The organism is Photorhabdus australis DSM 17609 (genome assembly GCF_000711895.1).
GTDB classification, from domain to species: domain Bacteria; phylum Pseudomonadota; class Gammaproteobacteria; order Enterobacterales; family Enterobacteriaceae; genus Photorhabdus; species Photorhabdus australis.
This window is the reverse complement of sequence record NZ_JONO01000003.1, coordinates 57672-173014: the sequence shown is the minus strand read 5'-3', so window position 1 is coordinate 173014 and position 115343 is coordinate 57672. Positions and strand designations below refer to the sequence as shown.

The following is a 115343-nucleotide window of genomic DNA, read 5'->3' as shown; positions in this document are numbered from 1 at the left end:
GCCTCTTATTCAGTATGTTGTGAATGAATGTATTGCCGCTGGCATTAATGAAATTATCTTGGTTACTCATTCATCGAAAAATTCAATTGAGAACCATTTTGATACCAGTTTTGAGCTGGAAGCAATCCTTGAAAAAAGGGTGAAACGTCAGTTATTGGATGAGGTTCAGTCTATTTGTCCAAGTCATGTCACTATTATGCAAACCCGACAGGGAATTGCTAAAGGATTAGGGCATGCGGTGTTATGTGCAAAGCCCTTAATTGGTGATGAGCCTTTTGCTGTGATACTTCCTGACGTTATTCTTGACGAGTACAGTACAGACCTCACTAAATATAATCTGAGTGAGATGTTGGCTCGTTATAATGAAACTGGGATCAGCCAGATATTAGTAGAGCCTGTGCCTCATGAAGAAGTTTCCAGTTATGGTATTGTCGATTGCCTGGGAGAGAGTTTGCAACCTGGTGATAGTAAACCAATTAAGCGTGTAGTTGAAAAACCTAAACCGCAAGAAGCACCATCAAACCTTTCTATTGTTGGCCGTTATGTGTTGTCTGAAAAAATTTGGTCGTTATTGGCAAAAACAACACCAGGGGCCGGTGATGAAATTCAACTTACCGATGCAATTGCTATGTTAATGGAAGAGGAATCCGTGGAAGCATACCACTTGCAGGGTTTAAGTCATGATTGTGGCAATAAGCTTGGCTATATGCAGGCGTTTGTCCGCTATGGTATGAAACATGGTGAGTTAGGCAAAGAGTTTACTGATTGGTTAGGGCGAGTGGCTTTACAGGATCAGACTAAAGAATAATTTTACGGAAATTTAGGTGTCATATGAAAGTTACGGTATTTGGTATTGGTTATGTTGGCCTGGTACAGGCCACTGTTTTAGCTGAAGTGGGGCATGATGTACTTTGTATTGATGTAGATGCAAATAAAGTTGAAAACTTGAAGAATGGTCAAATCCCTATTTTTGAACCCGGTTTGGCACCGCTGGTTAAGAAGAATTATGAAGAAGGCCGTCTGAATTTTAGTACAGATGCAAAGGCCGGGGTTGCACACGGTAAATTACAGTTTATTGCTGTGGGAACGCCTCCCGATGAAGATGGTTCAGCAGATTTAAAATATGTAACCGCTGTTGCCCGTACTATTGCGGAATATATGGAGAGTTATAAAGTTATTATCGATAAATCCACGGTTCCTGTTGGTACTGCCGATAAAGTTAAGGCTGTTGTCAATGAGAGTCTGCGTCAGCGCAATCTTGATATTCCATTTGATGTGGTTTCTAATCCGGAATTTCTTAAAGAAGGGGCTGCTGTTGCAGACTGTATGCGTCCTGAACGAATTATTATCGGGCGTGATTGTGATAATGAAAGAGTCATTGACCTTGACCTGATCCGTGAATTGTATGAGCCATTTAACCGTAATCATGATCGTATGATTGTGATGGATATCCGTAGTGCGGAACTGACGAAATATGCCGCTAACTGTATGTTGGCAACAAAAATTAGCTTTATGAATGAGATCTCTAACTTAGCTGAAAAGCTGGGGGCTGATATTGAACATGTTCGTCAAGGAATTGGTTCTGATTCTCGTATTGGCTACCATTTTATTTATCCGGGTTGTGGTTATGGTGGTTCCTGTTTTCCAAAAGATGTGCAGGCGTTAATTCGTACCGCGGAGCAAATTGGTTATCAGCCTAAGATTCTTCATGCGGTAGAGCAAGTGAATGAATTGCAAAAGAGTAAGTTACCTTCTTTTGTAAAACGTCACTTTGGTAAAGACTTATCCGGTAAGACATTTGCTGTTTGGGGATTGGCGTTCAAACCGAATACCGATGATATGCGTGAAGCATCAAGTCGTGTTTTGATGGAAACATTGTGGCAGGCCGGCGCTAAAATACAGGCTTATGATCCCGAAGCTATGCAAGAAGCTCAGCGTATTTATGGTCAACGTGATGATTTGTCATTAATGGGGACTAAAGAGGCGGCTCTTAAAGGAGCAGATGCCTTGGTTATCTGTACCGAATGGCAAAGTTTCCGTGCACCAGATTTTGATGTAATCAAAGAGTCTCTTAAAACTCCAGTTATCTTTGATGGACGAAATCTCTATGATCCTGAGCGCCTGCAATCCCGTGGTTTTATTTATTATGGGATTGGTCGTGGGGCATCCATTAACCCGGTTATCTGAGTAATACGATGAAATTCTTAGTGACAGGTGCCGCTGGTTTCATTGGTTTTCATGTGAGCCAGCGATTATTGCAAATGGGGCATGAGGTTGTAGGTATCGACAACCTTAATGATTATTATGATGTGAATCTTAAGCAAGCTCGGTTAGATCTATTATTTGATAGTCCTGGTTTTAAATTTGAGAAGCTGGATTTAGCTGACAGAATAGCCATTCCTGATCTTTTTGAGCGGCATAAATTTCAGCGGGTTATCCATCTGGGGGCTCAGGCTGGTGTTCGCTATTCATTGCAGAATCCGATGGCTTACATTGATTCGAATATAATAGGGCATATCAATATACTTGAAGCTTGTCGTCATAATAATGTTGAACATTTATTATATTCCTCTTCCAGCTCAGTTTATGGGTTAAATAGAAAGCAACCGTTTTCTACAAACGATTCTGTTGATCATCCAATTTCGTTATATGCGGCGACTAAAAAATCAGATGAATTAATGTCTCACAGCTATTCTCATCTTTATCAGTTGCCAACGACAGGGTTGCGTTTTTTCACAGTATATGGCCCATGGGGGCGTCCTGATATGGCTTTATTTAAGTTCACTAAGGCGATGTTATCAGGACAGCCTATTGATGTTTATAATCACGGTAATATGGTTAGAGATTTTACTTATATAGATGATATCGTTGAATCAATAGTCAGATTACAAGACGTTATTCCCGCACCAAATGAGAGCTGGGTAGTTGAGGATGGGCAAATATCTGCCAGTTCTGCACCTTACTGTATTTATAATATTGGTAATGGTCAACCGACTAGATTAGGTGATTTTATTGAAGCGATAGAAGAGTCATTAGGCATTCAAGCTAAGAAAAATTTTATGCCCATACAAGATGGTGATGTTCTGTCGACCTGTGCTGATTCAAGTGACATTTTTCAAAAAATAGGATTTTCACCCAATACATCGGTAAGGCATGGCGTAAAGCAGTTTGTAGAGTGGTATTTGAGTTTTTATCATAGCTCTAAATAAGAAAAAAGGAGCCGATTGGCTCCTTTTCTATTGAATCAACGACAGTTAGCGAAGGAAGTAAATAGTTGTGCTTGTTTGATTATTAATTTGTCTTGGCATTAGCTGAGTTACAACTAGCTTTGCTTTATCACAAAGGAATGATACAAAAACACACAATCCGATTAACTTCTTGTCAATGGGACTCAAACAAGTTCATATGATAAGCGTTAATTCTTTTGTTATTTAAATTGCTCAATAATAAAAACACCCCTGTATTCTAAAAGGGGCGTTTTTAATTAAATCAACTAAAAAACAGTAAGTTAGAGCAGGAAACTTTCCAGGGTTTTACCTTCCTCTTCAATTGCTTTCTTGATGACAGCAGGTGTACGTCCCTGGCCAGTCCAGGTTTTAGTTTCACCGTTTGTATCAACATATTGATATTTAGCTGGACGTGCAGCACGTTTTGTTTTACCAGCTGATTTGCCAGCACTCATTGTTTGAAGCAATTCGCTTGGATCAATTCCTTGTTCAAGAATCATTTTACGAACTTCTTCCAATTTACGTGTGCGTTCTTCTAATTCAGCTTGTACCAGACTTTCTTCTTCACGACGTTCATCAACAACGACGGTCAGTTTTTCCAGTATTTCTTCTAAGAACTCAAGGTCACATTCTCTTGCTTGAGCTCGTAGGGTACGGATGTTATTTAGGGTTTTTAAATCGCTCATTGTCCTGGTCTCAAATTATAATGATGATGGCTGATGTGGATATAATAATAGAATGCTATTTTATTTTCTGCAATAGTCAATTTCTCATATTCCGATAAAATAGCTCTTTTTTTTAAACGTAATTTCTTTACAAAAGTTATATAGCGCTTTTTATACAGCTATTTCGATCGTCATTCGCCAATAACATGTTCAGGGTACCTTTAACAAAGAGGGGACATGATTATCTCTCTAATTTATAAACCAGTTATATACTAAATCGGTAAGTAATTTTAACTGTTTCTTATCATACCTGCTAAGGAAGAATAAATAGTAAGTTTAAAAAAACTTATGACTAATCCATGAGTTATCCTTGATTTTCTGTTGTCATTTTCTGACAGTAAATCACGCAGCTTATTAATTTGCATACAATATGCAACAAATCAATCAAGCTTTCATTTGCTTAATTTAAACATGAGTATTTGTCACGCAAGTGAGCCTTAATTGTCCATTTGATGTAATGATGATCACGAATGATTTTAGACACTACTAAGCTAAATATTTTACGATATCACCGGTGTAGCTTACTGAGATGGATAATCACTCTTGGAGTTTATGGTAAACTCATCTGACTATATGGCTTTATAAATTTTGTTAAGGGGCAGAGCCTATGGCTCAACTTTATTTTTATTACTCCGCAATGAATGCCGGAAAATCGACATCTCTGTTGCAATCTTCTTATAACTATAATGAGAGAGGGATGAGAACGCTGATTTTTACCGCAGAAATTGACACTCGGTTTGGAAAAGGAAAAATCAGTTCTCGTATTGGATTATCTGCCGATGCATTTCTGTTTAGCCAGCAGACAGATATAGGTGAATTAATCAGAAATGAAAATAAACAGGAAACCGTGCATTGTGTGCTGGTTGATGAATGTCAGTTTCTTACAAAAGAGCAGGTAAAACAGTTATGTAAGGTGACTGACTACGATGATATCCCTGTCCTTTGTTATGGGCTGAGAACTGATTTTAGAGGCGAACTTTTCAGTGGTAGTCAGTATCTTCTGGCATGGGCTGATAAGTTAGTTGAACTGAAAACTATTTGCCATTGTGGACGCAAGGCTAGCCGGGCATTACGTTTTGATAATAAAGGTGTGGTCATGTGTGATGGCGATCAGGTTGATATCGGAGGCAATGAAAAATATGTGTCTGTTTGCCGTAAACACTATACGGATGCTATTAATGAAGCTAAGGGAAAGCGAAAAGATAGCATGTAGTTAATAATCTTTTTTTAAGTTCTCATGGGCAGTTTAAGGCGCTTTTATTAGGATTGAGTTGGCATTCTTAGGGAATAAGTTAAAGGGTACTGATATCAGCACCCTCTAAATGGTATTTAAATGAGTTAATGGTTAGTTTTTATCAGGATTTATTGTTGGTTCAGTCGCTTCCGGTGTTGCCATTGTTTCTGTGAATTCTCGGCCATAGTATGAATCCAGCAATAATTGTTTTAGCTCAGAAATTAGAGGATAACGAGGGTTAGCACCAGTGCATTGGTCGTCAAAAGCATCTTCAGACAACTTATCGATTTTCACCAAAAAGTCCGCTTCCTGAATACCGGCAGCGCGGATAGAGGTCGGGATACCTAGTTCGGATTTCATTTCTTCTAGCCATGCTAGCAGTTTTTCAATTTTTGTTGCAGTACGGTCCCCGGTAGCAGATAAGCCAAGATGGTCGGCAATTTCGGCATAACGACGACGGGCTTGTGGCCGGTCATATTGGCTAAATGCAGTCTGTTTAGTTGGATTATCGTTAGCGTTATAACGGATAACGTTACAAATCAGCAGTGCGTTAGCAAGGCCGTGCGGGATATGAAATTCAGAACCCAGCTTATGTGCCATAGAGTGACATACCCCTAGAAAAGCGTTAGCAAATGCAATACCAGCAATGGTTGCAGCATTATGAACCCGTTCACGAGCAATGGGGTTAGTTGCACCTTCGTGATAGCTGGCTGGGAGGAATTCTTTTAGTAGTTTCAGTGCTTGAAGAGCTTGTCCGTCAGAATATTCGTTTGCCAATACAGATACATAAGCTTCCAAAGAATGCGTGATTGCATCCAGGCCACCAAAAGCACACAGTGATTTCGGTAAATCCATTACCAGATTAGCATCAACAATAGCCATATCCGGAGTCAGAGCATAGTCAGCCAATGGATATTTCTGGCCGGTTGTGTCATCAGTGACAACGGCAAATGGTGTCACTTCAGAGCCTGTGCCAGAAGTTGTGGTAATCGCTATCATTTTAGCTTTGATGCCCATTTTCGGAAATTTGTAGATGCGTTTACGGATATCCATAAACCGTAGGGCTAATTCTTCGAAGTGTGTTTCAGGGTGTTCATACATTACCCACATAATTTTGGCGGCATCCATTGGAGAACCACCTCCTAGTGCAATAATGATATCCGGTTTGAATGAGTGCATTTGTTCTGCACCTTTACGAACGATGCTCAATGTTGGGTCGGCTTCAACTTCAAAGAAAACTTCTGTTTCCAGTCCGTGGGATTTCAGCACGTCGGTGACTTGATCAGCATAGCCATTATTGAATAAGAAACGATCTGTTACGATAAAGGCCCGTTTTGCGCCATCGGTAGCCACTTCCCCTAGTGCAACAGGCAGGGAACCACGACGGAAGTAAATTGATTTTGGAAGTTTATGCCATAACATATTTTCTGCTCTCTTCGCCACGGTTTTGGTGTTGATGAGATGTTTTGGTCCCACGTTTTCGGAGATGGAGTTTCCACCCCAGGAACCGCAACCTAGTGTCAGAGATGGAGCAAGTTTGAAGTTGTAAAGATCACCGATACCACCTTGAGATGCGGGTGTATTCACCAGGATACGGGCTGTTTTCATTTTGTCGCCAAAGTACTTGATTCTTGCTGCCTGATTATCCTGATCGGTATACAGGCAGGAAGTGTGACCAATGCCACCCATTTCGACTAATTTTTCTGCTTTTTCTACAGCATCTTCAAAGCTGTTACCTCGATACATAGCGAGCAGTGGAGAAAGTTTTTCGTGAGCAAAAGGTTCAGTTTCATCAATCTGGCTGACTTCTCCAATCAGAATCTTGGTGTTTTCAGGAACATTGATGCCCGCCATTTGGGCGATTTTAGCTGCAGGCTGACCAACAATTGCGGCATTCAGGCTACCGTTTTTCAGGATAATGTCCTGAACCGCTTTCAATTCTTTGCCTTGTAACAAATAACTGCCATGAGTAAAGAATCGTTCACGTACCTGTTCATAAACAGAATCCACGACGATAACGGACTGTTCTGAAGCGCAGATAACGCCGTTGTCGAAAGTTTTGGACATCAGAATAGATGCAACAGCGCGTTTAATATCAGCTGATTCATCAATGACAACGGGTGTGTTACCCGCACCAACGCCGATTGCAGGCTTACCAGAGCTGTATGCCGCTTTTACCATACCAGGACCACCGGTAGCCAGAATGAGGTTAATATCCTGGTGGTGCATCAGTGCATTGGAAAGTTCAACAGAGGGTTCATCAATCCAGCCAATAATATCTTCTGGGGCGCCGGCCTCAATTGCAGCACGTAGAACTAATTCAGCGGCTTTGTTGGTTGCTTTTTTAGCACGTGGATGCGGTGAGAAAATAATACCGTTGCGAGTTTTCAAACTGATTAGAGCTTTAAAAATAGCCGTAGATGTTGGGTTAGTGGTTGGCACGATGCCGCAGATTAAGCCGATAGGTTCAGCAATAGTGATAGTACCGAATGTTTTATCTTCAGCCAAAATGCCACAAGTTTTATCATCTTTATATGCGTTGTAGATATATTCGGAAGCAAAGTGATTTTTAATCACTTTGTCCTCGACAATCCCCATACCGGATTCTGCCACGGCTAATTTTGCTAAAGGAATACGTGCATCGGCTGCTGCAAGAGCGGCAGCTCGGAAGATTTTGTCAACTTGTTCCTGAGAGAAATGAGCAAATTCACGTTGTGCTTTCTTAACTCGGGCAACCATTTCATTCAGTTCAGTAGCATTAGTTACAGTCATAAAAAACGACTCCTGATAAATATTAAAAATTTTTAATATTAAGTGAGTAAATATTTTCCAGATTATTTAGTCTGGTGATTTTATGATAGCTACAGATTACCATTCGGTATTAAATATATATTGATCTTAATCACATAAATGCAAAGCTGACACCTTTCAGCTCTGATGGGTGATAATATGAGTTAAATGGTAAGAGAATGAATAAAGTTGAGTTTTTGACTTAATGAAAATATCGAGAGGACAATTTTTTATATAAGAAATTATTAATAAAAAAAGTGTTACAACTGATAGCAACGGAAACTTTGTCGGTATAATGTAAAGAAAAAATAAAGTGTTACATGATTTTCTAGTAAATGCCCGTTATAGAAATATGTTTTTAGCACTGCGTAACTTAAGAGGAGGTATTTGTGAGTGACTTACTGCTGGATTTTTCTGGTTACATTAAGTTTTTTGTTGGATTATTTGCGCTAGTCAATCCTGTTGGTATCTTGCCGGTTTTTATTAGCATGACTCACTACCAGACTCAATCTGCCCGTAATAGGACAAATTTTGTAGCCAATATTTCTGTTACCATTATTTTATGGACTGCTTTGCTGTTAGGAGATTCGATCCTGCATATGTTTGGCATTTCCATTGATTCTTTCCGTATTGCAGGGGGAATTCTTGTTGTAACCATTGCTATGTCGATGATTAACGGCAGACTTGGGGAAGATAAGCAAAATAAGCAGGAAAAATCAGAAACAGCGATTAGAGAGAGTGTGGGGGTTGTGCCATTGGCATTGCCACTGATGGCAGGCCCTGGGGCAATAAGCTCTTGTATTGTTTGGAGTTCTCGCTACCAGGGATGGCAGAATTTTATTGGATTTATGCTAACCAGCGCGTTGTTTGCTTTTTGCTGTTGGTTATTATTTCGGGCTGCTCCTTTAGTGGTCAAATACCTTGGGCAAACGGGAATTAACGTTATCACCCGCATTATGGGGCTACTGCTGATGTCTTTGGGAATCGAGCTGATTGTGACAGGGATTAGGGCATTATTCCCTGGGTTAATCTGATACGATTTACGAGAAAAGATGTGAAATTTTTTCTAGTCAAATTATAAATTATAATATTCTTATCATTTTTATTATAAAGCTTGTTTTATCGTCTTTTCTCGCTTTTTTTATCGGTACTTACTGAATTTTATACAAATAATCCGATATTTTTTAAATTATTCTTGCCTGTTTATGCAATGTGTAACTAGTTGCTTCCACCATTGTTTTGTGATGAATGTAGGTTTTTAATTTGCATTGATTGCAATTTGTTAAAATTATGTTTATTTTCATTTTGGGGTGACCTTTATATCCTGTTTTAGTGAATCATATTGTATAAAAATCTTGATATATCAAAGTATTATTGTGTGACTTGGGATCTTTTGCTAATTAGTGTAATAGGTTGTAATAAGTTGTTTGTAAGGCTGATTTTTGCAATATGAAAGGAATATTTTAACAATGGATATGATAAGCAGTCTTTAATATTTAATCCGTAAGTATTTTTACTTTGGGGTGAATAACGCAAAAACGCTGGCCTTATGGGATATATGCTGAGTGAATGAGAAGATTCACCAGACTGGAGGAAAGAAATGAAGATCAAACAATTAAAATTATATAAGTTTGTTTCCAGTATATTTTTATTATTAGCATTTCCTGTTATGGCTGTGTTCGCAGCCGAAGTACCAGAGGGGGTGGAACTTGCCGATAAACAGCATATTACTGTTGATAATGGGGTGGAAGTTGCCTCACTTGATCCACATAAAGTCGAAGGTGTACCGGAAACCAACATTATTCTTAATCTATTAGAAGGATTGGTGAGTACAGGTCCTGAAGGAGAAATTGTTCCGGCAGTTGCAAGCCATTGGGAAAATCAAGGTTACACGGTATGGACTTTTTATCTGCGTGACAATGCTAAATGGAGTGATGGAACGCCTGTCACTGCACATGATTTTGAGTATAGTTGGCAACGATTGTCTGATCCAAATGTAGGGTCACCTTATGCCAGTTATCTTAAATATGCGTACATTGAAAACATTGATGATGTTCTGAAGGGTAAAAAAGCTCCCGACCAGTTGGGTGTTAAAGCACTAGATGACCATCGTTTACAAGTTATTCTGACGCATCCTGTGCCTTATTTTGTCAATATGCTCAGTCATACAGCAATGAAGCCCGTGAAAAAGGATATCGTCGAGAAGTTTGGCAATAAATGGACATTGCCAGAAAATTATGTGGGAAATGGGGCATACCGGTTGAAAGAATGGGTAGTGAATGAGCGGATAATACTTGAGCGTAACCCTCAATATTGGAATAACAAGAAGGCAATTATTGAACAGGTCACTTTCTTGCCTCTTCAGTCTGAAACTAGCAGTATTAACCGTTATCGTAGTGGGGAAATAAATATAACCAACAGCGCCATTCCGCCTAATCTGTATCAGAAAATGAAGAAAGATATCCCTGATCAGGTTCGCGTTAGTCCTTATCTTTGTACGTTTTATTATGAGATTAATAATAAAAAACCACCGTTTACTGATGTGAGAGTCCGTGAGGCAGTCAAGTTAAGCCTCGACAGAGATATTATTGCGGGAAAAATTATGGGGCAGGGGCAAATACCCGCTTATGGTTTTACTCCAACGTTTATTGGTGGTGGCGATTTTTCTAAACCAGAATGGGCTAACTGGACGCAGGAGCAGCGTAATAAACGTGCCAGAGAATTACTGGAGCAGGCGGGTTTTAATCAAGCCAATCCGCTGAAGTTTACATTGTTATACAACACATCTGATCAAAATAAACAACAGGCGATTGCCGCAGCTTCTATGTGGAAAAAAAATCTGGGAGCTGATGTGATTTTACAAAATCAGGAATGGAAAACGTCTCTCGAAAGTCGCCATCAGGGGAATTATGAGGTGACCAGAGCGACTTGGTGTGCTGATTACAATGAACCTACTGCATTTTTAAATATGCTGCTTTCAGACAGCAGTAATAACACGACTTTTTATCAGAATAAAAATTTCGACAACTATCTGGAGCAAGCGTTAATTGCCAAAGATGTTGTTGAGCGTAAGAAATTATACCAGCAGGCTGAGTTTCAACTTGATAAAGATTCGGTATTGATTCCCGTTTATTACCGGGTGAGTGTACGGCTTGTTAGCCCATCAGTGGGAGGGTTTTCAGGGAAAGACCCATTGGATTATATGGATATTAAGCGACTGTATATGATAAAAAACTAGACCCAATAGATTTCAAGTTGCATTGCGACGGTAAGGGAGCGAATCCCCGGGAGCATAGATAACTATGCGACCGGGGTGAGTGAGTGCAGCCAACAAAGAAGCAACTTGAAAGATGACGGGTATAGACACTAGTTTTACTCAAAAGAGTTACTGGTCCTGCAAACAAAATCGTTCCTTTTGAAGGCAGGTGATAATCCGCCCCTTATGTCTGGGCCGTCGACTTATAAAAGTCTGGCGATGTAAAATTGGAGTAGAAAAAAGATGATAAACACAACTAAAAAGAAATTGCTTACTGCCAGCATTAGCGCTGCACTGAGTATGATAATGGCAAGTCAGGTCTTTGCTGCAAAAGTGCCTGATGGTGTTCAATTAGCAGATAAACAGGTTTTAGTCCGTAATAACGGCTCTGAACCGCAATCGCTGGACCCGCATAAGATTGAAGGAGTACCAGAGTCACATTTGGCCCGTGATCTGTTTGAAGGTGTTGTCATCGTTGGCCCGAATGGCGAGATTTTGCCAGGTTCTGCGACAAGTTGGGAAAATAAAGATTTTACCGTCTGGACATTCCATATGCGTAAAGATGCTAAGTGGTCTAATGGTGACCCTGTCACAGCTCAGGATTTTGTTTACAGTTGGCAACGTCTGGCTGATCCCAATACGGCTTCTCCCTATACAAGTTTTCTCCAGTATGCGCATATCGCGAATATTGATGACATCATCAGTGGTAAAAAGAAACCAGATACTCTGGGTGTAAAGGCGTTAGACGACCATACATTACAGATAACATTGAGTGAAGCGGTTCCTTATCTGCCAAAACTTCTGGCTCATTCACCAATGTCGCCGGTTCATAAAGCTACGGTAGAAAAATATGGCGAAAAATGGACTCAGCCACAGAATTTTGTCGGTAATGGTGCTTATAAGCTGAAAAATTGGATAGTCAACGAACGTATTGTGATGGAGCGTAGCCCGACCTACTGGGATGACAAAAATACCGTTATTGATCAGGTGACTTTCCTGCCCATTTCGTCAGAGGTCACGGATGTAAACCGTTATCGCAGTGGCGAAATTGATATGACTTATACCAATTTGCCGATTGAACTGTTCCAGAAACTGAAAAAAGAGATTCCAAACGAGTTGCGCATTAACCCGCAGTTATGTACTTATTACTACGAAATTAATAACGAAAAACCCCCATTTAATGATCCTCGCGTTCGTACTGCACTGAAATTGGCTATGGATCGTGATATTGTGACCAATAAAGTAAAAGCACAGGGTGATATTCCTGCTTCCGGTTATACACCGCCGGTTACTGATGGTATGAAAGAGATGAAACCAGCGTGGTTTACTGATTGGGATCAGGAAAAACGTAACCAGGAAGCCAAAAAATTACTGGTTGAAGCTGGTTATACTAAAGATAAGCCATTGAAGTTTAATTTGCTTTACAACACTTCCGATCTGCATAAAAAAATTGCAATCGCGGTAGCTTCTATTTGGAAGAAAAATTTAGGTGCTGATGTTCGTTTAGAAAACCAAGAGTGGAAAACGTTTCTTGATACCCGACATCAGGGCAATTATGACGTAGCGCGTGCCGGCTGGTGTGCGGATTACAACGAACCTTCTTCATTCCTAAATTCAATGCTTTCTTATAGTAGTAATAACACTTCTCATTATAAGAGCAGTGAATTTGATAAATTGATGAAAGAATCCCTGCAAGTAAAAACTGATGATGAGCGTGCGGTCATCTACCAGAAAGCAGAAGAGCAATTAGATAAAGATTCGGCTATTGTCCCCCTTTACTACTATGTGAATACCCGGTTGGTGAAGCCCTATGTTGGTGGCTACACCGGGAAAGATCCTCTGGATAATTTACATACCAAAGATCTTTATATTATCAAACACTAATTGTTGTAGGGCAGCCTGGAAATGGCTGCTTTTAGTGGCAGATTATTTTAAGGCCAGGGTTAGGGCCAACACATAGGAACGGGCAATGCTTAAATTTATTTTACGCCGTTGTTTAGAGGCGATCCCGACACTTTTGATTCTTATTACTATTTCGTTTTTCATGATGCGGTTGGCGCCAGGCAGTCCATTTACCGGTGAACGGAAGTTGCCGCCAGAAGTGCTGGCAAATATTGAAGCGAAATATCATCTGAATGATCCAATTTATAAACAATATTTTGATTATTTAATCCAGCTTACTAAGGGGGATTTTGGACCTTCTTTTAAATATAAGGATTATACCGTTAATGATCTGGTCGCCGTGGCCTTTCCGGTGTCTGCCAAGTTGGGTGCTGCGGCATTTATAATGGCGGTTGTGTTGGGGGTCAGTGCTGGAGTGATTTCTGCACTTAATCAGAATACAAAGTGGGATTATACCGTTATGGGTTTTGCCATGACGGGGGTTGTTATCCCAAGTTTTGTTGTGGCGCCGTTACTGGTGCTGGTGTTTGCTATTCATCTTAAATGGCTGCCGGGAGGAGGCTGGAATGGCGGAGCACCGAAGTATGTGATATTGCCAATGGTGGCATTGTCTTTGGCTTATATTGCTAGTATCTCCCGTATTACCCGTAGTTCAATGATAGAAGTGTTGCACTCTAACTTTATCCGTACTGCACGTGCTAAAGGGTTGCCATTGCGCATCATTATTTTCCGCCATGCTTTAAAGCCAGCATTGTTACCGGTTATTTCATATATGGGACCTGCTTTTGTCGGCATCATTACCGGCTCGATGGTCATTGAAACGATCTTCGGTTTGCCGGGAATAGGGCAGTTGTTTGTTAATGGAGCATTGAACCGTGACTATTCATTGGTATTAAGCCTGACTATTTTGGTTGGTAGCTTGACCATTCTGTTCAATGCAATTGTTGATGTGTTGTATGCCGTGATTGATCCGAAGATCCGTTATTAAGACTGGAGCGCGCAAAATGATAGTAAATAAACAAAACAGCGAGGCTCTGGAAAATTTCTCTGAGCAGTTAGAAATTGAAGGTCGCAGTTTGTGGCAGGATGCACGACGTCGTTTTATTCACAACCGGGCTGCGATTGCCAGTTTGTGTCTGTTGTCTTTGATTACTTTGTTTGTGATTTTGGCGCCGATATTGGCACAGTTCACTTATGATGATACTGATTGGGCTATGATGTCTATGCCACCTGATTTTGAATCAGGCCACTATTTCGGTACGGATTCTTCCGGTCGTGATTTGCTAGTACGTGTTGCCATTGGTGGTCGTATTTCTTTGATGGTTGGAATTGCGGCAGCGCTGGTTGCGGTTATTGTTGGGACCTTATATGGATCATTATCCGGCTATATGGGTGGAAAAATAGACTCAATAATGATGCGTCTGTTGGAAATTCTTAACTCATTCCCATTCATGTTCTTTGTGATCTTGTTGGTGACTTTCTTTGGGCAGAATATTTTGCTGATATTTGTTGCTATCGGCATGGTGTCATGGCTGGATATGGCACGTATTGTCCGTGGTCAGACGCTGAGCTTGAAACGTAAGGAGTTTATTGAAGCAGCGTTGGTCTGCGGCGTTTCAACTCGTCACATCGTGCTGCGCCATATCGTCCCTAATGTATTGGGGGTGGTGGTGGTTTATGCATCTTTATTAGTACCAAGCATGATCCTGTTTGAGTCGTTTCTTAGTTTTCTGGGATTGGGAACTCAAGAGCCATTAAGCAGTTGGGGAGCATTGTTAAGTGATGGTGCGAATTCGATGGAAGTTTCCTCATGGTTACTGTTGTTTCCTGCCGGTTTTCTGGTGGTGACACTGTTTTGTTTTAACTTTATCGGCGATGGCTTGCGTGATGCCCTCGATCCGAAAGATCGTTAAGGAGGTAACATGAACAGCGTTAAAAACCAGAATAGCTCTGAGCCGTTGTTGGTTGTTAAAGATTTGAATGTGACTTTTAGCACCCCGGAAGGGGATGTTACTGCAGTGAATAAATTAAATTTTGATTTACGGGCCGGGGAAACACTGGGGATCGTAGGGGAATCGGGTTCTGGGAAATCACAAACTGCTTTTGCTTTGATGGGATTGCTTGCCAGAAACGGGAAAACTGGCGGCTCTGCTATTTTTAATGGCAGGGAAATTCTTAATCTGCAAGAGAAAGAACTAAACCGCATGAGAGCGGAAGAAATATCGATGATATTTCAGGACCCAATGACTTCTCTCAATCCCTATATGCGCGTCAGTGACCAACTGACAGAAGTATTGATGTTGCATAAGCATATGAATAAAAGTGAAGCGTATCTTGAGTCAATTCGGATGTTGGATGCGGTCAAAATGCCGGAAGCGCGTAAGCGTATGAGCATGTATCCTCATGAATTTTCTGGCGGTATGCGTCAACGTGTGATGATCGCAATGGCATTGTTATGTCGGCCAAAATTACTTATTGCTGATGAACCGACAACCGCACTTGATGTAACGGTTCAGGCACAAATTATGACTCTGCTGAATGAGTTAAAACAGGAATTTAATACAGCGATTATTATGATTACCCATGATTTGGGTGTCGTTGCAGGTATTTGTGACAAAGTACTCGTTATGTATGCAGGGCGAACGATGGAATATGGTTCAGCCCGTGATGTGTTTTATCAGCCAACTCATCCTTATTCGATAGGTCTTCTTGGTGCTGTTCCTCGTCTTGATGGTGATGAAGAATCATTGACAACAATCCCGGGGAATCCGCCTAACTTATTGCGGTTGCCGAAAGGGTGTCCGTTTCAGCCACGTTGTCAGTTTTCAGTAAGTCATTGCGTGGATTGTGAACCAAAATTAGAAAACTTTGGTAACGGGCGTTTGCGAGCTTGTTTTAAAGCACCGGGAGAATTGGTATGAATTCGATGGAAGAAAGACGAGTGCTGCTGGAAGTAGCAGATCTAAAAGTTCACTTTGATATCAAAGATGGCAAACAGTGGTTCTGGCAACCCATAAAAACCTTGAAAGCGGTTGATGGTGTCACATTGAGGCTATACGAAGGTGAAACCCTTGGTGTGGTTGGTGAATCTGGTTGCGGTAAATCGACTTTTGCCCGTGCAATTATCGGATTGGTCAAATCTTCTGGTGGTTCGGTAACCTGGTTGGGAAAAAGCCTGTTGGATATGAATGATAAGCAATGGCGAGATATTCGCAGTGATATCCAGATGATATTCCAGGATCCATTAGCATCCTTAAACCCGCGGATGACGATTGGCGATATTATTGCTGAGCCATTGCGTACTTATCATCCTGAGATGAAAGGGTCAGAAATTAAAGAGCGGGTAAAAGCAATGATGATGAAGGTTGGGTTATTACCGAATCTGATCAATCGTTACCCACATGAATTTTCTGGTGGTCAGTGTCAGCGTATCGGGATTGCACGGGCGCTTATCCTGGAACCTAAACTGGTGATTTGTGATGAACCGGTATCCGCACTTGATGTCTCTATTCAAGCTCAGGTAGTTAACCTATTGCAGAAATTACAGCGTGAAATGGGACTGTCGCTGATTTTTATCGCTCATGATCTTGCTGTGGTTAAACACATATCTGATCGTGTGTTAGTAATGTACCTTGGACATGCGGTGGAGCTGGGAACTTATGATGAGGTTTATCATAATCCCCAGCACCCTTATACCAAAGCGTTGATGTCGGCAGTACCGGTGCCTGATCCGGACAAAGAACGAAATAAACACATTGAATTGCTGGAAGGAGAATTACCGTCACCCATTAATCCGCCATCAGGATGTGTTTTTCGTACTCGTTGCCCAATGGCAGATCCTGAATGTGCTAAAACCAGACCATTGATGGAAGGGAGTTTCCGCCATGCAGTGTCTTGTTTGAAAGTTGATCCATTGTGATGGTTGGTGACGTTGTCATATTAGATGGTGTTTATCGTTTGATCATATATTGAAGCATCTTGTAAGTCATAAATATGAGAGTTACTTTTCGGTGTTATTGTCAGGCGTCCAAACCTAATGTTAAAGCCAGTAACTCTCATTTTTTGAGATTATTACGTCAGATCAAAATGTGATTTTGGTTTTTCTACTCTTTCCACAAAATATGGCAAATTTGGTGAGATTTTTCCCGGCAAATAAGGATACGGGCAAAAATATCATTAATCTCTGCATCTTCAGATTCTGCGAGCCCAATAATGACTTCGGCAAAGAAGTCAGGGTTTATATCGAAATCTACATGTTCAAGCCATTCATCAGAAGGATTTAATAGTTCGGCACCTCCACGTACTTCGAATTGTAAGCCAAATAACAGAATATCAGCGGGATTAAGATTAGAAGAGGCTAACTCAAGAAAGATGTCATATGCCTTCTCAAGTGTTTCATCTTCCGTCATACGGTTATTAAGGTCTAAGTCCATCGTTTGCAGGGATCTGTTGTCCATATTGTTTTGTTCGTGAGTCATGGTGAAGAAATTAAAGCATGATGAAGCATTGATTGGTACCCCCGTCTTTACAAGACGAGGGTATTGGTCACAGTAGCGGGCTAAAGAAGTAACAAATACGTTCAATAATCCGGTGCCACAGAGGACGCTGTTCCCATTCATTGATTTCCAACAATGTGGAGCGAGAAATATAATTGTATTGCACCAGAGTTAGGTCATGACCAAAATTTTCGTCATCGATAACCACAGTAATTTCAAAATTTAGCCACAAGCTACGCATATCGAGATTAACTGAACCAACCATACTAAGCTGGCCATCAACCAGAACACTTTTCGCATGTAGTAAACCATCTTCAAACTGATAAATCTTAACTCCTGCATTTAACAGTTCAGAAAAGAATGCCCGACTTGCCCAGCGAACAAGGAAAAAATTATTTCTGCGGGGAACAATGATAATGACTTCTACACCCCGTAAAGCTGCGGTACAGATAGCGTTCATTAGATCATCACTGGGAACAAAATAAGGAGTAGTGAGAATCAGTTGCTTACGAGCAGAGAAAATAGCAGTCATTAAAGATTGCTGAATCAATTCTTCAGGGAATCCTGGGCCGGATGCAATAATCTGAGTGGTGTGCCCACTGGCCTGTTCAAATGGCATAATATTGTTATCTGGTGATGGTGGGAAAATACGCTGACCGGTTTCCATTTCCCAATCACAGGCGTAAATAACACCCATAGTCGTGGTGACAGGTCCTTCCATTCTTACCATGATGTCGATCCATTGCCCAACACCGGCATTTTGTTTAAAGAAGCGTGGATCTACCATATTCATGCTGCCAGTGTAAGAAATATAATCATCAATCAAGATGATTTTGCGGTGTTGACGTAGATCCATTCGGCGTAAAAATAAACGGAAAATATTAACCCGCAAAGCTTCAACAAATTCAATGCCTGCTTGACGCATGATGTCTGGGTATTGACTGCGGCAATATAACCAACTGCCAGCTGAATCTACCATGACGCGGCATCTGACTCCCCGGCGTGCAGCAGCCATAAGGGCGTCAGTGACTTGTTCAACTAAGCCGCCGGATTGCCAGATATAAAACATCATCTCAATGTTATGTTTGGCATTATCAATGTCATTGATTATGGTTTTTAGTGAAGTGTCATAGGTGGTCAGCAGTTGGATCTTGTTACCTTTAACACCTTCAAGTCCTTGCCGCCGCTCACAAAGCTGGAATAAAGGTGTTGCTACTTCGCTGTTTTCTGTAGCAAAGATATGGCGAGATTTGCGCAATTCTTCGAGCCATGTGGCGGTTGATGGCCACATAGCTTTTGCCTGCTCAACTCTACGTTTCCCCAAATGCAGCTCACCGAATGACAGGTAAGCGATAATTCCAACTAAAGGTAGGATGTAAATAATCAACAGCCAAGTCATTGCGGAAGTTACAGGTCGGCGTTTTATCAAAATACGTAAGGTGATACCAGCAATAATCAGCCAATAGAAGAAAATAGCAAGCCAACTTAGGACGGAATAAAAGGTTGTCATGTTCGGCAATCAATCCTGTTTTGTTCAGACATCTTTGGTGGCGTTTAACTCGTTTTCCCTGAGACACGGGATATAAACGATCTATTAATCCGATGAATTTACCAAAAAATCGGCAAGTATACTGCAAGCATCATACTTGATATTAGTCATTTCGCATTATTGATATAAAAAGTACTATCTATATATGCCTTGGATATTATTTTTAAAGGCTTATAATGAGTGTGATTATATTTTTACAGGTATACTTTATGAGACATAGCAGGAATGAAGTAGGTAGATGGCGGATGTTACGCCAAAATTCCCATTGTCATCGCCGTCGCCTGGTGGGGCAATCAAGACGTAATTTGCGGATTCATTCACTGCGTAAATTAAATGGTTATAAACAACGTCATGCTTTATTATTTGTGCAGTATAGTGAATGAATGCATTAAAAAATAATATTTTTGGCCTTATATTACCCTATGGATTTCAAGATGCGTCGCGACGGCAAGGGAGTGAATCCCCGGGAGCATAGCAAACTATGTGACCGGGGTGAGCGAGTGCAGCCAACAAAGAGGCAACTTGAAAGATGACGGGTATATTCACGCTCATCTACAATCTTTATTGAATATGATTGCTATTTGCATTTAAACTAGCAGTTATTCGAGGATTGACTATTATGCCGCTAATCAAAAACTTTCTTATGCGCTGGATACATTGGCCAATATTGTTATCAATTTGTTTACATATTTCTGTTGCTGCCGCACTTTTCTGTACGATGATACCGGAAAAACAGTCTGATGCCGCACTTATGTCTGTAGCTATGATTCAGTTAGCTGCTGAAGAAGCTTCCGTATCTGAACCCGCTGCACCGGAACCCGTATCAGAACCAGAGGAACCACCAGAGCCTGAGCCAGTTCCAGAGCCCGTGATGCCGAAACCAGAAGTAAAAAAGCTAAAGCCGGAAGTCAAGAAGAAAATTGTAAAAAAACAACAATCTGAACCCGTTGAGAGGAAAGCAGAGCAACCGGAAAAACCATTGCCCAATCAAAATGTGCTGGCTAACCGTACTGATAATAATCAGAGTGATACGGCAATTAAGCCGCAGAAAGGGCCAAAAGCATTAAGTAAATCCTTGCCTGTTTACCCATCCAGGGCTGCGGCATTAGGTACTGAAGGTTATGTTAAAGTCAAATATGATATTGATGAAGACGGCAGGGTAAAAAATATAGAAGTGATTGGCGCCAATCCACCAAATGTTTTTGACAGGGAAGTAAGAAAAGCAATGAGAAAATGGCGCTATGAAAAAATACCCGCTGTCGGTTATATCACAACGGTAGAATTTAAAATCACAGGTATAACTCAATCCTGACTATCGGAAAAATATATACCCAATAGATTTCAAGTTGCAGTGCGGCGGCAAGTGAACGCAGCCAACAAAGCAGCAACTTGAAAGATGAAGGGTATAGATAAAAAGGAGCATTATTGAGATGCTCCTTTTTTTATCCACATCAAGATCAAGTTTATTCGTCAGTGCTACTGGTTAGCTGGAATTGGGTTTTACCTTCTGGTAAACGGCGTGGAGTATTATCCTCATTAACAGCAACATAAGTGAATATGGCTTCGGTTGCACGATAGCGTTGACCTACAGGTTCAGATGCTACTTTCTTCACCCAAACTTCGATATTAATGGTAATCGAACTGTTGCCGGTTTTGAGACAATGTGCATAACAGCACACGACATCACCAACAGCAACAGGTTTTAGGAAAGTAATACCATTTACTCTGACAGTGACAACACGGCCCTCTGCAATTTCTTTTGCCAGAATTGCGCCCCCAATATCCATTTGCGACATTAACCATCCGCCAAAAATGTCTCCATTCGCGTTGGTATCGGCAGGCATAGCCAGTGTGCGGAGTACTAACTCTCCGTTGGGTAATTGTTGTTGTGTCATTGAAAACTTTACTTTATTTGATGAAAAAACAATACCTGCCTACAGATTGCAGAAGACAGGTATTCATTTGAATATGGTTACTTCTGTTCGCGTGGCAGGTGGCGGTAAATATATACTACACTGAGCACGGTGAAAACCAGAGTCAGAGCAGTTAGACCAAATACTTTGAAGTTAACCCAGACATCTTGTGGTAACCAGAATGCGACATAAATATTAGCCAGAGCACAAGCAATGAAGAACAGTGCCCATGCCATATTCAGTTTATTCCAGACAAAATCGGGTAAAACTAATTCTTTTCCTAGCATTTTCTGAATAAGTGGTTTTTTCATGAACCATTGGCTGCCAAGCAAGGCTAATGAGAATAAACCGTAGATTGCTGTGACTTTCCATTTGATAAATAGGTCGCTGTGGAAAGCCAACGTTAAGGTGCCGAAAACAGCAACCATAATAAACGTGATCAGAGAAGATTTTTCTACTTTTCGGTAGATGAAATAAGTAATAGCTACAGCTAAGCCCGTCGCTGCAATTAAGGCCCCGGAAGCGTAGAAAATGTCATACATTTTGTATACAACAAAAAACACGACTAAAGGTAAAAAGTCTAAAAGTTGTTTCATGTTTGAACCTATCGTAATTCCGATATCTGACTGTACCCGATGTTGGTGATTAGGTGTACCAAGCGGCAACAGTATGACTTTAGTTATCAATAAAAAAAGAATTTTATCGATCCGTTTCGCACAATTTTACCATAAAGGGCGGCGTAATTAACTTCCTATTGTCAGTGAACATATAACACAGCATTATATACCTGTTATCTTTCAAGTTGCCTCTTTGTTGGCTGCACTCACTCACCCCAGTCACATAGTTATCTATGCTCCCGGGGATTCGCTCCTTTGCCGTCGCGATGCATCTTGAAATCTATTGGGTATAACTAAAACCCATTGAAAAATAAGAGGGCATAAATAGGATGCGGTGGAAAAAACTACAGCGTTGGATGCCAGGGTTGGGCAGTTTTTCTCATTATCGCAGGGAGTGGTTTGGTCATGATCTAAGGGCAGGGTTTTCTGTGGCTGCTGTCGCTCTGCCTGTCGCTATTGCTTATGCTGAATTGATGGAGATAAGTGCAATTATAGGTCTTTACGCATGTATTTTACCTATGTTCGCTTATGCATTATTTGGCACTTCAAGACAGTTGATTGTCGGACCGGATGCGGCAACTTGTGCCGTCATTGCCGCAGCAGTGGTACCATTGGCTTTTGGTAATGAAGATGTGCGTTGGCAGCTGGCGATTGTGATGACTTTAATGACCGGGATATGGTGTGTTATCGCCAGCCATTTCCGATTAGGGACGTTTGTTGATTTTCTTTCAAGGCCGATATTGAAAGGATTAATGAATGGAGTTGCATTGACAATCATTGTTGATCAGTTAGCTAAAGTCTTCGGCTTTTCAGATGTGCCGGTTGGACTGATTGAAAGGGTGTTCGTACTACCGGCTAAATTAATGAATACTCATTTACCGACATTAGCAATGTCTGTTGTAACGGTGTTGATTTTATTGACGGTGCGTTTCTTTCGCCCGGCTTGGCCGGGGCCTTTGTTGGCTATGGTATTAACGACTTATATAAGTTGGCAATTTGGGCTTGAAGAATATGGCATCCAGATTGTTGGTAGCGTTAGTGATGGAGGATTACCGATTGTACCAATGCCGGATTTTCAACCTGGAATTATGCGTGAGTTGGTTATTCCATCTCTGAACCTTGCTGTTATCAGTTTTGTTAGTTTTATGATGACTGCTCGTAGCTTTGCCAGTAAAAACGGCTATCAGGTCGATGCGGATTCTGAACTTAGGGCGTTGGGCATTGCGAACATTGCTTCTGCTTTATCGCAGGGATTTGCGGTCAGTGCTGCTAGCAGCCGTACTGCGGTTAATGATGCTATTGGTGGGAAAACGCAGCTCGTTTCTGTTATTGCGGCTTCTGTGATTTTATTGATTTTGCTGTTTATGGCAGATTTCCTGACTTATATTCCATTGTCATCCCTTGGTGTGGTGCTAATTTATTCAGCATCATCATTGTTGAGTTTGCGGGCAATTTGGTCACTGCGGAAACGAAATCATCAGGCATTTACTTTGTCGCTATTTACCCTGATTGCAGTGCTGGTAGTTGGTTTGATTAATGGAGTAGGTTTTGCCGTTCTGCTTGGTTTATTGCAGTTTTTGCGAATTATATTCCGTCCGACAGATCAGCTTTTGGGTGTTAATGAACAAGGGATGATCCATTCAATTAACCAGGGTAATGAGATTAAACCGATAGATGGTGTAATGTTGTACCGGTTTAACTCACCATTGACTTATTTTAATGTCAGTTATTTTAAAAAGCGGGTGTTACAGCATGTTGACAAAGCGCAAAAACGTCCAGGTTGGCTGGTTGTTGATGCGGCTGTTAGTTTTACCTATGACGATGTCAGTGTGTTTGCGGCTATTGATGAATTGATTGCTGAGTTGAAAGTGAAAGGTATCACACTGGTGCTTGCTGGCCGTCGGACAGAACTTACCCGCTGGATAAAACAGAATAAACTGAGAAGTAGTGATGATGATCTCATTGTGGTGCCCGATCTCTATTTTGCGGTACGAATGATTCAAAGTAAGCCGGAGTGGTACTCTAATTACATTAAAAAATAAAAATTCAATGTCAGCTACGTTAAAAACACTGAATTGACATAGTTTTGTGCCTGTGGAAAAAAATGGCAGAAATGTAAAACCAAAAGCGCTGTTTACTGATTTTGAAATAAAAATTGAGCAAGAAACCGTTGAAAGGGTTATGTCATCTTGTGGAGCCAAAAGTATAGCGGTTTAAAGCAGTAGATCTAATACCGCCGAACCCAATTTATGTTATGACCTGTCAGCTCCATAGTTTTTATAGCTATGGGGTTTGCCAGGGTAATGATTTTATGTTTATTTTTTCTATGAAAAGGCAGTTAGCACATATAACCGGAATAGGTAAATAAGTAGAATAGTGGAGATTAAATTATTCAACACATCAATAATAATTTCTACTATCTTGGTATATAAGTCGTCGAAGGAACCATTATGCGAGTTAGCTCTCTGGTAAATCAATTTTCTATAATAAAGAAATAAGGTTTTTTGCTGAATTTACCATAATCATAGAGTTTTTTCTTTATTAAACGGGAAATTAACAATAAAGAGAATTTAGTTGTTTCCGGTTAATTGTTGGTAAACAATACCGGCTCGCAATTAGTTGTTTTTATATTTTATACAATATTAGGGATTTTCAATGAAAAAAACATTGGTAGCCTCAGTAGTGGCAGTAGGTTTATCTGTATTCGCATTTGCAGCAAATGCCGGTGAAAGTACTATTTCTGGTGGCTATGCTCAGGGACATGTAAAGTATGATGGTAATAAACCTAATAAAGACCCAAAAGGTTTTAACATAAAATATCGTTATGAGTTGGATGATCATTTCGGTGTTATTAGCTCGGCCACATATACGGGTTACGATTTCAAATATGGTGATAAAAAACTCACCAAACTTGATATGGATTATTATTCTTTGATGGCTGGCCCTACATACCGTTTTAATGAATATGTGAGTGTATACGGTCTGGTTGGTGCTGCACGCGGAAAAGTTAAAGGCCCTAATGATTATTCAGAAAGCAAAACATCTGTTGGTTATGGGGCAGGATTACAGTTTAATCCTATGCCAAATCTGGCTATCGATGCATCCTATGAATATTCAAAACTGGGTGACCTTAAAGTAGGCACTTGGGTAGTGGGTGTTGGTTATCGGTTTTAATCAAATTTGCTAATTTATATTTAACCTGGTTAGCACTATTTTGAGAAGATTCCCTGTCGTGAGACAGGGAATTTATTTATTTTTGTTGTGAAGAGGCGACTAGCATATATAAGCGGAACAGGTAGATCAGCAGAATGGCAGAGATCAAGTTATTCAATACGCCAAGCGTGATTCCTGCCATCTCATTATGAATGAATGTCAGACGGTCAATAATAAACGCTATTAAGAGTTTTGCAGTCAGCCATAATAGAATTGCCGGAATCAGTAAACGAATATTGGCAAATGCCAATTTCCAGCTTGCTTTCATAGAGGCAAAAATACCACTACGTTCAACGGTCATGATAATGGGTGATAAAGCCAAAGTAACAGACAAGATAATTCCTGGTATCAGCATTACCATCAAACCAAGTTGAATCAGTAGAGTACATACCAATAGCAGTAAAAACAATTTCGGTAATTGGCTTGCGGATAGACCAATTGCCTGTAATGAAGAAATACGGTTTCCTGCTGAAATTGCTGCGACCAGCGTCAGTACACCACCAACCAGTAGCACACTGCCCACCATATTAGAGAAAATGGTTCCGATACCTGCACGCATGATCATTGACTGTTGCTCTGGGGTCATTTGAGACACGAGATCCTGAATACCGGCCTTGCCTGAGGTTGCAAAAGTGAATTCTGCTTCTGTCAGCAATTTCATCTGTTCGCTGTCAGGAACAAATAGGTGCCCCAATAAGGTGGTTATCAGCGCCGCCAGAACGGCCAGGGTCAGGATACTTAACAGTTGATTCTTGAAAAAGTTAAAACTGTCACGGTACAGGGTATTTGCCGTGATTGGCATGAAGCAGCTCCTATCAGGTTAAACAACAATGCATAGTGGTTGATTGTACCTTGTTATGGGGAAACGTGGATAGTAGAAAGGAGAGGGTACGGATAAATTAGCGGTTGGTCGTGATTGTTGATGGTAGAAAAAAGTTCTTCATATTATATTTTTGATATAAAAATAAACAAAAAATTAACCTTATTAAAACATAATGGAAATATAATGAGATGAGAGATAAAACATCGGAATTGATATATAAATAGAAAGTTGCTAACCGATTAATAACGAAAAAACTTTGATTTGCATCAATTTAAAATAATTCATTATTGAAATAATAATATTGCAAATATAAGATTTTGCTTAAATTATTTAAAAGATGTGATCTGTCTTGGATCATAATTTCAAATATATGGGTATATTTTGGTTTACTTTAAATAACAGGAAATGGGATGAATAATGAGAAAACTTTCGGCAATTGTATTAGCAGCGGCAACTTTAGCACCATCATTTGCTTTTGCGCATCAAGCAGGTGATTTTATTTTCCGTACGGGTACTGCGACGATAAGACCTAATACTGGCTCTGATAATGTATTAGGGGTGGGTTCTTTTAGTGCGGATAATAATACTCAGATGGGTTTAACCTTCAGTTATATGATTACCGATAATATAGGTGTTGAATTACTGGCAGGGACACCTTTCCAACATCAGGTAAGTTTACCGGGTGTTGGTGATATTGCTAAAGTAAAACATCTGCCACCGACATTAATGGCACAATATTATTTCGGTTCTAAAGAAAGTCAATTTCGCCCCTATGTTGGTATCGGTCTGAACTATACCACTTTCTTTAATGAAAAATTCAATGGTAATTCAGCTGTGAGAGATAACAACTTACATAGTCTGGATTTAAAAGATTCTTGGGGTGTTGCGGGACACGTTGGTCTGGATTATGAGTTAGATCAGAACTGGATGTTAAACGCCTCTGTATGGTGGGTAAACGTAGAGACAGACGTAAAATTCAAAGCGGGTGATCAGCAATATAAAATTGATACCCGGCTTGATCCATGGGTATTTATGTTTGGTGTCGGTTATCATTTCTGATCAGAATCAAGTTTATTTGATATGAAAAAAATGGGGCAAAATTTGCCCCGTTTTTTCTCTAAACTTGAGTTGCAGATTTCATTTTTGAGACAAATTCAGTCAGTTCTTTCTGCATTATTTCTGGTTGAGAAAGATTTCCTTCAATAATTTTGACTATGGCAGATCCAGAAATAACTCCAGCCGCTCCGCTTGCTAGCGTTTCTTTGACCTGTTCAGGTTCTGAAATACCAAACCCTTGTAATGGTGGTGCGGCATGATATTCTCGCAACTTATTGACCAGATGATTTAAAGGCTGTTCGGCGCGTCTTTCTGTACCGGTAACCCCAGGTCTGGATAATAGATAGGTATATCCTCGGCTATTGGAAGCGATTTCACGTAATAATTCATCTTCTGCATTGGGTGGACAAATAAAAATAGGTGCAATTCCGTGTTTTATCGCTGCGGTACGGAATGGTCGTGATTCTGATATAGGAACATCTGCAACTAATACAGAGTCGATATTTGCATCTTTGCAACGTTGATAAAATGCGTCTATCCCATCATGAAAAACCAGATTTGCGTACATTAATAAACCAATTGGAATATCAGGGTATTTCGCTCGAATCTTTGAGAGTAATTCAAAACAAAGGGTAGGAGTGACATTTGAGGAAAAAGCACGTAAATTGGCATTCTGAATTGTCGGGCCATCAGCCAGCGGATCAGAAAAAGGAATTCCCAATTCAAGTGCATCAGCTCCACTGGCAATTAGTGTATCAATAATTTTCAGTGATAATTCCGGATTTGGATCTCCCAGTGTGACAAAGGGGATAAAAGCACCTTGTTTAAGATTTTCCAGTTTCTTAAATAGTTGTTTGTAACGTTCCATTAGATTTCCCCCCTTGATTTTAAAATATCATGAACAGTAAATATGTCTTTATCACCACGACCGGATAGATTAACGATCAATAATTGTTCTTTATCTGGAGCCTGATGGATCATTTTCAAAGCATAAGCCAGCGCATGTGAGGATTCGAGAGCGGGAATAATGCCTTCCTCGCGAGAAAGCGTTTTGAATGCTTCTAATGCTTCATCGTCAGTGATAGAAACATAGTCAGCTCGCCCGATATTATTTAGATAAGCATGTTGAGGACCAACGGAAGGGAAATCCAGGCCTGCTGAAATAGAATAAGATTCTTCAATCTGGCCTTCATTTGTCTGCATCATGGGTGATTTCATACCAAAATAGATCCCCGTTTTGCCATGTTTCAGTGGGGCACCATGTTTACCTGTTTCAATACCGTGTCCGGCGGGTTCAACACCAATCAGCCGTACTGAGGTTTCTGGAATAAATTCCGCAAACATACCAATAGCGTTGGAACCACCACCAATACAGGCCAACACGGCATCGGGCAAACGTCCCTCCTTTGCTAATATTTGGGACTTGGCTTCTTCACCAATCATACGTTGGAACTCCCTAACCATCGTTGGGTAAGGATGCGGGCCTGCGGCAGTACCTAATAAATAGTGAGCCTTGTCATAGCTACCAGACCAGTCGCGCAGTGCTTCGTTACAGGCATCTTTCAGCGTTGCAGAGCCGCTGTAAACCGGGATAACTTTGGCTCCCATCAGACGCATGCGGAAGACATTAGGGGATTGGCGCTCAACATCTTTAGCCCCCATATAGATACGGCATTTCATATTTAAAAGTGCGCAGGCAAGGGCGGTTGCTACACCGTGCTGGCCGGCACCGGTTTCTGCAATAATTTCATGTTTGCCCATACGTTTGGCTAGTAACGCTTGACCAAGTACCTGATTGGTTTTATGAGCGCCGCCGTGTAATAAATCTTCGCGTTTCAGATAAAGGCGGGTTTTGGTGCCTCTGGTCAGATTACGACATAAAGTTAATGCAGTGGGTCTGCCTGCATAGTTTTTCAGGAGGTTTTGAAACTCTTGTTGGAATTCGGGATCTTTCTGGGCGTCAATAAATGCTGCTTCTAATTGATCAAGGGCCGGAATAAGGATCTGCGGCACAAATTGTCCACCGAAATCACCAAAATAGGGGTTAAGTTTACTCATTATTCTATTTGTCCATGTAATTAATCAGAAAATTGTTGCTGCTTAGTAGCAGCGCAAACGTTGAAAAACTTTATTCAATTTATGACTGCTTTTGATACCGGGTGAGCTTTCGACGCCGGAGTTAAAATCAAGCCCTGAGCAGCCATATTTTGCTGCTTGCTGGCAATTTTCTTCGTTTAATCCACCGGCTAGCATGACATTGTCGAGTGATTTTTCTTCAAGTAATTGCCAGTCGAAACTTTTGCCCGTTCCGCCTTTGCCGTTATCAAGTAAATAACGATCAATATTTCCTGCTTTGGTATGGAATGCGCCTTTTGACACATCAATGGCTTTCCATATTTGGCAATTTTCGGGCAATATTTTTCTAAGTTCTTGAATATAAATTTCGCCTTCAGCCCCATGCAATTGCACTGCTGCCAGAGAAAGGGTATGGGCGGTATGACTGATGAATGTTGATGATTGATTTTGAAATACTCCTACATATTTGAGATTTGCTGCATTGATGATTTGTTGGGCTTGTTGGATATTAATCTTACGAGGTGAATGTTCAGCAAATATCAAACCACCATAAACAGCACCTGCCTGTAATGCCGCTTTAGCATCTTGTGGACGAGTTAACCCACAGACTTTATTTTCACCCAAAATGAGTTGACGTAATGCTAAATCCAGATTGGGTTGGGCCATCAAAGCACTACCAATCAAAAAACCATTAGCATAATGGCTAAGTTCACGAATTTGTTGATGCTGGTGGATGCCTGACTCGCTGATAACAACGGTTCCTTCCGGTAACTGGGGTGCAAGTTGTTTGGTCCGGTTTAAATCGATAGAAAGATCTCTTAGATCACGATTATTGATACCAATTACTTTGGCTTTTAGTGTAATAGCTCTGCTTCGCTCTTCTTCTGAGCTGACTTCAGTCAGTACGCCCATATTCAGGCTGTGCGCAAGTTCGGACAACGTAATATATTGTTCATCATCAAGGATGGAAAGCATCAGTAAAACCGCATCTGCCTGATAATAACGAGCAAGGTAAATCTGGTAAGGATCGATAATAAAATCTTTGCACAATACTGGTTGAGGAACAGCATCACTCACCAGTCGAAGGTAATCGTAGCTACCCTGGAAATATTTTTCATCAGTCAATACAGAAATGGCGGCAGCATAAGGTTGATAAGTTTTCGCTATCTGGATTGGATCAAAATCCTGGCGAATAAGTCCTTTTGACGGTGAAGCTTTTTTGCATTCCAAAATAAAAACGGTCTGTTCATTGCTCAGCGCTTGATAAAAACGACGGCTGCTGGTGGCAATGGAATCAATAAAACTTTTCAGCGGTTGTTGTTGCTTACGTTCAATAAGATATTTTGCTTTATCATTAACAATTTTCTGTAAAACGGTAGCTTGCATTGTTAACTCCTTGCTGCAAGTGCAGTGACTCGTTCATAAGCTCGGCCACTATGGATAGTTTCAAGAGCTTGTTGTGTGTTATGACGTAAATTTTCCTGTCCATGAATTTTCATCAACAGGGCAACGTTAGCGGCAACGGCATCAGCATGGGCTTTCTTACCTCGACCCTGTAACAATAGACTCAGCATTTCGCGGTTATCTTCCGGTGAACCTCCTCTTAATGCATCTATTGGATGACTTTGTAAACCAAAATCTTCAGCATTTAATTGGTAACAGGTGATTTCATCACCGTTAAGTTCCGCGACTTTTGTTGGTGCATGTAGGGCAACTTCATCCATTCCACCACTGTGAACAACGGCTGCTCGTTGATAGCCCAGAACTTGCAAGGTGTGGGCAATGGGTTCAACCAATTTGGGGTGGTAAACACCAATTAATGCCAATGGCGGGCGTGCTGGATTAATCAAAGGACCTAATACGTTGAATAAAGTGCGGGTTTTTAGCTGTTGACGTACCGGCATCGCGTGGCGGAATCCACTGTGATATTGCGGAGCAAATAGAAAACAGACGCCGATTTCATCCAGAGCGGTGCGTGCACATTCTGCACTGACATCAAGTGCGATACCAAATGCAGCCAGCAGATCAGATGAACCTGAACGACTGGAAACACTGCGGTTGCCATGCTTGGCTACTTTGATATCACAAGCTGCTGCGACAAATGCACTGGCTGTCGATATATTGATACTGTTCGTACCGTCACCACCTGTTCCAACAATATCGCAAAAAACATAGTCTGGTCGTGGAAATGGCAGAGCATTTTCCAATAACGCCTGAGCTGCGCCGGCAATCTCTTGTGGTTGTTCACCGCGTAATTTCATGCTGATCAATACAGCTGCGAGTTGTGATTCGCTTAATTCTCCCTGGATTATGGCTGAAAACAGTTGCTTGCTTTCTTGTTGTGTCAGTATCTGCGCACTGAATAATTTGTCGAAAATAGGCTGCATTTTCATCCTCCCTTTTAATTCAGCGCCCAGGTCAGAGTTTGTTCAAGTAATCTGGCCCCATGTGTTGTGAGAATAGATTCTGGATGGAACTGAAATCCACAAACCTTATGTTTGTCGTGGCGAACAGCCATAATGGTGTTGCCACAACGGGCTGAAATGGTCAGTTCAGATGGAATTTTGCTACCCGTCAGAGAGTGATAACGGGCAACGGGCAAAGGATTTTCCAGATTAGTGAACATAGCCTGATTATCATGTTCTGCCAGAGAGGCTTTGCCGTGCAGGATTTCATCAGCGACGCAAATCTCTCCGCCATATGCTTCAATAATTGCCTGATGTCCAAGGCAGATACCAACCACGGGAATTTTGCCGATTATTTGCTGGAGTAACTGAGGCATGCAGCCCGCATCAGAGGGTTTACCAGGTCCTGGTGACAGTATCAGTAACGGAGATGGCAGTATTCTGAACTGTTCCATAATGATTTCGGTTGCAACGGTATTACGATAGATAACAACCCGATGATTATTGCTGCGTAATTGATCGACCAGGTTATAGGTAAATGAATCCACGTTATCGAGCAGAAGAATATTTGCCATCAGAAAATCTCCTCTGCCTGATGAGCTTCAGTAATTGCACGGATGACGGCTCTTGCTTTATTGCGAGTCTCTTCAGCTTCTGCTAAAGGTACCGAATCCAGCACTACACCCGCGCCAGCTTGCACTGTCGCTATGCCGTCTTCCACGTAGGCAGAACGGATAACGATACAAGTATCCATATCACCTTTGCTGGTGAAATAGCCGACAGCGCCGCCATAGCTGCCCCGACGTTCATTTTCATAATCGGCAATAAGTTGCATGGCTCGTACTTTTGGTGCACCGGTAAGCGTTCCCATATTCATGCAAGCTTGATAAGCATGAAAAATATCCAGGTCATGGCGTAGTGTTCCCACGACGCGGGAAACCATATGCATAACAAAGGAATAGCGATCCACTTTTGTCAGGTCGGCGACATAGCGGCTGCCGGGTTCACAAATACGGGCTAAATCATTGCGGGCCAAATCAACCAGCATCAAATGCTCAGCTAATTCTTTATGATCTGTACGCATTTCAAGTTCTGTCCGGCAGTCCAGATCTGCATCTAATTCTCCGGCAGCGTTGCGTCCACGAGGACGTGTGCCAGCAATAGGATAAATTTCAATCTGGCGGTTGGATGCATCATATTTAAGCGCGCTTTCAGGAGAAGCACCAAACAGGCAAAAGTCTTTGTCCTGCATGAAAAACATGTAAGGGCTTGGATTACGATGTTTAAGTTTTTGATAAGCATTAAGTGGTGCTGGACAGGGCAGAGAAAAGCGTCGTGAAGGAACTACCTGAAAAATATCGCCTTGATGGATAGCTTGTTGTAATCGTGCGACTATTTCTGCATATGTTTTGTCGTCCTGATTACACGAAACTTTCATTGCAGGTACAGCGATTTGTTTGATGGGTTGAGCGGGTTCGGTAAGTAGTTCTGTCAGTGTTTTCAGCCGTTGTTTAAGGCGTTGATTTTCTTCCTGAGAATCACTAAAAAGACTGATTTGCAGGCGGGTATTTTTATTTTGGTGGTTGATCACCAGTAAAGTTTCTGCCAGGTAAAAGCAAAAATCAGGACAGCGTTGAACCGTTTTTACTTTGGGTAACGGTTCGAATCCGGCCACCAGATCGTAAGAAAAAAGACCGCCAACGAATACCGCTTCTGCGTTGTATTGTTGTGGCACTTCCATCAGAGAAAGCAGGGCACGTAATGCATCAAATACTGATAGAGCCTTCAATCGATTATCTTCATCCATCATATCGTGGTTAGTCTCAGGGAAAATCAGTTGAAGAGAATCGTGTTTAATTTCGGTTTTAACGTTTTTAGTCAATTTTTTGGCGAGAAAAGGTAATAAATTTCGACCATTTTCTGTCAGGGCATCAAAAGTGACCGTATTACCGTTTGCACTGACACGCAAGGCACTGTCGATGATGAGTAGGCTTTTCAGGCTTTTTTTGCTATTAATTTCCGCAGATTCCAGCAATAACGTTGCCGGACGCTCACCGCAGAGTTGATTGAATAGTTGCGCAGGATCGGGTTGATAAGCGGTTTCCTGCTCAATGATGATTAGTTTTGGTTGTTTATCCGTCATTTCTTTGTCCTGATAATGAATTACATATACAAAAAACCCGCCTTGTGGCGGGTTTTGGTAGTTTGGCACTATTGATTTATGTGCGTGACCATACCGCCCTTCATGGGAAGTAGTGCCACCAACGGATAGACATCATAAATACAGTCATTTTCAGTGCCTCTTTAGTATTGAGATAATATATAAGACAACCTTGCCTTAACTTGCGTACTAGTAAACTGGAACGATGTTGATATGTCAAGGGGAGATGAAAAAATATTGTTATATACCGAATGAACTTCAAGATGCTTGAGCCGTCAGACATAAAAACATTTAAATTCAACAACATAATCGTTTTCAAACATGCACTTTGAAATGTCTTGAGTATATACCTGATAGATTGCAGGTTGCAGCGCCGAGGCAAGTGAGCAGCAACTGGAAAGATGAAGAGTATATTTTTGCAGGCTCGTTGAGTAAGGGGAATGGGTTATCAGAACACGATCTTTTATTCCGTAGGCTTGGTATTATAAGAGAATGCTTATCATTTTTAATTGTATATTATAAATATATATTTCAGGAAAATTAAAATTTTATTAAGAATTTGATCTTAAAGATACTATCGGGTAATAGAAGGTATTTAATTGTATTAATTTTTATAAAATAATTTTTTTACTGTTATAAATAACTGACATTTTTATTTTAAAATATCATTATGATACATATTTAATATTATTACATATATAAATTCCCTTCCATAGAAAACAGGATTTAACTTTAGTAAATCTGGGTTATGCAGCATGATTAGTTGGATTTTTCTTTGGTCAATAGGCAGAAGATGAGAATAGATAATTAATTTTTATTCCTGCGTATGAAAAAAAGAGGTTTAACAGATGTTACGGTGAGAAGTAATATTCCATGGCTCTAATATATTGTGTTATTTAAAATTTAAATCCTTATAAAGATAAGCTATGTAATCCTTTATATTCAATATGTTATAAGTATGCCAGGGGGAAATTTCTTTAATCTGAATACTTATAAATCTCTACTCAATGCTGGCATAGGTTGCCATAATTTAATTCTTTGATAGTTAAACCAATTGTACTGTTAGTGGAGTCAAGTATGAATGAAAATGAACCAAAAGCAGATAGCCAATTAGTCTATAAAACTGATCCTGGCTATAAGAATGGTAGCGAACTTATGGGTGAGGGCGCTGCGCAAAAAACTTATGATCTAAATAAGTTTGATCCTAAAAGCGTTGATAACGCATTATCGTATACACCAACAAGGCTTGCTAAAACAGTTTTCAATACTTATGACGAGAACGATGATTTTGGTGTTTTCTGTTATTTATCTGATTGGTCAATCTATGATGCGCGTTTGGTTGACACAGCAAGCGAAGATGATTTTAAAAAGAATGGTGGCAGAAGTGCTGATTTAATGCGCTTTAAAGGCGATAAAGAACAAGGAAAGCCGTTTAAAAGAATTGTCTTCAGCTTTGCTGGTATTATTGGTGATCCCGGGGAGAAGAAAGCAACTATCATTGCGGCTGCGGGTGAAAATGGATGGAAAATGGGGAAAGCCGAACAAGATATTCTTGAGAATCACGAAGGCAAACCTATTCCAATTGATCCCTGGGCTGATGTTGCCGCTTATCTTAATTGTGGCTTTACTGGGTGGAAGGGTGATGTTTGGGATTTATATGAGCAAGCTAAAGCACAGGGAGTATTAGGCGGTTTACGTTTACTCAAGGCAGAAAATCCAGATCTGGAAATTGCTGTCAGTGTTGGTGGTTGGTCAATGAGTGGGGCTTTTTATAAAGTTTGTCGTGATGAGAAGCTGCGCCAACGGTTTGTTGAGGGGGTTAAAGATTTATACACCAGATTTCCCATGCTAACTCATATTGATCTTGATTGGGAATATCCCGGTTCTGCGGGAGAAGGTAATCAATTTGATAAAGATGATTATAAGTATTTTGCTGAGCTTATTAAGGATTTAAAAAAAGCAGATATCAGTAATTTGAAAGGAATTAGTATTGCAGCTTCTGCTGATATAGCAAAAATGGAAGCAGCCCATATTCCAGAATTGATCGCTGCCGGTGTCAATGAAATCAACTTAATGACTTATGATTTCTTTACATTAGGCGATGGAAAACTTTCTCATCATACCAATCTTTATCGCGATAAGGATGACCAATATTCTAAATATTCAATCGATGATGCAGTGAATTATCTTATCTCTTTAGGTATTAATAAAAAATTTATCTATATCGGTTATTCTGGTTATACGCGTAATGCCAGAACTGCGGAGTTAGAGAGCAAAGATAATGAACAACTTGTTGGAAAATATACTGATGGAACATCCACGGTAGGGAGTTTCGAATACAGCGTAACTGAATGGACAGATATTATCTATAACTATGTTGACTATGAAAATCAAATAGGCCGCAATGGATTTTCAGTTATTCATGATCCGGTTGCGAAAGCCGATTATCTTTACAACAAAGATCTTAAAGTGTTTATGTCATTAGATACGCCTCGTTCAGTCAGAGAAAAAGGTCGCTACGTTAAAGAAAAAGGACTTGGTGGTTTATTCATTTGGTCCGGAGATCAGGATAATGGCTTATTAACAAATGCTGCTCATGAAGGATTAGGTCGTAAAGCAATAAAAACAGTCATAGAAATGGAGCCGTTTTATTTCGAAGGTGAGCTTCCTTCTTACGATAAACCTAAAGAGAAGCAGTGTGAAGCGTGTAAATTAAAGTGAATTTATGCTTTAAAAGATCTCACTACTTAAAGTGGTTATAGTTTCTATAACTGCTCTGTTCAGGTGTTTCCGATTAATTAGGTTGGGAATAATACAATGGATAAATATAAAAGCATTTCTCGTGAAAAACAGGATATAACAAAAGTATCGCCATTATTAACTGCGGTGGCAGAGGTAAAATTACCAAAATCACCATCAAGTTATATGTTGTTAAATTCAGTACAGCAAAAAAATAGCGCTACAGCCACATTGGTAAATACACTCCAGCGTCTGGGATATCACTCAATTTTTGATATTGTTGAAGTATCAAAGCAGAGATTTATTAAACGCCATAATGAATCTCTATCAGGCCATGCTGAGGTTATTTTTGATAAAGCTGTGAGTGCGGCGAATCAATTAGTACAAAGTTATCGGCAAAAACAACTGAGAGATTACGATGGTGCAATATTAGAGAAAGCGAACCATCAGGCAAGATATTTTTCTTATAGCAATAATAATCCAGAGGAAAAAGAAAAATTACCTGATTACAGCAACTTATTTCCGGAGCCATGGGATAATTTCTGCCAGCCAAATGCTATTGAGGCCCTTGATAGCCCGGTAAATTACCTGCTTGATCTTTATAAATTTGTACAACAAATAGAGTTAGATGGCTCTAATAATGCCGTGGGGTTGGAGAAAAGGCGTGCTGATATTCCTGAGCTATTACTTAATAGTGATAATCTTTATAAAGAAATCACGGCAATATCTATTGTGAATGATGTTTTGTCGAAAAGTGCCAGAGAATATATTGATCAGACAGGACAGGCGGAAAAATCGGTTAATCAGGTTTTAGGCGAGACCCGATTTCCCTTTATATTACCTTATAATTTGCCGTCTCAACAGATCAATAAAGGTTTAACCGAAAAAGAGACTGAATTAGGTACAATTATTCAGCAAGTGGATCAGCAATTTCCCTGGCATATTTCAGCTGAAAAATGTGATCAGGTTTTATTTGCTTATACTCAATTAAGTAAAGAACAAATGACTTTACTGGCAGAGAAAAGTCCATTTGTGCAAAACTTTTTATCACGTGAACAACTTATTAAGAGTTATTTTAGTACAAGTACAACAGAAGTATTTCCTGAGCGTGATATTTCAAAACATGCTTATATTATTCTCGCTGATGGTAATGTCACTGGTCCGACATCGTTAAGTGATAATGTTGATAAAGCCTATGATGAGATTGTTATTACTTGTGAAAATAAAGCAAAAGAGACGATAAAAATTAAACTTCGTGGTGAAAATATTCTGACCTATCATCGCGTAAAAGCGAGGATGGAACCATTTAATAATGCATCACCATTCAGCAGGAAATTAAAGTTAACTTATGTAGAAAGCGATAATAGTGAAATTAGTAATTTAGATAATGGTCCTTTCTTTGGTGAAATGACAGTTTATGCTGCGGTACCCAAAGAGAACACAAATAATACTTCGGTAGATATTGAAGGCGTTAATTTCCTGACCATGACTTACCGTTTTGCTATTGCTAAACAAGGCACTGAACAATCAAAATTATTGCCAGAAGCAGAACAATTTTTCCAGGATAATTATGGTATTTCTGCGGATGACAGTGTGAAATTAAAAGGGGTTCTGTCTTTTGGTCAACAAACAGGATCAAAAGTGACAGATCTCGAACACTTATTTAGTAGTGGTGATTTTCGGCCTTTAGTCTCGCCAAATGTGGTATTTTCTAACCCTATTTTCGATAGTGGCCAAACATCAGAACACTTTCCAGCACCTTATCATTATGGTGGTGTTTATATCAATGCGGGTCAGTTAGATGCATTAAGTATTGTGAGAATGGATAATGGACGCGAAATAGATGCAGTTTCTAATTTTCGTTATGATCGAATGAACCGCTTTATTCGTTTACAGCGGTGGTTAGCGTTACCTTATCATCAGCTTGATTTATTAATAGTTTCAGCAATAAAAGCTGAAACTAAAAATACTGATCTGACTATCTCTAATAATACATTGAGAGCATTAGGTCTATTCCGCCATTTATCGACACAATATAAAGTATTACCGGAGGTGTTTGCCGGATGGATATATCAGGTTACACCATTTGCTGTCAGCAATAATATTCCATTTTTTGATCAACTGTTTAATCGATCTAAACTTTTTGACCAACCTTTAATTCTGGATGGGAAAGAATTTAACTATAAAGAGAATCAAGGAGAAGGTGCGAAAACCGTTAAACAATTGTGTGCTGGATTAGCGATTTCTTTATCCACATTTCAAGTGATTGCGCCTGTTGTTGAGAATGCATTGAAGCTTCCTTCTGGCAAATTAGTGCGTAATCTTGATGTCGTATCCAGACTTTATCGTCTGGTAACAATTCCACGATTGTTTGGTTATTCTGCGGAAGACGGATTGATTCTGGCGGATATTTTAACGGATAAAAACGAATATCTGGCAAAGATACCGGCTTTAGGAGAGAAGAATGACATCCTCAGTGTTATTGCTCAAATGGAAGTTTTGACTTCTTGGTTGACTAAAACAAAACTGACACCGATCAAACTTTCCTTATTATTAGGTAAAACTCAGCTTCCAGTGGTGCCAACAAGTGGCATGTTAACCTTTTATAAAGGAATTTCTGACGGTCTTACTGATAATGTGCGTTTACAACAGTCTGATTTTAGTCGGCAAGAAATAAATAATATAGATTGGTGGGGTATTCTGTCAGATGAAAATGGCGTTTTCGATAAGGATAACGGTTTAATCAAAGATATTCCATTGATATGGGGAAAAACAGATGAAGAATCTTTGCGGAAAAAGATTGAAGATATTTTAAATGAGAAGAATATAAGTCCAGATAACAATCAAATTAATATCGTCGTGCAGATCATACTGCAAGCTAAAACCGCACAAGAGAGTCTATTATCTAGCGCTATTGCAGGTGAATATGGGGTATCAAGAGATATTGTTACACTACAACTGCGCTGGTTAGGAAGCGGTGTCTATTCAGTTCTGAAACTAGTATTAGATAATACGCCAGAAAAAGTGGAAGATATTAAAACAGATTTTCTGGATTTGACCTATAGATTGTTAGTTTACACTCAATTAATTAGTGCGTTAAGTATAGGTAATAATTTATTGCTATTGCGCCTGACAAGTCCTAGATGGCTTGGACTAAATATAGATGAAACAACAAAAATATCATTGTCGTTAGATGAAATTTTCCTGTTGAATCGCTATCAAGATTTACTGGAAAATGCGAAACAGAATGAAGATAAGATTCAGGAATATTTTACTTTCGCTAACAGTGAAACTTTATCGAAGACGGAAGAGGATGATACGCATTATAAATGTGCGCAATTGCTGGCTGAAATTTTAGATTGGGACCCTGATGAGATTTATCTTGCTTGTGAAAAAGCAGGGTTAGAAAAAAAACGTGCGATGACCTTATCTCAAATAGATTGGATACGAAGGTTACAACAACTTTCTGTGAAAACCAATTTATCCGTTGAGCCTTTATTAGGTGCTGGCGTACTTAACGTTAATTCAGATTTTGAAGCTTTCCAAAGCATCGGTGAAGCGGTAATGGCTGCATTAAAAGCGCAAGGAGATAATGAGAATGTCTAATTTAATTGAAGCAAAATTACAGGAAAGTTTGCGTGATGCATTAGTTGACTTTTATCTTGGTCAGATTGTTCCGCATGATACCGCTTTTCAATCTCAGCGTGAAAGAATTAAAGACGTTGATGACTTGTATGATTTTTTATTGTTAGATACTCAGGTTTCTTCTAAAGTAAAGACAGCCCGTGTCGCACATGTTACTCAATCTGTACAACAATATATTAACCGTATTGTTTTGAATTTAGAGTCAGGTTTATCGATGACTCAGGAAGAAGCAGATAATTGGCAGGAGTTTGCTAATCGTTATGGTTATTGGGCGGCCAATCAACAACTGGCTATTTACCCGGAAATCTATGTTGATCCTACATTACGCTTAACCAAAACGGAATTCTTTTTCCAACTTGAAAGCGCACTTAATCAAGGCAAGCTCACCGATGATGTTGCGCAGAAAGCGATATTAGGATATTTGAATAACTTCGAAGAGGTCAGTAACTTAGAGGTTATTGCTGGCTATGAAGATGGTATTGATATTGCTGATGATAAGATCTATTTCATTGCTAAAACACGCACTCAACCTTACCGTTATTTTTGGCGAACTTTAGATGCCAAACAGCGTAATAACCAGACTGATGAACTTTATCCTACCGCATGGAGTGAGTGGAAGCTGATTAATGTTCCTTTAGAAAATGCGTATAACGGTATTGTTCGTCCAATTATCCTCAATAACCGGTTATATATTAGTTGGTTTGAAGTATCTGAAGAAAAACAAAATGATAATATTATTAAGTATCGTACCAGGCTTAACTTGGCTCATTTAGCGTTTGATGGTACCTGGAGTACCGGGACTACCGTTCGTGAAGATTTGCTCGATCACGCAATGAAAGAATTAATTGCGGTTCTCGATCGTACCGGGGACGTTGAACGTTTAGCGTTGGTCGCATTTGTGCGCTTGAAAGGGACGGATCAGGGAACACCGTACGATTATGATGAAGTTTTCACCTACGTTTGTGACAACTTATTAATGGAAGCAACGGATTTGCCCAAATCCACTTCAGAAAAGTTGTCTGATTTGGATGCATATGGTGCTGCTTTAGTCTGGTTCTATTTCCGGGAGCCTTTAAATGGCGGGCCGGATGAATATAAGCAATTGGTTCTTTATCCCGTTAATAATAATATGAAGTGGCCGATAGCCGAACCACCAACATTTGAAGGACAACTGGGTAAAATAGACGATTTCAAGCTGGATGCGACTTATGTTGACGGGACATTGAATATGTATCTTACGTCCACTTCAACGTATAAATATGATTTTAGTAGAAGTAAGAATATCCTTTATTGTATTTGGCTGGAAGATAGCAAAGGTGAACGCTGTTGGCTTGAGTATAAAAAACTTACTCCAGAAAATTATGATCCAAAGCTGAGTGTCACATTGAACCGTTGTGATAAAAGTGACATAACAGTTGTGACGGGTTTTAGTTTGCCGTCAGAAACTGGAGATATTGCTGGTAAAATTAAAACTAAACTCAGTGTAGGTAAATTGCTCCGAGACAAGGTTCAAATTAAGCAGACTAAACAAACTCAGTATTTGCAATTTCCAAAAGAAGAGCAACCAGAGGAACCATTAGAAAGTTGGTATTCTGACAAGGCAATTCGTTTAAATACCTTGTTTGCGAAAGAATTAATTAGTAAGGCGAGTCAAAAACTGGATAAAGTTCTCAGTTGGGAAACGCAAAATATTCATGAAGAGCCGATTGCCGGTAGTGTTTCAAAACCTATCGATCTCAAAGGAGCAAATGGTATTTATTTTTGGGAATTATTCTTCCATATGCCATTTATGGTGGCCTGGCGGTTTAATGTGGAACAACGTTATGAGGAAGCCAGCCGCTGGATTAAGTTTATTTTTAATCCTTTTGAAAGTGATGATGAACCGGCGTTGAAACAGGATAAGCCACGTTATTGGAATAGTCGCCCGATAATTGACGAGCCTAAAAGATTACGTAGTCTGGTAGAACCGGCTGATCCTGATGCAATTTCTGCCAGTGAACCTATTCATTATCGTAAAGCTATTTTTAACTTCTACGTTAGAAATGTTATCGATCAAGGTGATATGGAATATCGCAAGCTACAACCTGCGGCCAAAACGTTGGCGCGTCTGAGCTATGCAACGGCAAGTTCATTATTAGGTGCACGTCCTGATCTCCAGTTAGCCAGTTCCTGGCAGCCAATAACCCTTGAGGATGCATCATATAAGAAGACTAGCGCGGTACGTGCATTGGAGATGATAAGTTACCCTTTGCCTTATACCCCGGTGGTTCATGATAAAACCATTCGTGCGCTGGATAATGATCTCTTTATGAAACCTATCAATGAAGAGTTAACAACCCTGTGGGATAGAATAGAGAACCGAATTTACAATTTACGGCACAATTTAACGCTGGATGGTAAAGAAATTTCTATGGATCTTTATGATTCGAAAATTTCTCCCCGTGGATTAATGGATCAGCGTTATCAACGGGTTGTTGCTGCCAGAAATGCCAGCAGAATGAATTTCAGAGTGCCAAATTATCGTTTTGAACCAATGTTGGCGCGAGCGAAATCGGGCGTCGATACATTGATACAATTTGGTGGCACGCTGCTAAGCTTGTTGGAACGGAAAGATAATCTGAGTTTTGAATCATTTCAGATGGTTCAGAATAATGATCTCTACCGTTTTGCTGTTGACCTCCAGCAACAAGATATCAATATTAACCAGGCCAGTCTCGATGCGTTGCAAGTCAGTAAACAGTCTGCTCAGGAGCGGTACGAGCATTATAAAAGCCTTTATGATGAAAATATTTCGTCAACGGAGCAGCAGGTGATTGAATTACAATCTCAGGCGTCTTCTGCATTGTTGGCTTCACAAGTCTCAAGAACGGCAGCGGCGGCATTGGATTTAGTTCCCAATATTTATGGATTGGCTGTTGGTGGCTCGCGTTGGGGAGCGGCTTTGAATGCGGTGGCTGAAATAGCAACCTTGAAACATCAATCTGATAGCACTAAAGCTGAAAGTCTCAGTGTTTCTGAATCTTATCGCCGCCGCCGACAGGAGTGGGAACTGCAATATAAACAGGCTGAATGGGAAGTAAAGTCTATTGATCAACAAATTAATATTCAGCAGTTGCAAGTGAGTGCAGCACGTAAGCGTTTGGCACAAGTTGAAGCGCAGCAGCAGCAATCTCAGGCACTATTAGCTTATTTCTCCAGCCGTTTTACTAATGAAAGTTTATATACCTGGATGATTAGCCAGATCTCAAGCCTTTATTTGCAGGCTTATGATGCTGTTTCATCGTTGTGTTTATCTGCACAAGCTTCTTTACAGTATGAGCTTGGGCTAGGCGAGCAGAATTTTATTGATGGTGCGAGCTGGAATGATCTCTACCAAGGATTGTTGGTCGGTGAGAATTTGAAATTAGCTTTGCAACGTATGGAACGTACTTATGTTGAGCAAAATTCACGTAAATTGGAAATTATCAAAACGATTTCTCTTAAATCTTTATTGGGTGAGGAGTGGAATACAAAACTCCAAGCCTTGAAATCGCATAATCAAATTACGTTTAATTTGGATGAAACTAAACATTTCGTTCCTGATTATACGGGATTATTTAATCGGCGGATTAAATCAGTTTCAGTTACGCTACCTATGTTAATTGGTCCTTATGAAGATATCTGTGCTAAATTAAGTTTGTCGGGTGTGAGTAGTTATACAACAAAAGCCGATCTTAAAACCGTTGAAAAGATGTTGAAAGAGGGAACGCGTGCGGAAACCCCTTATACGGTCCGCAGCATCCAGCCAAATCAACAAATTGCTTTATCTACAGGTATTAATGACAGCGGAATGTTTACACTTAATTTCGATGATGAACGTTTCTTACCCTTTGAGGGAGTGGGGGTAGGCTCGAGTTGGAATTTCCAATTTACCAATACCTCGCAAGATTTAGAAAGTCTGACCGATGTGATTCTTCAGATTCGATATACCGCGCAAGAAGGGCCTGCATCATTTAGCTCGGCTGTTAAGGCATTATTGAGTAAGGAAAATCCAGATTTGTCATGACGGGAGTTAAGCACTAAATGAATCAGTGATCTGAATCTAAAATGCTTACTCGTTATCATTAACATTTAAATTAGCCTCTTCTATCCATGAGGAGGCTAAATAATAAATCGCATTGGAGTTTATAAATGGTAAACAAATATACTTATACCTCATCGAAATCCATGTCCGACGTAAGTGATATTATTGGTGAACCATTAACTGCATGGAAAAATCAGGCCGGTGGGCAAGTTTTTAATGTTATTTTTAATAGTGGTGTTTATACCAATACCTATTGGGTTGAACGCTGGCATGTTCCCGATCCATCATCTAAAGATGGAGCGCCGCACAATGCCTGGAAATATATTCGTCCGGCAACGGAAGACGAAATAAAGCAGCACGGAAATCCTACAGATGGAAGTGTTAATCCAACTGAAGATATTCCTTCACCGGTTTTGCAGCAGGATACGATTACAGAACAAACCTATGAAAGACCGGATGTTAATTTTAAACCTGATGGTTCAGCGGGCAACCTTTCTTATACTGCGACGCGTGTTTGTCGTCCGATGTTTAATGAATATGAAAGCGATAAATCCAGACCAAAACTTTCTGCTTATATTACTGATTGGTGCCAATATGATGCGCGCTTAGATGGTAAAAATGAAGAAGCTGATAAGCGGGGAAGAGGATTTGATTTAAGCACGATCAATGTAGTTGCCTATGATAAATTAATATTCAGCTTCTTGGGTATTTACGGTGATACTGGTGTAAAAGGGGATAAGATCAAAGAAGTTGCCGATGGCTGGAATAGCCAGAGTGAAATCAAAATTACAGAAGGTCATATTGTTCCTCTTGATCCCTATGGTGATTTAGGGACAGCCCGTAATGTGGGATTACCGGAAGAAAGTGCTAATACTGATATCGGTCCGGGAACATTTTTACCTTATTATCAGCAAAAGAGAGCTTCTGGTTTATTAGGTGGATTGCGCGAATTACAAAAAACGGCGCGTTTAGTTGGCCATAAACTTGAATTAGCTTTTAGTATTGGTGGTTGGAGTATGTCTGGTTATTTCTCCGTGATGGCGGCTGATGCGGCACTGCGTCGTGTTTTTGTTGACAGTATTGTTGATTTTTTTGAGCGTTTTCCTATGTTCAGTTGTGTTGATATTGACTGGGAATATCCCGGAAGCCCGGGTGAGGATGGTAATGTTATTAGTGATAAAGATGGAGAACATTACGCTCTGTTAATTAAAGAATTACGTGAATCTTTGGATAGCCGATTTGGACGAGAGGATAGAAAAGAGATTTCCATTGCTTGTAGTGGTGTAAAAGCGAAATTAAAAACCTCTAATATTGCTGAATTAGTCAAGAATGGTCTGGATAATATTTATTTAATGAGTTACGACTATTTTGGTACCGGATGGGCGCCTTATATCGGCCATCATACTAATCTTTATTCACCAAAAGATCCTGATCCATCAGATGCGTCTGATTTATCTGCGGAAGTTGCTATCAATTATTTATATCAGGAGCTTGGCATACCTTTGGAAAAGATTCATTTAGGCTATGCTAACTATGGACGTGCAGGTAAAGGAGCAAATCTTGAGAACCGAGAATATGATAAAACTGGCAATGCATTAGGAACAATGGAAAAAGGTTCACCTGAATTCTTTGATATTGTTAATAATTATCTGGATACTGAACATACTCTTGCTACCGGAAAAAGCGGCTTTGTGTTAATGACGGATACCAATGCCGATGCCGATTTCTTATTTAGTGAAAAAGAAGGGCACTTTATTTCATTAGATACGCCGCGCACGGTGAAGCAGAAAGCGGAATATGTCACTAAGAATAAACTGGGCGGTATATTTTCTTGGTCAGGCGATCAGGATTGTGGTTTATTGGCGAATGCGGCCAGAGAAGGGATGGGGTATATTGCTAAATCTAATGATGAGATTATCGATATGGGGCCACTTTATAATCCGGGTAAGCCCTATTATTTGAAATCTATTGGCGAAATAAAGAAGAATTCTGATTAGTCCTTTTTTTAATGCTTAAATTGAAAGCCGGAATCAACTCCGGCTTACTTTCAACATTGAAACCCATCATTGCACTTTTCCTGTCTCTGTCGGCTTATCTGTTATTATTGACCTAGTTAGCGTGAAATTAGTGTCTTATTGTGTATACCTGTTATCTTTCAAGTTGCCTCTTTGTTGGTTGTACTCACTCACCCCAGTCACATCGTTATCTATGCTCCTGGGGATTCGCTCCCTTGCCGTCGCGATGCATCTTGAAATCTATTGGGTATAGATTTAATTCTTGTTTTTAATTATTTAATTGATTTTAAATAGATTTATTTGTTTTTGATGTAAAGCACGGTTATTTACCGTTAAGCTATCGTCTCATATGTCCCAAATTTATTCAGGCAGAGAAAGAGATAATGACAAATTCAGCCACTGAGTTAGTAACAATTTATGATCTGCATAGCCATACGACTGTATCGGATGGTTCACTTTCACCATCGGAGTTGGTCGAAAGGGCAGTGGCAATGGGCGTTAATGTATTGGCCGTGACTGATCATGATACGACGGACGCTATTCCGTTAGCTCATGAACATATCAGCCAACATAATTTGCCGTTAAAACTCATATCAGGCGTTGAGATATCGACTTTGTGGCAAAATATGGAGATTCACATTGTGGGATTGAATATTGATATTCAGTCAGATGCAATGATTGAATTACTTGATAAACAATCTGAACTCAGGAAAGAACGGGGAATTGAAATAGGTCGCAGACTGGCAAAGGTAGGTATTCCCGATGCCTGGGCAAGGGCAAGCCAATTAGCGAGTGGTGGACAAGTGACACGCGGCCATTTTGCCCGCTATTTAATCGAAATCGGTAAAGAGCCAACGATGGCGAAAGTATTTAAGAAATATTTGGCGAAGGGAAAAATCGGATACGTTCCACCGCAATGGTGTACAATTGAACGCGCTATTGATGCCATTCATCAATCAGGCGGGCAGGCAGTCATTGCGCATCCAGGGCGGTATGATTTATCTACTAAGTGGTTGAAACGGTTGATCGTCTGGTTTAAGCAGCATGGTGGTGATGCGATGGAAGTTGCACAGTGCCAGCAGGCGCCTAACGAGCGGCAATATCTCGGCCAATTGTCACGGGAATATGATTTGATGGCATCGTTAGGTTCTGATTTTCACCAGCCTTGTGCATGGATAGAGTTAGGGCGTAAATTGTGGTTACCCGGTGATGTGGTACCAATATGGCGCAACTGGTCACTGTAGTGGCTGCATAAAATTAAGAGGTAATTTATGAGCCAGTTTTTTTATATTCATCCTGATAATCCGCAGCCGCGTTTAATAGGGCAAAGTGTGGATGTGCTTAAAAAGGGTGGGGTAGTTGTTTATCCAACAGATTCCGGTTATGCGATTGGTTGCCATCTGGAAGATAAAGATGCAATGACTCGGATATGTCGTATCCGCCAGTTAGACAATCATCATAATTTCACTTTAATGTGCCGGGATTTGTCAGAAATATCGACCTATGCTTATGTCGATAATTCGGCTTTTCGTTTGATTAAGAACAATACGCCGGGTAATTACACGTTTATTTTGCGGGCGACGAAAGAAGTTCCTCGTCGTTTGATGAATGATAAGCGGAAAACCATCGGGTTACGTGTTCCATCTAATCCCATTGCTTTGGCGCTGCTTGAACAAGTGGGTGAACCATTGATGTCCACTAGCCTGATTTTGCCGGGCAATGATTTTGCTGAATCTGATCCTGAAGAAATTAAAGATAATTTGGGAAAACGGGTTGATCTGATTATTCACGGGGGTTATTTAGGGCAGCAACCTACAACTGTCATTGATTTAACTAATGATACGCCGGTTGTAATACGTGAAGGTGTAGGGGATATCACTCCATTTTTATGAGTTAAGCAGTAATTATTTTCAGGGTCTATATGAAGTCTGTGTATTATACATAGGCTTCATATTTTAGGTTTTTAATTTAATCGAAATGGTTATACCCAATAGATTTCAAGATGCATCACGGCGGCAAGGGAGCGAATCCCCAGGAGCATAGATAACGATGTGACTGGGGTGAGTGAGTGCAGCCAACAAAGAAGCAACTTGAAAGATGACGAGTATATTATTATTTTGAATTATTATGACTGAATAAATAAAACTATCATGTGGTTTTATCTTGGTTTTAATATTTTATCGCATTTAGGAATTTTCTTATCTTTTGAATGGATGGCTATTTATATATTAGGTAATCATGTCCAACCGATTGTCACAATAATATGTTTGTGTTCTTACGGCGAATTTAGCGGACTGAGTGATTTATTAGAATCATTGACTCTAAAATTGGTGTAGAATGGCCGGCTCGAACTAGAGTGTATGACCTGTTTTCTGACATTCTATACCCACAATAGATTTCAAGATGCATCGCGACGGCAAGGGAGCGAATCCCCAGGAGCATAGATAACGATGTGACTGGGGTGAGTGAGTGCAGCCAACAAAGAGGCAACTTGAAAGATAACAGGTATATGTTATAAAATGCATTTAAATCAGTTAGTTATGAGAATATTTTATCGTGACGTATTGATTGATATATAACACGACGCCTGTGAAGGCGACAATAGAGGTTGCTCAATGAGCGGTAAGACACAAAAATCTGAAAAGTTACAGAAAATTCTCGCGCGTTCCGGCCACGGTTCTCGTCGCGAAATTGAAGGTTATATTCAACAAGGGCGCGTCAGTGTTGACGGTAAGATTGCGACTTTAGGTGATCGTATTGAAGTACAGCCCGGGACAAAAATCCGCTTTGATGGTCGGATATTAAATATCAAAGAATCACAAAAAGCGATTTGCCGTGTTCTGGCGTATTATAAACCAGAAGGTGAACTTTGTACTCGTCACGATCCAGAAGGACGGCCAACCGTTTTTGATCGTTTGCCTAAGTTACTCGGTTCCCGTTGGATAGCGGTGGGCCGCCTGGATGTAAACACCTGTGGTTTGTTGCTATTTACTACGGATGGAGAGTTAGCGAATCGTTTAATGCATCCAAGCCGTGAAGTGGAACGTGAGTATGCTGTCCGTGTTTTTGGTGAAGTTGATGATGCCAAATTGAAGCAACTCGCTAAAGGTATCCAATTGGAAGATGGTCCAGCAGCATTCCGCACCGTCGCGTTTAAAGGCGGTGAGGGGATTAACCAATGGTACAATGTGACGCTGACAGAAGGACGTAACCGCGAAGTTCGTCGTCTTTGGGAAGCTGTTGGTGTGCAGGTCAGTCGTCTTATTCGTGTGCGTTATGGTGATATTGGTTTGCCAAAAGGTTTACCTCGTGGAGGCTGGGTAGAGCTTGGTCTGGAACAAACTAACTATCTGCGTCAATTAGTTGGCTTGCACGAAGAGACGGTTTCTAAAGTGGCAGTTGAACGTGATCAACGCCGTATGAAAGCTAACCAGATCCGCCGTGCGGTTAAACGTCATGCTCAAGTGGCATCTCGCCCATCGGCAGGGAAACGTCCGGGTAGTTCCCGCCAGAATGCAGGTCGTACAACTGCACAAAAAGGTCGTTAATTTCTATTTCTGGTTAATTGCCATTCCTGTGGGCCTTGTGTAATAACGGGGCCTTTTTCTTACCAGTCGATGCCTTTTTGTGCCTTAATACCAGCATCAAAAGCATGTTTTACCGGGCGCATTTCTGTGACGGTATCTGCCATTTCCAATAATTCACGATGACAGCCGCGGCCAGTAATAATGACGGATTGGTGCTCTGGTCGGTGGTTTAGGGCGGTTATCACATCTTCGAGAGGAAGATAGCCATAACTCACCATATATGTCAGTTCATCCAGTACAACCAGATCCAAATTAGGATCAGATAACATCTCCAGCGCGTGCTGCCATACCTGATGGCAGGCGATAGTGTCCGTTTCCCGGCTTTGGGTCTCCCAGGTAAAACCGGTTGCCATAACATGGAAATTTACACCATGCTGTTCCAGTAGATTTTTTTCACCATTCTCCCATTTGCCTTTTATAAATTGGATAACACCGGCATGCTGACCATGACCGACCGCACGGGTGACAGTGCCAAAAGCCGCAGTGGTTTTACCTTTACCGTTGCCAGTAAAAATGATGAGGATCCCCCGTTCCAGCTGTGCAGCTTCAATGCGGGAATCTACTTTTTCTTTCAGGCGTTGTTGCCTTTTTTGGTGCTGGTCGTCGTTTATTGTCATTATTCGGCTGGTCCTGCTTTGCGTCCGGGTTGTGCATCAAAACTGATGCCTGTTTTATGCAGACTGTCGCCGCCCATTAAATAGAGGTACAGCGGCATAATCTCTGCTGGAGTTTTCAGTTTAGCAGAGTTTTCGTTAGGGAATGCCTTGGCTCGCATATTTGTGCGTGTTCCACCGGGATTGATGCAGTTAACGCGTAGGGAACTGTTTTTATATTCTGCTGCCAGAACTTGCATCATGCCTTCGGTTGCAAATTTAGATGCGGAATAAGCCCCCCAACCACTGCGACCTTCTCGGCCAACACTGGAACTGGTAAAAATGAGTGAGCTGTCGGGGGATTTCAGTAACAGTGGAAGCAACGTCTGAGTCAACATGAAAGTCGCATTGACGTTGACTTGCATAACATCGTGCCATAGCTGAACTGGCTGTTCTGCCATTGGGGCGACAGCGCCCAGTAATCCGGCATTATGCAAAACACCATCCAGACGTGGATAATATTTTGCTAAATCGTCAGCAAATTCTTTGCATTCTTCGGCTGTGACCGTGAGTAGATCCAGGGTGTAGATAGTTGCGGTGGCTCCGCCTGCTTGTTCGATTTCTTTTTTGACGGCTTCCAGTTTATGTGTAGTTCTGCCAAGCAAAATTACTTTCGCGCCATAACGGGCATAAGTCAACGCCACTTCACGACCAATACCGTCTCCGGCGCCTGTAACCAGAATAATACGTTGCTGCAGGAGGTCATGTTTGGGTTGGTAATGTAACATTTGAAGATTTCCTGTTATTGATGGGGCAGTTTGTTGCTGTCAGAGGTAACTCTGGTTATCAAAACAGAAACTTATATGCTGAGTCAAATTCGTCAAGGCCGATTGTTCAGGAGATAAACGGTGAAACATTGAAGGCGCTGGTGTGTGTTTTTGGTTAGAATAAGTAATATTGATTATCATATGTTGTGAATAAAAAGGTGGATTTGTGGAGTATTTATCTCTTTATGGGTTGTTTTTAGCCAAAGTGGTAACGCTGGTGTTGGCTGTGATTGTTCTGGCTATATTTGGTATTGGTATAGGAATGCGTAAATCCTCGCCAAAAGGAGAATTGAAACTAACCGATCTTGGTGAGATGTACCGGGATAAACAGCGTCAAATGCAGCGAGCTCGTATGACAGAAGCTGAGAGAAAAATATGGCAGAAAGAGTTTAATAAGCAGCAAAAGTTCAAATCTAAGCAGAAGAAGAGTGAAGTTAAAGCAGGTCAGAAAAGGTTGCAGAAACCTTGTCTCTATGTGCTGGATTTTAAAGGCAGTATAGATGCGCATGAGGTCGATTCATTACGTGAAGAGATTAGTGCAATTTTGGCCGTTGCTGATGCAAAAGATGAAGTATTATTGCGTCTTGAAAGCCCAGGTGGAATGGTTCATGGCTATGGGCTTGCTGCTTCCCAGCTTGCTCGTTTGCGTCAGAAGGGGATTCGTTTAACTGTTGCGGTGGATAAAGTTGCCGCCAGTGGGGGTTATATGATGGCTTGTGTTGCTGATCGCATTATCGCTGCACCATTTGCCATTATTGGTTCTATTGGGGTAGTCGCTCAGATTCCCAATATTCACAAGCTATTGAAGAAGAATGATATTGATGTAGAACTGCATACGGCAGGGGAATATAAACGTACACTGACTTTTTTGGGTGAAAATACTGAGCAAGGCCGGAAAAAATTTCAGGAAGATCTGAACCAGACTCACCAATTGTTCAAAGAATTTATTCATCTACACCGTCCATTACTTGATGTGGAAAATGTGGCTACAGGCGAATATTGGTATGGCACTCAGGCGAAAGAGAAAGAATTGATTGATGAAATTGGTGTCAGTGATGATTTGTTAATTGCTCAAATAGATAATTGTGAAGTGATTGGTGTCAGTTATTCACGTCGTAAGCGCATAGTAGAGCGTTTTACCAGCAGCACAATGGAAAGTATTGATAAGTTGTTATTACGCTGGTGGCAAAGAGGGGAAAAACCTCTGTTTTGATGAATAATAGTATCTTGGCGTACTTCAAATGGTGTTTTACCTCGGCACTTAAAGGCGCCTTGATATTATTTCCAATAATTTGTCTGATTAATGTTCTGATTGAGCAGGCAGATCCGCATTTTCCGTTTATTGTTACGATGTCATTTCCCTGAAAAACCAGATAGCTTTTTTCTTTCAAAATTTGTTGGCTGCGTTCACTTACCGCAGTCACATAGTTATCTATGCTTCTGGGGATTCGCTCCCTTGCCGCCGCGATGCAACTTGAAATCTATTGGGTATATATACCTGGCAGATATATTCTTATATGACTTTCATATATCTGCCTGTTTGTTGCTCGATAAGTTTTTATTGTTAATTTCGAGATGATATTGTCCTGACAGGGTTAGTACCAGCTGTTTGAACATATTAAAAACAGCTGGGTTTTTGGTTGCAGGAAAACCATTTTCATTCGGAAAAAATTTACTACCGAACACTAATATTTCTCCTTTTTACTTCGCACTGTTTGCACTCATACCATGCATTAAATCCTCATGTTGGCAGATAATATAGTTGGTTTCTTCGAATAATCGTTCGTGTTTAATCGGTGTCGTTTGTCTGCCCTTGTCAAAAATAATTTGTTGCGCATCATTTTTTATCAGGTAGAGTGTGGACTTTTCGTAATGCAAATGGAAGATTTTGTTTACGATGATCGCTTGATTCATTTGCATAGTCCATGGGCGGTATCTAAAATACCTTAGATAATTCAACGTATTCCGAGTTCAGGCAAATCAGCTGAATAAAAATAAGTTGATATATTGAGAATCTATCGCAATATAAAAAGAGGTTTTAAATACCGTGATATGGCGCTGTGAGTTCCGCCATCTGAAAAGACAATTAGGTAAAGATAACTATGGGTAAAGCTCTTGTAATAGTGGAGTCCCCGGCAAAAGCCAAAACAATCAATAAATATCTGGGAAGTGACTACGTGGTGAAGTCCAGCGTTGGTCATATCCGTGATTTGCCGACCAGCGGTTCAGCCAGCCAAAAGAGTTCAAGCTCATCTACCGATAAGTCTAAGAAGAAGGTCAAAAAAGATGAGAAATCGGCATTAGTCAGCCGTATGGGGGTTGATCCTTACCACGGTTGGGAAGCTGATTATCAGATTTTGCCAGGCAAAGAAAAGGTTGTGGCAGAACTGAAATCACTGGCTGAAAAAGCAGATCATGTTTATCTCGCAACGGATCTTGACCGTGAAGGAGAAGCCATTGCATGGCACTTGCGGGAGGTGATTGGTGGTGACAGTGATCGTTTTAGCCGGGTTGTTTTTAATGAAATTACTAAAAACGCAATCAAACAGGCATTTGATAAACCGGGTGAGTTGAATATTGACCGGATAAATGCCCAACAAGCCCGCCGTTTTATGGATCGGGTGGTTGGTTATATGGTTTCTCCACTATTGTGGAAAAAAGTTGCAAGGGGGCTTTCTGCTGGTCGTGTGCAATCCGTAGCCGTGCGTCTTGTTGTTGAAAGAGAGCGTGAAATTAAAGCGTTTGTACCAGAAGAATATTGGCAGTTACATGCTGATTTGCTGGCGAAAGGTGAAATTTCGCTGCATATGGAAGTGACGCATGAACGGGGTAAACCGTTTAAGCCCGTTAATAGTGAACAAACTCAGGCTGCCGTATCTTTACTGGAAAAAGCCCGCTATCAGGTTATTGATCGTGAAGATCGCCCAACATCCAGTAAACCAGGTGCACCGTTTATCACATCAACATTGCAGCAAGCTGCCAGTACGCGTTTAGGGTTTGGTGTTAAAAAGACCATGATGATGGCTCAGCGTTTGTATGAGGCCGGATATATTACTTATATGCGTACTGACTCAACTAACCTGAGTCAGGATGCGCTGGATATGGTTCGTGGTTATATCAGTGATAACTTTGGTGACAAATACCTACCGAAGACAGCGAATACTTACAGTAGTAAAGAAAATTCACAAGAAGCGCACGAAGCGATTCGTCCTTCCAGTGTTGATGTCATGGCTGAGCAACTGAAAGATATGGATGCAGATGCACAAAAGCTCTATCAGCTTATCTGGCGTCAGTTTGTTGCTTGTCAGATGACGCCGGCAAAATATGACTCCACAACGCTGACTGTACAGGCTGGCGATTTTGAGTTGCGAGCCAAAGGCCGTACATTACGTTTTGACGGTTGGACAAAAGTAATGCCAGTGCTGCGTAAAGGTGATGAAGATCACACGTTACCTGTTGTTGAGGTTGGCACTGAACTTGACTTACAACAATTGATTCCAAGCCAGCACTTTACCAAACCACCAGCACGTTATAGTGAGGCATCTTTGGTTAAGGAGTTGGAAAAGCGTGGTATTGGTCGTCCATCTACCTATGCTTCGATTATCTCTACGATTCAAGATCGTGGTTATGTTCGAGTGGAAAGCCGTCGCTTTTACTCGGAGAAAATGGGTGAGATTGTTACTGATCGGCTGGAAGAAAATTTTAACGAGCTGATGAGTTATGATTTTACCGCACGGATGGAAGATCAGCTTGATCAGGTTGCAAGCAATAAAGCTGAATGGAAAGGAGTCTTGGATGAGTTTTTCACTGATTTCAGTGAACAGCTAGAAGTCGCAAATAAAGACCCAGAAGCTGGGGGGATGCGGCCTAATCCTATGGTGATAACTTCCATTGCGTGTCCGACCTGCAATCGCCCTATGGGAATTAGAACTGCAACTACAGGTGTTTTCTTGGGTTGTTCTGGTTATGCACTATCACCGAAGGAACGTTGCAAACAGACGATCAACCTTATTCCTGAAAATGAAATTCTCAACATTTTGGAAGGGGATGAGGCGGAAACAAACGCATTGCGTGCTCGTCGTCGTTGTAAAAAATGCGGCACAGCAATGGACAGTTATCTCATCGATAACCAACGTAAATTACATGTCTGTGGTAATAACCCTGCCTGTGATGGTTACGAAGTGGAAGAAGGTGAGTTTCGCATTAAAGGGTATGACGGCCCGATTATTGAATGTGATAAATGTAGTTCTGAAATGCACCTGAAAATGGGGCGTTTTGGTAAATATATGGGATGTACCAACGAAAGTTGTAAAAATACCCGTAAGATCCTGCGTAGTGGGGAAGTTGCTCCACCAAAAGAAGATCCCGTTCCATTACCAGAGCTGCCTTGTGAAAAGTCTGACGCATATTTTGTATTGCGTGATGGCGCGGCAGGGGTATTTTTAGCTGCTAATACTTTCCCTAAATCTAGGGAAACGAGAGCACCATTGGTAGAAGAGCTGGCTCGTTTTAAAGACCGCTTGCCGGAAAAACTGCGTTATCTGGCTGACGCGCCTGTGGCCGATGCTGAAGGTAATAAGACAGTTATCCGTTTCAGTCGTAAAACTAAACAGCAATATGCTGCTTCAGAGAAAAATGGCAAGGCAACAGGGTGGAGCGTGTTCTATGTTGATGGAAAATGGATTGAGAAAGATAAAAAGTAACAATTATTGAGAGAATTAATACTCTTTTTTCTCAAAAGGAAGTCATTTTTTTCTATTAGCCAACCTTGTTAGGTTGGCTTTTTTCGTCTATCTACAGAATTTTAAAATGTTTGAATTGAAATACGGCTATAACTTTCATTATGATTTTTCAATTATTCGTTATATAAATATATAATCGTGTTATAGTGGTTATATGCGACGATAAAATTATTTCTATTAGTTATAATAAATAGCAAACAGCAATATCAGGCTAAGCTTTAAGTCATAATTGTTCACAGCGTTTATTCTGGGATGGTACTTATATGAAATTACAACAACTTCGTTATATTGTGGAGGTGGTAAACCACAACCTTAATGTTTCATCTACAGCTGAAGGGCTGTATACGTCTCAACCAGGGATCAGTAAGCAAGTTAGGATGCTTGAAGATGAATTAGGTATTCAGATTTTTTCCCGTAGTGGTAAACACCTGACGCATGTTACTCCCGCAGGTGAAGAGGTTGTCCGAATTTCCCGTGAAGTATTGTCTAAAATTGATGCAATCCGGTCAGTTGCTAGTGAACATACTTATCCGAATCGTGGCTCTCTATATATTGCTACCACCCACACACAGGCTCGTTATGCATTACCTCCGGTGATTAAAGGCTTTATTGAACGTTATCCGCAGGTTTCTTTGCATATGCATCAGGGATCACCAACGCAAATTGCTGAAGCGGTGTGCAAAGGCAGTGCTGATTTCGCTATCGCAACTGAAGCGCTGCATTTGTACGAAGATCTGATAATGTTGCCCTGCTACCATTGGAATAGGACATTAGTTGTTACACCAGATCATCCGTTGGCGGGTAAAGCGAACGTTTCAATTGAAGAATTAGCTGAATATCAATTGGTCACTTATACATTTGGTTTTACTGGCCGTTCTGAGTTAGATGTTGCATTCGATAAAGTGTGCTTAAAACCTAAAATTGTTTTTACTGCTACTGATGCTGACGTTATTAAAACGTATGTCCGATTGGGATTAGGTGTGGGGGTTATTGCTAGCATGGCCGTTGATCCGATGCAGGATAAAGATCTTGTTTGCATTGATATGCGTGATAAATTTGGCTACAGCACAACTAAGATAGGTTTTCGTCGTAGTAGTTTCTTGCGCAGCTATATGTATGATTTTATGTGGCGCTTTGCGCCTCACTTGACACGTGATGTCGTTGATCAGGCAGTTGCTTTACGTTCAAATGAAGATATCGAAGCAATGTTTAAAGATATCAAGTTACCAATTGTGTAATAAAATAGTGAGGGAGATAATGATTGCCATTATCTCCCGGAGTTTATTTATCAGAGCGAGTCAAATTCACCACTGAAGAAATTATCTGAATCTTCTATTGATGTTTTTCTCTGCTTATTAATGAAATTATCAAAACTGGCTTTAACGTCAGGATGATCGAGAGCTTCATAGTCAAAGACCGATATTAAAGATGAATATCTGAAATCAATATTGACATTTTCATTAGAAGCACAACTTGATAAAAAGTTTGAGTTATTGCTATCAAAATTAATTTGATAAAGCTTCAGTTTAGGAATATACACGGTCTTCTCTCCTATAATTAGGGTATCTATGGCAATAGCCAGTGTTACAGTAGAATAGAAACCTTTGTTTTTCCGTATACCTAAACGAATTGTTTCCCCTTGTTTTGTAAGAAAATGGGAGAAATCTGTCAGCATATCTGTATTTTCAAATACAACAACATTCATAATAAAATGAAGGAAACTTTTTGAGATGCTTAGACCATTTAATGAGTCTGTGTAGTTTTTAGATTCAACTTTACTAGTTCCCATTAAAGGTAGTTTGCTGACTGCTTTACTCCAGAATTCCATATCTGTCTTATATTGCTCTCCATACTTTTCTGCATATTTATTTACATAATTAGTGACGATGGAGGACAAGGCAATCAATGTCTGACTTAAGCTATTGGTTTTTTCTAAGACATCTTTTTGATCAGATAATTGTGTTGCTACAATGAATTGCACTAAACCATCTTTTTCATTGTATTTTTCTGTATTTTCTATATTAAAGTAAGCTTCATCGGTGTGAAAAAACTTATTGGCTTCATTGATTTTTTCGATATGTTCCTGGTGATTCATAATTGAGTTTTTCATATCCATAATTTATCCTTATTCTTTTGATTAATCATTTAAATCCAATTGATGGCAAACTAATTCTATCCGATTATCATTCGATTGTTTACCCGGCTAAATTATCAAAATTTATTACTGAAATTCTGACAGATAGACTGAATTAGCAAATTGTGTGGCAATAAAAAACAAATACCTGCTTATATGTTATGTTTAACTTGTGCCATTATTATTAAAGTGGTTTTAAGTTATGCCAGGATAATAAGTAAGGAGGAGTTATGTCGTTTGATTTAAAAAAGGTTTGTGTTTCAACACTTTCCACTGCAAATAAAGAGTATGATTATTACAGTTTGCCACTGGTTGCTAAACATTTAGGTGATATTTCCCGTTTGCCTAAGTCAATGAAAGTTCTTCTGGAAAATCTTCTGCGCAATATTGATGGTAACTCTGTTGTTGATGATGATTTAAACGCTATTGTTGATTGGCAAAATACCGGTCATGCAGACAGGGAAATTGCTTATCGGCCAGCTCGTGTATTAATGCAAGATTTTACCGGTGTACCTGCTGTCGTTGATTTAGCGGCGATGAGGGAAGCTGTTCTATGCCTTGGTGGCGATGTTGAACGGGTTAATCCACTGTCACCCGTTGATTTAGTCATTGACCATTCAGTTATGGTGGATAAATTTGGCACGGAAAATGCGTTTGAGCAAAATGTACAATTAGAAATGGAACGTAATTATGAACGTTATCTATTTCTACGTTGGGGGCAAAAAGCATTTAATCGTTTTCGTGTGGTGCCGCCAGGAACAGGGATCTGCCATCAGGTAAATTTGGAATATTTGGGTAAAACAGTTTGGCATGAAATGCATAATGGGAGAGCGCTGGCTTATCCTGATACTTTGGTTGGTACTGATTCTCATACCACAATGATTAATGGTCTTGGTATTTTGGGGTGGGGTGTGGGTGGTATCGAAGCTGAAGCGGCTATGTTAGGGCAACCTGTTTCCATGCTTATCCCTGATGTCGTTGGTTTCAAACTCACTGGCAAGTTACGCGAAGGTATTACGGCGACAGATTTGGTGCTGACCGTGACTCAGATGTTGCGTAAACATGGCGTAGTTGGGAAATTTGTTGAATTTTATGGTGATGGATTAGCTGAGCTGCCATTGGCTGACAGGGCAACAATTGCCAATATGTCGCCAGAATATGGGGCAACTTGTGGTTTCTTCCCGGTAGATGATATTACCCTGAGTTACATGCGGTTGACGGGGCGTACAGAAGAGCAGATTGCGCTGGTTGAAGCATACTCTAAAATCCAGGGGTTATGGAGAAATCCAGGTGATGAACCGATATTCACCAGCAGCCTCGAGCTGGATATGTCGATAGTGGAAGCGAGTCTTGCTGGGCCGAAACGTCCACAGGATCGAGTTGCCTTAGCACGGGTACCACAGGCATTTCAGTCAGCGCTTGATCTGGAAATGAATAAAACTCAGGGAAAAGTCGTTTCAGCACTGGTAAATCTGGATAACCACATTTATGAGTTAGAAGATGGTGCTGTTGTGATTGCCGCGATTACATCCTGTACCAACACATCGAATCCGAGTGTTCTGATGGCAGCAGGTTTGCTGGCGAAGAAGGCGGTTGAAAAGGGTCTCAAATGCCAGCCATGGGTAAAAACCTCACTGGCGCCCGGTTCGAAAGTAGTGACTGATTACCTTGAACTTGCTGGTTTTATGCCGTATCTGGAGAAGCTTGGTTTCAATCTGGTCGGTTATGGCTGTACAACCTGCATTGGTAACTCTGGGCCATTGCCTGAGTCTATTGAAACAGCGATTAAGCAAGCCGATCTTACAGTCGGAGCGGTTCTTTCTGGCAACCGGAACTTTGAAGGCCGTATTCACCCGCTGATAAAAACGAATTGGCTGGCATCCCCGCCATTAGTTGTGGCCTATGCTTTATCCGGCAGTATGAAAAAGGACCTGACTGAACAACCTCTTGGTCAGGATCAGCAAGGTAATGATGTCTATTTGAGAGACATATGGCCTGACGGAAAAGAAATTGCTGAAGCGGTTGATAAAGTTAAAACCGATATGTTTCGCAAAGAGTATGCTGAAGTCTTTGATGGTGATGAGGCATGGCAGTTACTGGAAATCGCAAGTTCTGCAACTTATGATTTTCAGCCCGCATCTACCTATATTCGTCATCCGCCATTTTTTAGTGGCATGACAGTAGAACCAGAAGTCATAACGGATATTCATGGCGCAAATATATTGGCTATTCTTGGTGATTCTGTAACGACAGACCATATTTCCCCGGCGGGGAATATCAAGGCTGACAGCCCGGCAGGGCGTTATCTTCAGGAGCATGGTGTTGCTCCTGAGGATTTTAACTCTTATGGTTCAAGGCGTGGTAATCATGAAGTTATGATGCGTGGTACTTTCGCTAATATCCGTATCCGTAATGAGATGATTTCTGGCGTAGAAGGAGGATATACCTGTCATATACCCTCACAGACACAATTAGCGATTTATGATGCGGCCATGCGTTATCAGCAAGAGAAAATACCATTAGCGGTGATTGCGGGTAAAGAATATGGTTCTGGTTCGAGCAGAGACTGGGCCGCGAAGGGAACTCGGTTATTGGGGGTTAGGGTGGTTATTGCGGAATCATTTGAGCGTATTCACCGTTCGAACCTGATTGGTATGGGCGTATTACCGCTAGAGTTTCCTCAGGGAATAAACCGTAAGACGTTGAATCTGAAGGGTGATGAGACGATTGATATTGAAGGGATAAATAATCTCAAGCCGGGTCAAACTGTGCCGGTAAAAATGACTTATACTGATGGACGTAAAGAAATTGTTGACGTCCGGTGTCGTATTGATACTAATACCGAATTAGATTATTTCCGTAATGGTGGTATCTTGCATTACGTTATTCGTCATATGTTGAAATGATTTTTACAGGCAGATTCACATAGTAATAGTATAAAGACGGCGCTAATATCAGCGTCGTCTTTGTTTGTTTAAGTGAGTAAAAAAATAATTTAAGGTTATCAGGTAATATCTTTAGGTAATAAATGCCCCATTTTGTTGGCTTTGGTATCCAGATAATAGGCATTTTTAGGGTTGCGACCGGTAATTAGCGGAACGCGTTCCACAATATTAATACCTGCTTCGTTCATAGTTTCTACTTTTTTGGGGTTGTTTGTCAGCAAACGAATAGCATGAACCCCCAACAATTTATACATGTCTGCGCATAAAGTGAAATCACGTTCATCGGCGGCGAAACCCAACTGATGGTTAGCTTCCACTGTATCTATTCCTTTATCCTGTAATGCATAGGCTCGAATTTTGTTTATCAAGCCAATATTACGGCCTTCCTGTCGGTGATAAAGTAATATACCTTTCCCTTCTTTAGCGATCTGGGCAAGGGCTGATTCAAGTTGAAAGCCACAGTCACAACGTAAACTGAATAAGGCATCACCTGTCAGACACTCTGAATGGATCCTGGAGAGAACGGGTTCATTATCAGAAATATTACCGTACACCAATGCGACATGATCTCGTCCGGTGGAAATTTCTTCAAAACCGACCATTAAAAAATCGCCCCATGGTGTGGGTAATTTAGCCTCAGCTACTCGTTTTAATTGCATTTTATTTTTCATATGTTGATTCAGACTCATTGTAATAATGGATAAAAAAAACAATACCGGTCTGGGAAATCAGCTGAAACTGCATATACCTGTTATCTTTCAAGTTGCCTCTTTGTTGGCCGCACTCACCCCGGTCACAGAGTTATCTATACCCTTCATCTTTCAAGCTGCTGCTTTGTTGGCTGCGTTCACTTGCCGACGCCCTGCAACTTGAAATCTATTGGGTATATGCTCCCTTGCCGTCGCGATGTATCTTGAAATCAATTGGGTATAGAAGATTTTCTCTGGTTATAACGTGTATATATTTTGCCATATTTGTAACAAATGATCTGTGAAAATTTTTAAATAATTATATGTAAGTAAGCGTTATAACATCAGCATGTTAAGTTATAAACTGACTTCTAAAATGCATGTAAAAGTAATTGGGTATCAGACATGAGTCAATTCATCAAGCCTATTGTTGTAGCAACACTGATTTTATTACTTCCATCTGTAGCAGTATTGGTAGAAGGATGGCAATGGCAACCTATGAAGGAGAGTCAATGGCTTGAAATACTGTATTGGATCACGGATACCTCTGCTGTTCCATGGGCTTATTGGGTTTCTCTATTTTTTATTTTCTGGCTGTTATTATTGTTCCGTATTCCGGCCAAACGGGGGATAATATTGGTTGTAATTGTTACAGCGGGGCTTTTAATGGGACAGGGAATAAAGATATTAATTAAAAATACGGTTAAGGAGCCTCGTCCCTATGTCGTCTGGCTGGCAAAAAATTACCAGGTACCAACAGGTGAATTTTATCAGTATCAGCGAAAACAGCGAGCTAAGTTACTGGAACAGCATCTGAAAACCGATCATCGTATTCCTCAATGGCAACTCATTCACTGGAAAAATGAAACAGGATATGCATTTCCTTCGGGACATACTCTGTTTGCCGCGAGTTGGTCGTTGCTTTTAGTCGGTTTTTTATGGCCTCGCCGTCGTTATATTTTATCCTCGATAGTGACGATATGGGCGGTCAGTGTTTTGATTAGCCGAATGGCGTTAGGTATGCATTGGCCGCAGGATCTTATTGTGTCAACGTTAATTAGTGCGGCATTGGCGATGGTTATGTGCTATCTCACAGAAAAATGGCGCTTGATTAACGATTATAAGTGCCTATTTCAAATAAGGTTTTAATATGTAATTGCTTCCTGTTTACACTACGTTAATGAGACAGCATTAAGAAAAGGGGGAAAGGAGCATTTATCGTGATAAATTGCTTCCTTTGTCCAGACTGGAAATGCTAATTTAACGAGCCGTTAGGCCGGTTATTTGGCATAATATCCACGCAACGATAGATAACAGGAAAAAACGTGAAATATTTTCTGATTTTATTACTGGTATTGGTGATCTTTGTCATCTCTGTGACTCTTGGCGCAAATAATGATCAGATTGTTACTTTTAACTATCTGCTTGCTAAAGGGGATTACTCTGTATCTACACTTTTGGCCGTATTGTTTGCTAGTGGTTTAGTATTAGGCTGGGTTATCTGTGGATTATTCTATCTTCGTGTTCGTTTGTCATTAAGAAGAGCAGAACGTAAGATTAAGAGATTGGAAACACAACTGGAGCTTCCGGTTGATCATTCATCGCCTATACTTAATAGGGAATAAACTCCTATGTTAGAGCTGTTGTTTCTGTTGCTTCCCGTGGCCGCTGCTTATGGTTGGTATATGGGGCGCAGAAGTGCTCAACAGGATAAGCAACAAAATGCTGATCGCTTGTCACGAGAATATGTCGCAGGGGTTAACTTTCTCCTTTCAAACCAGCAGGATAAAGCAGAGGATCTGTTCCTTGAAATGCTTAAAGAGGACAGCTCTGCTTTTGAAGCTCACCTGACGTTGGGGAATCTGTTTCGTTCCAGAGGGGAAGTGGAGCGGGCTATTCGTATTCACCAATCTCTTATAGAAAGTGCCTCTTTAACATTTGAGCAGCGCTTGCTTGCAGTCCAACAATTAGGTCGTGACTACATGTCAGCGGGTTTATATGATCGCGCTGAAAATATGTTTGCTCAATTAGTGAATGAAAAAGAATTTCGGCAAAATGCCTTTCAATCGCTGCTGGTTATTTATCAGTCAACCAGTGACTGGAAAAAAGCGATTGATGTTGCTGAAAAATTAGTTAAATCAGGTAAACATGAGTTGCGGCAAAAAATTGCCCATTTTTATTGCGAGCTGGCTTTACAAGAAATGAGTAGCGATGATCTTGATGAGGCTATCGGTTATCTCAATAAAGCGGTTCAGGCAGATAAAAATTGCGCCAGAGTTTCTATTATGTTGGGACGTTTGTTTATGGCCCGACAGGAATACACCAAAGCGGCGGATGCTTTGAAATCTGTTCTTGAGCAGGATAAAGAACTTGTCAGTGAATCGTTGCCTATGCTCCAGGAGTGCTATCAGCACCTGAATCGGGGTGATGAATGGGAAAGTTTCCTGAGACGTTGTGTGGAAGAGAATAGTGGTGCAATGGCTGAGCTTATGCTGGCTGATATTATTGAACAGAAAGAAGGGCATGAAGTTGCGCAGATCTATATCAACCATCAACTGAAACGTCACCCGACAATGCGCTTGTTTTGTCGTCTGATGGATTACCATCTGGCTGAAGCAGAAGAAGGCCGGGCGAAAGAAAGTATTGTTCTGCTGCGGGACATGGTTGGTGAACAAATTCGTACCAAACCTGATTATCGTTGCCGCAAATGCGGTTTTACTTCTCATTCACTTTATTGGCACTGTCCGTCATGTCGTTTGTGGGATTCTATTAAACCTATTCGTGGGTTGGATGGTCAGTGACAGTGTCACAGTAATATTTCTTTGTTGGTCAAAAAGGTTAAAAAATGATATCGCATACCTTAACATCACCTGGTAAACAGATTAGCTCGCCTGTAATTGTTGCTTTAGATTACGACAACCAAGATTCTGCATTGGCTTTTGCCGACAAAATTGATCCACAGGATTGCCGTTTAAAAGTGGGTAAAGAGATGTTTACCCTTAATGGCCCTCAATTTGTTAAATCGCTACACCAACGTGGTTTTGACGTATTTCTGGACTTAAAATTCCATGATATTCCTAATACTACCGCCAGAGCAGTGGCTGCGGCGGCTGAAATGGGGGTTTGGATGGTGAATGTACATGCCAGTGGTGGTGCCAGAATGATGGCTGCGGCGAAAGAAGCTCTACTACCTTATGGCAATGATGCACCGTTATTAATTGCGGTCACCATATTAACCAGCATGGAACAATCAGATCTTCAAGACATTGGTCTTACTATTACGCCCGCGCAACAGGCTGAAAGGTTGGCAAAACTTACTCAGGAATGTGGGCTGAATGGTGTAGTTTGTTCTGCTCATGAAGCTCAACAATTGAAAAAGGTTTGCGGTCAGGACTTCCAATTAGTCACTCCGGGAATTCGCCCGTCAGGCAGTGATGCCGGTGATCAGCGCCGTATAATGACACCAGAACAAGCAGTATTGGCTGGTGTTGATTATATGGTTATTGGGCGTCCAATTACTCGCGCAGCCGATCCTGCGGCAGCATTGCGTCAGATTAATCAATCTATAGCAGGAGCTTGTGATGCAAGATAATAATTCGCGTCTGGTCTATTCCACAGACAGAGGCCGTATTCAGGAAGAAGAGGTTAAACCTCAGAGGCCAAAAGGTGATGGTATTGTACGTATTCAACGTCAAACCAGTGGCCGTAAAGGAAAGGGGGTTTGCGTAATTACTGGCATTGATGCGGATGATCAGACACTGATCAAACTGGCGGCTGAATTAAAGAAAAAATGTGGCTGTGGTGGTTCAGTAAAAGATGGCGAAATAGAAATTCAAGGTGATAAGAGAGACTTATTGAAACAATTACTTGAAGCTAAAGGGATGACAGTTAAATTGGCTGGTGGTTGACAGAAGGGCGGATATTCGCCCTTCATTGATAATATTACCAAATATTTAAATTGAAAATTATTTATAATAAAGAGAAGCAATAAATTATTGTAAATTTCCATAATAATTTAATGATATTATTCGTCTATTCTTTAAGAATAATTTTCTATTTTTCACTGATATATTTTTGCAAGAATTTTTAGTAGGGAATTTAATATTATTTTTTAATTTTCTTTATTTCAGGCCGATCTTATGTGGGAATGAATATACCCAATAGATTTCAAGTTGCAGGGCGGCGGCAAGTGAACGCAGCCAACAAAGCAGCAGCTTGAAAGATAACAGATATAATTGTTTTTAAATCATATGGATAACAATTTAAATCTATTTTTTTAGTAAAGAGGTTGACTATGGAGAATGATCGTTCTACCATGAAAAACATGGAAGGTGAGCAGATACCCAACATCAGGGAAAACATGTTGGATGCTGTAGAGGAATTGATTTACACCAGGGGGATTGCTGCGACAGGTATCGATCTTATAACGCGCACCACAGGTTCTTCACGTAAGACAATTTATCGTTATTTTGGTACGAAAGATGGCTTGGTCGAAGCGGTTCTTCGCCGGCGAGATGAACGCTGGATGCGGTGGTTTACCTCATCAATAGCCGAATATAAAACGCCTAAGGAAAAATTATTAAATATTTTTCTGGTATTACAAACATGGTTCGAAAGTGATGATTTCAGAGGATGTGCATTTATCAATACATCTGGTGAACGCCTTAATCCTGATGATCCTGTAAGAATAATTGCTAAGGAACATAAAGAAAAAGTTTTTACTTATGTTCTCTCTATTTGTAAAGAAATATCACCAGATTCATCGGTAGATTTAGCGAGGAAATTTCTACTTTTGATAGAAGGGGCTATTACCATAGCTCATGTAATGAGTGATAAGAATGGTGTTTGGGATGCGATGAATATTGCGAAAGTATTATTAAGTAAATGCGATGTGAGTTAACGAAAAAATTAATGAGGAGACAATATGTCTGATATAAAAGAAATTCGCCAGCCGGTACCCCCATTTACCCGGGAAACGGCTATTCAGAAAATTCGTTTGGCTGAAGATGGCTGGAATAGCCGCGATCCTGAGAAAGTATCATTGGCTTATTCATTGGATACCCATTGGCGTAATCGGTCTGAATTCGTTTACAGCCGTAAGGAAGCGCAAGAATTTTTAACCAGAAAATGGCAAAAAGAGCATGAATATCGGCTGATCAAAGAGCTGTGGGCTTTTACTGATAATAGAATAGCGGTTCGTTATGCTTATGAATGGTGTGATAATTCCGGCAATTGGTTTCGCTCATATGGCAATGAGAACTGGGAATTTAATGAAGAGGGTTTGATGTATAATCGCTATGCTTGCATTAATGATCTTCCAATAAAAGAGTCTGAACGAAAATTCCATTGGCCTTTAGGACGTCGCCCTGATGATCATCCCGGATTATCTGAGTTAGGGTTGTGATTTAACCGTAGTATATACCCAATACCATGGGTTTGGCTGCCACTCTTTTCCGGTAATGGGCGGATGCTGCTGCCGATATGCGGTACTCTCTGCCGCCGGATTCTGATTAACAGAAGAATCCGGCAGGTTTGTACCCTGGAATTTATCGTTTAAGGCAGGATAGATTTCGGTTAATGCAGTTCGTGACCTGATGAAGTTCATCATCGGGAATATCATCAGTTACATTCCGTATAGTATGAGTGAAGTTGGTGGCGACATCTGCTACTTCATCAATAATTCTGTTCATTCTGGCCGGTGCGATGCCTGCATTATCGGCAACCTTCAACAACATGGTGCGAGTGATATCCATTCCGTGACCGGTCACTGAGGTTTGATGTTGTCCGCCGGGACCGTCCGCAAAGGTCAAATCATAGGCAGGGGACACGACCCACTCATTGCTTTCATTCAAAATGAAGGAGAAATTCTTCACATGATCATCACGATTATGCATCAACACGTTGAACACCATACGCCGGGCTTGGATTTCTCGCTCAACAACAGAGCGCGTGATGAAGCCCGTCGCCCGTAAGATATCTATGTAATCCATACAAGGTAATCGAAAGTCGGCATGTAGGGCGCCGGCCATACTCAGTACTGGTATTCGTATTCCATTCTCACGATCAAATCGCTGGACACCGAATGCAGCGAGTCCCCCTTCAAGGCGGAAATAGCGACTTGTGGGGAAATTAATGCCCGCCATTCTGGCAGTACAGGCATACGCTTCTTCAAGGGCACAGACCCAAGGATTTTCCTCTGCTGCGGGGAATTTGACCAACCAAGGCTCACTCCCTGGGAACGCAGTCGTTTTCATTTGGCCGGTGGATGAATTATATTCTACCTGCGCTTTTGGTCTGGCTCCATGAGGCGATCCGCCAAGCAGGAAAAGTTCACGCAGTGCTTCTGAGTCCTGACCCGTTACTTCCTTACGGATTTGCCTGGCCAGCCCGGTCAGGTTCAGAATACTGTATTTGTCTTCTTGGTCGTCTGGTAAAGGTAGAGCCGGTTGATAGGTCAGAGCTCCCATCGTGTTATCGCCTAGCAATGCAAGACGTTCCAGAACGGAAATTCGCCCAGGATCGACATGATTACGGCGAAGGAACCGGTCCATAAGCAGTCGGCCCCATCCATCCGGCAGGGAATCTGCGATGAAGCCAGGGAGCCAGTCCTGAAAGTGTTCAAAATTCGCGTAAGTATTCGTGGAAAGCGGTAGTTGCAGAGGCGAGAATTCGATGCCGCTATCAAGTGCTTTGTGGGTGTACTCAAATAAATAGCGGGAATGCGCGGTACTTTCGGCCAGATGACCCAACACCCACTGTTCTCCATGACCGTTGTAGATCACTTGTAGTCGGTCCAGTGACCGGTACTGAAAGCTTCGAGTCGTCATTTTTTTGCGTCCCCTGATTGATGAGCGCGGCTACTGCCAGAGAGTTTCCGAGACGAACGTTGGATTCGAGCGCGCTGGCGAACCGGTGCCTTCATAGCTTCGAGCTGTGCAATGCTGATCTGTTGTGGCACAAACAGGGACTTCACTTCATTCTCCAGCCGCAGAGCAAAGATGACTTTCATGAAATTCTCAAGTGTGCCTCGTCCGCTGCTTTCAAGTTTTTTGAGCGCTGAGACGGAAATACCGCTCCGGATCGCTAGTTCTGTTTGGAGCATGTTACGCCGCAGCCGATGTTCCCGGAGGCGGTGCCCAAGTTCTGCTAGCAACTCTGATTCGGTATGAAATATTAGAGTCACAAATACACCTCTTAAGGTTAAATTTTATAGTTAAGAGATTTCATTATATCTCTTATTTTACAAAAATTTGATATAAAATGATAATAACTTAAGGGTTCTATTTGAAGCTTATAATGGCGTTTAAGATGCTTTAAAGTTTTATATAAGTCCTTTATTGAAGAAGTGTCAGCGATATACCAGCCTGCTGGTGGGTTCATCAGCTAAATTTTCAGTCGATCATTTTCCGATCGCTTCTCTTAAAGAGGGTAGCCTTCTGAGATTGAGGGCCCTTTAATCTCAATAAATCTCTGGGCTTCATTTTTATTGCCTCCGTTTCAAGCAGTTCATGAATCTGGTTTATTCGTGTTGACCTCCTTAAGGATTTATTGTCATATTTACCTATACATCAAATTTTAAAATGTGAGGTAGTATGGCAAAACATCCTGTAGAACAATCACCTAAGCTTGATTTCTCAAATTTAGATTTTGTTAGATTCGGGGAGTACCTCAATGAATATAGTATTGTTGATAAACAAGGAAGATACCTTCATTGGAGTCAGCTTAAGTGGCGAGTTCCTAGTAAAGAAGCTGAACACATCTGGTATGCGGTAAAGTTCTGTAGAGATCAGGTAAAAAAAAGTACGGGCTTATTTGATAAAAGCGGGAATGAGTTTAGTTTTTGTATACATGATTCATTAGAACCAAAGTTGCACAAAATTGTACAACTTGGTGCAGGTAAAGTAGCTGCAATTGCAGGATCTCAAGCATCAGATAATATTCAACAGAATTATTTAGTATCATCTTTACTGATGGAAGAAGCCATTACCAGCGCTCAATTGGAAGGTGCAGCAACTACCCGAGCTGACGCAAAAAAAATGCTAGAGGAAGAATTAGCACCCAGCACTCCTGATGAGAGAATGATTTTAAATAATTATATGTTATTAAAGCTAGCGGATAATAGAAAACAAGAACCTCTTACAAGGGATCTGATGCTTGAATTTCACAGAATAGCGACTAATGGTGTATCTGAAAATGAAAATATACTGGGGGAATTTAGATGCAGTAATGATATCTACATTGGAAATGATGACAATCCATTATTTTACCCGCCGAACTATCAGGATTTAGAAAATAGGTTAGAAGAATTATGTGCTTTTGCTAACGAAAACCATAATGGAGAAGATGGCAGGAAATTTATACTACCAGTAATAAAAGCGATTATTCTTTATTTTATGATGGGGTATGAACACGCATTTAGAGACGGGAATGGCAGAACTGCAAGGGCAATATTTTATTGGTATATGCTCAAGAATGGATATGATATTTTTGAATATATTTCAATAAGCAAGATTATCAAGGAGCACGCTAAAGACTATGGTATGTCATATCTTTATGTTCAAAAGGATTATGGGGATTTAACTTATTTTATCAATTTTAATGTTGATATTATTCTAAACGCATTTGATGAATTACAAGAGTATTTAAAAGTAAAAACAAAAGAATTCTATGAAATTGTCGATGTGTTGGAAAATTCAAAGTATAAAAGTAAGCTAAACTTCATTCAGAAAGATTTAATCAAAAAAGGTGTAAAAGAACCGGGAAGATTGTTCAAAGTGAAATCGGTTAAAAATATATATGATGTTAGTGAAAATACAGCCAGAAAATTACTTAGAGAGCTTGAGTCAATGAATATATTTCTTCCTATAAAAATAAAACGAACAACTCATTATATTGCCCCCGCAGATCTACGTAGCCGGCTAAATAAGATATCAAAATCGTAGGATGCTTTTTCTTACTCCCCACGGCGCGAGGCTGGATTCTAGTACAGTTTAAAATAAATGAGGCGAGAAAATATTTCTCGCCTCAATTTAGTGTTTCAAGTAATACAAAAAGACCTTTTAATTATCTATAAACAGGAAAGGGGCGATGCCGACGATTTCTTCTGTTATGAAATTATGATGCAGATTTACCGCAATAATCGAATAGATTATTGCACCATCGGCGGTGAATGTCGCTTCCCGTCGACGGCGTGAGAGAATTACAGTTGGTTCCAGTTTGGGTTCATAACCACCGCCAAGACCGGTATCATGAATTGATTTCATATTTATTCTGTTCAATTCTTCACGACAAGCAACAAAGGTTATTTCGTCATACTTGGACATTCTTTCGTCTGTTTTCATCAGAGCAAAAATATCGGACAATTTTTTACGGTTTCCTGCTTCTGGACTAACTAATAGTGCATCATATTTATGGGTACTCGTCTCGTCTGCTCTATTTTTCCATATTGCCGCCTTAACTTCCTCATCCGGCATTTTTTCATAATATTTGATACCATAATTTCTGACCTTACCGTGATTTGATGCATTGGCTTCTACTCCGGTAGCAAGTAAATAGTTTTCAACATCATCGGTAGCTATATTTTGAATATTGTTTACGGTAAACGTCTTATCACCTATTTTTACACTGCCCAAGCCTGCTTTGTTGCCCGATTCAATAGTCGCATAAGGTTGTACAGTAAAACCGCTATTACCCAATGTGACATCAAAAGGGGAATATAATGGATTTTCCGGTGCTTCCAATAATGTCTTGCCGTGAGGACCAAGAAACTGGATTGTTTTTCCTGCGGGGACTTGTGTCGCTGCACTATCAGAGAAAAAATATCCATGTGAACTCAGCATCAATTTATTCGCAGGTTCATTCGGTACCGTCCACAATTGGAATGCACCCCCGAGTTCAATTTTTTGTGGCTCAAATTGAGGATAGTTTTCTTTTAAAAGTTTAACCCTGGCTTCCGCTTTTGTTTTCCTCATATCACCAGTTCCAATATCTGCTTCTGGTTGCTTATTCGCTTTCCGCCATTCTCTTACTCTGTTTCGGTAGTCCGTTGCCGATTCGTTTGGCATTTTCTCAGGTTTTCCGCTGCCCACGCCCATTACATTTCGGTGTGATTCATTGATGTTTATTTTGGTCTTTGTCAGTGGGATTTGACTATCACCTTTACCAGAATAAGGTCGGATAACATACTCACTTTTGTTTTTAAATATGGCATATTCTGCTCTGAATCTATTTTCCGTCAATAAAGCGGAATTATTTTCCAGTAAATAATCGGAATCATTGAAATCAAATAATGTATTTTTATCGTTGACATAATATTTTGTTCCCACAATCCTTGATTCTTCTAGTAAAGAAAAACCACCACTGACTTTCTGATCAATCACTTTATTATCAATAGAAGTAAACCATGTTGGATAGCGATTATAGTAGATATGTAACATCTCGTGATATAAAGCGATAGCGGGTTCACGAGTGCGCCAGGGTTCGTCAATAAGTTTTTCTTCTGTGCCAATAAGATGATTCTCTGGATCAAAAGCAATGTGGCTGCCCGCATTATTATTGGCATAAAATTGTCCATTTTTTTCGCGTACAATGTCGTTCATTGTTGGAGGTTGGATATTTAAACCCTGTTTCTCAAGTTCCTGAATAACAATATTTCCAGATGGGATTTCATCTATTTCACTGAGTACACGAGTGACTTGATTAATGAATGTATCATTACCTGTTATTGTGATCCCGACCGGAGGAATATCTACATGGTTATTCTCTAATAACGATGTATACTGTACCGTTTTTGAGATATTACCTGAAGTGTATTTTGGTATCCTTGTGTTAGGTATTTCCTCGATAGCAAGGGCAATTTTATTTGCGACTAATTGGTTGGGTAATTGACTTTCAATGGGGAAAGTTTTTCTCAATAAATAGGGGAGTTCAGTTTTGATGGCATTAATTTTTTCAATCGAAATACTCGAATTGTTTTGTAACGGTAATATGACCTCACGTATCCAGGCTTGTTGAATACTCATTATTTCTGTGCTAAATATCGCTTTTTTATCCCCAGGCTTTAGCGATTTTTCGAAGAAATGGGTTAATGTGTCAGTAATATCTGATAGTTTATCAATATCATATCTTTCACAATCTTTGAATGCGGTATTGATATGAATAAATGCATCTAATATATTATCGTTATTAATATTGCTGTGTGCAGCTTCAAGTTCCTGATCTATTCTTTTACTTTGCTCCAGGATAAGAAATTTATTAGATACATCGGCATGAGTTACCCAATGCCCATTTTTATCTAATTTAACCGCGGGCCAATAACTAAATTGTTCGGGATAAGTCGGATTGACGACGCGCCAGGTGTGATTTGCATCATCCCATTTAACTTGATAGTTAGCACCAGCTTCCTTTATATAAAAGTTCTGTTTAACGGCTGTTTCTGGATTAGTAGGGCGTATTGAATAAATTCCTTTATATATTTCTCCGCCATTTGAATGAGGTACTATCTCCTCGAGTGGAAGATTACTGACTTTCCATTCATTTTTAAGTTTACCTAATCCTCGGGTACTTTTTCCGAAAATATCAGCGAAACTTTTTTCAAGTTTAATGCTATTTCTCATTGCACCGACTGCACTGATTACGCCCCGGTAAGTTAAGGTTAGTGTTGATCTGATAGGTAAAGGTTCGATTAAATCAATTAATCCACCAAGTATAATGCCAGAAGATTGACGTAAGGTGATTATTCCATGCTCTGGTAGTGTCCTGACAACCGCCGTAATTAAAGCTCTCCCGGTCAGACCGGCTTGTCTGAGGCGTAATGTGGTTTGTGTCACTTTTGCGGCCATTGATTCAGTTAATGACATACCCAAGGTAGCAACAACTAAAAGTACATTTGCTGTATCGAAGACAATTGAACCAATATCTTCTCCCGTTAATTCATATTCACTATCGGTCGTTGATTTATAGATAACATTATAGAAAGGAATAAGAATAGTGGTTGCTATATGCCAGCCAGAGGTAATATCCAGTGCTTGTTTGCTTTTTATTGCGATATCATTTAAACCTTGTTGTATTATCGTTGCCGTGACAGAAAGTAAATTCTCTTCTTTATAAAAATTAAATTTAGGTGAACCAGTGAAACTAATTCCTACATTCATTCCTGAAGTTATACCATAATAATCATTCCAAAATGCATTGTAAGAATTTTTATATCTGCTGGTTTCTGCGAAGCCACTTAAAGTCTTGGCCCTTTCATAACCCGTCGGGAAAAGTCTTTTTCCGGTGTTGACCATCATATTGGGCATTAATATTCCCATGCCTGTCTCCATTTTTCTTTCAATTAAAAATAATGCATTGGGTTTAGACATGGCACGTAAGGTCGGATTGCTATCAACTTGCTGCCGGGAGTATTTTTTTGCTTTCACGCCGCCTTGTATTGTTGAGATAACTAACCAATTACCTTGATACATTTTTATCATGGCGACATTTCCCATACCCTGTTCGACTGAATAGAGAAAAGCTTCTTCTGGTGGATTAACAATCTCTTCGGCAGTTAATTGCGCAGCGGGAGATGACAGTATTAATTTACTGAATGAAATGGATTCATAATGACTATATTTATTCTTATAAACATTAAATTGTTCATTAAAATTGTATTGTGAGTCAAATTTGTCTCTTTTTTTGAAATCAATAAAAGAGAAATATCCTGCTGGTTTTACATTATTTGTATTGAAAGGGTTAAGTTTTTTCTTGTCATTTTCAAATAATTTTATTGTTTCTAATGTGGAATAATTAAGTGCCTGTTCTACAGTAGCATTCTCTTTTCTCATTCGATAAATGATCGCTGCCGTTAAAATAATACAACCTTCCATTTCAATATGTTTTGATTCTTGAGAAAGAACATGATTAGTATCATATTGAATATTATGTTTTTTAAATAATGATTCAGCCTGCTCTTGGGAGAAAATAATATCTCGATAATCACCATGACCTTTAGTCATTTTTTCGACGTTAGGTGCAATTTGATAGAGTAGAGCGCCTAATGAAGATAAGATTAATAAATGATATTTAGCAGCTTGTAGTGTTTGCAGTTCAAAGATGTCTTGTTGGCTATATTCAGTACGATTTTGTTTTTTTAGTGCTATCTCTTCTTTGGCTAATTGGGCTAATAGTAGGTCATCGCCAATGTTAATACTTTTTTCTGTTTCTGGATAAGTAATAGGTATGCCTGGGTTAATATTATTCGTGGTAATTAAACTCGCTACTTTTTCAATCCCTTTTTTATAGGATTCGAAAAGATCTGTTTTATCTTTAATTCGTTGGTTATAATCTGATTTTTCTTTATCACCTAATTCTAGATTGCCATCTGACATGAAAGTGAGTAATGCATCTGAATAGACCTCATCGTCGATATCTCCTGTAGAGAATGCCTGACGATATATTTTCAGTAAAGGTTCTTCAGCATTGATACCAAGTTCTTCCCATATATCCACCTTGGTATTATTTGAGTCTGTTTTGTCCTGATTGATTTTTTCCAGCTTATCGTAAATTTCTATTTTTGCTGTTAAAATATTTATTGCTGTATCGATATCACTTGTATTATAAATTTTTATAAAAAACAGGTTGAATATATTATTAATATTATGCAGTAGCTCAGAATATTTTATTTCAGAATATTCATTGAAAACAGCTCTCACTGCATTTTTTAAAGTATGTTGTAATTCGGCTGAAAATTTGTGATAAGAAAACAAGTTTTCTATGATATATAAACTGATTTCTTTAATGTCAGAGGTTATCCAGACTGGATTATTTTGATTTTCTTTCATTAAGGAAATAGAAACCTTATTGTTATTTTTATTACCTTCTTGCTCATATTGCCAATATTTCCCATTGACTACAGTATATTCCTTGTCTTTTATCTGATAAGTATCGTGTTGAGTGACGATATCGTATTCGTAATTTGACATATAATCCTCCAGGTTGATTAATTTTATTATTTATATAACTGTCGTATTAAGCTGATTAACAAAGGTTACTCTTTGTACCAAAATATTATGTTGTAATTTCTAATCATAATCGTAAGGTAGAGTGATTATAATCAAACTGATGTAATATCAAATATCAATTAATAACAACAAAAAACTATTAATTAGTTCAATTATATATAAATGTTTATCTATTGTTTTTTATATACGGATGGCAGCAAATCAGTACAGCCGTTGAGAAAGAGGATGGAAAGAGATTCCTGGGTTAGGGGTATTGGTGAAAGCTCTCTGTGATAAGTTGTAAACAAGGTAAATGGTGAATATTTGTAAAGAAATGACAGGAGATGTTCTCAGTGAGGAGAGGAGACAGGGTTAAGTAAAGGTTGTGTGATGTGTAACGCCGCCGTGTATTTTTTCAGTGCCAATTTGCTATGACTACAGCAATACGAGAAAAAATCCCTGACAATATTGGCCAGAGATTTTTTTAGCAAAAATCGCCGTAAACTCTTGCCCGGTCGGGCGGGGTTTCAAGGTGCTTCAGGCGCGTAGTTGAAGACTTCAAATTCTTGCCCCAGACCGATTTCCAGGCTGTACCAGGATTTTGGCCAAAAATCGTCCGTAAACCAGTGAGAAAATGAGGTCTTATCTGGGAAGCTGAACTCACCGAAGTTGGGATCAAAAAAAGTGACACCTTTCTGGTCATCTACATAGGCTGCTACAGTATGTCCCGCCATTTTTCCTAAGAAACTGATCTTCTTGTAGCCTGAGCCTTTATCACCTGTATCCAGAATGGCGTGCAATAGGTCTTTTGTGCCTCTGTTACCGGTTTCACCTACGACTTTGGATGAGTGTTCGTCAGTGTCATCGTTTCTTTGTATGTTGGGTTGCATGCCTTGCGTGCCAAGCCAGTACTCTGTCATGGTACTTTGTTCATCATCCAGATAGCCGTCCATCTGTAACTGCTTAATGGAAAACAAAGTGTCGATATGAAATTTTCCCTTTTTACCCCCGACATAGAGTTGGTTGAAGATGCTGTCACCTTTGGCATGGGCGCTTATCCAGTGAGCAGATATAGATTCACAGACACCGCCTGAGGTATCTTTGTGTTTCATGATTTGGTCCAGGAAAGTACCTTTGGTTTGGGCAAATTTGAAGGTGACTTGACCACCGTATTTACTTGCCGAATTTCGCACTTTCCCTAATCTGGTTCTGACCCCGAAATGCATGAGCCTGTCCATTATCATGCTAGGGGAGAATCGACTCTCTTGGTTTTTTTGACCATCGGTGGTTAGCTCTCGGTCGAGCATAGAATGGCCCGGTAGGTTACGTTGTAGAGTGGCTGAGAAACGCTCGCGTAACCCGCGACTTTTTCTGTTAGTGTTTTGAAAATTAAGTTCCAATGGGCTAGTCATATCCATATTCTCCTCGTTATTTCTAATAGCATCATTTAACTTAATTGCTGAATTTCTCTGTTTTTCTTTCTCATTATATTCATGTTCCATATTATTACCTTTATATTAGCTAGTTGGCCATTCTTTCAATTTCTTATATTCAGCAGCTCTATCCAAATGTTTATCTTTGAGTTCTGTAAATAGATTACCATCCGGTGACACTTATACTTGATATTTTGTAATGGGGTCTTGTTTATCAGAAGCCATCATACGAATTGCACGGAATAGTTTCTCTCGACCGGTTCTATTAATAAAATCCTTGGGTGTTTCATATTCATCTTCCATGTTGGGTGTGTTTTGATTGTTTCTGGATAAATCTAATACGGGTGAAAACGGCTTTTCTTCATAATCATCTGACTGTGTTGAGCGTTTTCTTTTTCTATCATTAGTTTTACCGTATTCGTACACCATAATTATCACCTGTGAGTTTTTAATAAGAGGCATGTTGGAAATATATATATCTGTTATCTTTCAAGTTGCCTCTTTGTTGGCTGGGTATAGATTAATAAATACTATATGGATTGACTGTTGTCATTTTATTTTTTTAAAATAAGGTTTAGTGTATTTTAATATATAAATAAAGTGATTTTATAAAAAAATATTAATTGGTTCTGCAATGGTTGTTTTTATATAAATTAAATTAAAGATTTTGAACTCCTATTAAATGGTCATATTTATCTTCAGAAACAATAATGCCCATATTATTTATCCTGACAACGGCGCTATGACTATTCTTCCATGTTGTAAGAATACCTTTTATTCTGGATAAATAATCCCAATGGGTAATACCAGAAACTTCAAGAGATACGCTTTGATTATTCTGATTTTCATTATTTTTCTTAATGGGTTTGGTTGTCAGATTCACTTTCGCAAGGGCAAGGTGGATATCTTTTGTGCCACCTAAATCGGCATTCAATTTGTTAAATAAGGCTTGGTTGATTTGCGAATTATCCAGATTTGATTTTTGATCCACAGAAGTGGAAATTTGGCGAACGGGTTTGATGGCATCGTTAATGTTTTGCAGTTTTACCGGTGCGGTAATTGAATATAATAAAGAAAGGCGAGGGCGATTGCCGAGCGCTTGCCAAAAGTTACCTAAGCTATTTAGATTTTCTTGTGGTGGAATGACTCTGGTATAGGCTCCAGGTATTTTAGGTAATTGTCGGTTGTTAACCAATGCATTTAATATAGCCGTCATGACTTGTGCCGCTTGATTATTTGGTTGACTATCAGGGCTGTCACTGTCGCCTGGCTTATTTGAATGCCAGTAAGTAATTAAATAGTTATAATTGATATTGATCCATCCCGGCAATAATGAGCTGGTAGTGGGATTATAACTCCTTGGTTCAGCAGAGCGTAATTGTAGGTCTTCATGTATATCATAAAGAAATATACTGACTGTAGGGGTTGATGGAATTGAATCTATTTCGGGTAGATCGAAGCGGATATCAATATTAGTATTTAAATACTGAGATAAAATGTCATTTAATGCGTAATTAACTTCAATAATCGCATTATTAGGATTAATAATATTTTTCATATTAACTCCAATTCTATTAAATGTTTAAAAAACCAATCGGCCAGTTTTGTTTAATTCAAGTATTACCGCTCGTTCTATATGTTTATTTTCAATTTGATTACCATTATCATCCGCGGCTAATATTGATGATAATAAGGCAATATTTCTGATATTAGCACCGGTTAGATTTGTCTGTTTAGCTAAATACTCAAAATCAAGTTTATCTGATAGATTCAGTTGTTCAGGCCAAATTGTCTGCCACATTGCTTTGCGTAATGCTTCATCGGGATAAGTAAAGCGGGTAATAAAGGTAAAGCGGCGATTAAATGCACTATCCAAATGGTTGCGATTATTGGTCGCTAAAATCACTAATCCCGGATAATTCTCTAATCGCTGTAATAAGTAAGAAACTTCAATATTGGCATGTCTGTCCTGGGCATCTTTGGTTTCACTCCGTTTACCAAATAAGGCATCGGCTTCATCGAAAAACAACACCCCGGAGTCCGCTTCAGCCAGGTCGAAAATACGGGCGATATTTTTTTCGGTTTCACCGATGTATTTATTCACCACGGTAGAAAGATCCACTTTAATTAAATCAACACCAAGATAGCCGGCAATCACTTCTGCGGCCATGGTTTTTCCGGTCCCTGATTCTCCATAAAATAGGGCACTAATACCGGTACCATAGTTGATTTTTTTCTGAAAACCTGCGCCCAGAATTTGGTCACGGTAATTAATTGCTACGATGATTTCTTTCAACTGTTGAGTTAAATCAGCGGAAATGACCAAATCATTAAAATTGCGTTTTGGGGTTATTCGCTGAGCTAATTTACCGAAATTTTGTTGGGCGCGGAAATTTAATGCCTTACGTAGATCGGCTTCTTTTAATGAATCTTCCGGTTGTCGGAGGATTTGGTATTGATGGGCTTCCTTGATAATTAATGGTAATGTTTCTGCCGTAAATGAAAAACGTTGACACAATTGAGTGATATTAATTCCTTTAGTGATATTATCTGACAAACTTGTTTCCAGCATCGCTTTTTTATCTGCCATAGTCGCTAGTGGCATATTAATTTGCACTATCGGCAGGTGTTTAATCCATGCTAATGATTCCCCTGGTTCTGCCAGACAAACTACACGTAATTTGGGTTGATTCAGTAGGGCAGATAATTCTCGATGCGATATTCTCTTTTCCTCTGCCAGCAAAGAGAAATTGCGGATTAATAAACAGGCATTGTGTAGCTGAGTTTCTCGTATTGTATCCATTAGCAGATTGAGTATTGAGGTGGTGTGTTCTTCATCTGGCAGGCGAAATAAATCGAACGTTAAAGTGTTGATGCCGTGAATTCTCATAATATTACTGACTGCCAGTTCTCTGGCGCTGTCCTGTTTTCCTTTAAGGAACACCAGCGGGCGTATTTCGTCCGTTTCATTCAGCAATATTTTTTTAAATGCATGACCAAGGATTGGTGGATACCAGGTCTGTGAGGTTGGAATATGCCAGTAAGCGCAGGAGATTAAGGGCGGTAAAATGACTCGCTGACCGGATAAAAAATACCAGACTGCATTGTGAGTTAAAAATTGAGTTTGTAGCCAAATGGGTTCCTCTTGATTGTTGAGTCGTAATAAATGGTGATTGATTAATGGGGCTTGCGGTAAAAAGTGGTTTTGAAATAATTGCCAGTCACTTTGGCGCTGGCTAAATAATTCAATCGCTAAAGCAAAACTGGGCCATTGTTTTTTACTGTTACCGTGCAGAGCAGCAAATAGCGCATGATAACGGTTGTCAAAATGTGGCAATAAGCCTAGCAATAACACATCACGTTCAAATTCAGTGAGTGTAAAACGTGTGACCAACAGGGATAATGCACCGGAGGTAGAATGATTTTCTGTTTCTGTATCATCAGCGACGATATTCGCTATTAGCCAATGAGGAATGCCCAACGGTTTTGCCAGACGTTGTTTTAATTCATTTTCTTCAAGTAAAAAACTTTCTGGCAATGAATCGTATTTGTCTCTCTTTTGGTAATAGTGACGTTGTAACAGCAGATCGATACGTTCCAGATGGGAATAAATCCAGCGTAGATCAGTTATTCTATGTTGATGTTCTTTCATATAAACCTTGTCAATGTTTTACCAGTTGATTAATAAAGGGCGATCCAGCCAGGGAAGTTTGGCGATATTTAACGGCCAGGGCCAGTCGTTTAGTAATGCATCGAATGGTTGAGGTTGTATCGTGATTTTGATTTCTTGCTCATTTGTCAGTAATTCCCCCGGTCGTTGTAAAAACAATTGGCGGGTATCATTGCGGCTTAATTTTTTCCAGGCAGGAAGTTGACTGATAATCGTATCTAACCATTGTTCTGTTATCCGTTGTTTTTCTGGCTCTATAGGGGTTGATTCTGTGTTTTCATCGGCAATTAGTCCACACAGAACGCAGTTCAATATTTTTCGTTCTGTTTGTGCTTCTTCGTTTCCCCAAATTAGATAATCAAGCAGATCAACAGCCCTAAATTGAGCTTGACGATGAATAAATTTTTGTTTTTCAAACAGACCGAGTTGGTTAAATAGCGTAGGTAACATCGGCCACAAAACCAATATTCCAGCATTATTGACCTGACGTGGAGGAGGGTGTTCAGGTAATAAATCCAGTTCAGAAGTCATGGATGATTTGTTACCAGATTTATTGTTATCCCTGTGTTTGGCAATAAAGCGTTCCGATAGATGCTGGTATTCTGCAATTGACAGCTGTTTTTTACATAATTGTGAAATTAGCTTGGTCTGCCACAGTTGTTCCAGCCACGTATTCAGTGAGGAATTGTCGGTTATAACCTGGCGAAATAATGCAACAATAGGCGCTGTATTAATGGCATTGTCATTGAGTTCAATTGTGATGTGCGATATGACTTTAGCATCGGGTTCAGGTATTTCTTGTATATGATGTCGATGGATATATTTTAGTGCATTCAGTATCAATTGCCAGGAGGAAGCTGATTTCTGCTGATAGGATGATATATTTATCTTTTCAGATAATTTACGATTAATGGCGGTTAATAAAGCGGGTTCCTTGATAGCCAGAAGTTTTTGCAAGCTATGTGCGGATAAACAGCTTTTCGCCAATAATAATGTCCAATTATTTTGTATCCGGGGTAATTGGTTAATTAGTTGTTTAATATTAATATCAGTGATTTTATGATTGTTGACGTCCTCTATTGGGTTTAAGATGGAATCTTTTCGATATAAGTAATAAATAAATTTCTCAGTATCAGTTTGATTATTTGCCTGATATTGGCTTAATGTTTGATTTAGATTTTCATTAAGCCGAATAATAAACAGTGAGTTAAAATCATTTAATCTTATTTCGCCGAGATTCAGAGTGAGTGTTTTCAGGTAGATAGTTTGATTAACAACATATTGGCTAAAGTATGAATCAAAGAGTTCTTTTATACTGGATTGATTAAGCAGGGAGTTATGCAATATTTTTTTAGCGGCCTGTGTGTTATTAATATCAATAGTAATAATAATCCGATTTAACAGATTTGGCTCTGTGATCATGTTTATATTTCCTTTTTTATTGATAAATGTGATGATTAATTTTAATATTTAATAATGACTTTAATACGTTGATTTTCAGTGGAGAGCGTTATTATTATACTGCTATTACTGGCTCGTAAGATTCCTTTATTGATGAAGCAGAAGGTTTTTTCCCTAGTGTTAATGTTTCTAGAATTTCATATGCATGATCACCTAAAGGAGCGCCGTTATTCTGCCAGGCTTTATAAGTACTGGCAAATTCTTTGAATTCTTCCGATGATAGCCAATGAATAACGAGTGAGATATGCGCGGGTAATTCAGATAAAATCTCCGTTTTTACCCAAGACTCTAATTTATAGAGATCGACTTTACCACTGCCAATTAATTCTCGATTCAATACTACGCTGACAACAAATGAAAAGTGGTCAGTTTGAGCATATTTTTCACCAGAGAAATGCCAGTGATAGTTCGATGTGTTGTTTTCTAACGGAAAGTTATTTTCTAAGTCTGGGTTTTTCCTGAGTAATATTTGTCTATTAATACGATCGAGTTTCGCTACGCGTGTTTTAAATTGATAATTGGGGTTAGCTTGCAATATAAGTTCGTCATTCTCTGTGATTATATCAGGAGAAAACCCATCATTTTGGTCGTTGATGGTAATCCAGCACTCATTTTCTTTTGTAGACTCTGTATCAACATAAATCAGTTCATATGTACGTTCATTCCAATATCCATACTCATTATCTTTTCGATGAGAGCAGGAATAATAGGCGGCTTCTTGTTTTGGTGGAAAATTATTTTTTGATGTTGCGTCTTTTCTAATTAGAATCTTTTTATTGTCGTAATCAAGCTGTACAACCTGGGTTTTAAGCGCATAATCAGACTGAATTTTTAGCGTGATTTCATCATTCTCTCCGATCATGGCAGGGAAAGCGCTTTGACTGTGAATGGTAATCCATTGTTCACTTTCCGCTTTTTCTCTTTGTTCTTCATTGGCATAAACCAATTGATAATCCATATCTTCCATCCATATTAGGCTATTGTGCCAGCTCAGATTATCAGTTTGTTTAAACGCGTTTTGCACTTTGTCCAGGTTGTCTCTTAGATCGCGACTATTATTGATGTTAATGGTGAATGTATCTCCTGTCACTTCAGTGATCATTAGGTTTAGCAATGTGAATTCATTATAGCCTTCACTAAATTTTAGGTTAATAACCTGACCTTGAAGTAACCGACCTGATGAATCTTTCTGGGTGATTTTTAATTTATCATCATCAATTTCCAGAGAATCAGGTTGTTGCTCAATATTGAATTTTGTATCGGGTTTTACCGGTAATAGCCTGCGGTGTTCAATGAGATAGAAAGGAAGGTGAGCTAAGTTAGGTTCTTCTTTGAAACATTCTCCTCCCAAACCCAATCGGGCCGCGATACGTTTTTGCAACGCTGATACTTTATCAATGCGAATATTGTTACGTTGATAAGTCAGTTTTGGCTGTTGAGCCAGATATTCGCGCTGAGTAGATAGAAAATCTTTTTTAGTCTGAGGTTCTGTTAATGATGATTGTGGTGGGTCTGGCGATAGTCGAGGGATTGCACATTGGGCCCCAAAATATCTTAATAAATAATCTAGAATAACGAGTTCCTTATCATAGTCATTGGCATGATTATCGATTTTCGTAGCATTATTGTTTAATTTAGATGCTATGTCTTTATGAACATATTGACCGACCGTATTTTCTTTAAAAGGCCATTGGATACCATGTACAGTATTTCCCCGTTGTTTAAACGCTAATAGTTTTGGCAATAAAGCGAGTTCAGCACAGCGATTAGCTAGCATTTGTTCAAAAGGTAGCATGAATTGATGTAATTGTAGCTGTTGTTGGGTATTAGTTTGTAATCCATAGCAGGCGGGTAATTTATTGCTTATCGGATAGTAATCCAGGACTTTGCGATGTTTACCCCATTTCAATAATTCTGGTTGTGTATTAATCAGTGGTTCTGTAATGATGTTTTTTTCTATCTGTTGTTGAGTAATAGCAATTTTAACGCCTCCTTTTGCCGTGATGGTGAGTGGGCTTGTTGGTGAGGTAATTAATTCTAATGGGCTATCTCCCCATAGTTTTGGGTAATATCCCTGCGCGATTTTCCAGGACCAATTATCATGTGGTAACTTAGAAATTTTTTCATCGGGTTTATCCAATGTAAATTGGGTAATATGTTTCACTCCTTTGATTGCCAGTAATTGATTAACCAGAGGACTGAGATTTAATACGGTAGGGTGAGTATAATCTTTAGTCTTAGGTAATTTTGGTATCCAGCCGTGGTGTAAGTAAGGACCTTCAAATATTTGTTCCTGACTGTAACCCAGTTCTTTCATAGCTTGAGTGGTGTAACGTAATGGTTTTTCAAGTACCATTTGTTCGGCCATCATATAAACTTTCGCAAATATATCAGCGATATCTTTAGCATCATCATCCAGTTGAATATCAATTCTCAATGGCAGTTCAATGGGGTCTAGCCAAATGATTTTACTGACTGATTCTCCTAAATTTCGGTTATCTTTTAGAAAAATGTTGAGTCTTTCTTCTGCCAGGCTGTTATCAAGCTGGGTTTTTCGACTGGGAAGTAAATAAAGCCAATAGTTTCCTCTCAGCGTTAACTGTAATTGGTCGCTGTATCGGTTTCGGGTAAAACTGTATTCACGTTTTTCTTTATCATACCAATATGAATAACGTTGATTTTCTGGTTCACGAATGAGCTGGGCATCATTAAAGAAAAAATAGCCTTCAACGGTGTCGTCACTACGCAAGTCTAATAAAGCTCGCCGGTAATCTTCCGCAGTGATTGGGCCACAGGTCAGTATTTGTTGTGGGCCAAATTCTTTGGGAAAAATGCCGTCATCTGTTCGCTCATGCTCTTTAGGAGTAAGCAAATCTCGCAGGGGCAATGCGTGGCGATAGGCTAGATCAGATGCGCCATAACAACAGGCTTCTAATAAGGTGATGCCGGGATCATTTTCACCTGTATTACTCCAGCATTGTCCAGATTGTTGTTCAATAACAGTCTTTGCCTGGGCGAATAAAGAATCAAAGGTAATATCGTCTTTAATGATGGGAAATAGCATATCTCGATTATTCATTTGTTAATTCCTTAATTTGGGGAAGTTTTTATGACCAGACTAAAATCAGGACTTCATCATCGGTGGCTTCTATACTTTCGTTTACAGTAGGCTGACTGCCTTTTTTTAACGTTAAGTTGGTGACCCGTTCAACCAGCGGTGATTGTTGAATCGAGGCTAATAACTGGTAATAGTCAATATGGTTACCTGGTGTTACACCAATAGCCACATTTTCTCCCCACGGCATATATTTTCGACTGAGTTCCTGTTGTAGCTGATGAAGGCCATAATCGAGGTTAATATCCGAGGCAAATATCAGTTCATAGTGGATCAGAACGTTAATATATGTGGGATTTTTAATTTCAATGGTTGTCCAGGGGCTGCTTAATCGATCTAACCATTCAACCATCTCGGTTAATCGGGCTTGGTTTAATACTGGGCGTAGTGAATCATCGTTATCTTTATAGCGGTTGTCGGGGATGATGATTAATTGTCGTTTTTCTGGTGCTGGGATTTTGGTTAATTCACTGACAGAGGGATATTTGACATCGAATAAGCTACTAAAATTCTCTTTTAGTAAAGTGGCAATGTTATTCCAGCTTAGTACTCGGTTACGATGAGAGAGCCGGGCAGGGATCCGAGTCAGGAATGCTTGCTCGGTTTCTTGCGGGCGACCGTTCCAGGATGTCCAGGGTTGAGTGACCTCGTTAATGGCAACGGATGAATTAACCGGTTGTTTAATATTGTCAGCAGCCAATCCGTTGATAAGGTGCGATTGCTCAACAGTTTCGGTATTGATTAACGTGGCGATTGTGGCGTTATATAACAGTCCTCTAATTCTTGGATAATAATCGGGAGGGGTTATCTTTATCTGCTTTTTCTCCTGTGCTATCTGTGCCTTCAGCCAATATCGTCCTGATGGCATTTGAGATGCCTGGTTTGAAGCATCCTGTGGTAATAGGATACTTTGTTCTGCTGATTCGAACAGGTTGTGTGTTTGGTGGTAAGTTGATCTATTTAATAATTCCCAGGTATTTTCTTCACTCAGATAAAACCAAGACAAAGGTAGCTCTTTAAGGCCATTGAGCTGCCAATATAGGGAAAAGGTTTGCTTTGGTGATATATCGGTAAAGCCTAAATAAAATGTATCATGAATTAATGGTGTTCTATTTTCTCCAGCTTTGTCCCAGCCAAAAGGCGTGAGAGGATAAACGGAGAAGTTTCGATGGAAAGCTGTAGCACTGAATTCCACCTGCAATTCACTGAGTTGTGGGGTGTAGGGTGGTTTTTTACCTGTAGGACTTTGCTGGTATTGAGCGTGCATAAAGTCTTGTTCAACGAGTTTTATTTCTATCTTTGTTGACTGATGGTTGTGTGAATAGAAGCGATATCTATCAGGTAAGGTGAAAGTCAGGCTTTTTCCTTGTGGTGCATCGTTTCCATTGAATAATGCCTGGGTTTCGTTTCCAGTCTTTGCCTCTGTTAGTTTGATTTTTTCTCGATACTGAGTAAGTAAATAACCTTCTATTTTAAATACGCTATTATTAGCCGGTTTACTAATATATCCGCCATACCAGGATGAAAAATTTTCTTTGGGCAGGTTAACCCATTGCGGGGTAATTGTGATTGTTGTGTCTGGTGCGTATTCAGATTCAAACCATTCCGGGAAAACTATTTTCGGACTAAAGCTGGAACCCAATGATGGCGATTGGCTAAAAGGGAAAGGAGAGATTGCTGCATTAGACCTGTCAGTGGCAGAGAGTATATGATTGCTATTAATGCATATCTTATAAACCCAAATTAAGAAATCCTGTGTGGATTCTAGTTTTAACAATGGCGTATCGAACGTCATATTATCCAGAGCATTAGGTGGGCTGATGGGATCGTGATTATCATCTGATAATTGCAGCTTAAGACTGGCCGTATCGCTGAGATATTCGACTGACAGTGTTAACCAGTGATTTCCTGAACTGATTTTAGCAGTGATGTTTTCAGGATTACCCTCCAGGTGACCTCCTAAAATTAATGTGATATTGCGTCCTTTCTTAAGGAATGAAAATAAAGATGAAGTAATTAAGTAGCCGTACCGAACTGGAACATCGTGAGATGTTGGGCTAAAAATCTGGATACCGTTTGCGGGTAATTTTATATTATTTGCAAGGCTAAGAGGTGTTGCAGACTTCCAGCCATCATTATCTTTCCGATGCCAATACAGGTCGGTCAGTATTGCTTGGTGCGTTTGTAAAATGTGTGCCTTTACCCAGTATTGTCCCTTCGGCATTTGGGGTGCCTGATTTGACGCATCATGTGGTAATGAAGTACGCCAGATCCCACGATCAAATAGGTTGCGGGTTTGGTCATGTACCTGATTATCCAATGGACTCCAGGTATTTTCTTGATTCAGATAAGACCAGGATAAAGGGAGCTGTTTAATGCCTTCTAATTGCCAGTACAGGGATAAAGTTTGCCCCGGTAATACATCGGTAAAGCCTAAATAAAATGTGTCACTGATTAATGATGGTATTTCTGTGTTTGCTTTGTCCCAACCAAAAGGCGTGAGAGGGTAAACGGAAAATTGTTCGGGTTTAATTTTGGCACTGAACTGAATCTGTAATGTATTAATTTTCGGGGTATAGGGTTGATTTTTGCCAGTAGGATTTTGCCAATATTGAGTATGCATAAAATCCTGTTCGGTTAGTTCTATGCGGATTGATGCAGGCCAGTTATTAGACGATGGGTTGTCTGCAAAAGAATAATCCATGGCAGGTAAGGTAAAAGTCAGGCTTTTTCCTTGTGGTTGTTTGTTTGCACTTTCACTAAATAATGACTGAGCCTCATTAAATTTTTCTCTCTTTTGAGGTGTGATTAAATAAGCCTGCACTTTAAATGCATTATTTTCGGGTGTAGAGCTATACCCTTGATACCACTTTTTAAACCCCTCTTTGGGTAATCCAGTCCATTGAGGAGTAAGAGTAATTTTGGCGCTTTCTGTACCGTACCATTCAGGAGCAATCAAATTAAAACCGGAACCTGGCGACGGTGAGTGCCCAAAGGGAAAACTTGTTGCCTCTGTTTTCTCAATGCCGTTATCAGAGGAATAACGGACATGACTGTTGCCGTTAATGCTAATTTCAATACCCGTAATCTTGGGTAATATAGGCCCCTGAACGGTGCCCAGCTTTAATACGGGGACATCAAACTCCAGATTATCCAGGGCATCAGGGGGGCTGATGGGATCATCGTTGGTTGATAAATCGAGTTTAAGATAGTGGATGCCATTGTCCTCTTCTTTTTTTACTGAGGGTGAAAGCCAGTGATCTCCCGAACTGATTTTAGCAGTTATATGCTTAATATCACTGTTCCAATGACTTGCTAAAGTCAATGTAATGCTGCGTTCACCTGTTGGCATGGCAAATAAAGACGAAGTAATTAAATAACCGGACAAAACTGGAATATCATTAGGCGTTGGACTAAAAAGTCGAATACCGTTTTCAGGTAATTCAATATTATCTGCGTGGTTCAGGAGTATTACAGATTGCCAGCTATCGTTATCTTTTCGACACCAGCGCAGATCGCTCAACTTTCCTTGATTCGCCAATAAATCTGTATTTGATGCATATTGTAATGGGTTCCCCGTGCTGTCTTGCCCAGCATCAAATAAGGTTCCTTTAGGGATAAGATATTCTGTCTTATCTGTATTTAAGGTAATGCCTAAAGCAACGCTATCCGCTTGGGCATTTCTGGGTTTTAGACCTAATAATTCCCGATAATAAAGATCACGATGTCGTGTCGGAAAAGTGTTAAATAAAACTTTGGTGGTTTCCAGGAGTTTTAAAAAAGCGAGTATAAAAGCTTGATGGGCCGGTAAGTTGCCATTCGCTTTATTAACATTCTGGTAAATATCTGCTAATTTTTCAGGGCTATTTTCCTGAATAAAATAGAAACTATCCCAGAATTGTTTTTTCTCTTGATCGAAAGGAATTTTTTTAGTGTATTCTTGTAGCCAGTTTAAAATATCCAGCGTACTTTTTTCATCAAGTTTAAAATCTGTATCGGATACGATAGCGGCGAGTTTATTTTTTAATTCGGTGAGTCCCATGTTATACCACCTGTTATTTGAATATACCTGTTATCTTTCAAGTTGCCTCTTTGTTGGCTGCACTCACCCCGGTCACATAGTTATCTATGCTCCTGGGGATTCGCTCCCTTGCCGTCGCGATGCATCTTGAAATCTATTGGGTATATATTGCTGATAGCTATTGCGGAATAGGAACGTTATTGCAGAGTTATTTATCCGGCATTGATAGCATATTGACTGGCAATAAAACGGCCTTTGCCCATACTGGGTGTTGTGACATCTGGCCCGGTTGACGGATTAATTGCCGGTTGTGATGGGGTAAATCGAGCAGTAAATTGCTGTCCAACAACTATCACCGTGGCAGGGCTGTGGCAAAAGTTGACTTGTTGGCTGGTATCTAATTGAGCAATGGTAACGGTACCTATGCCCGGTATCGGGTGGCTTGGGGTAATGTATTGTGCTTGGAGTTGCACCTTTTTTTCATCACCGACAATAGCTATCTTTTTGCCCTGGATGTGCGCGTGTCCGCTGCCTCTGATGGTCGCAGGTATCAAAATGGTGACCTGACGGTTGCCGAATAATGGCTCGAATAGCAGGCTGTCGCCATCAATAATCAGTTGTTTGCTCATAGGTTCACCTTTGCCTGACCTTCGTTGATCTCAAGAACCCCTTCAAGCTGTTGACTGATTTGGCTGCCTCTCAGGGCATAGGTCACTTGGATGTGTAAAGTATTCGGTGAATCTGTTTTCTGCGTTATCTGAATATCGGTGATTTCAGCACGAGGTTCATAGCGCAGAACTCGTTCTTCAATACGGGTTTGAATCTCCGATAACAATTCATCACTGATATTTTCAAACATATAATCATTCAGACCGCAACCATAATCTTCTCGCATAATCCGTTCACCGGGTTCAGTTAAAAAAAGGATTTTCATACTTTGGCGAACGTTTTCGGCACCTTCGGCCATGGCTATTCCCGTCTCCAGAGAAAATTGTGGCGGAAATTTCCAGCCGCAACCATAAATATTGGTTAATATTTGGCTTGTCATTTCAATACCTCATTACTGTGTTAAGTTAATTTTCGCGCCCTTAATATCAACGCTGGATTTTCCTGTGGCCGACAGCGATTCTTCTGCTTGTATGCTAATTTCCTGGGCCTGAGTGATGAGATTTTTAGTTGAATTGAACGTAATATCTTTATCTTGTTGCAGAGAGACTTTATTTTCTCCGCTATTAAGTGCCACGGTGTTTTCTTTATTATCGAATATTAATGCTTGTTGTTTATCTCCTTGTTTGATCACTAAAGTTTTCACCGGATTTTTTTCACTGGGTTCTAACGGTGGTTTATTTTTCGGATTATGCATGGAGCCTAATATCACCGGGAAGCGCGGATCACATTCAAAGAAGCCGATAATGACTTCATCTCCCGGTTCTGGATAAAAGCAAAATCCGCTTTCATGACTGGCATAAGGTTTACCTAGTCGGGCAAAAAGGACACCTTTGGTCAGGTTTAATGCGGGTATTCTGACCGGGATACGGCCTAGCGATTGGCTGTCTTGCTGGTACTTTTCCACGATACCGATATGCAATTCTTTCACTTGAGGTACCGGCGGTTCTATATCAGGTAACATGCCTAAGGTTAATCGGCTGCGCCAGCCTTGCCGCTGATTAATTATCTGACTGACTCCGGTGATAATTCCCTGACCATCCATCCCCTGACCAAAACCATTTAATGCCAGAACATCTCCCGGTTGATAGCGGTAATTCCCTTCGATTTCAAAACTGCCAGATATATTATGGCTTCGCAGGTTATTCATAATCCCTTGGGCGAGGTGTTTGGCTTGTTCATTATCCAATGGAGAGCTATAAGCCCATTGCCACTCTTTATCCGCCAGTGTTGCGATACTGTCCACGGCCAATTTATGACTGCCAAGCCCACTGCTTTGGGGATTAATTGCTGGAGAAAGTTTTTGTTGCGCAATATCCCAGGCACGTACACTCACCGTTTTAGGGCTGTATTGGTTATTCCATTGGAGATCCGCTTCAAATAGCACAATATCTTGAGCACTGGCATGTCGATGAAGGGTATGCACCGTCGATTGATTCAGGGCCTTAGGGGTTATCAAGGTAACCAATTCATTGCCGGGCAACAGCCAGGTGTTAGTGGCAATCAATCGGCTTTTTAGGAATATCCAGTCATTGCAACGAAATTGCACCATTTGTTCATGAACGGTTTTAAGTTGAGGCGCTTGCTTTACCGTTGTTTGGATACCAGCCTGATTAAACAATTTTCTGAAAATCGCTTCATCACTCTGTTTACTGAATAATTGTGAATGAAAGCTATGGGTTAACTTTTGTAGTGGATGTTTTGCTGTCAGGGTAATGATGCTGTCCTGACCTTTTAGTCCAAGCGCTTGTCGAACGATGCTGCCTTTAAACACCACGGTTTTTTGGATCTGGATGGTAAGTTCATTATTGGGACGGCAATTGACCAGTTCAGACTGAGCCTTAGTGTCAAAAATATGGCTGGCATTACCAGCGATGCCCAGAGTGATGTTGGTTGAAGGGATGCCGTTGATGTGGTGGTTGGTTGTCAGGCTGATTACGGTAAATTGGTTGAGTGTCTTACCATCTATCTTGATGATTACTTTGGGTATTTTCATGTGTCCCTCCGTGCTTGTAAGGTTTGCCCGGGGGTAAAGTCATCAAGATTATCCAGATCGTTTTGCCAGGCCAGAGAGAGATAATCGATACCGCCTGCCAGAGAGGCACCAGCCCCTAAAGCAATCAAGGGTAAGGAGAGCATGTCTGTGACGCTAACCGCAGTGGCCGGTGGCGATTTTAACTGCCGCTCGGTGTCCTGAATCACTAAGCTTTCATCTGCCACTAAAGATAAGGTCGCACTGGCCCGTAAAGGGGTGGCGTCCCGGTCAAACAGGGTATAGTTGACAGCCAGATTGCTGGCCCGGCAGGCGAAATAACCTTTGTTTTCCCAGCGCATTTTTCCCCATTTGATTTTAAGGAAGTGGGGTACTTTGGTGCTGGCATCAACTGCACACAGGGATTTTAAGGTCGCAAGCTGGGTTTCTATTGGTTTGCTATTGCCGGGCATCGATGCATCAAACAACAAAACTAAGGATAATCCGGCGGGTTGGGATAATACATAGCGGCTGCTTTGGCTAGTACGATTAACACTTTCATCCTGTTGGTAGCGGGTTTGGTAATCAAGCTGGATCATATCGGGGTTATACATGGCTTGTAAGCTACCGACAGAAACTTTACCTTCCCGGTCTTTGAAAGCGGTTAGGGTGAGTCTGGATAAACCACGTTCAATTAAGCTCATGATAGCCTCCTGTTTCGCGTAATGTCTCTAATACTTCCCGTTTCACCATGTCAATCAAACGGGCATGATCCAGTTTCTCCTCGGCTAATGTTCGTGGGGTGAGTTGATCACTTGTCGGATCGGTAACTTTAGCCTGAATAATCAGTTCCTTAATTTCTACAGTCATGCTTTCACTCCTAACCAGCGCATATCCTGATAACGTAATTCCAGAGAACTCACCAGTACGGTGTTGCTATTGGCATCAAAGTCGCTGGTGGACCAACGAACGGGTAGCGCGTTACTGACCGTCCAGCTCGCCACAGGTAACGCATTTTCGTTCAGTAGCATAATGACGACATCGGCATATACCGCTTTCTCACCACGCAGCACGCGATCAAACACCAGGGTGAGAGGGGTGATGGTCATAACACCACGCTCCAGCATCAGGCTGCCATGTTGGATTTTCTCGGCCAACCAGACGTTTCTGGCGTTTTCTCCACCCTGACTGTGTTGGGTGGTTTGCAGTTCACGGCTTAAGCCCGATATGCGCTGAAAAGCAATATCAAGTGGGCTGGGAATGTTGTTAAACAGAAAACTGGCGATAAAACGGTGTGATACTGACGGGGTATAGAGATTGTGCATGGTTTTCCCCTGTTTAGATTAACTAGGTACGGTATTGTTACGGATATCAAATGTCAGACTTAACTCAATAAACTCTGCCGGAATTAACAGGGCCAGCCTGATTTTTATGATCATCTTTCCGGCTAAGATATCGGTTTCACTCATTGATTCATTAACACCCAGTAACACCTCAAATGCCTGATCTTCCTGAATGCCGAGTAATCCACCTTTTAACCATAATTGACGTAGCCAGTTGTGGGCCTGACCTTTAAATTTCATCCAGGTGATGGCGTTGTTAGGTTCAAAGACAAAGGCTCGACCGAGTTGGGTTAGATGAGCTTCAATATAGGAAACCAGACGGCGAATTTGGATATAACGCCAGAGGGAACCCGGTGTGTTGTCTAGCGTGCGGCATCCCCAGATTTTAATACCTTTGCCGGGGAAGCTGCGGACCAGATTCAGCGAAGTGCCTTCTTGATTAAACAGGGCTCCGGCTTCAATGAAAGAACGTACCGGGCCGATCACTTTGGCTAAAGCAACATTGGAGGGCGCAGTCCATACGCCTTTCTGGTAGTCGTTACGTTGAATGACGGCAGCGACCGCGGCGGTCGGTGAAAGTACAATATATTGGTCGTCTTTCTGGTAAGTGCTTTTTAGCCTTGGCCAGTATACAGCGCCCCATTGGCGATCAGTGGAAGAGAACTGTTTTAAACATTCAGCTGCTAATATTGGATCGTCCGGGGCATCCAGTAATCCCATGATGCCACGTCGACTTTTGCAAAGATTGAGAACTGATTGCCAGAATTGTAGCCAAAGGCTTTTTTGAGCGCTGAGATCATTAAAACGGGCAATATCAGGCACAACGATTAATGTGATTTCGTTTTCTGCGGAAATGGCTTGTTTCACCCAGTTCCATTGCAGGGCAGTAATCAATGATTGAAAATATTTTGGCTGTTGATTAATCCCCAGTGACAATATATAAGCTTGTTGTCCGCCATTTTCAAAGAAGTGACGTACTGAATAATACGTTAATCCTGATTGACCAAATTCCTGGGTAAAGTCCATCAGGTTATTTAATTTAACAGCCATTTTATTGCTTGAGTCTTTTTCGGTATAGCCAAGAAAAATAGGTACGCCGGTAAATTTATTGTTTGATTTTGGGAATATCGCATTTTCCGTTATTGTGACGCCCGGCTGTTTTATCTCCGTTATCATGATTGTTTCCTCCATTCAATAGACTGGATGGACGCGGTGTTAAACCGCGCCTCAGTACGGTTACTGTGCTACGTTTTGTGAAAACTGAAGGATGATAAATTCAGCCGGGCGCACTGCGGCCATACCGACTTTAACTATCATTTTCCCTTGTTTGATATCCGCGTCGGTCATGGTGATGTCTTTGCCAATTTGCACAAAGTAAGCCTGTTCAGCTTTGTTTCCTGCGAGTCCTCCTTGTTGCCAAAGGGCATAGAGATAGTTATCAATAGCTCGGTGTACTGCTTTCCAGGTGGGTTGGCTGTTAGGTTCAAAAACGGCGAAACTCATGGCATTTTTAATGTCTCGTTCCGCACTGTTAAACAGGCGGCGAACCGGGATATAACGCCAGTTATCACTGTCATCAAGTGTGCGAGCGCCCCAGACGGTAACACCCGTATTCGGAAATTCACGGATCATATTGATAGCTTTACCGGTGTTATAGATACCTTGTAAGTCATCGGTGACTTTAAACGTCGGTTTTACCCCGCCTTGTAATATGACATTTGCCGGGGCTTTCCAGACACCGCGGGTACGATCAACTGAACAGTAGAGGCCGGCAATAGCCGCGCTTGGCGGGATATTGTCCGCCCAATCAGAAGTTAGCCAGGGGTAATAAACGGCGGCAAAAGAGTTTTGGTCATAATTATTTCGGGATGTTCCATCAGACTTTAACTCTTCGGTTGGACCATCCAGAATAGCAAATAAGCCTTTGCCCGGTTGACAAAGTGTGCCCACAGCAGTTTTGATATTTTCTCCGGCAGCAACCAGTAATGTTACATCGTCAAACTTTGGAACTTGTTTTTCCAGGTCTTTGGTTTTTACAAGGTAGCCATATCCGCCACCGTTAATAAAATAAGTGCGCAGGGTGATATCAAGTTTGTCGGTAGGATCGAATTTTTTGTCTGCTTTTCGTGTCAGATATTCTAACCAACTATTAACTCTGATAGGAGTATGAAGTTGATTGTCATCTGCAACGGTAAAAATGGGCACTGCCGTTGCACTTGAGCGAACGGAGAGTGACAGTGAGGCGTCTTCTTCAATATAAACGCCGGGATAAGTTGTTGTTGTTGGCATATTGCCTCCAATTATATTTGTGCGATATTTTGTGAGAATTGCAGGATGGTGAATTTAATTGGACGGGTAGCCGTAGGGCCAAATTCTGAAGATCATTTGTCCGTCTGATATATCAGTCATCATGATGCTTTAAGCTGCCTGAATGGTGACTCGATCGGCAGTCAATTTTATTTCTTGAACCGCAATATCATTGCTGGTGGCATCAAAAGAAGGGGAGGTTAATGACGTTGGGAATGCATTTGCTACGCTCCAGCTCATTAAAATTTCGGTACCGGTTTCGTTGGTTAGGCTAATTGAAACGTCTTTTTTCTCAACCTGATTAAGCTGAATGGAATTAAGCCAGTCGAAAAGTTTAGTGTCACCAGGAAATACCCCTTTACGCAGTGTAATATTGATCAACTGACGTTGACCCGGCATTTTATAATAATTACCAGTGCCATCTTTATACTCGATGACATCATAAGTAATATCCAGTCCTGAAACGTTGTTAAAAGGGATTTGTTCATCACCAACGGAGACAACAAATCGATAAGCTGGTATTGGATAGTCAACTGTGGTTGTAGTCATAATTATTTCCTTTATTTTTTTCATGTTAAAAGTAGACAATAGCTACCGCACTAACCTGATTTGCCCTGGTTACTATAGAAATGTTACTCGGTTAACTTAAGATCACATTGATGATCACGTTGAATTATAGTCAGCTCACATTAATTTCAAATATCAATTATTAATATTTAAAATTATCAATCAATAAAATTATATCGATATAAATTATTTTATAATCACGTTGTTATATTTTTCTATTCAAGAATGAATAAATGGTGTGTTATAAATTTTGATATGTAAATGATGACAATTTTCAGCAAACAGGCTTATTAACAGAAGGTTATGTGTACTTTTTTTATCAGATTTAATATGTCAGGTTATTGGGTTTTAATATTTCCGTTTAATATCCCGGTGAAAGAATCCGAATCAGGCAGGTTGGAAAAATGAAATACAGGTACTGAGTGTGAATCATTCAGTGAGCCGTGACCAGAACGCGCATCATCATCCTGTCAGTTTTACTAAACCTATTGATAAGTCATCACCGTTGCTGGCAATGGCAATCGACGGAAACGAATTGTTAGAAGCCTTTTATGAAATCAAGCTCACAGGTGCAATGGAAAAAATGGGATGGCAAATGGCACCAAAATTAATGCGCCATTGGTTTAATACAAAACCAGCTTACTCTTTTACAGAAAAAATAAAAACAGAATATTTTCGAGGTCGTGCAATAGATATACCAAATGAAAGAGTTAATGATTCCATCATAAAAATGGAGTGGGCGATTAAATATAAACAACCTAAAGACGTGATGTCTGTTTTAATTAATGGTTGGGCTAGTAGCGCGGGCATAGACCAATTAAAACTGCAATTAGAAAAAGAGGGTGGAAAGGAAATATTGGGGTATGAAAAAGATATACGAGAAATAGACACGTTTTCAGCAGTCAATGTTAGGCAATTTGGTTCTAAATTTGATACGGTTGATGACTGGTATGGTGCTATGGGGAATTCTAATATGAAGGTGGCTGTTAAGGGGCATGTGGACAAATTAAACAGTAAAGATGTTTTTGTCACCGAACAAATTGGAATGTACTTAAAAGATACCTATGATTTTGTTGGCGCTAACGAGCCATTGGGAATTTGGAGTAAAGATGGAATATTAGATAAAGTTAGTTCTGTTGATTACGCATCACTTTACGCTACCGGGAGTTGGATGGCCTTATGGATTAAATACAATGGATATGTTCCTGTAATTAATGATAGTTTTAGAAAATGGCAGAAAAAACACAATGAAGGCGGTGATTTTATTGTTTTTTCTGATATTTTATGGATGGAGCCGTTACCACAACATAGAGTTATTCAATTATGAAAACTAAGTGTAATTTTTTTTCAAAAAAAACACTATTGATTTTAGTGTTCATTACTGTATTTATAGCATGGGTATTATTTCCATCAACTTTATTTTTTGGTAATTGGAATAAGGCATTTGAAGTAAAAGATGAAAATGGTCAATATACTGCAGTCGTATATAAAAAATTACCCATATCGCCATACGCAATGTTTAAGTATTTTATTATGGATGATGACTATTTTATTGTTTTGTATAATAAAAACAGATATATCTGGAAGAGCTCTCAATTTACAACAATATCATATGGAGCATTTTCTGCTTCAATTTGGTTTTCCGACCTCAAAGAACGATGCTTTTATATACCCAACAAATGATGGATATGAAAGCATTCATATAAATAAATTAAAATAATTTTTTGTAAATGTTCTGATTTCATATTTATCTCTGTTTAGCCTCTAAGTTCTATACCCAATAGATTTCAAGATGCATCGCGACGGCAAGGGAGCGAATCCCCAGGAGCATAGATAACTATGTGACTGGGGTGAGAGAGTGCAGCCAACAAAGAGGCAACTTGAAAGATAACAGGTATAGAGGCTTTTTATTATTGTGTGATTGTTTACTTTTAAGGACAAACTACAGCGATCACGCTGTAGTTTGATATACAGAAAAATGTTATGAGGAAAGTCAGGCAACAGGGCGAGCGACAATATTGCGGGTTTCCATTCTGACTTCTTCAATACGGACACTGATAATGTCATTTAATCGGTAAACAGCTTCACCTTTGATAAGCACTGTACCGGTTTCTTGACTACATTGCAGTTCATCACGCACGGCATGTAGGAATGGGGCAGGTATGAAAGCAACTGCGCCGTTATCTACCAGACGGACACGTAAACCACCGCGGGTAATATCGATGACTTCTGCGGTAAATTGTTGCTCTGTTCCTGCATGCGGGTGCAGGAAACGAGCATACAACCAATCGCCTACATCGCGTTCAGCCATACGGTTCAACCGACGCCGCTCAGCCAGTTGCAAACAGGTTTCTTCAGCGGGTTTTTCTGCATCCGTTTTTTGGATAATGGCTTTCAGTAAGCGATGGTTAATCATATCGCTGTATTTACGGATTGGTGATGTCCAGGTGGCGTAAGCATCAAAACCAAGGCCGAAATGAGGGCCAGGCTCAGGTTTAATTTCTGCAAAAGTTTGGAAACGACGAATACGGCTATCGAGGAATTGAGTAGGTTGTTTATCTAATTCACGACGTAATTTACAGAAGCCATCCAGTGTCAATAATCCTTCTGCATTTGCATCGATACCATTTTCTTGCAGTAATTCAACTACTTGTTCAATCTGAAGTGGTTCAAAACCCGTATGAACATTGTAGATACCGAAACCAAATTTATCATGTAGTATTTTTGCTGCGCATAGGTTGGCCGTGATCATCGCTTCTTCGACAATACGGTTTGCTGTGCGGCGTTGTTCTACAACGATATCCAGGACATAGCCATTTTCATCAAGGACGAAACGGTAATCAGGGCGATCTTTGAAAATAAGTGCATGCTGATGGCGCCATTGATTACGGCGATCACTCATTTCTTTCAGCAGAGAGATTTGCGTGGCAATGGATTCAGAAGCAGGTTTCCAGTCGCCTTTTTCTTCTAACCAGTCAGAAACTTCGTCGTAAACCAGCTTCGCTTTTGATTCAACCCAGGTAGAGAAAAACGCAATATCATCACCAAGTTGTCCATCTTCGAGAATGGAAACCTGGCAAACCAGTGCCGGACGGCGAAGGTTGGGGCGCAACGAACATAAATTTTCTGACAGATCGCGCGGTAACATTGGGATGTTGAAACCTGGCAGATAGTTGGTGAAAGCTCGTTGGTGGGCGATCTTATCCAGCTCGCTGTCAACAGCAATATAGGCTGTTGGGTCAGCGATAGCGATGCTGAGCTTCAGGCTGCCGTCATCTTGTTTGGCGACATGCAAAGCGTCATCCATATCTTCGGTGGTTGCACTGTCGATAGTGACAAAATCCAGAGAAGTTAAGTCTATGCGCTCAAGCGCACCATCATTCAGCTGGCAATCAGCGGTCATGTCGGGTGCATTGCGTTCCAGATTATGGCGGGTGAGTGTTACCCACCACGGCGCGTAATGATCGTTGCTTTCAGTAATGTAGCCGGTAATCTCTGCATAAAAGCCACGGCTTCCTTTCAATGGATGATGGCGCATTTCAGCAACGGCCCAGTCACCATTCTGAAATGGATGAGTAATATGACTGGCAGGGCGGCAAGAAATAGCCTCTTTTAGCAATGGGTGATCAGGAACAATCCACAGGCGATTGTCATTCTCTTTTTTCTGGATTCGGCCAACGAAGCGATTTAGAAAAGGTTCGACCAGTGATTCTGGTTCGGCGATCTCTCTTTCTTTATCAGTATGAATAGCGGCAGTAATCCGATCGCCATGCATAACTTTTTTCATGTGTGGAGGAGGAATGAAATAGCTTTTTTGCCCGTCGACTTCCAGAAAGCCGAAACCTTTTTCGGTGCCTTTAACTAAACCTTCTACACGAAGAGTCTGGGAATGAAGTTGCTGTTTTAGCTGCGCAAGCAGCGGGTTGTTTTGAAACATAATATCCGGAGAAAGTTGGAGGTTATTATCAGATAGTTTTAGAACAATAGTTTTACGCGAATTGATGGTGTCGAGCAAGCAACATCTGCAAAATAGCGTAAAACAGCAAGGAAATTGCAATAAAAATTACAATAGTTACTCAGGGTAAATTTTTTCTTTAAATTCGCATAAATCTTCAATAATGCAAGAACCACAACGAGGTTTACGGGCTATACAGGTATAACGCCCATGTAAAATAAGCCAGTGATGGCAATCGACTTTAAATTCAGCCGGAACGACTTGCAGTAATTTATTTTCGACTTCATTGACATTCTTGCCGGGAGCGAAGTGGGTACGATTACAAACTCGAAAGATATGTGTATCGACAGCAATCGTCGGCCAGCCAAAAGCGGTATTTAATACCACATTGGCTGTTTTGCGGCCAACGCCGGGTAATGCTTCTAATGCCGCGCGATCTTCAGGAACTTCGCCAGCATGTTTTTCCAGCAAAATTTGGCAGGTTTTAATGGTGTTTTCCGCTTTCGTGTTATACAGGCCGATGGTTTTTATATATTCTTTCAGCCCATCCACTCCTAGGTTAAGGATTGCCTGAGGAGTGTTGGCGACGGGATAGAGTTTCGCTGTGGCTTTGTTAACACTCACATCGGTAGCCTGAGCTGAAAGCAATACTGAAATAAGCAGTTCAAACGGTGTTGTGAAAACCAACTCAGTCGTTGGTTTTGGGTTGTTATCGCGTAAGCGCGTTAAAATCTCGATACGTTTTTGGGTGTTCATTTAGGTAGTACTCTCCGATCCTTGTGACATAGCCACTGCATTACTTTTTTCTTTTATTACTCTGGTTTTCATTTTTTCATCAATAAGGTATTTCGCTGCTAGCATGAGTCCAAGGCCAATAAAAGCGCCGGGAGGTAGGATTGCTAGCAGGAAAGGGGAATCCATATGAACGATTTCTATCCGTAATACTTTAGCCCAATTGCCCAGCAGTAGATCAGCACCGTCAAATAAGGTTCCATTACCGAGAATTTCTCTCATAGCACCAAGAACAAACAGAGCAAAAGTGGCTCCTAACCCCATGGCCAAGCCATCAATAGCAGAAGGTATGACCGGATTTTTAGCGGCATAGGCTTCAGCACGGCCAATAACAATACAGTTAGTGACAATCAGTGGAATGAAAATCCCTAATGATTCATACAAGCCAAAAGCGTAGGCATTAATTAGCATTTGTACGGTGCTGACAACCGAAGCGATGATCATGACATAGATCGGGATGCGGATTTCATTGGGTACCCAACGGCGCAGGCAGGAAACTGAGATGTTGGTACAGGTCAGGACTAATGTGGTTGCCAGCCCTAAGCCAAGAGCATTGGTTGCTGTGGAAGATACCGCCAGTAGTGGACATAGTCCCAGTAGCTGTACTAGAGCAGAGTTATTTTTCCATAATCCCTGGATAAATAAGTTTTTGGTTTCACTCATGATTTTTCTCCACAGGATGCTAAGGAAGAGAGATGTTCAGGTAGGGTTTGTAAATAGAGTGCGGTCGATTTGACTGAGTTTACCACAGCACGCGGGGTAATCGTGGCTCCGGTAAATTGATCAAACTCACCACCATCTTTTTTCACTGCCCAATCCCGGTCATGATCTGATTTTATAGTTTTCCCGGAGAACGTATTGATCCAGTCTGAAATCCGGGTTTCAATTTTATCGCCTAAGCCAGGGGTTTCGTGATGTTCTGTCACGCGTACACCTAACACTTTTCCTGAGAAATCTGCCCCAACCAATAACTGAATGGCGCCTGAATAGCCATCCGGTGCTGTACTTTCCAGTGCGGCAGCGACGGGTTGACCATTTTTGCGGGCCAGATAGAGACGATGAGGTGACTTATTTCCCAGAGCATCAGCACTTACCAGATAGCATTCGTTTTGTATATCGTTGTCATACAACTCTGGAGGGATGACCTGATCAAGTAGTGACTTGTGCTGTAATGCGGTTTGCTCTGCGATAGTATTTTGAGTTAATGAGTTCACTACCGCTGTTAGTCCGGTGGTAAATGCAGCAAATATAGCTAGCGTGATGCCGTGACGTCGCATTGTTTCTAACATAACGGCTCCTTATTTATGCCCGTAAGCGCGGGGTTGGGTGTAATGGTCAATGAGTGGCACGGTGATATTTGCTAGCAAGACGGCAAATGCGATAGCGTCGGGATAACCACCATAAACGCGGATGATCCAAACTAGCAAGCCAATAATGGCGCCAAAAATGAGACGGCCTTTGGGGGTCGTAGATGCACTCACTGGATCAGTAGCAATAAAGAATGCGCCCAACATGGTTGCGCCTGAAAGCAATTGCAGTAATGGCGGGGAGTAACGGGTTGGATCAATCAGCCAGCTTACGAGTGCACAGAGACCTAATGTCAGGATGAATGCCACAGGAATTTGCCAACTGATAATCTTTCTGTTTAGCAGAATAAGCCCGCCGACAAGATAAGCAATGTTGATCCATTGCCAGCCAATACCTGCCAGAGATCCTTGTAATATAGGTTGGTGAAGAACATCGTCGATATTGTGAGTCAATAAACCGGTTTTGAAGCTATCAAGGGGTGTGGCTTGACTTATTCCGTCGAAACCCAGCTGTAACTGTTGTAATGTCGCTCCATCGGGAGTGTGGCCGGTGAAGATCACCATCAGGCTGTCTAGTGGTGTAATTTGAGTTGTCAGCAAGTCCATGGGTGGCAACCAACTGGTCATTTGGACAGGAAAAGAGATAAGAAGCACCACATAGCCTACCATTGCTGGGTTGAACGGGTTTTGTCCAAGACCGCCATATAGATGTTTGGCAATAATTACCGCAAAAACTGTTCCCAATACAATCAGCCACCAGGGAGCCAGCGGCGGAAGGCTGATCCCTAGAAGTAAGCCTGTCAACAGCGCAGAATTATCTTTCAAACGCGTCATAATTGCTTGTTTACGTAGAGACAGGGCAAGTGATTCTGCAAGCAGGGCAGTAATCACGGCAAGCAGAAGCTGGAACAATGTCCCGTAACTAAAGAAGTAAGTTTGTACAGCGATACCGGGGATCGCTGCCAGCACGACCCACAGCATAATGCGGCTGGTGCTTTGCTGGTTGTGTGTAAAAGGCGAACTTGCGACTTTTAACTTTTTATTGTCAGTATGAACGGGTCTGAATTTCATTTATAACGATCACTATTCTGTTGAAATTTTCTGTTGTTCCTGGGCCGCTTTCTTAGCTTTAACTCTGGCAATAGCGGCAGCAACAGCGGCTTTGCGCGGATCAGTTTCCTCGGTTGGTAAAGCATTTGCTGGCGTTTCCGTTGCCTGCTGAGTTTGAGCCGCTTTTTTGGCTTTAACTCTGGCAATAGCGGCAGCCACCGCATCTTTACGGGGATCTGGCTTTTCACCGGTTGTAGATTCTGAGCCTGCTATTTCAGGTGACGTTGTCACCTCTTGACTCTGAGCCGCTTTCTTAGCTTTCGCTCTGGCAATTGCGGCGGCTAATGCAGCTTTACGTGGATCCTCTGATTCTGTTTGTTCAGATGTAACAGTATGAATATTTTCAGCCGCTTGTTTTTCCGCTTGGCGAGCGCGAAGTTGTTCTTTTCTTGCTTGTCGGGCAGCGATTACTGCTGAATTATCTGGCACTTGTCCCGGTTCTATGGTCACAATTTTGCCGGCGTTAACCTGCTTTTCTTTCACACGAGAGAGCGCAGCTTGTACAGTATTTTGGTCTTTATTATCGACCTGAACAGCCGCTTTTTTGTGCCTTTCTTCACGAGCCTGTTTTTCCCGTTCCATACGAGCTTGTTTAGCTTCAAAACGAATTTTAGCTTCTGTTGAACGGCGGTTTTCCTGGTCCAATGCCTTAATTTCAGCTTTTTCCTGGCGATAGTATTGCACCAGAGGGATGTTGCTTGGACAAACATAAGCACAGGCGCCACATTCAATACAGTCGAATAAGTTGTAATCGCGAGCTTTTTCATGCTCTTGGCCACGGCTGAACCAGTAAAGTTGTTGTGGCAATAAACTAGCGGGACAAGCTTCCACACATAATCCACAACGGATACACGCTTCTTCCGCAGTATTTGAATCCATTTCTTGGTGAGATGGTGCCAGAATACAGTTACTGATTTTAACAACAGGTACGTTCAAGTCAGGCAGCGTGAATCCCATTAGTGGACCACCCATAATGACCATCTGCTCTGATTGGGGCTTAAAGCCGGCTAATTGGAGAAGAAATTGAATGGGAGTTCCGAGTCGTGTCCAGAAATTACCAGGAGAAGTTACAGTGTCACCAGTGACAGTAACCACGCGCTGAATCAAAGGTTCGCCATCAATAATGGCTCGTTTAATCGCAACTACTGTGCCGACGTTCTGCATCAGAACACCAATAGCGGAAGAACGGCCACCGGATGGCACTTCTTTACCGGTCAAGATCTTGGTCAATTGTTTAGCACCGCCAGAAGGGTATTTGGTTGGGATAACCCGGACAGTGATGGAATTATCGCCCTTTAGTGCGGTTTTAAGTGCGCTTATTGCTTCGGGTTTATTATCCTCGATACCGAACAGTATTTGCTCAGGTTTAAGCAGATGTTCCAGAATACGAATTCCTTCAATCAGTTCGTCTGCATGTTCCTGCATGAGGCGGTCATCAGCGGTAATATAAGGCTCGCATTCTGCGGCATTAATAATCAACGTCTTAATACCAGAACGACCACTTTGAAGTTTGGCGGCGGTAGGAAAACCAGCGCCGCCTAAACCAGCGATACCTGCCCGATGGATTCGATTAAGAATAGTGTCCATGTCAAGGGATTGATAATCGGGGGTCTGAATGCGCTCACACCATTGATCTTCACCATCGGGACGTAGACGAACACACAATTCTTTCAATCCGGATGGATGCGCGGTAATGCAAGGTTCAATAGCGATGATTGTGCCGGATGTTGATGCATGGACTGGCACAATACGACCATAGCCAAATGTCAGAGGCTGGCCTTTCAGCACCTTATCACCTGTTTTAACCAGTAATTCGCCTTCTGCTCCTAAATGTTGTTGTAATGGGATGATTAACTCTTCAGGCAGTGGTGCAATGCGCAATGGTGCTTGACTAGATTGTAGCTTCATTTCTGGTGGATGAATTCCACCGTCGAAATCCCATATTTTGTTTTTGTTAAGTAAATTGAACAAATTAAACATGGTGTTCAGCCTCAATATTTTTAATCGGGATATTTTTAACGGAAACAGCATGAGATGGCTGAACAGGAATATTTTTTACTGGAATAGTTTTCAAATCCCATTTCCAATTGGACGTGGTCGTTGCCACCGGGATCATCGCAATGCAGTCTGTAGGGCAAGGGGCAACGCATAAGTCACAACCGGTACAGAGATCTTCAACGACGGTATGCATAGCACGGGTCGCACCGACGATAGCGTCTACAGGGCATGCCTGAATACATTTGGTACAACCAATACAATTCTCTTCATCAATAAATGCGACTTTACGGACGGGATTTTGTACGCTTTCATCTCCTTCCAGTGGCTGTGGATCGACACCAAGTAACTCTGCGATTTTCAGCATTGCTTGTTCACCGCCGGGAGCACATTTATTAATCATTTCACCGTTGTTAGCCACGGCTTCGGCATAAGGGCGGCAGCCAGGGTAACCACATTGGCCGCACTGACTTTGAGGCAGAATGTTGTCGACTTTTTCAACAATAGGGTCTTCTTCCACTTGAAAACGGCGGGCAGCAAAACCCAGGATTAAACCAAAAATCAACCCTAGTGCACTTAGCGCACCAATAGCAATCCATAACGAAATCATCAGAACTTCACCAAACCACTAAAGCCCATAAAAGCCAGGGACATTAAACCTGCGGTGATAAGACCGATAGATGAGCCCCGGAAGGGAGCTGGAACATCGGCAACAGCCAGGCGTTCACGAATAGCGGCAAACAGTACCATAACCAAAGAGAAACCTGCGGCGGCACCAAATCCATAAATGGCAGATTGTAGAAAATCGTGTGATTGGTTGATATTTAGCAATGCGACACCGAGTACGGCACAGTTAGTCGTAATCAACGGCAGGAAAATACCCAACAATCGGTATAACGTCGGGCTAGTTTTGCGTACAACAAGTTCAGTGAATTGCACTACAACCGCAATGACCAGAATAAAGCTTAGGGTACGCAAATAGATTAAATCCAGTGGTAACAAAATAAACGTATTTACCAGCCATGAGCACACTGAGGCTAGTGTCATAACGAATGTTGTTGCAAATCCCATCCCGATGGCAGTTTCCAGCTTTTTAGAGACGCCCATAAAAGGGCATAAGCCGAGAAATTTCACCAGGACGAAATTGTTAACCAATACGGTTCCAACAAATAAAAGAAAGTAGTCAGTCATTGCTGTGCCTGAAAATGGAATTGTTTACTTTTTATAAAATTATAAACATGCCCTCATCTTACTGAGGGGCAATCTATTATTTATGATAACAACCAAAGAAAGTTGCGGTTATCGATCTTGTGTGAAAGTCATTTTGACCCGATGAGAACGTTTAATGTAGGGGACGAAGATAGCGGCAGCCATTAATGGCCATGCTAATGCACGTAAAGCCATTTGATCAGGGATAGGGGAAAAGGCAAAAGTTTTCAATGCAATTAATACGGTAACAATAAGCCAAATAATAAAAGTCTGAGGGAATCTTTTTGACCGAATGAAAAGCAGTTTTAGTACCCATAGGGTGAAGCACCACATTGCCGCAGTAATGGCGACGGAAAGAAACCACATTAGAGTAAATTGATTACTTCCAACACCTAATATATTGTTTTGACTAAATAAAGTCATAATATATAAGGCTAACATGACACTAGCGCTGAGAAATGTCATGATCAAATAAGCCGCTGGAGCCAGAATCCAGCCATTAATTCTGTGGTAGTCAGGGGTTTGATACATAAATCATTCCATTTGAAGCTATGCGAAGGAAGAATAATAGGCGATTCTCTTGGGTTAGGAAATAGATTGATTGAAAGATCTTCGATGGCTGGATGCAGAGATAATTTGTGAAACAGCTGTCGATGGTGATATTTTTTACTGATATAACATTGCAGTTATTATTAAAGATAAATTTGAGGGGCTGTCATGAGTGATTTGTTAAAGGTTGGGGTGGTAGGCTATGGCTATGCCAGCAAAACGTTCCATGCACCATTAATTGCCGGGACTTCCGGTATGGAATTGGCAGCAATTTCCAGTAGTGATGCAGAGAAAGTGAAATCAGATTGGCCAAATATTCCGGTGGTATCCCGCCCTGAAGATCTTTTCAATGATCCTGACATTGATTTAATCATTATTCCGACACCTAATGATACGCATTACCCTCTGGCTCAGAAGGCACTGGCGGCGGGTAAACATGTTGTAGTGGATAAACCATTCACTATTACAGTTGAACAAGCTGAATCTTTAAAGAAGCAAGCTGAAGAAGCTGGGTTACTCCTTTCCATATTTCATAACCGCCGTTGGGATTCCGGTTTTCTGACCATAAAATCTTTGATTAAAGAAAATCGTCTGGGGAAATTGAGGTATTTCGAATCCCATTTTGATCGTTATCGTCCGGTTATACGCCAAAGATGGCGTGAAGCGGCGGGAGAAGGCAGTGGTATTTGGTATGATTTAGGTCCTCATTTACTTGATCAGGCGGTTCAACTATTTGGTAAACCGCAATTCATTACGGCTGATTTGGGTATGATCCGTCCACAAGCCGAAGCAGTGGATTATTTCCATGTATTGCTGAATTATCCTGATATTAAAGTGGTTCTTCATGCAACAACGTTGGCTGCGGCTGAATCTGCTGTATATACGCTGCATGGTATGGAAGGCAGTTATGTGAAATATGGTCTTGATCCGCAAGAAGAACGATTGAAGGCAGGGGAAAAGCCACTGCATGCTGATTGGGGATATGATATTCGTGATGGGATTGTGACATTGTCACGTGGAGAGGAATTAGTGACCGAACATGTGCCAACTTTGCCCGGTAATTATACTGCTTATTATGCGGCGATCCGTGATGCTATTACGTTAGGTAAACCTAATCCAGTAACGGCAAATGAAGCCATTCAAATTATGAAATTAATTGAAGCAGGTATTCTGTCTGCAAAACAACAAAGTTCAGTGGCAGTTTAATCATGACTTTTATTGATTAGTCCGGTTTACCGGGCTAATTATTTGATTTGCAAAGCAAGGAAAATAATTCATGACTTGGTGGCAAAGATTAAGAGTAGATCCTTTTTTGGTGGTATTAGTGACGGTGGTCGTCATTGCAACATTCTTTCCTTGCGAGGGTGAGATTAAAGTTTGGTTTCAACGGTTAACTACAGCGGCGATTGCTCTGCTGTTCTTTATGCATGGCGCTAAATTATCTCGTCAAGCCATTATTGCGGGTATGGGGCATTGGCGGCTTCATTTGGTGGTTTTTCTCAGCACTTTTGTTTTGTTTCCCATTGTAGGATTAGGGCTGAATTTATTAGTGCCTGAAATAATGACATCAACGGTTTATTGGGGATTTCTTTATCTTTGCGCATTACCGGCTACGGTTCAGTCAGCTATTGCTTTTACTTCTGTTGCTGGTGGTAATGTTGCTGCTGCCATTTGTAGCGCTTCGGCATCCAGTATTTTGGGGGTGTTTTTATCGCCAATACTCGTCGGACTCATGATCCATACGCAGGGAGAAGGCAGTTCTGATACGCTGGAAGCAATAAAATCCATTGTCCTTCAATTGATGGTTCCCTTTATTATCGGACACTTGTCACGGCCATTGGTTGCACGCTGGGTAGAGCGGCATAAAAAACTGGTTAATATGACTGACCGATCATCCATTCTTTTGGTGGTTTATGTGGCTTTCAGTGAGGCAGTTGTAGAAGGTATTTGGCATAAGATTGACGGTTATTCACTCCTGATGATTGGTGTTGTTTGTTGTATTTTATTGGCGATTGTGCTGATTATTAATACTTATACCGCTCGCTGGTTGGGTTTTAGTAAAGAAGATGAAATTACCATTGTCTTTTGTGGCTCGAAAAAGAGCTTGGCTAATGGTGTGCCAATGGCGAATGTTTTATTTCCGGCTGCGACAGTTGGCGTGATGTTATTGCCATTGATGATTTTTCATCAAATTCAATTGATGGTGTGCGCGGTATTAGCGCAACGTTATGCTCGGAGGTTAAGGCGGGAATAGATATGTAAATGGTTGGAAAACACTTTCATTAGATCGAAGGAATGCATCAGTTTTACAGCTGTGTAAAATATGCAAATAACACAAAGATGTGATATATATCACTACAAAATACAACAGGACCTGGCTCACATCAAATTACAGATAATTATGGTGCTGGTACAGATCGCATTAGGTTTAAAAGTTATTCTACAGGCCAAGTTATTAGGATTACCTACAACGGCTAAAGTTGAGCCTATGGTTTACCTTTTTTCAGGATGAATAAAACATAAAAGGTAACAACCATAGGCTTTTTATTAATTAAGATTTTTAAGAATTTCATCTGATAATTTCTTCGATTCAACTGCTTGATAAAACCCCTTTTCTGGAGAAAACGTAGAAACAATTCTTGTTTTTATCACTGGTTTACCGTCAAAATAAATGAACATCTCTTTCCCTAAGTTTTTTTCTAAAAAAAGTTTGAACTTATCATTACAATTCAATCCTTTTTTAACCTTAATAAAAACGTTATTGGAATTCACAGATAACTGATCACCAGTTTCTCTTGCAGAAAGAGCTTGTTCTATACATGGCTTAGATAAATGGAATGTTTCATTACCTGCTATATAATCAAGAGAAAGTGGTTTTTTCTGTGAAACACACCCTGTAAGACCAAGAATAGTAGATAGTATAAGAATTAACTTATTAGTCATAGCAGCTTGTCCTCATCTTTGACATTAGTATTCTCAATTATAGTTACCAAAATAAGTTCTTTTTTGATCCTGTCATATTGGATGGTTGCATAGAGCCCCACTTAAAACTCAAGCAGGGCCGTTAATAGTATATTACTACCAATCACCAAGTAATAATAACATTTTGTCTTATAGAAAAACTCTTACATCTTATTTGGTCTATTCCCGCTCCTCCTCCATATGAATAAAGGAGCATATGTTGACATATGTACGGCTTGGCATATACTATACATATGCTAACTTATTAAGTTAATGGAGTAAAGTACATTATGAGAACAAGAACAGTTTCAGTGTTTAAAAATGGTAATAACCGAGCCATCCGTTTACCGAAAGATCTTGATTTTGATGGAGTGAACGAATTAGAGATTATCCGTGATGGTGATAGCATCATCCTACGCCCAGCAAAACCTAATTGGATCTCATTTAAAGAAGAAGAAAAAGCAGATAATGATTTCTTGATTGAACGTAATGATGTTATTGAAGATGATGGACGGGTTATTCTGTGAAAAAAGTCTACATGCTTGATACAAATATTTGCTCTTTCATTATGAGAGAACAACCTTTATATCTGCTTGAAAAACTTCAAGCGTGTGTAATGAAACGCCATACTATTGTGGTTTCAGCCATTACCTATTCAGAAATGCGCTTTGGGGCAATAGGAAGGAAAGCATCACCTAAATATAATGTTTTAGTTGACGCATTTTGTGAACGTCTTGATGCGATTCTACCTTGGGATAAAGAAGCAATAGACGCAACAGTTATGATAAAAAAATGCTTATCTGATGTCGGAATGCCAATAGGTAATAATGATACTGCAATAGCAGGACATGCAATTGCTGTTAATGCAATATTGGTAACAAATAATACCCGTGAATTTTCACGAGTCGAAGGGCTTAAACTCGAAGATTGGATGAAACCCTAATATTACAATTAAATTTTTTAACCTTAATAGATATAAATCTATGATAGGAAATTGTTGTAAATATATATTAATGGAAATTGTTATATTTACAACAATATAATATTGAGTTGCTAAATTTAGAATGAAAATATTTTCATTGATCCAATTAATGTAATTTAATATTTTAGGTGTTTTATTTTCTAGATTTAAAAATTTGATGAGAGCCACATAAATAATCGTTGTATTAGTTTTTTTTCATCTATACTTAACTTAATTTCATTGTGGTACATATTAGAGTATTGTTGAATTAGATCTATATAAATCTACGTCGATATAATGGGGGATTATATGATTTATGTCAAAAATGCTTCAAATAAGCTGGTTCTAGTTGCAATTAATAAATGGGGAAAAAGGGGTGGTACGGGATATTTTAATATTAATCCGGGAACGGTAGAGGGTTGGGATCGTACTGATGGTCGCGGTTTTGTAATGTCAATAATACGGGAAGGTGAAGCGGAGCCAAAGCCATATTTTGTTTTATCAAATAGCAACATTATTATCCATGATAAAGATATTACTGGTTACGGTAGAGATGTTGAGGATAGTGACCATTGGATATATCCTTTAAATTGAATCGGGAGAATAAATTTATCGTTTGTATATTCATTCTGGCATCCAATTTTATTGGATTTAAAAATATTTCCAGCTTCTAAAGAGGGTAATTTTGCTGTCTATTATTCGTGTGGCAGGTGAGTCAACTCAAAAACCATGGAAAACATTGGGTATGAGTCGTGCTAAATAGTGCAAAATCCATAGGGTATAAACTTATGATAAGAAATTGTTGTAAATATATATTAATGGAAATTGTTATATTTACAACAATATAATATTGAGTTGCTAAATTTAGAATGAAAATATTTTCATTGATCCAATTAATGTAATTTAATATTTTAGGTGTTTTATTTTCTAGATTTAAAAATTTGATGAGAGCCACATAAATAATCGTTTTATTAGTTTTTTTTCATCTATACTTAACTTAATTTCATTGTGGTACATATTGGGATATTGTTGAATTAGAGCTATATAAATTTACGTCGATATAATGGAGGGGTTAATATGATTTATGCCAAAAATGTTTCAGATAAGGTGGTTAAAGTTGCAATTAGTAAATGGAGTAGTGAAGAAGCTGATGACGACTATATTGAGATTGGTCCTGGAGAGGTGGTTCAGTGGGCCAGATCAGATGAACGCGGTTTTCTAATGTCAGTAATATGGGGGGATAATAAACCCGTGTTGTATTCAATGAGATTAGATGGCTACATAATTATTTATAGTAGCTCTGTTGAAAATAACGGCAGAGGGATATCTCCTTTATATTCTTTACCATCTGTCTAAATACAGGCTAAAAATCATTATAAATATTTATAATAATGTAAATGTTTACTTTGGTAAAATGAGTAAGATTTTATAATTTAGATGTTTTTATTTTTTGATCTAAAATTTAGATGCTGGTCGACTGAAATAGTTTTTGTATTGTACCAGTTTTATTAATTTATTGTGTTGTATATAATTGAATTAAATGTAAGTCCATATTGTTGATATAATGGGGAATTATATGATTTATATTAAAAACCTCTCAAGTGAACCGGTTAAAGTTTCGGTTAATAAATGTGGGGAGGAGGGTAGAGAAGAATATCTGGATATAGATTGTGAAGATGTGAAGGTGTGGGATCTATCCGATACGCATGGGGAAGGTTTCGTATTTTCAGTCATACAGAGAGGTACCAAAAAATCATATTTTGCTTCGCATAACAGCTTTATTGGTATTTTTGATGATCATGTCAAAGATAGTGGTAATAGTGTTTCTAATCTTATTTCTTCATAAGATAAATAAATAATAATTTGGTGTCTGATTTAATTGAATGTTAGAAATAATTAAATGACTATAATCAGGAATGGGAACTCCATTCCTGATCTGTTTATATTTAAGGTTTGTTACTTTCGTCCGTAATGCTTTTTTCTGGTTCACAGATAAAGAGACTTCCAGCCTCTTTATGATTAATCAGTTGTCTTTAGAGATAGATAACCTGTTGGGGCTTTTCGACCCTGTTGAGGGACCCGGTTACTGAAGTGGACTTCTGGTTTTTTGTTTACATTTTCTGATTTGTCATAAAATTAATATTTAATCGTGATGTGTAGATTAATTTGATTTAGAGTTTATTGTATATAAATATACCAAATAGAGGGAAGGATATTTAAATAAGTTAATACTCATCTTGTTTTGATTATTTTATTTTTCAATGACTCAGAGGGTTTATAAATATGTTCAAGAATGGCGTTGGTGTTCGCCAACAAGTTAAGAAAGAATTTATTTGGGAAGGGCACATGGAGGCGATTGAAAAAGCGTCTAAAGTGGGTAATTTTGCTGTCAGTTTTCGTGCGGCAGGTGAACCAACGCTGAAAGCGCTGGGTAAAGGTGCTGCAGCGAAAGGACACGATATCCTGGAAAAAACAATTAAACCTGGCTCAATTAGAAAAGCTTATTCTGGCGATGAAGCTTCAGATGTCATAAATAAGGTACGGCAAGCATCTATTGAGGGTTATGTCGGTCACTGGGATAAACAAAGTGGTCATCTTAAAGGTGTGTATATGAGTAGTGGCCACGGGTTATCAGATGGATTGGTCAAGAGAAGAATTTATCCAATAGATTTAAATAATCTCGAAGTAAGTCTCTCTTTCTTGAAAGGAAAAGAGAACTGGGCAGCGCTGCCTTTCACTGGTGACTATGATATGCATGACATGATTAGTTTTACGACACAGCCACATTCAGTTCCATCTGCTTCATTAGAAGAAAAGAAAATAATCGATCTGATTAACCGATTTATTGCTCAATCTGATTTAAACCGGCCATTTGATGATATAGAACATAATGTTATCAGACATGGCCCTCAGGTAAGCTATCCTGCCTTTGCTATGGATAAAGAGAGAGAAGAAGTTAAGAAACGTGGTGGAATTGTCAAAGTTGTTGCCGAGCCTGGAGAGTTTCCAGTTGCTATCATCTGTAAAGGAAAATGGATAATAGCCAATGATATTTATGAATTAGAAAAGTTTTACAACAAGGTTGGCGCGAAAATGAAAGTGAGTTGGAAACCAGGCGCTGGAAACCCAGGTTTTGTTTCTAATCCTGAAAAACCGGGGATGGCTAGATTTAGCCGGAAAAAATAAACATTAGACCCAATCACCCTTTTTACTTATTCGTGAAAAGGGTGATAAGACGTTATGGATTATGACTTTTATTGTAAGCGACATTTAGAGTGTCACTGGATATAGAACCGGTGTTTCATTTTGCTAAATCAGCATAACCTCTAACACCAAATTTTGATTTAGCTGATTTTACAGCATCTAAAATTGCGGCAGCCATGACTTCAGCCGCAAGCATACCAACAATATTCACCGATGAATCCACACCACCTGTTGTCGCGGCGAAAATAGTATCCCCGTCACTCATGGTATGAACGGGGTATATTGTCCTGGCAAGGCCATCATGAGCCATCTGGGCAATTTTTTTCATTTGGCTTTTATTCATATTTGCGTTGCAGCAAATTATACCAATAGTCGTATTTGTTCCCTGAGTGACATGATGATCTTTATAATTTTCTAAAATGTAGGAAATGAGATCGATAAGATGACCATGTTCATCACATGCGCCTGCGATGGTTTTACCATTTTTAGGGTCTCTGATTTCACCAACCGCATTTACAACCACCATGGCGCCTACTGTCAGCCCCCCAGGTAATTTAACAGACGCTGTCCCAAGTCCACCTTTCATGGCTTTGTCAAAACCGGCTATTTTACCTATAGTGGCCCCGGCGCCGGCGCCAATATTTCCCGATGGAAAAGTGTTTGTAGAAGCGTTTTGCGCTGCAATATAGCCCATTCTGGCATCAGGACGAACCGTGGGATCACCAAAATTTAGATCAAAAATTATTGTGGCAGGAACGATAGGGACGACAGCGACACCGACATCAAGACCTTTTTTTCTTTCTTCAAGATAACGCATGACGCCAGAGGCGGAATCCAACCCAAAAGCACTACCACCACTTAGCACTACTGCGTTGATTTTTTGAACGGTATTAATGGGATCTAAAAGCTCAGTCTCCCTTGTCCCTGGAGCAGAACCCCTGACATCAACACCACAAACAGCGCTGTCGTTGAAAATAATTACGCTGCAACCAGTTTGTTTCAACTCATCTTCAGCATGCCCAACTTTGATACCTGGTACATCCAGGATTGTTCCATTTGTTTTACACATAGATGCCCACACCTTAATCTTCAACGTAATTTATTATGTATTTTAATGATTAAATAGATGGATCATAACAAAGGCGACTAAACAAACTGTGACTTTTAGCAGGAATTCGTTATTGCTCAGCGATTGCTGGGGCTTTCTTCTCTGTGTCTTGCTTCGAGTCCTTCTTGAAGGGGGAACTCTGCTGCTAGCGTTTCAAGACTAACAGGCGATAGTGGGATGCGAGGAGAAGGGATTGCCCAATGTTTGATATCGTGGAGAATAGCTGAGCAGATTTT

At 40.3% G+C, this 115343-nt stretch carries 94 protein-coding genes, 2 pseudogenes and 1 other annotated feature (2 of these 97 cut by a window edge); of the genes and pseudogenes, 47 read left to right on the top strand and 49 right to left on the bottom strand.

The features are described from left to right. The 3 genes in view from galU to BO26_RS00735 are tightly spaced (at most 23 nt apart) and all read left to right on the top strand, a layout consistent with a single transcriptional unit that may run on beyond the window. Window positions 1-808: the 3' portion of a UTP--glucose-1-phosphate uridylyltransferase GalU gene (galU, locus tag BO26_RS00745; protein WP_036768119.1), read on the top strand. It extends 116 nt beyond the left edge of the window; only the last 808 of its 924 coding nucleotides appear in the window; its start codon lies off the left edge, out of view; it ends in the stop codon at window positions 806-808. Between the two features lie 23 nt (window positions 809-831). After that, window positions 832-2187, top strand: a complete 1356-nt coding sequence (locus BO26_RS00740) for a UDP-glucose dehydrogenase family protein (RefSeq protein WP_036768118.1) — start codon at window positions 832-834, stop codon at window positions 2185-2187. An 8-nt stretch (window positions 2188-2195) separates the two neighbouring features. Next, on the top strand, window positions 2196-3209 hold the full coding sequence (locus BO26_RS00735) for an NAD-dependent epimerase (protein WP_036768117.1): 1014 nt from the start codon (window positions 2196-2198) through the stop codon (window positions 3207-3209). A 299-nt stretch (window positions 3210-3508) separates the two neighbouring features. Here the strand turns inward: BO26_RS00735 and hns are convergent, their stop codons facing one another. Continuing rightward, window positions 3509-3913 (bottom strand): histone-like nucleoid-structuring protein H-NS, encoded by a 405-nt coding sequence (hns, locus tag BO26_RS00730; protein WP_036768116.1) that lies wholly within the window; start codon window positions 3911-3913, stop codon window positions 3509-3511. Between the two features lie 646 nt (window positions 3914-4559). On the opposite strand from hns, the gene BO26_RS00725 reads away from it, so the two are divergent. After that, the gene (locus BO26_RS00725) at window positions 4560-5165 is read left to right on the top strand and encodes a thymidine kinase (protein WP_036768115.1); all 606 of its coding nucleotides are present in this window, start codon (window positions 4560-4562) and stop codon (window positions 5163-5165) included. A gap of 132 nt (window positions 5166-5297) precedes the next feature. Here the strand turns inward: BO26_RS00725 and adhE are convergent, their stop codons facing one another. After that, window positions 5298-7958 carry a bifunctional acetaldehyde-CoA/alcohol dehydrogenase gene (gene adhE / locus BO26_RS00720; protein ID WP_036768114.1) on the bottom strand — a complete coding sequence of 887 codons (2661 nt, stop codon included), beginning with the start codon at window positions 7956-7958 and terminating at the stop codon, window positions 5298-5300. 407 nt (window positions 7959-8365) lie between these two features. Here adhE and BO26_RS00715 point away from each other — a divergent pair, with 407 nt between their 5' ends. The 7 genes from BO26_RS00715 to oppF all read left to right on the top strand — a co-directional run bounded on the left by BO26_RS00715 (window position 8366) and on the right by oppF (window position 17053). Beyond that, on the top strand, window positions 8366-9010 hold the full coding sequence (locus tag BO26_RS00715; protein WP_036768113.1) for a YchE family NAAT transporter: 645 nt from the start codon (window positions 8366-8368) through the stop codon (window positions 9008-9010). 566 nt (window positions 9011-9576) lie between these two features. Next, a complete protein-coding gene (locus tag BO26_RS00710; protein WP_036768112.1) occupies window positions 9577-11214 on the top strand; it encodes an ABC transporter substrate-binding protein in 1638 nt (545 codons plus the stop codon). 261 nt (window positions 11215-11475) lie between these two features. After that, the gene (gene oppA, locus BO26_RS00705; protein ID WP_036768111.1) at window positions 11476-13116 is read left to right on the top strand and encodes an oligopeptide ABC transporter substrate-binding protein OppA; all 1641 of its coding nucleotides are present in this window, start codon (window positions 11476-11478) and stop codon (window positions 13114-13116) included. 85 nt (window positions 13117-13201) lie between these two features. Continuing rightward, on the top strand, window positions 13202-14122 hold the full coding sequence (gene oppB / locus BO26_RS00700; RefSeq protein WP_036768110.1) for an oligopeptide ABC transporter permease OppB: 921 nt from the start codon (window positions 13202-13204) through the stop codon (window positions 14120-14122). Window positions 14123-14138: 16 nt separating this feature from the next. After that, entirely contained in the window at window positions 14139-15047 is a 909-nt protein-coding gene (gene oppC / locus BO26_RS00695; protein ID WP_036768109.1) for an oligopeptide ABC transporter permease OppC, read from the top strand. Window positions 15048-15056: 9 nt separating this feature from the next. Continuing rightward, window positions 15057-16055, top strand: coding sequence for an ABC transporter ATP-binding protein (gene oppD / locus BO26_RS00690; RefSeq protein ID WP_036768108.1), 999 nt, complete (start codon window positions 15057-15059; stop codon window positions 16053-16055). Between the two features lie 5 nt (window positions 16056-16060). Continuing rightward, window positions 16061-17053, top strand: a complete 993-nt coding sequence (oppF, locus tag BO26_RS00685; protein ID WP_420864661.1) for a murein tripeptide/oligopeptide ABC transporter ATP binding protein OppF — start codon at window positions 16061-16063, stop codon at window positions 17051-17053. Window positions 17054-17237: 184 nt separating this feature from the next. Here the strand turns inward: oppF and BO26_RS00680 are convergent, their stop codons facing one another. Further along, the gene (locus tag BO26_RS00680) at window positions 17238-17567 is read right to left on the bottom strand and encodes an HI1450 family dsDNA-mimic protein (RefSeq protein WP_036768105.1); all 330 of its coding nucleotides are present in this window, start codon (window positions 17565-17567) and stop codon (window positions 17238-17240) included. A gap of 112 nt (window positions 17568-17679) precedes the next feature. Continuing rightward, window positions 17680-19140 (bottom strand): cardiolipin synthase, encoded by a 1461-nt coding sequence (gene cls / locus BO26_RS00675; protein WP_036768104.1) that lies wholly within the window; start codon window positions 19138-19140, stop codon window positions 17680-17682. Window positions 19141-19388: 248 nt separating this feature from the next. Here cls and BO26_RS23350 point away from each other — a divergent pair, with 248 nt between their 5' ends. Together BO26_RS23350 and tonB are read left to right on the top strand one after the other, a co-directional pair. Then, window positions 19389-19562, top strand: coding sequence for a YciY family protein (locus BO26_RS23350; RefSeq protein WP_131817568.1), 174 nt, complete (start codon window positions 19389-19391; stop codon window positions 19560-19562). 236 nt (window positions 19563-19798) lie between these two features. Then, the gene (gene tonB / locus BO26_RS00670) at window positions 19799-20491 is read left to right on the top strand and encodes a TonB system transport protein TonB (RefSeq protein WP_036768103.1); all 693 of its coding nucleotides are present in this window, start codon (window positions 19799-19801) and stop codon (window positions 20489-20491) included. Between the two features lie 151 nt (window positions 20492-20642). Here tonB and yciA read toward each other — a convergent pair whose 3' ends face one another. Together yciA and BO26_RS00660 are read right to left on the bottom strand one after the other, a co-directional pair. After that, on the bottom strand, window positions 20643-21074 hold the full coding sequence (gene yciA, locus BO26_RS00665) for an acyl-CoA thioester hydrolase YciA (protein ID WP_036768102.1): 432 nt from the start codon (window positions 21072-21074) through the stop codon (window positions 20643-20645). A gap of 77 nt (window positions 21075-21151) precedes the next feature. Beyond that, window positions 21152-21688: a septation protein A gene (locus BO26_RS00660; RefSeq protein WP_036768101.1), complete on the bottom strand. Its 537-nt coding sequence runs from the start codon at window positions 21686-21688 to the stop codon at window positions 21152-21154. Between the two features lie 350 nt (window positions 21689-22038). On the opposite strand from BO26_RS00660, the gene BO26_RS00655 reads away from it, so the two are divergent. The 3 genes from BO26_RS00655 to BO26_RS00650 all read left to right on the top strand — a co-directional run bounded on the left by BO26_RS00655 (window position 22039) and on the right by BO26_RS00650 (window position 24883). Then, window positions 22039-23751: a SulP family inorganic anion transporter gene (locus BO26_RS00655; RefSeq protein WP_036768100.1), complete on the top strand. Its 1713-nt coding sequence runs from the start codon at window positions 22039-22041 to the stop codon at window positions 23749-23751. A 52-nt stretch (window positions 23752-23803) separates the two neighbouring features. Next, window positions 23804-23926, top strand: a complete 123-nt coding sequence (locus BO26_RS24765; RefSeq protein WP_477706993.1) for a hypothetical protein — start codon at window positions 23804-23806, stop codon at window positions 23924-23926. A 438-nt stretch (window positions 23927-24364) separates the two neighbouring features. Continuing rightward, window positions 24365-24883: an Ail/Lom family outer membrane beta-barrel protein gene (locus tag BO26_RS00650; RefSeq protein ID WP_036768099.1), complete on the top strand. Its 519-nt coding sequence runs from the start codon at window positions 24365-24367 to the stop codon at window positions 24881-24883. Between the two features lie 76 nt (window positions 24884-24959). Here the strand turns inward: BO26_RS00650 and BO26_RS00645 are convergent, their stop codons facing one another. Then, window positions 24960-25724: a YciC family protein gene (locus tag BO26_RS00645; protein WP_036768098.1), complete on the bottom strand. Its 765-nt coding sequence runs from the start codon at window positions 25722-25724 to the stop codon at window positions 24960-24962. Between the two features lie 438 nt (window positions 25725-26162). Between BO26_RS00645 and ompW the strand changes: the two genes are divergently transcribed. Then, window positions 26163-26804: an outer membrane protein OmpW gene (gene ompW / locus BO26_RS00640; protein WP_036768097.1), complete on the top strand. Its 642-nt coding sequence runs from the start codon at window positions 26163-26165 to the stop codon at window positions 26802-26804. 58 nt (window positions 26805-26862) lie between these two features. On the opposite strand, the gene trpA is transcribed toward ompW, so the two are convergent. The 6 genes from trpA to BO26_RS00610 are packed head-to-tail and all read right to left on the bottom strand — an operon-like array spanning window position 26863 to window position 33425. Continuing rightward, window positions 26863-27669 carry a tryptophan synthase subunit alpha gene (gene trpA / locus BO26_RS00635; protein ID WP_036768096.1) on the bottom strand — a complete coding sequence of 269 codons (807 nt, stop codon included), beginning with the start codon at window positions 27667-27669 and terminating at the stop codon, window positions 26863-26865. Then, on the bottom strand, window positions 27669-28859 hold the full coding sequence (gene trpB, locus BO26_RS00630) for a tryptophan synthase subunit beta (RefSeq protein ID WP_036768095.1): 1191 nt from the start codon (window positions 28857-28859) through the stop codon (window positions 27669-27671). Before trpB ends, trpA begins: the two co-directional genes overlap by 1 nt. 42 nt (window positions 28860-28901) lie before the next feature. Continuing rightward, entirely contained in the window at window positions 28902-30263 is a 1362-nt protein-coding gene (gene trpCF, locus BO26_RS00625) for a bifunctional indole-3-glycerol-phosphate synthase TrpC/phosphoribosylanthranilate isomerase TrpF (RefSeq protein WP_036768094.1), read from the bottom strand. Window positions 30264-30265: 2 nt separating this feature from the next. Beyond that, entirely contained in the window at window positions 30266-31264 is a 999-nt protein-coding gene (trpD, locus tag BO26_RS00620) for an anthranilate phosphoribosyltransferase (protein WP_036768093.1), read from the bottom strand. A 14-nt stretch (window positions 31265-31278) separates the two neighbouring features. Next, window positions 31279-31857 (bottom strand): glutamine amidotransferase-related protein, encoded by a 579-nt coding sequence (locus BO26_RS00615; protein ID WP_036768092.1) that lies wholly within the window; start codon window positions 31855-31857, stop codon window positions 31279-31281. Further along, window positions 31857-33425 (bottom strand): anthranilate synthase component 1, encoded by a 1569-nt coding sequence (locus tag BO26_RS00610; RefSeq protein ID WP_036768091.1) that lies wholly within the window; start codon window positions 33423-33425, stop codon window positions 31857-31859. Before BO26_RS00610 ends, BO26_RS00615 begins: the two co-directional genes overlap by 1 nt. Window positions 33426-33452: 27 nt before the next feature. Next, window positions 33453-33552: a sequence feature (Trp leader region), on the bottom strand. Window positions 33553-34520: 968 nt separating this feature from the next. Between BO26_RS00610 and BO26_RS00605 the strand changes: the two genes are divergently transcribed. The 7 genes from BO26_RS00605 to rluB all read left to right on the top strand — a co-directional run bounded on the left by BO26_RS00605 (window position 34521) and on the right by rluB (window position 49453). After that, entirely contained in the window at window positions 34521-36164 is a 1644-nt protein-coding gene (locus BO26_RS00605; protein WP_051690817.1) for a glycoside hydrolase family 18 protein, read from the top strand. Window positions 36165-36260: 96 nt separating this feature from the next. Further along, entirely contained in the window at window positions 36261-39788 is a 3528-nt protein-coding gene (locus BO26_RS00600) for a Tc toxin subunit A (protein WP_036768090.1), read from the top strand. Next, window positions 39781-43872 carry a Tc toxin subunit A-related protein gene (locus BO26_RS00595; protein WP_036768089.1) on the top strand — a complete coding sequence of 1364 codons (4092 nt, stop codon included), beginning with the start codon at window positions 39781-39783 and terminating at the stop codon, window positions 43870-43872. The genes BO26_RS00600 and BO26_RS00595 overlap by 8 nt, the downstream gene beginning before the upstream one ends. 125 nt (window positions 43873-43997) lie before the next feature. Further along, complete coding sequence (locus tag BO26_RS00590) at window positions 43998-45887, top strand: glycoside hydrolase family 18 protein (protein WP_036768088.1); 1890 nt, start codon at window positions 43998-44000, stop codon at window positions 45885-45887. A gap of 401 nt (window positions 45888-46288) precedes the next feature. Then, window positions 46289-47149, top strand: coding sequence for an RNase RNM (gene rnm, locus BO26_RS00585; RefSeq protein WP_036768087.1), 861 nt, complete (start codon window positions 46289-46291; stop codon window positions 47147-47149). A gap of 27 nt (window positions 47150-47176) precedes the next feature. Beyond that, window positions 47177-47797 carry an L-threonylcarbamoyladenylate synthase gene (locus BO26_RS00580; protein ID WP_036768086.1) on the top strand — a complete coding sequence of 207 codons (621 nt, stop codon included), beginning with the start codon at window positions 47177-47179 and terminating at the stop codon, window positions 47795-47797. A 723-nt stretch (window positions 47798-48520) separates the two neighbouring features. Beyond that, entirely contained in the window at window positions 48521-49453 is a 933-nt protein-coding gene (gene rluB / locus BO26_RS00575) for a 23S rRNA pseudouridine(2605) synthase RluB (protein ID WP_036768085.1), read from the top strand. Between the two features lie 59 nt (window positions 49454-49512). On the opposite strand, the gene cobO is transcribed toward rluB, so the two are convergent. Continuing rightward, window positions 49513-50109, bottom strand: a complete 597-nt coding sequence (gene cobO, locus BO26_RS00570; RefSeq protein ID WP_036768084.1) for a cob(I)yrinic acid a,c-diamide adenosyltransferase — start codon at window positions 50107-50109, stop codon at window positions 49513-49515. After that, window positions 50109-50873 carry a YciK family oxidoreductase gene (locus tag BO26_RS00565; RefSeq protein ID WP_036768083.1) on the bottom strand — a complete coding sequence of 255 codons (765 nt, stop codon included), beginning with the start codon at window positions 50871-50873 and terminating at the stop codon, window positions 50109-50111. Before BO26_RS00565 ends, cobO begins: the two co-directional genes overlap by 1 nt. A gap of 205 nt (window positions 50874-51078) precedes the next feature. Between BO26_RS00565 and sohB the strand changes: the two genes are divergently transcribed. After that, window positions 51079-52125 (top strand): protease SohB, encoded by a 1047-nt coding sequence (gene sohB / locus BO26_RS00560; protein ID WP_036768082.1) that lies wholly within the window; start codon window positions 51079-51081, stop codon window positions 52123-52125. A 311-nt stretch (window positions 52126-52436) separates the two neighbouring features. Here the strand turns inward: sohB and BO26_RS24760 are convergent. After that, a pseudogene (locus BO26_RS24760) lies at window positions 52437-52826 on the bottom strand (DUF2498 family protein). Window positions 52827-53014: 188 nt separating this feature from the next. On the opposite strand from BO26_RS24760, the gene topA reads away from it, so the two are divergent. Both topA and cysB read left to right on the top strand, forming a co-directional pair. Beyond that, window positions 53015-55615: a type I DNA topoisomerase gene (gene topA / locus BO26_RS00550; RefSeq protein ID WP_036768081.1), complete on the top strand. Its 2601-nt coding sequence runs from the start codon at window positions 53015-53017 to the stop codon at window positions 55613-55615. A gap of 302 nt (window positions 55616-55917) precedes the next feature. Beyond that, a complete protein-coding gene (gene cysB / locus BO26_RS00545; protein WP_036768080.1) occupies window positions 55918-56892 on the top strand; it encodes an HTH-type transcriptional regulator CysB in 975 nt (324 codons plus the stop codon). Between the two features lie 50 nt (window positions 56893-56942). Here cysB and BO26_RS00540 read toward each other — a convergent pair whose 3' ends face one another. Next, window positions 56943-57770: a hypothetical protein gene (locus BO26_RS00540; protein WP_036768079.1), complete on the bottom strand. Its 828-nt coding sequence runs from the start codon at window positions 57768-57770 to the stop codon at window positions 56943-56945. A gap of 248 nt (window positions 57771-58018) precedes the next feature. Between BO26_RS00540 and acnA the strand changes: the two genes are divergently transcribed. Then, window positions 58019-60694 (top strand): aconitate hydratase AcnA, encoded by a 2676-nt coding sequence (gene acnA, locus BO26_RS00535; RefSeq protein WP_036768078.1) that lies wholly within the window; start codon window positions 58019-58021, stop codon window positions 60692-60694. A gap of 98 nt (window positions 60695-60792) precedes the next feature. Here acnA and ribA read toward each other — a convergent pair whose 3' ends face one another. Continuing rightward, window positions 60793-61392, bottom strand: a complete 600-nt coding sequence (ribA, locus tag BO26_RS00530; RefSeq protein ID WP_036768168.1) for a GTP cyclohydrolase II — start codon at window positions 61390-61392, stop codon at window positions 60793-60795. A gap of 435 nt (window positions 61393-61827) precedes the next feature. On the opposite strand from ribA, the gene pgpB reads away from it, so the two are divergent. The 7 genes from pgpB to BO26_RS00495 all read left to right on the top strand — a co-directional run bounded on the left by pgpB (window position 61828) and on the right by BO26_RS00495 (window position 66826). Further along, window positions 61828-62571, top strand: a complete 744-nt coding sequence (gene pgpB / locus BO26_RS00525) for a phosphatidylglycerophosphatase B (protein WP_051690816.1) — start codon at window positions 61828-61830, stop codon at window positions 62569-62571. A gap of 176 nt (window positions 62572-62747) precedes the next feature. Beyond that, entirely contained in the window at window positions 62748-63047 is a 300-nt protein-coding gene (locus tag BO26_RS00520; protein ID WP_036768077.1) for a LapA family protein, read from the top strand. Window positions 63048-63053: 6 nt separating this feature from the next. Beyond that, a complete protein-coding gene (gene lapB / locus BO26_RS00515; protein ID WP_036768076.1) occupies window positions 63054-64223 on the top strand; it encodes a lipopolysaccharide assembly protein LapB in 1170 nt (389 codons plus the stop codon). Between the two features lie 44 nt (window positions 64224-64267). Continuing rightward, window positions 64268-65014, top strand: coding sequence for an orotidine-5'-phosphate decarboxylase (gene pyrF, locus BO26_RS00510; RefSeq protein WP_036768075.1), 747 nt, complete (start codon window positions 64268-64270; stop codon window positions 65012-65014). Next, the gene (yciH, locus tag BO26_RS00505) at window positions 65004-65330 is read left to right on the top strand and encodes a stress response translation initiation inhibitor YciH (protein ID WP_036768074.1); all 327 of its coding nucleotides are present in this window, start codon (window positions 65004-65006) and stop codon (window positions 65328-65330) included. The genes pyrF and yciH overlap by 11 nt, the downstream gene beginning before the upstream one ends. 386 nt (window positions 65331-65716) lie before the next feature. Further along, window positions 65717-66322, top strand: coding sequence for a TetR/AcrR family transcriptional regulator (locus BO26_RS00500; protein WP_051690815.1), 606 nt, complete (start codon window positions 65717-65719; stop codon window positions 66320-66322). Between the two features lie 24 nt (window positions 66323-66346). Next, window positions 66347-66826, top strand: coding sequence for a nuclear transport factor 2 family protein (locus BO26_RS00495; RefSeq protein WP_036768073.1), 480 nt, complete (start codon window positions 66347-66349; stop codon window positions 66824-66826). A 142-nt stretch (window positions 66827-66968) separates the two neighbouring features. Here the strand turns inward: BO26_RS00495 and BO26_RS00490 are convergent, their stop codons facing one another. Both BO26_RS00490 and BO26_RS00485 read right to left on the bottom strand, forming a co-directional pair. Further along, window positions 66969-68249: a type II toxin-antitoxin system HipA family toxin gene (locus BO26_RS00490; protein WP_036768072.1), complete on the bottom strand. Its 1281-nt coding sequence runs from the start codon at window positions 68247-68249 to the stop codon at window positions 66969-66971. Beyond that, window positions 68246-68605: a helix-turn-helix domain-containing protein gene (locus BO26_RS00485; protein WP_036768071.1), complete on the bottom strand. Its 360-nt coding sequence runs from the start codon at window positions 68603-68605 to the stop codon at window positions 68246-68248. Before BO26_RS00485 ends, BO26_RS00490 begins: the two co-directional genes overlap by 4 nt. A gap of 409 nt (window positions 68606-69014) precedes the next feature. On the opposite strand from BO26_RS00485, the gene BO26_RS00480 reads away from it, so the two are divergent. Continuing rightward, window positions 69015-70364 (top strand): Fic family protein, encoded by a 1350-nt coding sequence (locus tag BO26_RS00480; RefSeq protein WP_036768070.1) that lies wholly within the window; start codon window positions 69015-69017, stop codon window positions 70362-70364. A 117-nt stretch (window positions 70365-70481) separates the two neighbouring features. Here BO26_RS00480 and BO26_RS00475 read toward each other — a convergent pair whose 3' ends face one another. From BO26_RS00475 to BO26_RS00395, 17 genes are all read right to left on the bottom strand, one after another. Then, complete coding sequence (locus BO26_RS00475) at window positions 70482-75383, bottom strand: putative adhesin (RefSeq protein ID WP_036768069.1); 4902 nt, start codon at window positions 75381-75383, stop codon at window positions 70482-70484. 545 nt (window positions 75384-75928) lie between these two features. Continuing rightward, a complete protein-coding gene (locus BO26_RS00470; RefSeq protein ID WP_036768068.1) occupies window positions 75929-76903 on the bottom strand; it encodes a YopT-type cysteine protease domain-containing protein in 975 nt (324 codons plus the stop codon). A gap of 111 nt (window positions 76904-77014) precedes the next feature. Continuing rightward, complete coding sequence (locus BO26_RS00465) at window positions 77015-77263, bottom strand: hypothetical protein (protein ID WP_036768067.1); 249 nt, start codon at window positions 77261-77263, stop codon at window positions 77015-77017. A gap of 229 nt (window positions 77264-77492) precedes the next feature. Further along, on the bottom strand, window positions 77493-78392 hold the full coding sequence (locus BO26_RS00460) for a Pvc16 family protein (protein ID WP_036768066.1): 900 nt from the start codon (window positions 78390-78392) through the stop codon (window positions 77493-77495). 24 nt (window positions 78393-78416) lie between these two features. After that, complete coding sequence (locus BO26_RS00455) at window positions 78417-80486, bottom strand: ATP-binding protein (protein ID WP_036768065.1); 2070 nt, start codon at window positions 80484-80486, stop codon at window positions 78417-78419. An 18-nt stretch (window positions 80487-80504) separates the two neighbouring features. After that, window positions 80505-81926: a contractile injection system tape measure protein gene (locus BO26_RS00450; protein ID WP_036768064.1), complete on the bottom strand. Its 1422-nt coding sequence runs from the start codon at window positions 81924-81926 to the stop codon at window positions 80505-80507. Window positions 81927-82020: 94 nt separating this feature from the next. Further along, window positions 82021-85044 carry a hypothetical protein gene (locus BO26_RS00445; protein WP_036768063.1) on the bottom strand — a complete coding sequence of 1008 codons (3024 nt, stop codon included), beginning with the start codon at window positions 85042-85044 and terminating at the stop codon, window positions 82021-82023. Between the two features lie 28 nt (window positions 85045-85072). Beyond that, window positions 85073-89122: a hypothetical protein gene (locus BO26_RS00440; RefSeq protein WP_036768062.1), complete on the bottom strand. Its 4050-nt coding sequence runs from the start codon at window positions 89120-89122 to the stop codon at window positions 85073-85075. A 191-nt stretch (window positions 89123-89313) separates the two neighbouring features. Continuing rightward, entirely contained in the window at window positions 89314-89730 is a 417-nt protein-coding gene (locus tag BO26_RS00435; protein ID WP_036768061.1) for a hypothetical protein, read from the bottom strand. Further along, the gene (locus BO26_RS00430; RefSeq protein ID WP_036768060.1) at window positions 89727-90149 is read right to left on the bottom strand and encodes a GPW/gp25 family protein; all 423 of its coding nucleotides are present in this window, start codon (window positions 90147-90149) and stop codon (window positions 89727-89729) included. Before BO26_RS00430 ends, BO26_RS00435 begins: the two co-directional genes overlap by 4 nt. A gap of 12 nt (window positions 90150-90161) precedes the next feature. Then, window positions 90162-91763 (bottom strand): phage baseplate assembly protein V, encoded by a 1602-nt coding sequence (locus BO26_RS00425; RefSeq protein ID WP_036768059.1) that lies wholly within the window; start codon window positions 91761-91763, stop codon window positions 90162-90164. Then, on the bottom strand, window positions 91760-92443 hold the full coding sequence (locus BO26_RS00420) for a CIS tube protein (RefSeq protein ID WP_036768058.1): 684 nt from the start codon (window positions 92441-92443) through the stop codon (window positions 91760-91762). The genes BO26_RS00425 and BO26_RS00420 overlap by 4 nt, the downstream gene beginning before the upstream one ends. Continuing rightward, window positions 92430-92609 carry a DUF5908 family protein gene (locus BO26_RS00415; protein ID WP_036768057.1) on the bottom strand — a complete coding sequence of 60 codons (180 nt, stop codon included), beginning with the start codon at window positions 92607-92609 and terminating at the stop codon, window positions 92430-92432. Before BO26_RS00415 ends, BO26_RS00420 begins: the two co-directional genes overlap by 14 nt. Further along, the gene (locus BO26_RS00410; protein ID WP_036768056.1) at window positions 92606-93064 is read right to left on the bottom strand and encodes a phage tail protein; all 459 of its coding nucleotides are present in this window, start codon (window positions 93062-93064) and stop codon (window positions 92606-92608) included. The genes BO26_RS00415 and BO26_RS00410 overlap by 4 nt, the downstream gene beginning before the upstream one ends. Window positions 93065-93082: 18 nt before the next feature. Next, window positions 93083-94258: a phage tail sheath family protein gene (locus tag BO26_RS00405; protein WP_036768055.1), complete on the bottom strand. Its 1176-nt coding sequence runs from the start codon at window positions 94256-94258 to the stop codon at window positions 93083-93085. Between the two features lie 60 nt (window positions 94259-94318). Next, window positions 94319-95371 (bottom strand): phage tail sheath family protein, encoded by a 1053-nt coding sequence (locus BO26_RS00400; RefSeq protein ID WP_036768054.1) that lies wholly within the window; start codon window positions 95369-95371, stop codon window positions 94319-94321. Between the two features lie 129 nt (window positions 95372-95500). Further along, on the bottom strand, window positions 95501-95938 hold the full coding sequence (locus tag BO26_RS00395; RefSeq protein ID WP_036768053.1) for a phage tail protein: 438 nt from the start codon (window positions 95936-95938) through the stop codon (window positions 95501-95503). A gap of 415 nt (window positions 95939-96353) precedes the next feature. Between BO26_RS00395 and BO26_RS24405 the strand changes: the two are divergent. From BO26_RS24405 to BO26_RS23840, 3 genes and pseudogenes are all read left to right on the top strand, one after another. After that, a pseudogene (locus tag BO26_RS24405) lies at window positions 96354-96488 on the top strand (type VI secretion system tube protein Hcp); the annotation flags it as partial. Next, window positions 96471-97283 (top strand): DUF6402 family protein, encoded by an 813-nt coding sequence (locus tag BO26_RS00390; protein ID WP_036768165.1) that lies wholly within the window; start codon window positions 96471-96473, stop codon window positions 97281-97283. The pseudogene BO26_RS24405 and the gene BO26_RS00390, both read left to right, overlap by 18 nt. Next, on the top strand, window positions 97280-97639 hold the full coding sequence (locus BO26_RS23840; protein ID WP_236637221.1) for a DUF6201 family protein: 360 nt from the start codon (window positions 97280-97282) through the stop codon (window positions 97637-97639). The genes BO26_RS00390 and BO26_RS23840 overlap by 4 nt, the downstream gene beginning before the upstream one ends. Window positions 97640-97949: 310 nt before the next feature. On the opposite strand, the gene BO26_RS00380 is transcribed toward BO26_RS23840, so the two are convergent. The 9 genes from BO26_RS00380 to BO26_RS00340 form a co-directional block, all read right to left on the bottom strand. Further along, entirely contained in the window at window positions 97950-99893 is a 1944-nt protein-coding gene (locus BO26_RS00380) for an exoribonuclease II (protein ID WP_036768052.1), read from the bottom strand. A gap of 135 nt (window positions 99894-100028) precedes the next feature. Beyond that, window positions 100029-100667, bottom strand: coding sequence for an endonuclease III (gene nth, locus BO26_RS00375; RefSeq protein ID WP_036768051.1), 639 nt, complete (start codon window positions 100665-100667; stop codon window positions 100029-100031). After that, the gene (locus tag BO26_RS00370; RefSeq protein WP_036768050.1) at window positions 100668-101366 is read right to left on the bottom strand and encodes an electron transport complex subunit E; all 699 of its coding nucleotides are present in this window, start codon (window positions 101364-101366) and stop codon (window positions 100668-100670) included. Next, window positions 101363-101992, bottom strand: coding sequence for an electron transport complex subunit RsxG (gene rsxG, locus BO26_RS00365; RefSeq protein ID WP_036768049.1), 630 nt, complete (start codon window positions 101990-101992; stop codon window positions 101363-101365). Before rsxG ends, BO26_RS00370 begins: the two co-directional genes overlap by 4 nt. A 9-nt stretch (window positions 101993-102001) precedes the next feature. Beyond that, window positions 102002-103081 carry an electron transport complex subunit RsxD gene (gene rsxD, locus BO26_RS00360; RefSeq protein ID WP_036768048.1) on the bottom strand — a complete coding sequence of 360 codons (1080 nt, stop codon included), beginning with the start codon at window positions 103079-103081 and terminating at the stop codon, window positions 102002-102004. 12 nt (window positions 103082-103093) lie between these two features. Then, entirely contained in the window at window positions 103094-105100 is a 2007-nt protein-coding gene (rsxC, locus tag BO26_RS00355; protein ID WP_036768047.1) for an electron transport complex subunit RsxC, read from the bottom strand. After that, window positions 105093-105725 carry an electron transport complex subunit RsxB gene (rsxB, locus tag BO26_RS00350; RefSeq protein WP_036768045.1) on the bottom strand — a complete coding sequence of 211 codons (633 nt, stop codon included), beginning with the start codon at window positions 105723-105725 and terminating at the stop codon, window positions 105093-105095. The genes rsxC and rsxB overlap by 8 nt, the downstream gene beginning before the upstream one ends. Further along, window positions 105725-106306, bottom strand: a complete 582-nt coding sequence (gene rsxA, locus BO26_RS00345) for an electron transport complex subunit RsxA (protein ID WP_015834256.1) — start codon at window positions 106304-106306, stop codon at window positions 105725-105727. Before rsxA ends, rsxB begins: the two co-directional genes overlap by 1 nt. A 108-nt stretch (window positions 106307-106414) precedes the next feature. After that, a complete protein-coding gene (locus tag BO26_RS00340; protein WP_036768044.1) occupies window positions 106415-106855 on the bottom strand; it encodes a DUF2569 domain-containing protein in 441 nt (146 codons plus the stop codon). A 186-nt stretch (window positions 106856-107041) separates the two neighbouring features. On the opposite strand from BO26_RS00340, the gene BO26_RS00335 reads away from it, so the two are divergent. Both BO26_RS00335 and BO26_RS00330 read left to right on the top strand, forming a co-directional pair. After that, entirely contained in the window at window positions 107042-108079 is a 1038-nt protein-coding gene (locus tag BO26_RS00335) for an oxidoreductase (RefSeq protein ID WP_036768043.1), read from the top strand. 70 nt (window positions 108080-108149) lie between these two features. Beyond that, window positions 108150-109127: a bile acid:sodium symporter family protein gene (locus tag BO26_RS00330; RefSeq protein ID WP_036768042.1), complete on the top strand. Its 978-nt coding sequence runs from the start codon at window positions 108150-108152 to the stop codon at window positions 109125-109127. A 293-nt stretch (window positions 109128-109420) separates the two neighbouring features. Here BO26_RS00330 and BO26_RS00320 read toward each other — a convergent pair whose 3' ends face one another. Continuing rightward, complete coding sequence (locus BO26_RS00320; protein WP_036768040.1) at window positions 109421-109816, bottom strand: hypothetical protein; 396 nt, start codon at window positions 109814-109816, stop codon at window positions 109421-109423. Between the two features lie 308 nt (window positions 109817-110124). Here BO26_RS00320 and vapB point away from each other — a divergent pair, with 308 nt between their 5' ends. The 6 genes from vapB (at window position 110125) to BO26_RS00290 (ending at window position 113981) form a co-directional block, all read left to right on the top strand. Beyond that, complete coding sequence (vapB, locus tag BO26_RS00315) at window positions 110125-110361, top strand: type II toxin-antitoxin system VapB family antitoxin (protein ID WP_036768039.1); 237 nt, start codon at window positions 110125-110127, stop codon at window positions 110359-110361. Next, entirely contained in the window at window positions 110358-110777 is a 420-nt protein-coding gene (locus BO26_RS00310; RefSeq protein WP_036768038.1) for a type II toxin-antitoxin system VapC family toxin, read from the top strand. The genes vapB and BO26_RS00310 overlap by 4 nt, the downstream gene beginning before the upstream one ends. 327 nt (window positions 110778-111104) lie before the next feature. Then, on the top strand, window positions 111105-111389 hold the full coding sequence (locus BO26_RS00305) for a hypothetical protein (RefSeq protein ID WP_036768037.1): 285 nt from the start codon (window positions 111105-111107) through the stop codon (window positions 111387-111389). A gap of 483 nt (window positions 111390-111872) precedes the next feature. Next, the gene (locus tag BO26_RS00300) at window positions 111873-112151 is read left to right on the top strand and encodes a hypothetical protein (RefSeq protein WP_036768036.1); all 279 of its coding nucleotides are present in this window, start codon (window positions 111873-111875) and stop codon (window positions 112149-112151) included. Window positions 112152-112371: 220 nt separating this feature from the next. Then, complete coding sequence (locus tag BO26_RS00295) at window positions 112372-112641, top strand: hypothetical protein (RefSeq protein WP_036768035.1); 270 nt, start codon at window positions 112372-112374, stop codon at window positions 112639-112641. 437 nt (window positions 112642-113078) lie between these two features. Continuing rightward, window positions 113079-113981, top strand: a complete 903-nt coding sequence (locus BO26_RS00290) for a hypothetical protein (protein WP_036768034.1) — start codon at window positions 113079-113081, stop codon at window positions 113979-113981. Between the two features lie 115 nt (window positions 113982-114096). On the opposite strand, the gene BO26_RS00285 is transcribed toward BO26_RS00290, so the two are convergent. Both BO26_RS00285 and BO26_RS00280 read right to left on the bottom strand, forming a co-directional pair. Then, window positions 114097-115068, bottom strand: coding sequence for a P1 family peptidase (locus BO26_RS00285; RefSeq protein ID WP_036768033.1), 972 nt, complete (start codon window positions 115066-115068; stop codon window positions 114097-114099). A gap of 116 nt (window positions 115069-115184) precedes the next feature. Continuing rightward, a protein-coding gene (locus tag BO26_RS00280) for an FAD-dependent oxidoreductase (protein WP_036768032.1) crosses the window boundary here: on the bottom strand, window positions 115185-115343 show its end. Its footprint extends 1161 nt past the window's final position; only the last 159 of its 1320 coding nucleotides appear in the window; its start codon lies beyond the right edge, outside the window — the gene reads right to left on this strand; the stop codon is at window positions 115185-115187.

Coding starts and splice junctions, on each gene's coding strand:
- BO26_RS00710 (WP_036768112.1), top strand. CDS start 9,577: ATGAAGATCAAACAATTAAAATTATATAAGTTTGTTTCCAGTATATTT.
- BO26_RS00610 (WP_036768091.1), bottom strand. CDS start 33,425: ATGACGGATAAACAACCAAAACTAATCATCATTGAGCAGGAAACCGCT.
- rluB (WP_036768085.1), top strand. CDS start 48,521: ATGAGCGGTAAGACACAAAAATCTGAAAAGTTACAGAAAATTCTCGCG.
- BO26_RS00450 (WP_036768064.1), bottom strand. CDS start 81,926: ATGATCACAGAGCCAAATCTGTTAAATCGGATTATTATTACTATTGAT.
- BO26_RS00740 (WP_036768118.1), top strand. CDS start 832: ATGAAAGTTACGGTATTTGGTATTGGTTATGTTGGCCTGGTACAGGCC.
- BO26_RS00435 (WP_036768061.1), bottom strand. CDS start 89,730: ATGAGCAAACAACTGATTATTGATGGCGACAGCCTGCTATTCGAGCCA.
- rsxG (WP_036768049.1), bottom strand. CDS start 101,992: ATGTTAGAAACAATGCGACGTCACGGCATCACGCTAGCTATATTTGCT.
- trpB (WP_036768095.1), bottom strand. CDS start 28,859: ATGAGTAAACTTAACCCCTATTTTGGTGATTTCGGTGGACAATTTGTG.
- BO26_RS00320 (WP_036768040.1), bottom strand. CDS start 109,816: ATGACTAATAAGTTAATTCTTATACTATCTACTATTCTTGGTCTTACA.
- BO26_RS00475 (WP_036768069.1), bottom strand. CDS start 75,383: ATGTCAAATTACGAATACGATATCGTCACTCAACACGATACTTATCAG.
- BO26_RS23840 (WP_236637221.1), top strand. CDS start 97,280: ATGAAAACTAAGTGTAATTTTTTTTCAAAAAAAACACTATTGATTTTA.
- BO26_RS00495 (WP_036768073.1), top strand. CDS start 66,347: ATGTCTGATATAAAAGAAATTCGCCAGCCGGTACCCCCATTTACCCGG.
- BO26_RS00305 (WP_036768037.1), top strand. CDS start 111,105: ATGATTTATGTCAAAAATGCTTCAAATAAGCTGGTTCTAGTTGCAATT.
- BO26_RS00490 (WP_036768072.1), bottom strand. CDS start 68,249: ATGACGACTCGAAGCTTTCAGTACCGGTCACTGGACCGACTACAAGTG.
- cysB (WP_036768080.1), top strand. CDS start 55,918: ATGAAATTACAACAACTTCGTTATATTGTGGAGGTGGTAAACCACAAC.
- yciA (WP_036768102.1), bottom strand. CDS start 21,074: ATGACACAACAACAATTACCCAACGGAGAGTTAGTACTCCGCACACTG.
- BO26_RS00400 (WP_036768054.1), bottom strand. CDS start 95,371: ATGCCAACAACAACAACTTATCCCGGCGTTTATATTGAAGAAGACGCC.
- BO26_RS00595 (WP_036768089.1), top strand. CDS start 39,781: ATGTCTAATTTAATTGAAGCAAAATTACAGGAAAGTTTGCGTGATGCA.
- oppF (WP_420864661.1), top strand. CDS start 16,061: ATGGAAGAAAGACGAGTGCTGCTGGAAGTAGCAGATCTAAAAGTTCAC.
- cobO (WP_036768084.1), bottom strand. CDS start 50,109: ATGACAATAAACGACGACCAGCACCAAAAAAGGCAACAACGCCTGAAA.
- rsxA (WP_015834256.1), bottom strand. CDS start 106,306: ATGACTGACTACTTTCTTTTATTTGTTGGAACCGTATTGGTTAACAAT.
- vapB (WP_036768039.1), top strand. CDS start 110,125: ATGAGAACAAGAACAGTTTCAGTGTTTAAAAATGGTAATAACCGAGCC.
- rsxD (WP_036768048.1), bottom strand. CDS start 103,081: ATGAAATTCAGACCCGTTCATACTGACAATAAAAAGTTAAAAGTCGCA.
- BO26_RS00380 (WP_036768052.1), bottom strand. CDS start 99,893: ATGTTTCAAAACAACCCGCTGCTTGCGCAGCTAAAACAGCAACTTCAT.
- ompW (WP_036768097.1), top strand. CDS start 26,163: ATGAGAAAACTTTCGGCAATTGTATTAGCAGCGGCAACTTTAGCACCA.
- trpCF (WP_036768094.1), bottom strand. CDS start 30,263: ATGCAAGCTACCGTTTTACAGAAAATTGTTAATGATAAAGCAAAATAT.
- BO26_RS00425 (WP_036768059.1), bottom strand. CDS start 91,763: ATGAAAATACCCAAAGTAATCATCAAGATAGATGGTAAGACACTCAAC.
- hns (WP_036768116.1), bottom strand. CDS start 3,913: ATGAGCGATTTAAAAACCCTAAATAACATCCGTACCCTACGAGCTCAA.
- BO26_RS00415 (WP_036768057.1), bottom strand. CDS start 92,609: ATGACTGTAGAAATTAAGGAACTGATTATTCAGGCTAAAGTTACCGAT.
- pgpB (WP_051690816.1), top strand. CDS start 61,828: ATGAGTCAATTCATCAAGCCTATTGTTGTAGCAACACTGATTTTATTA.
- BO26_RS00565 (WP_036768083.1), bottom strand. CDS start 50,873: ATGTTACATTACCAACCCAAACATGACCTCCTGCAGCAACGTATTATT.
- oppB (WP_036768110.1), top strand. CDS start 13,202: ATGCTTAAATTTATTTTACGCCGTTGTTTAGAGGCGATCCCGACACTT.
- nth (WP_036768051.1), bottom strand. CDS start 100,667: ATGAACACCCAAAAACGTATCGAGATTTTAACGCGCTTACGCGATAAC.
- BO26_RS00680 (WP_036768105.1), bottom strand. CDS start 17,567: ATGGACTTAGACCTTAATAACCGTATGACGGAAGATGAAACACTTGAG.
- ribA (WP_036768168.1), bottom strand. CDS start 61,392: ATGCAATTAAAACGAGTAGCTGAGGCTAAATTACCCACACCATGGGGC.
- topA (WP_036768081.1), top strand. CDS start 53,015: ATGGGTAAAGCTCTTGTAATAGTGGAGTCCCCGGCAAAAGCCAAAACA.
- BO26_RS00430 (WP_036768060.1), bottom strand. CDS start 90,149: ATGACAAGCCAAATATTAACCAATATTTATGGTTGCGGCTGGAAATTT.
- rsxC (WP_036768047.1), bottom strand. CDS start 105,100: ATGTTTAATTTGTTCAATTTACTTAACAAAAACAAAATATGGGATTTC.
- BO26_RS00295 (WP_036768035.1), top strand. CDS start 112,372: ATGATTTATATTAAAAACCTCTCAAGTGAACCGGTTAAAGTTTCGGTT.
- BO26_RS00395 (WP_036768053.1), bottom strand. CDS start 95,938: ATGACTACAACCACAGTTGACTATCCAATACCAGCTTATCGATTTGTT.
- BO26_RS00540 (WP_036768079.1), bottom strand. CDS start 57,770: ATGGATATGAAAAACTCAATTATGAATCACCAGGAACATATCGAAAAA.
- BO26_RS23350 (WP_131817568.1), top strand. CDS start 19,389: ATGAGACATAGCAGGAATGAAGTAGGTAGATGGCGGATGTTACGCCAA.
- BO26_RS00655 (WP_036768100.1), top strand. CDS start 22,039: ATGCGGTGGAAAAAACTACAGCGTTGGATGCCAGGGTTGGGCAGTTTT.
- BO26_RS00470 (WP_036768068.1), bottom strand. CDS start 76,903: ATGGAACATGAATATAATGAGAAAGAAAAACAGAGAAATTCAGCAATT.
- BO26_RS00330 (WP_036768042.1), top strand. CDS start 108,150: ATGACTTGGTGGCAAAGATTAAGAGTAGATCCTTTTTTGGTGGTATTA.
- pyrF (WP_036768075.1), top strand. CDS start 64,268: ATGATATCGCATACCTTAACATCACCTGGTAAACAGATTAGCTCGCCT.
- BO26_RS00445 (WP_036768063.1), bottom strand. CDS start 85,044: ATGAATAATCGAGATATGCTATTTCCCATCATTAAAGACGATATTACC.
- oppA (WP_036768111.1), top strand. CDS start 11,476: ATGATAAACACAACTAAAAAGAAATTGCTTACTGCCAGCATTAGCGCT.
- BO26_RS00465 (WP_036768067.1), bottom strand. CDS start 77,263: ATGGTGTACGAATACGGTAAAACTAATGATAGAAAAAGAAAACGCTCA.
- oppC (WP_036768109.1), top strand. CDS start 14,139: ATGATAGTAAATAAACAAAACAGCGAGGCTCTGGAAAATTTCTCTGAG.
- lapB (WP_036768076.1), top strand. CDS start 63,054: ATGTTAGAGCTGTTGTTTCTGTTGCTTCCCGTGGCCGCTGCTTATGGT.
- BO26_RS00650 (WP_036768099.1), top strand. CDS start 24,365: ATGAAAAAAACATTGGTAGCCTCAGTAGTGGCAGTAGGTTTATCTGTA.
- BO26_RS00335 (WP_036768043.1), top strand. CDS start 107,042: ATGAGTGATTTGTTAAAGGTTGGGGTGGTAGGCTATGGCTATGCCAGC.
- acnA (WP_036768078.1), top strand. CDS start 58,019: ATGTCGTTTGATTTAAAAAAGGTTTGTGTTTCAACACTTTCCACTGCA.
- rsxB (WP_036768045.1), bottom strand. CDS start 105,725: ATGATTTCGTTATGGATTGCTATTGGTGCGCTAAGTGCACTAGGGTTG.
- BO26_RS00455 (WP_036768065.1), bottom strand. CDS start 80,486: ATGAAAGAACATCAACATAGAATAACTGATCTACGCTGGATTTATTCC.
- trpA (WP_036768096.1), bottom strand. CDS start 27,669: ATGGAACGTTACAAACAACTATTTAAGAAACTGGAAAATCTTAAACAA.
- BO26_RS00300 (WP_036768036.1), top strand. CDS start 111,873: ATGATTTATGCCAAAAATGTTTCAGATAAGGTGGTTAAAGTTGCAATT.
- BO26_RS00605 (WP_051690817.1), top strand. CDS start 34,521: ATGAATGAAAATGAACCAAAAGCAGATAGCCAATTAGTCTATAAAACT.
- BO26_RS00340 (WP_036768044.1), bottom strand. CDS start 106,855: ATGTATCAAACCCCTGACTACCACAGAATTAATGGCTGGATTCTGGCT.
- BO26_RS00600 (WP_036768090.1), top strand. CDS start 36,261: ATGGATAAATATAAAAGCATTTCTCGTGAAAAACAGGATATAACAAAA.
- BO26_RS00370 (WP_036768050.1), bottom strand. CDS start 101,366: ATGAGTGAAACCAAAAACTTATTTATCCAGGGATTATGGAAAAATAAC.
- BO26_RS00615 (WP_036768092.1), bottom strand. CDS start 31,857: ATGGCAAATATTCTTCTGCTCGATAACGTGGATTCATTTACCTATAAC.
- yciH (WP_036768074.1), top strand. CDS start 65,004: ATGCAAGATAATAATTCGCGTCTGGTCTATTCCACAGACAGAGGCCGT.
- BO26_RS00390 (WP_036768165.1), top strand. CDS start 96,471: ATGGCAATCGACGGAAACGAATTGTTAGAAGCCTTTTATGAAATCAAG.
- adhE (WP_036768114.1), bottom strand. CDS start 7,958: ATGACTGTAACTAATGCTACTGAACTGAATGAAATGGTTGCCCGAGTT.
- BO26_RS00410 (WP_036768056.1), bottom strand. CDS start 93,064: ATGCACAATCTCTATACCCCGTCAGTATCACACCGTTTTATCGCCAGT.
- tonB (WP_036768103.1), top strand. CDS start 19,799: ATGCCGCTAATCAAAAACTTTCTTATGCGCTGGATACATTGGCCAATA.
- BO26_RS00405 (WP_036768055.1), bottom strand. CDS start 94,258: ATGATAACGGAGATAAAACAGCCGGGCGTCACAATAACGGAAAATGCG.
- BO26_RS00285 (WP_036768033.1), bottom strand. CDS start 115,068: ATGTGTAAAACAAATGGAACAATCCTGGATGTACCAGGTATCAAAGTT.
- BO26_RS00290 (WP_036768034.1), top strand. CDS start 113,079: ATGTTCAAGAATGGCGTTGGTGTTCGCCAACAAGTTAAGAAAGAATTT.
- BO26_RS00725 (WP_036768115.1), top strand. CDS start 4,560: ATGGCTCAACTTTATTTTTATTACTCCGCAATGAATGCCGGAAAATCG.
- rnm (WP_036768087.1), top strand. CDS start 46,289: ATGACAAATTCAGCCACTGAGTTAGTAACAATTTATGATCTGCATAGC.
- BO26_RS00420 (WP_036768058.1), bottom strand. CDS start 92,443: ATGAGCTTAATTGAACGTGGTTTATCCAGACTCACCCTAACCGCTTTC.
- BO26_RS00440 (WP_036768062.1), bottom strand. CDS start 89,122: ATGGGACTCACCGAATTAAAAAATAAACTCGCCGCTATCGTATCCGAT.
- BO26_RS00645 (WP_036768098.1), bottom strand. CDS start 25,724: ATGCCAATCACGGCAAATACCCTGTACCGTGACAGTTTTAACTTTTTC.
- BO26_RS00460 (WP_036768066.1), bottom strand. CDS start 78,392: ATGAAAAATATTATTAATCCTAATAATGCGATTATTGAAGTTAATTAC.
- BO26_RS00580 (WP_036768086.1), top strand. CDS start 47,177: ATGAGCCAGTTTTTTTATATTCATCCTGATAATCCGCAGCCGCGTTTA.
- oppD (WP_036768108.1), top strand. CDS start 15,057: ATGAACAGCGTTAAAAACCAGAATAGCTCTGAGCCGTTGTTGGTTGTT.
- trpD (WP_036768093.1), bottom strand. CDS start 31,264: ATGCAGCCTATTTTCGACAAATTATTCAGTGCGCAGATACTGACACAA.
- BO26_RS00480 (WP_036768070.1), top strand. CDS start 69,015: ATGGCAAAACATCCTGTAGAACAATCACCTAAGCTTGATTTCTCAAAT.
- BO26_RS00735 (WP_036768117.1), top strand. CDS start 2,196: ATGAAATTCTTAGTGACAGGTGCCGCTGGTTTCATTGGTTTTCATGTG.
- BO26_RS00660 (WP_036768101.1), bottom strand. CDS start 21,688: ATGAAACAACTTTTAGACTTTTTACCTTTAGTCGTGTTTTTTGTTGTA.
- BO26_RS00500 (WP_051690815.1), top strand. CDS start 65,717: ATGGAGAATGATCGTTCTACCATGAAAAACATGGAAGGTGAGCAGATA.
- BO26_RS00590 (WP_036768088.1), top strand. CDS start 43,998: ATGGTAAACAAATATACTTATACCTCATCGAAATCCATGTCCGACGTA.
- cls (WP_036768104.1), bottom strand. CDS start 19,140: ATGACAACCTTTTATTCCGTCCTAAGTTGGCTTGCTATTTTCTTCTAT.